General features: G+C 53.1%; 115 protein-coding genes, 3 pseudogenes and 1 other annotated feature (2 of these 119 only partly in view). Of the genes and pseudogenes, 61 read left to right on the top strand and 57 right to left on the bottom strand.

The window, feature by feature from the left end:
* From pheT to thrS, 7 genes are all read right to left on the bottom strand, one after another.
* Positions 1-140 carry the 5' end (the start) of a phenylalanine--tRNA ligase subunit beta gene (gene pheT / locus HVX64_RS10785; RefSeq protein ID WP_044254795.1) on the bottom strand. 2,248 nt of this gene lie to the left of the window's left edge, so 140 of the gene's 2,388 nt are visible here — the first part of the coding sequence; it begins with the start codon at positions 138-140; the stop codon falls past the left edge of the window.
* 15 nt (positions 141-155) lie between these two features.
* Positions 156-1,139: a phenylalanine--tRNA ligase subunit alpha gene (pheS, locus tag HVX64_RS10780; protein ID WP_181825406.1), complete on the bottom strand. Its 984-nt coding sequence runs from the start codon at positions 1,137-1,139 to the stop codon at positions 156-158.
* A gap of 62 nt (positions 1,140-1,201) precedes the next feature.
* Positions 1,202-1,325, bottom strand: a sequence feature (Phe leader region).
* Complete coding sequence (pheM, locus tag HVX64_RS10775; RefSeq protein WP_001386830.1) at positions 1,276-1,320, bottom strand: pheST operon leader peptide PheM; 45 nt, start codon at positions 1,318-1,320, stop codon at positions 1,276-1,278. (Overlaps the previous feature by 45 nt.)
* Before the next feature lie 120 nt (positions 1,326-1,445).
* Positions 1,446-1,802, bottom strand: a complete 357-nt coding sequence (rplT, locus tag HVX64_RS10770) for a 50S ribosomal protein L20 (RefSeq protein ID WP_000124850.1) — start codon at positions 1,800-1,802, stop codon at positions 1,446-1,448.
* An 88-nt stretch (positions 1,803-1,890) separates the two neighbouring features.
* Positions 1,891-2,088, bottom strand: a complete 198-nt coding sequence (gene rpmI, locus HVX64_RS10765) for a 50S ribosomal protein L35 (protein ID WP_003030583.1) — start codon at positions 2,086-2,088, stop codon at positions 1,891-1,893.
* 95 nt (positions 2,089-2,183) lie between these two features.
* Positions 2,184-2,726: a translation initiation factor IF-3 gene (gene infC / locus HVX64_RS10760; protein ID WP_043000875.1), complete on the bottom strand. Its 543-nt coding sequence runs from the start codon at positions 2,724-2,726 to the stop codon at positions 2,184-2,186.
* Positions 2,727-2,729: 3 nt separating this feature from the next.
* Positions 2,730-4,658: a threonine--tRNA ligase gene (thrS, locus tag HVX64_RS10755; protein WP_043000876.1), complete on the bottom strand. Its 1,929-nt coding sequence runs from the start codon at positions 4,656-4,658 to the stop codon at positions 2,730-2,732.
* A gap of 366 nt (positions 4,659-5,024) precedes the next feature.
* Between thrS and yniD the strand changes: the two genes are divergently transcribed.
* Positions 5,025-5,132 (top strand): small membrane protein YniD, encoded by a 108-nt coding sequence (yniD, locus tag HVX64_RS10750; RefSeq protein WP_086512613.1) that lies wholly within the window; start codon positions 5,025-5,027, stop codon positions 5,130-5,132.
* 123 nt (positions 5,133-5,255) lie between these two features.
* Here the strand turns inward: yniD and HVX64_RS10745 are convergent, their stop codons facing one another.
* Positions 5,256-6,014 (bottom strand): YdiY family protein, encoded by a 759-nt coding sequence (locus HVX64_RS10745; protein WP_043000877.1) that lies wholly within the window; start codon positions 6,012-6,014, stop codon positions 5,256-5,258.
* Positions 6,015-6,300: 286 nt separating this feature from the next.
* On the opposite strand from HVX64_RS10745, the gene pfkB reads away from it, so the two are divergent.
* The 3 genes from pfkB to HVX64_RS10730 all read left to right on the top strand — a co-directional run bounded on the left by pfkB (position 6,301) and on the right by HVX64_RS10730 (position 8,591).
* Positions 6,301-7,233: a 6-phosphofructokinase II gene (pfkB, locus tag HVX64_RS10740; protein ID WP_044254802.1), complete on the top strand. Its 933-nt coding sequence runs from the start codon at positions 6,301-6,303 to the stop codon at positions 7,231-7,233.
* 100 nt (positions 7,234-7,333) lie between these two features.
* Entirely contained in the window at positions 7,334-7,624 is a 291-nt protein-coding gene (ghoS, locus tag HVX64_RS10735; RefSeq protein ID WP_044254804.1) for a type V toxin-antitoxin system endoribonuclease antitoxin GhoS, read from the top strand.
* A 106-nt stretch (positions 7,625-7,730) separates the two neighbouring features.
* Complete coding sequence (locus HVX64_RS10730; RefSeq protein ID WP_043000880.1) at positions 7,731-8,591, top strand: fructosamine kinase family protein; 861 nt, start codon at positions 7,731-7,733, stop codon at positions 8,589-8,591.
* Between the two features lie 43 nt (positions 8,592-8,634).
* On the opposite strand, the gene HVX64_RS10725 is transcribed toward HVX64_RS10730, so the two are convergent.
* Positions 8,635-9,171, bottom strand: a complete 537-nt coding sequence (locus tag HVX64_RS10725; protein WP_181825405.1) for a YniB family protein — start codon at positions 9,169-9,171, stop codon at positions 8,635-8,637.
* A gap of 137 nt (positions 9,172-9,308) precedes the next feature.
* Between HVX64_RS10725 and hxpB the strand changes: the two genes are divergently transcribed.
* The 4 genes from hxpB (at position 9,309) to tcyP (ending at position 13,091) form a co-directional block, all read left to right on the top strand.
* Entirely contained in the window at positions 9,309-9,977 is a 669-nt protein-coding gene (gene hxpB / locus HVX64_RS10720; protein WP_043000882.1) for a hexitol phosphatase HxpB, read from the top strand.
* 142 nt (positions 9,978-10,119) lie between these two features.
* Positions 10,120-10,881 (top strand): 2-dehydro-3-deoxy-D-gluconate 5-dehydrogenase KduD, encoded by a 762-nt coding sequence (gene kduD / locus HVX64_RS10715; protein ID WP_044265461.1) that lies wholly within the window; start codon positions 10,120-10,122, stop codon positions 10,879-10,881.
* Positions 10,882-10,976: 95 nt separating this feature from the next.
* Positions 10,977-11,567: a metal-dependent hydrolase gene (locus HVX64_RS10710; RefSeq protein WP_043000884.1), complete on the top strand. Its 591-nt coding sequence runs from the start codon at positions 10,977-10,979 to the stop codon at positions 11,565-11,567.
* A gap of 132 nt (positions 11,568-11,699) precedes the next feature.
* Entirely contained in the window at positions 11,700-13,091 is a 1,392-nt protein-coding gene (gene tcyP / locus HVX64_RS10705; protein WP_044254811.1) for a cystine/sulfocysteine:cation symporter, read from the top strand.
* A gap of 51 nt (positions 13,092-13,142) precedes the next feature.
* Here tcyP and cedA read toward each other — a convergent pair whose 3' ends face one another.
* Positions 13,143-13,397, bottom strand: a complete 255-nt coding sequence (cedA, locus tag HVX64_RS10700; RefSeq protein ID WP_071888400.1) for a cell division activator CedA — start codon at positions 13,395-13,397, stop codon at positions 13,143-13,145.
* A gap of 202 nt (positions 13,398-13,599) precedes the next feature.
* Between cedA and katE the strand changes: the two genes are divergently transcribed.
* Positions 13,600-15,858, top strand: a complete 2,259-nt coding sequence (gene katE, locus HVX64_RS10695; RefSeq protein WP_044265464.1) for a catalase HPII — start codon at positions 13,600-13,602, stop codon at positions 15,856-15,858.
* Positions 15,859-15,909: 51 nt separating this feature from the next.
* Here the strand turns inward: katE and chbG are convergent, their stop codons facing one another.
* From chbG to osmE, 7 genes are all read right to left on the bottom strand, one after another.
* Entirely contained in the window at positions 15,910-16,668 is a 759-nt protein-coding gene (gene chbG / locus HVX64_RS10690) for a chitin disaccharide deacetylase (RefSeq protein ID WP_044254817.1), read from the bottom strand.
* 11 nt (positions 16,669-16,679) lie between these two features.
* Entirely contained in the window at positions 16,680-18,035 is a 1,356-nt protein-coding gene (locus HVX64_RS10685; protein ID WP_043000889.1) for a 6-phospho-beta-glucosidase, read from the bottom strand.
* Positions 18,036-18,154: 119 nt separating this feature from the next.
* Entirely contained in the window at positions 18,155-18,994 is an 840-nt protein-coding gene (gene chbR / locus HVX64_RS10680) for a transcriptional regulator ChbR (protein WP_043000890.1), read from the bottom strand.
* A gap of 13 nt (positions 18,995-19,007) precedes the next feature.
* The gene (chbA, locus tag HVX64_RS10675) at positions 19,008-19,355 is read right to left on the bottom strand and encodes a PTS N,N'-diacetylchitobiose transporter subunit IIA (RefSeq protein ID WP_043000891.1); all 348 of its coding nucleotides are present in this window, start codon (positions 19,353-19,355) and stop codon (positions 19,008-19,010) included.
* A 52-nt stretch (positions 19,356-19,407) separates the two neighbouring features.
* On the bottom strand, positions 19,408-20,766 hold the full coding sequence (gene chbC / locus HVX64_RS10670; protein ID WP_044254820.1) for a PTS N,N'-diacetylchitobiose transporter subunit IIC: 1,359 nt from the start codon (positions 20,764-20,766) through the stop codon (positions 19,408-19,410).
* Positions 20,767-20,847: 81 nt separating this feature from the next.
* The gene (chbB, locus tag HVX64_RS10665; RefSeq protein ID WP_042319411.1) at positions 20,848-21,168 is read right to left on the bottom strand and encodes a PTS N,N'-diacetylchitobiose transporter subunit IIB; all 321 of its coding nucleotides are present in this window, start codon (positions 21,166-21,168) and stop codon (positions 20,848-20,850) included.
* Positions 21,169-21,462: 294 nt separating this feature from the next.
* Complete coding sequence (gene osmE / locus HVX64_RS10660) at positions 21,463-21,807, bottom strand: osmotically-inducible lipoprotein OsmE (protein WP_181825404.1); 345 nt, start codon at positions 21,805-21,807, stop codon at positions 21,463-21,465.
* A gap of 219 nt (positions 21,808-22,026) precedes the next feature.
* On the opposite strand from osmE, the gene nadE reads away from it, so the two are divergent.
* Positions 22,027-22,854, top strand: a complete 828-nt coding sequence (nadE, locus tag HVX64_RS10655) for an ammonia-dependent NAD(+) synthetase (RefSeq protein ID WP_044254823.1) — start codon at positions 22,027-22,029, stop codon at positions 22,852-22,854.
* A 120-nt stretch (positions 22,855-22,974) separates the two neighbouring features.
* Complete coding sequence (cho, locus tag HVX64_RS10650) at positions 22,975-23,862, top strand: excinuclease Cho (RefSeq protein WP_043001944.1); 888 nt, start codon at positions 22,975-22,977, stop codon at positions 23,860-23,862.
* On the opposite strand, the gene ves is transcribed toward cho, so the two are convergent.
* From ves to HVX64_RS10615, 7 genes are all read right to left on the bottom strand, one after another.
* Positions 23,822-24,397: an environmental stress-induced protein Ves gene (gene ves / locus HVX64_RS10645; protein ID WP_043000895.1), complete on the bottom strand. Its 576-nt coding sequence runs from the start codon at positions 24,395-24,397 to the stop codon at positions 23,822-23,824. The genes cho and ves overlap by 41 nt on opposite strands.
* Positions 24,398-24,564: 167 nt before the next feature.
* Positions 24,565-25,050: an ATP-independent periplasmic protein-refolding chaperone Spy gene (gene spy, locus HVX64_RS10640; RefSeq protein ID WP_044254826.1), complete on the bottom strand. Its 486-nt coding sequence runs from the start codon at positions 25,048-25,050 to the stop codon at positions 24,565-24,567.
* Between the two features lie 344 nt (positions 25,051-25,394).
* On the bottom strand, positions 25,395-26,363 hold the full coding sequence (gene astE, locus HVX64_RS10635; protein WP_044254829.1) for a succinylglutamate desuccinylase: 969 nt from the start codon (positions 26,361-26,363) through the stop codon (positions 25,395-25,397).
* A complete protein-coding gene (gene astB / locus HVX64_RS10630) occupies positions 26,356-27,699 on the bottom strand; it encodes an N-succinylarginine dihydrolase (protein ID WP_044254832.1) in 1,344 nt (447 codons plus the stop codon). Before astB ends, astE begins: the two co-directional genes overlap by 8 nt.
* Positions 27,696-29,174: a succinylglutamate-semialdehyde dehydrogenase gene (astD, locus tag HVX64_RS10625; protein WP_043000899.1), complete on the bottom strand. Its 1,479-nt coding sequence runs from the start codon at positions 29,172-29,174 to the stop codon at positions 27,696-27,698. The genes astB and astD overlap by 4 nt, the downstream gene beginning before the upstream one ends.
* A complete protein-coding gene (astA, locus tag HVX64_RS10620; protein WP_043000900.1) occupies positions 29,171-30,205 on the bottom strand; it encodes an arginine N-succinyltransferase in 1,035 nt (344 codons plus the stop codon). Before astA ends, astD begins: the two co-directional genes overlap by 4 nt.
* Positions 30,202-31,422 (bottom strand): aspartate aminotransferase family protein, encoded by a 1,221-nt coding sequence (locus HVX64_RS10615; protein ID WP_044254835.1) that lies wholly within the window; start codon positions 31,420-31,422, stop codon positions 30,202-30,204. Before HVX64_RS10615 ends, astA begins: the two co-directional genes overlap by 4 nt.
* A gap of 445 nt (positions 31,423-31,867) precedes the next feature.
* Here HVX64_RS10615 and xthA point away from each other — a divergent pair, with 445 nt between their 5' ends.
* The 6 genes from xthA (at position 31,868) to HVX64_RS10585 (ending at position 38,059) form a co-directional block, all read left to right on the top strand.
* Positions 31,868-32,674 carry an exodeoxyribonuclease III gene (gene xthA / locus HVX64_RS10610; protein ID WP_044254946.1) on the top strand — a complete coding sequence of 269 codons (807 nt, stop codon included), beginning with the start codon at positions 31,868-31,870 and terminating at the stop codon, positions 32,672-32,674.
* A 24-nt stretch (positions 32,675-32,698) separates the two neighbouring features.
* Positions 32,699-33,358 carry a VTT domain-containing protein gene (locus HVX64_RS10605; RefSeq protein WP_224267593.1) on the top strand — a complete coding sequence of 220 codons (660 nt, stop codon included), beginning with the start codon at positions 32,699-32,701 and terminating at the stop codon, positions 33,356-33,358.
* A 2-nt stretch (positions 33,359-33,360) separates the two neighbouring features.
* Positions 33,361-34,524 (top strand): ABC transporter substrate-binding protein, encoded by a 1,164-nt coding sequence (locus HVX64_RS10600; protein WP_044254841.1) that lies wholly within the window; start codon positions 33,361-33,363, stop codon positions 34,522-34,524.
* A complete protein-coding gene (locus HVX64_RS10595) occupies positions 34,497-36,032 on the top strand; it encodes an ABC transporter permease subunit (protein WP_181825403.1) in 1,536 nt (511 codons plus the stop codon). The genes HVX64_RS10600 and HVX64_RS10595 overlap by 28 nt, the downstream gene beginning before the upstream one ends.
* Entirely contained in the window at positions 36,032-36,664 is a 633-nt protein-coding gene (locus tag HVX64_RS10590; protein WP_044254846.1) for an ATP-binding cassette domain-containing protein, read from the top strand. The genes HVX64_RS10595 and HVX64_RS10590 overlap by 1 nt, the downstream gene beginning before the upstream one ends.
* An 87-nt stretch (positions 36,665-36,751) precedes the next feature.
* On the top strand, positions 36,752-38,059 hold the full coding sequence (locus HVX64_RS10585) for a rhodanese-like domain-containing protein (RefSeq protein ID WP_044254849.1): 1,308 nt from the start codon (positions 36,752-36,754) through the stop codon (positions 38,057-38,059).
* Between the two features lie 39 nt (positions 38,060-38,098).
* Here HVX64_RS10585 and HVX64_RS10580 read toward each other — a convergent pair whose 3' ends face one another.
* Complete coding sequence (locus tag HVX64_RS10580) at positions 38,099-38,716, bottom strand: CDP-alcohol phosphatidyltransferase family protein (RefSeq protein ID WP_044254852.1); 618 nt, start codon at positions 38,714-38,716, stop codon at positions 38,099-38,101.
* Entirely contained in the window at positions 38,709-39,278 is a 570-nt protein-coding gene (locus tag HVX64_RS10575) for a carboxymuconolactone decarboxylase family protein (protein ID WP_044254855.1), read from the bottom strand. Before HVX64_RS10575 ends, HVX64_RS10580 begins: the two co-directional genes overlap by 8 nt.
* Positions 39,279-39,356: 78 nt before the next feature.
* On the opposite strand from HVX64_RS10575, the gene HVX64_RS10570 reads away from it, so the two are divergent.
* A complete protein-coding gene (locus tag HVX64_RS10570; RefSeq protein WP_044327844.1) occupies positions 39,357-39,770 on the top strand; it encodes a pyrimidine (deoxy)nucleoside triphosphate diphosphatase in 414 nt (137 codons plus the stop codon).
* On the opposite strand, the gene HVX64_RS10565 is transcribed toward HVX64_RS10570, so the two are convergent.
* Positions 39,730-39,990 (bottom strand): YnjH family protein, encoded by a 261-nt coding sequence (locus HVX64_RS10565; protein ID WP_172961335.1) that lies wholly within the window; start codon positions 39,988-39,990, stop codon positions 39,730-39,732. The two genes, HVX64_RS10570 and HVX64_RS10565, sit on opposite strands and share 41 nt — an antisense overlap.
* 252 nt (positions 39,991-40,242) lie before the next feature.
* Here HVX64_RS10565 and gdhA point away from each other — a divergent pair, with 252 nt between their 5' ends.
* Positions 40,243-41,586 (top strand): NADP-specific glutamate dehydrogenase, encoded by a 1,344-nt coding sequence (gdhA, locus tag HVX64_RS10560; RefSeq protein ID WP_181825402.1) that lies wholly within the window; start codon positions 40,243-40,245, stop codon positions 41,584-41,586.
* A gap of 16 nt (positions 41,587-41,602) precedes the next feature.
* Here the strand turns inward: gdhA and topB are convergent, their stop codons facing one another.
* The 3 genes from topB to HVX64_RS10545 all read right to left on the bottom strand — a co-directional run bounded on the left by topB (position 41,603) and on the right by HVX64_RS10545 (position 45,265).
* Positions 41,603-43,549, bottom strand: coding sequence for a DNA topoisomerase III (topB, locus tag HVX64_RS10555; RefSeq protein WP_043000912.1), 1,947 nt, complete (start codon positions 43,547-43,549; stop codon positions 41,603-41,605).
* Positions 43,550-43,553: 4 nt separating this feature from the next.
* Positions 43,554-44,597, bottom strand: a complete 1,044-nt coding sequence (gene selD, locus HVX64_RS10550) for a selenide, water dikinase SelD (protein WP_044254859.1) — start codon at positions 44,595-44,597, stop codon at positions 43,554-43,556.
* 116 nt (positions 44,598-44,713) lie between these two features.
* Positions 44,714-45,265, bottom strand: coding sequence for an NAD(P)H nitroreductase (locus tag HVX64_RS10545; RefSeq protein ID WP_043000914.1), 552 nt, complete (start codon positions 45,263-45,265; stop codon positions 44,714-44,716).
* A gap of 165 nt (positions 45,266-45,430) precedes the next feature.
* On the opposite strand from HVX64_RS10545, the gene sppA reads away from it, so the two are divergent.
* The 5 genes from sppA (at position 45,431) to yajD (ending at position 50,959) form a co-directional block, all read left to right on the top strand.
* A complete protein-coding gene (sppA, locus tag HVX64_RS10540; RefSeq protein ID WP_044254861.1) occupies positions 45,431-47,287 on the top strand; it encodes a signal peptide peptidase SppA in 1,857 nt (618 codons plus the stop codon).
* 56 nt (positions 47,288-47,343) lie between these two features.
* Positions 47,344-48,360 carry an asparaginase gene (gene ansA / locus HVX64_RS10535; RefSeq protein ID WP_043000916.1) on the top strand — a complete coding sequence of 339 codons (1,017 nt, stop codon included), beginning with the start codon at positions 47,344-47,346 and terminating at the stop codon, positions 48,358-48,360.
* Positions 48,361-48,370: 10 nt separating this feature from the next.
* Positions 48,371-49,012, top strand: coding sequence for a bifunctional nicotinamidase/pyrazinamidase (gene pncA, locus HVX64_RS10530; protein ID WP_044254864.1), 642 nt, complete (start codon positions 48,371-48,373; stop codon positions 49,010-49,012).
* Between the two features lie 183 nt (positions 49,013-49,195).
* Positions 49,196-50,449 (top strand): glycoside hydrolase family 18 protein, encoded by a 1,254-nt coding sequence (locus HVX64_RS10525; RefSeq protein WP_044254867.1) that lies wholly within the window; start codon positions 49,196-49,198, stop codon positions 50,447-50,449.
* Between the two features lie 165 nt (positions 50,450-50,614).
* Positions 50,615-50,959: an HNH nuclease YajD gene (gene yajD, locus HVX64_RS10520; RefSeq protein ID WP_042319478.1), complete on the top strand. Its 345-nt coding sequence runs from the start codon at positions 50,615-50,617 to the stop codon at positions 50,957-50,959.
* Positions 50,960-51,013: 54 nt separating this feature from the next.
* Here yajD and HVX64_RS10515 read toward each other — a convergent pair whose 3' ends face one another.
* Both HVX64_RS10515 and msrB read right to left on the bottom strand, forming a co-directional pair.
* Entirely contained in the window at positions 51,014-51,289 is a 276-nt protein-coding gene (locus HVX64_RS10515; RefSeq protein ID WP_043000919.1) for a YeaC family protein, read from the bottom strand.
* A gap of 41 nt (positions 51,290-51,330) precedes the next feature.
* Positions 51,331-51,744 carry a peptide-methionine (R)-S-oxide reductase MsrB gene (msrB, locus tag HVX64_RS10510; protein ID WP_043000920.1) on the bottom strand — a complete coding sequence of 138 codons (414 nt, stop codon included), beginning with the start codon at positions 51,742-51,744 and terminating at the stop codon, positions 51,331-51,333.
* A 343-nt stretch (positions 51,745-52,087) separates the two neighbouring features.
* Between msrB and gapA the strand changes: the two genes are divergently transcribed.
* Positions 52,088-53,083: a glyceraldehyde-3-phosphate dehydrogenase gene (gapA, locus tag HVX64_RS10505; protein ID WP_043000921.1), complete on the top strand. Its 996-nt coding sequence runs from the start codon at positions 52,088-52,090 to the stop codon at positions 53,081-53,083.
* Between the two features lie 85 nt (positions 53,084-53,168).
* Positions 53,169-54,053 (top strand): D-hexose-6-phosphate mutarotase, encoded by an 885-nt coding sequence (locus HVX64_RS10500; protein ID WP_044254870.1) that lies wholly within the window; start codon positions 53,169-53,171, stop codon positions 54,051-54,053.
* A gap of 106 nt (positions 54,054-54,159) precedes the next feature.
* Here HVX64_RS10500 and HVX64_RS10495 read toward each other — a convergent pair whose 3' ends face one another.
* Positions 54,160-55,014, bottom strand: coding sequence for an aldo/keto reductase (locus HVX64_RS10495; protein WP_044254873.1), 855 nt, complete (start codon positions 55,012-55,014; stop codon positions 54,160-54,162).
* Between the two features lie 250 nt (positions 55,015-55,264).
* On the opposite strand from HVX64_RS10495, the pseudogene HVX64_RS10490 reads away from it, so the two are divergent.
* Together HVX64_RS10490 and HVX64_RS10485 are read left to right on the top strand one after the other, a co-directional pair.
* Positions 55,265-55,618, top strand: a pseudogene (locus tag HVX64_RS10490) (hypothetical protein).
* Positions 55,618-56,121, top strand: a complete 504-nt coding sequence (locus tag HVX64_RS10485) for a YbjP/YqhG family protein (RefSeq protein ID WP_044254876.1) — start codon at positions 55,618-55,620, stop codon at positions 56,119-56,121. Before HVX64_RS10490 ends, HVX64_RS10485 begins: the two are co-directional and overlap by 1 nt.
* 60 nt (positions 56,122-56,181) lie before the next feature.
* Here the strand turns inward: HVX64_RS10485 and HVX64_RS10480 are convergent, their stop codons facing one another.
* The gene (locus HVX64_RS10480) at positions 56,182-56,928 is read right to left on the bottom strand and encodes a MipA/OmpV family protein (protein ID WP_043000925.1); all 747 of its coding nucleotides are present in this window, start codon (positions 56,926-56,928) and stop codon (positions 56,182-56,184) included.
* A gap of 444 nt (positions 56,929-57,372) precedes the next feature.
* Here HVX64_RS10480 and yeaG point away from each other — a divergent pair, with 444 nt between their 5' ends.
* The 4 genes from yeaG to HVX64_RS10460 all read left to right on the top strand — a co-directional run bounded on the left by yeaG (position 57,373) and on the right by HVX64_RS10460 (position 62,972).
* Entirely contained in the window at positions 57,373-59,307 is a 1,935-nt protein-coding gene (yeaG, locus tag HVX64_RS10475; RefSeq protein ID WP_043000926.1) for a protein kinase YeaG, read from the top strand.
* A gap of 205 nt (positions 59,308-59,512) precedes the next feature.
* A complete protein-coding gene (locus tag HVX64_RS10470) occupies positions 59,513-60,796 on the top strand; it encodes a YeaH/YhbH family protein (protein ID WP_044254879.1) in 1,284 nt (427 codons plus the stop codon).
* Positions 60,797-60,934: 138 nt separating this feature from the next.
* A complete protein-coding gene (dgcJ, locus tag HVX64_RS10465) occupies positions 60,935-62,425 on the top strand; it encodes a diguanylate cyclase DgcJ (protein WP_181825431.1) in 1,491 nt (496 codons plus the stop codon).
* A 40-nt stretch (positions 62,426-62,465) separates the two neighbouring features.
* A complete protein-coding gene (locus HVX64_RS10460) occupies positions 62,466-62,972 on the top strand; it encodes a YbaK/prolyl-tRNA synthetase associated domain-containing protein (RefSeq protein WP_044254882.1) in 507 nt (168 codons plus the stop codon).
* A gap of 4 nt (positions 62,973-62,976) precedes the next feature.
* On the opposite strand, the gene yoaI is transcribed toward HVX64_RS10460, so the two are convergent.
* Entirely contained in the window at positions 62,977-63,081 is a 105-nt protein-coding gene (gene yoaI / locus HVX64_RS10455; RefSeq protein ID WP_086512617.1) for a small membrane protein YoaI, read from the bottom strand.
* A gap of 204 nt (positions 63,082-63,285) precedes the next feature.
* Here yoaI and HVX64_RS10450 point away from each other — a divergent pair, with 204 nt between their 5' ends.
* Positions 63,286-63,732 (top strand): DUF441 domain-containing protein, encoded by a 447-nt coding sequence (locus HVX64_RS10450; RefSeq protein WP_043000929.1) that lies wholly within the window; start codon positions 63,286-63,288, stop codon positions 63,730-63,732.
* On the opposite strand, the gene HVX64_RS10445 is transcribed toward HVX64_RS10450, so the two are convergent.
* The gene (locus tag HVX64_RS10445; protein ID WP_044254885.1) at positions 63,713-64,507 is read right to left on the bottom strand and encodes a helix-turn-helix transcriptional regulator; all 795 of its coding nucleotides are present in this window, start codon (positions 64,505-64,507) and stop codon (positions 63,713-63,715) included. The two genes, HVX64_RS10450 and HVX64_RS10445, sit on opposite strands and share 20 nt — an antisense overlap.
* 99 nt (positions 64,508-64,606) lie before the next feature.
* Here HVX64_RS10445 and HVX64_RS10440 point away from each other — a divergent pair, with 99 nt between their 5' ends.
* Positions 64,607-65,788, top strand: coding sequence for a CynX/NimT family MFS transporter (locus HVX64_RS10440; protein ID WP_044254887.1), 1,182 nt, complete (start codon positions 64,607-64,609; stop codon positions 65,786-65,788).
* A 35-nt stretch (positions 65,789-65,823) separates the two neighbouring features.
* Here the strand turns inward: HVX64_RS10440 and HVX64_RS10435 are convergent, their stop codons facing one another.
* The gene (locus HVX64_RS10435) at positions 65,824-66,531 is read right to left on the bottom strand and encodes a CTP synthase (protein ID WP_044254889.1); all 708 of its coding nucleotides are present in this window, start codon (positions 66,529-66,531) and stop codon (positions 65,824-65,826) included.
* Positions 66,532-66,685: 154 nt separating this feature from the next.
* On the opposite strand from HVX64_RS10435, the gene HVX64_RS10430 reads away from it, so the two are divergent.
* Both HVX64_RS10430 and HVX64_RS10425 read left to right on the top strand, forming a co-directional pair.
* Positions 66,686-67,195, top strand: a complete 510-nt coding sequence (locus tag HVX64_RS10430; protein ID WP_044254892.1) for a DUF523 domain-containing protein — start codon at positions 66,686-66,688, stop codon at positions 67,193-67,195.
* Positions 67,179-67,526, top strand: coding sequence for a DUF488 domain-containing protein (locus tag HVX64_RS10425; protein WP_044254896.1), 348 nt, complete (start codon positions 67,179-67,181; stop codon positions 67,524-67,526). The genes HVX64_RS10430 and HVX64_RS10425 overlap by 17 nt, the downstream gene beginning before the upstream one ends.
* Here the strand turns inward: HVX64_RS10425 and HVX64_RS10420 are convergent.
* Positions 67,512-67,823, bottom strand: a complete 312-nt coding sequence (locus tag HVX64_RS10420) for a hypothetical protein (protein WP_044254899.1) — start codon at positions 67,821-67,823, stop codon at positions 67,512-67,514. The two genes, HVX64_RS10425 and HVX64_RS10420, sit on opposite strands and share 15 nt — an antisense overlap.
* Before the next feature lie 188 nt (positions 67,824-68,011).
* On the opposite strand from HVX64_RS10420, the gene HVX64_RS10415 reads away from it, so the two are divergent.
* Positions 68,012-68,110, top strand: coding sequence for a YoaK family small membrane protein (locus tag HVX64_RS10415; RefSeq protein ID WP_042287604.1), 99 nt, complete (start codon positions 68,012-68,014; stop codon positions 68,108-68,110).
* 3 nt (positions 68,111-68,113) lie between these two features.
* On the top strand, positions 68,114-68,188 hold the full coding sequence (gene yoaJ, locus HVX64_RS10410; RefSeq protein WP_086513017.1) for a protein YoaJ: 75 nt from the start codon (positions 68,114-68,116) through the stop codon (positions 68,186-68,188).
* 62 nt (positions 68,189-68,250) lie between these two features.
* On the opposite strand, the gene HVX64_RS10405 is transcribed toward yoaJ, so the two are convergent.
* Positions 68,251-68,499, bottom strand: a complete 249-nt coding sequence (locus HVX64_RS10405; protein ID WP_043000937.1) for a GlsB/YeaQ/YmgE family stress response membrane protein — start codon at positions 68,497-68,499, stop codon at positions 68,251-68,253.
* 462 nt (positions 68,500-68,961) lie between these two features.
* Between HVX64_RS10405 and fdhF the strand changes: the two genes are divergently transcribed.
* Entirely contained in the window at positions 68,962-71,109 is a 2,148-nt protein-coding gene (gene fdhF, locus HVX64_RS10400) for a formate dehydrogenase subunit alpha (RefSeq protein ID WP_044254902.1), read from the top strand.
* 113 nt (positions 71,110-71,222) lie between these two features.
* Positions 71,223-71,428 (top strand): annotated as a pseudogene (locus HVX64_RS10395) (integrase); the annotation flags it as partial.
* Between the two features lie 532 nt (positions 71,429-71,960).
* Here the strand turns inward: HVX64_RS10395 and HVX64_RS10390 are convergent.
* From HVX64_RS10390 to ycgZ, 3 genes are all read right to left on the bottom strand, one after another.
* Positions 71,961-72,227 carry a biofilm development regulator YmgB/AriR family protein gene (locus HVX64_RS10390; protein WP_043001947.1) on the bottom strand — a complete coding sequence of 89 codons (267 nt, stop codon included), beginning with the start codon at positions 72,225-72,227 and terminating at the stop codon, positions 71,961-71,963.
* A 41-nt stretch (positions 72,228-72,268) separates the two neighbouring features.
* Complete coding sequence (locus HVX64_RS10385; protein WP_181825401.1) at positions 72,269-72,574, bottom strand: hypothetical protein; 306 nt, start codon at positions 72,572-72,574, stop codon at positions 72,269-72,271.
* A gap of 70 nt (positions 72,575-72,644) precedes the next feature.
* Positions 72,645-72,884, bottom strand: coding sequence for a regulatory protein YcgZ (ycgZ, locus tag HVX64_RS10380; protein ID WP_043000940.1), 240 nt, complete (start codon positions 72,882-72,884; stop codon positions 72,645-72,647).
* Between the two features lie 324 nt (positions 72,885-73,208).
* Here ycgZ and HVX64_RS10375 point away from each other — a divergent pair, with 324 nt between their 5' ends.
* Together HVX64_RS10375 and HVX64_RS10370 are read left to right on the top strand one after the other, a co-directional pair.
* A complete protein-coding gene (locus HVX64_RS10375; RefSeq protein WP_043000941.1) occupies positions 73,209-74,429 on the top strand; it encodes a diguanylate phosphodiesterase in 1,221 nt (406 codons plus the stop codon).
* 221 nt (positions 74,430-74,650) lie between these two features.
* Positions 74,651-75,382 (top strand): MerR family transcriptional regulator, encoded by a 732-nt coding sequence (locus tag HVX64_RS10370; RefSeq protein ID WP_043000942.1) that lies wholly within the window; start codon positions 74,651-74,653, stop codon positions 75,380-75,382.
* 223 nt (positions 75,383-75,605) lie between these two features.
* Here HVX64_RS10370 and HVX64_RS24285 read toward each other — a convergent pair.
* Positions 75,606-75,907, bottom strand: a pseudogene (locus tag HVX64_RS24285) (dihydrodipicolinate synthase family protein); the annotation flags it as partial.
* A 355-nt stretch (positions 75,908-76,262) separates the two neighbouring features.
* The gene (gene icd / locus HVX64_RS10355) at positions 76,263-77,513 is read right to left on the bottom strand and encodes an NADP-dependent isocitrate dehydrogenase (RefSeq protein ID WP_043000943.1); all 1,251 of its coding nucleotides are present in this window, start codon (positions 77,511-77,513) and stop codon (positions 76,263-76,265) included.
* Positions 77,514-77,684: 171 nt separating this feature from the next.
* Between icd and rluE the strand changes: the two genes are divergently transcribed.
* The 5 genes from rluE to purB are packed head-to-tail and all read left to right on the top strand — an operon-like array spanning position 77,685 to position 82,028.
* The gene (rluE, locus tag HVX64_RS10350; RefSeq protein ID WP_072140761.1) at positions 77,685-78,350 is read left to right on the top strand and encodes a 23S rRNA pseudouridine(2457) synthase RluE; all 666 of its coding nucleotides are present in this window, start codon (positions 77,685-77,687) and stop codon (positions 78,348-78,350) included.
* A gap of 3 nt (positions 78,351-78,353) precedes the next feature.
* On the top strand, positions 78,354-78,815 hold the full coding sequence (locus HVX64_RS10345) for an NUDIX hydrolase (protein ID WP_044265517.1): 462 nt from the start codon (positions 78,354-78,356) through the stop codon (positions 78,813-78,815).
* 54 nt (positions 78,816-78,869) lie between these two features.
* On the top strand, positions 78,870-79,976 hold the full coding sequence (mnmA, locus tag HVX64_RS10340) for a tRNA 2-thiouridine(34) synthase MnmA (RefSeq protein WP_044254911.1): 1,107 nt from the start codon (positions 78,870-78,872) through the stop codon (positions 79,974-79,976).
* A 36-nt stretch (positions 79,977-80,012) separates the two neighbouring features.
* Positions 80,013-80,654 (top strand): high frequency lysogenization protein HflD, encoded by a 642-nt coding sequence (gene hflD / locus HVX64_RS10335; protein WP_042320078.1) that lies wholly within the window; start codon positions 80,013-80,015, stop codon positions 80,652-80,654.
* A gap of 3 nt (positions 80,655-80,657) precedes the next feature.
* Positions 80,658-82,028: an adenylosuccinate lyase gene (gene purB / locus HVX64_RS10330; RefSeq protein ID WP_043000947.1), complete on the top strand. Its 1,371-nt coding sequence runs from the start codon at positions 80,658-80,660 to the stop codon at positions 82,026-82,028.
* A gap of 300 nt (positions 82,029-82,328) precedes the next feature.
* Here purB and HVX64_RS10325 read toward each other — a convergent pair whose 3' ends face one another.
* Complete coding sequence (locus tag HVX64_RS10325; RefSeq protein ID WP_181825400.1) at positions 82,329-83,639, bottom strand: AppA family phytase/histidine-type acid phosphatase; 1,311 nt, start codon at positions 83,637-83,639, stop codon at positions 82,329-82,331.
* A gap of 609 nt (positions 83,640-84,248) precedes the next feature.
* Here HVX64_RS10325 and iraM point away from each other — a divergent pair.
* From iraM to roxA, 5 genes are all read left to right on the top strand, one after another.
* The gene (iraM, locus tag HVX64_RS10320; protein ID WP_072011097.1) at positions 84,249-84,578 is read left to right on the top strand and encodes an anti-adapter protein IraM; all 330 of its coding nucleotides are present in this window, start codon (positions 84,249-84,251) and stop codon (positions 84,576-84,578) included.
* A gap of 620 nt (positions 84,579-85,198) precedes the next feature.
* Positions 85,199-86,122 carry a lipid A-modifier LpxR family protein gene (locus HVX64_RS10315; protein ID WP_225738973.1) on the top strand — a complete coding sequence of 308 codons (924 nt, stop codon included), beginning with the start codon at positions 85,199-85,201 and terminating at the stop codon, positions 86,120-86,122.
* A 1,060-nt stretch (positions 86,123-87,182) separates the two neighbouring features.
* Positions 87,183-87,854, top strand: a complete 672-nt coding sequence (phoP, locus tag HVX64_RS10310) for a two-component system response regulator PhoP (RefSeq protein WP_043000951.1) — start codon at positions 87,183-87,185, stop codon at positions 87,852-87,854.
* On the top strand, positions 87,854-89,317 hold the full coding sequence (gene phoQ / locus HVX64_RS10305) for a two-component system sensor histidine kinase PhoQ (protein WP_044254917.1): 1,464 nt from the start codon (positions 87,854-87,856) through the stop codon (positions 89,315-89,317). The genes phoP and phoQ overlap by 1 nt, the downstream gene beginning before the upstream one ends.
* A gap of 96 nt (positions 89,318-89,413) precedes the next feature.
* Positions 89,414-90,535, top strand: a complete 1,122-nt coding sequence (gene roxA, locus HVX64_RS10300) for a [50S ribosomal protein L16]-arginine 3-hydroxylase (protein WP_181825399.1) — start codon at positions 89,414-89,416, stop codon at positions 90,533-90,535.
* Between the two features lie 103 nt (positions 90,536-90,638).
* Here the strand turns inward: roxA and pepT are convergent, their stop codons facing one another.
* Positions 90,639-91,865, bottom strand: a complete 1,227-nt coding sequence (gene pepT, locus HVX64_RS10295) for a peptidase T (RefSeq protein ID WP_043000954.1) — start codon at positions 91,863-91,865, stop codon at positions 90,639-90,641.
* A 372-nt stretch (positions 91,866-92,237) separates the two neighbouring features.
* On the opposite strand from pepT, the gene potA reads away from it, so the two are divergent.
* The 4 genes from potA to potD are packed head-to-tail and all read left to right on the top strand — an operon-like array spanning position 92,238 to position 96,046.
* Positions 92,238-93,374, top strand: coding sequence for a spermidine/putrescine ABC transporter ATP-binding protein PotA (gene potA, locus HVX64_RS10290; protein ID WP_043000955.1), 1,137 nt, complete (start codon positions 92,238-92,240; stop codon positions 93,372-93,374).
* A complete protein-coding gene (gene potB / locus HVX64_RS10285) occupies positions 93,358-94,215 on the top strand; it encodes a spermidine/putrescine ABC transporter permease PotB (RefSeq protein ID WP_043000956.1) in 858 nt (285 codons plus the stop codon). The genes potA and potB overlap by 17 nt, the downstream gene beginning before the upstream one ends.
* Complete coding sequence (gene potC / locus HVX64_RS10280; protein WP_043000957.1) at positions 94,212-95,003, top strand: spermidine/putrescine ABC transporter permease PotC; 792 nt, start codon at positions 94,212-94,214, stop codon at positions 95,001-95,003. Before potB ends, potC begins: the two co-directional genes overlap by 4 nt.
* The gene (gene potD / locus HVX64_RS10275; protein WP_044254924.1) at positions 95,000-96,046 is read left to right on the top strand and encodes a spermidine/putrescine ABC transporter substrate-binding protein PotD; all 1,047 of its coding nucleotides are present in this window, start codon (positions 95,000-95,002) and stop codon (positions 96,044-96,046) included. Before potC ends, potD begins: the two co-directional genes overlap by 4 nt.
* A 36-nt stretch (positions 96,047-96,082) precedes the next feature.
* Here the strand turns inward: potD and cobB are convergent, their stop codons facing one another.
* The 5 genes from cobB to lolC form a co-directional block, all read right to left on the bottom strand.
* A complete protein-coding gene (cobB, locus tag HVX64_RS10270; protein ID WP_043000959.1) occupies positions 96,083-96,904 on the bottom strand; it encodes a Sir2 family NAD+-dependent deacetylase in 822 nt (273 codons plus the stop codon).
* Between the two features lie 15 nt (positions 96,905-96,919).
* On the bottom strand, positions 96,920-97,831 hold the full coding sequence (gene nagK / locus HVX64_RS10265) for an N-acetylglucosamine kinase (protein ID WP_043000960.1): 912 nt from the start codon (positions 97,829-97,831) through the stop codon (positions 96,920-96,922).
* 89 nt (positions 97,832-97,920) lie between these two features.
* The gene (gene lolE, locus HVX64_RS10260) at positions 97,921-99,165 is read right to left on the bottom strand and encodes a lipoprotein-releasing ABC transporter permease subunit LolE (protein ID WP_043000961.1); all 1,245 of its coding nucleotides are present in this window, start codon (positions 99,163-99,165) and stop codon (positions 97,921-97,923) included.
* Entirely contained in the window at positions 99,165-99,866 is a 702-nt protein-coding gene (lolD, locus tag HVX64_RS10255; RefSeq protein WP_043000962.1) for a lipoprotein-releasing ABC transporter ATP-binding protein LolD, read from the bottom strand. The genes lolE and lolD overlap by 1 nt, the downstream gene beginning before the upstream one ends.
* On the bottom strand, positions 99,859-101,058 hold the full coding sequence (gene lolC, locus HVX64_RS10250; RefSeq protein WP_044254927.1) for a lipoprotein-releasing ABC transporter permease subunit LolC: 1,200 nt from the start codon (positions 101,056-101,058) through the stop codon (positions 99,859-99,861). The genes lolD and lolC overlap by 8 nt, the downstream gene beginning before the upstream one ends.
* A gap of 252 nt (positions 101,059-101,310) precedes the next feature.
* On the opposite strand from lolC, the gene HVX64_RS10245 reads away from it, so the two are divergent.
* From HVX64_RS10245 to HVX64_RS10235, 3 genes are all read left to right on the top strand, one after another.
* The gene (locus tag HVX64_RS10245; RefSeq protein WP_044254930.1) at positions 101,311-102,384 is read left to right on the top strand and encodes an acyltransferase family protein; all 1,074 of its coding nucleotides are present in this window, start codon (positions 101,311-101,313) and stop codon (positions 102,382-102,384) included.
* Positions 102,385-102,493: 109 nt separating this feature from the next.
* The gene (gene mfd / locus HVX64_RS10240; protein WP_044254933.1) at positions 102,494-105,940 is read left to right on the top strand and encodes a transcription-repair coupling factor; all 3,447 of its coding nucleotides are present in this window, start codon (positions 102,494-102,496) and stop codon (positions 105,938-105,940) included.
* Between the two features lie 199 nt (positions 105,941-106,139).
* A complete protein-coding gene (locus tag HVX64_RS10235; RefSeq protein WP_044254958.1) occupies positions 106,140-107,105 on the top strand; it encodes a L,D-transpeptidase family protein in 966 nt (321 codons plus the stop codon).
* A gap of 66 nt (positions 107,106-107,171) precedes the next feature.
* On the opposite strand, the gene HVX64_RS10230 is transcribed toward HVX64_RS10235, so the two are convergent.
* Both HVX64_RS10230 and bhsA read right to left on the bottom strand, forming a co-directional pair.
* Positions 107,172-108,535, bottom strand: a protein-coding gene (locus HVX64_RS10230; protein ID WP_249033498.1) for an IS3 family transposase whose coding sequence is annotated in 2 segments (ribosomal slippage) — positions 107,172-108,031 and positions 108,031-108,535 — 1,365 coding nt in all. Because the reading frame shifts where the segments join, the coding sequence is not laid out codon by codon here.
* A gap of 116 nt (positions 108,536-108,651) precedes the next feature.
* Complete coding sequence (gene bhsA / locus HVX64_RS10225) at positions 108,652-108,909, bottom strand: multiple stress resistance protein BhsA (protein ID WP_043001950.1); 258 nt, start codon at positions 108,907-108,909, stop codon at positions 108,652-108,654.
* Between the two features lie 243 nt (positions 108,910-109,152).
* Here bhsA and comR point away from each other — a divergent pair, with 243 nt between their 5' ends.
* Positions 109,153-109,788, top strand: coding sequence for a TetR family copper-responsive transcriptional repressor ComR (gene comR, locus HVX64_RS10220; protein ID WP_044257979.1), 636 nt, complete (start codon positions 109,153-109,155; stop codon positions 109,786-109,788).
* A 231-nt stretch (positions 109,789-110,019) separates the two neighbouring features.
* Positions 110,020-112,206, top strand: a complete 2,187-nt coding sequence (locus tag HVX64_RS10215; RefSeq protein WP_044257981.1) for a TonB-dependent siderophore receptor — start codon at positions 110,020-110,022, stop codon at positions 112,204-112,206.
* Positions 112,207-112,263: 57 nt separating this feature from the next.
* Here the strand turns inward: HVX64_RS10215 and HVX64_RS10210 are convergent, their stop codons facing one another.
* The 4 genes from HVX64_RS10210 to nagZ all read right to left on the bottom strand — a co-directional run.
* The gene (locus HVX64_RS10210; protein ID WP_043000968.1) at positions 112,264-112,803 is read right to left on the bottom strand and encodes a glycine zipper 2TM domain-containing protein; all 540 of its coding nucleotides are present in this window, start codon (positions 112,801-112,803) and stop codon (positions 112,264-112,266) included.
* A 185-nt stretch (positions 112,804-112,988) separates the two neighbouring features.
* Positions 112,989-114,293 carry an NADH-quinone dehydrogenase gene (gene ndh / locus HVX64_RS10205; RefSeq protein ID WP_044267520.1) on the bottom strand — a complete coding sequence of 435 codons (1,305 nt, stop codon included), beginning with the start codon at positions 114,291-114,293 and terminating at the stop codon, positions 112,989-112,991.
* Between the two features lie 245 nt (positions 114,294-114,538).
* Positions 114,539-115,081 carry an alpha/beta hydrolase YcfP gene (ycfP, locus tag HVX64_RS10200; protein ID WP_043000970.1) on the bottom strand — a complete coding sequence of 181 codons (543 nt, stop codon included), beginning with the start codon at positions 115,079-115,081 and terminating at the stop codon, positions 114,539-114,541.
* Between the two features lie 21 nt (positions 115,082-115,102).
* Positions 115,103-115,343, bottom strand: the 3' end of a protein-coding gene (nagZ, locus tag HVX64_RS10195; protein WP_043000971.1) for a beta-N-acetylhexosaminidase. 785 nt of this gene lie beyond the right edge of the window; the window shows 241 of its 1,026 coding nt (coding positions 786-1,026); its start codon lies off the right edge, out of view; the stop codon is at positions 115,103-115,105.

Raw genomic sequence — 115,343 nt, 5'->3', positions numbered from 1 at the left:
ACGACGACGCCATTAAATGCACCGGCAACCGCTTCAACACCGTCAACTTCCAGGCCTGCCATGGTGATTTGATTCGACAGCGCGTCGCTATCGATAGCCGGGTTAACCCACTCGCGTAACCACAGTTCACTGAATTTCATTGTTTTATCCTGCCTTTATTTAAACTGTTTGAGGAAACGCAGATCGTTTTCGAAGAACGCTCGCAGGTCAGTCACACCGTAACGCAACATGGTTAGACGCTCCATCCCCATCCCAAATGCGAAACCTGAGTAGATTTCCGGGTCGATACCAACGTTACGCAGAACGTTCGGATGCACCATGCCGCAGCCCAGCACTTCCAGCCATTTACCGTTTTTACCCATCACGTCCACTTCGGCAGATGGCTCAGTAAACGGGAAATAGGAAGGACGGAAACGAATCTGCAAATCTTCTTCAAAGAAGTTACGCAGGAAGTCATGCAGCGTCCCTTTCAGATTGGTAAAGCTGATGTTGGTATCCACAATCAGGCCTTCCATCTGATGGAACATCGGGGTGTGCGTCTGATCGTAGTCGTTACGATACACGCGACCCGGCGCGATAATGCGAATCGGCGGCTGCTGATCTTTCATGATACGGATCTGTACGCCGGATGTCTGGGTACGCAGCAGACGCGTTGCATCAAACCAGAAGGTGTCGTGATCGGCGCGAGCCGGGTGGTGACCAGGAATATTCAGCGCATCGAAGTTGTGGTAGTCATCTTCGATTTCCGGGCCGGTCGCCACGGTAAAGCCAAGCTCGCCAAAGAAGCTTTCAATGCGATCGATGGTACGGGTGACCGGATGCAGACCGCCATTTTCAATGCGACGCCCCGGCAAAGAAACGTCGATGGTTTCCGCTGCCAGACGCGCATTCAGCGCGGCGTTTTCCAGATCTGCCTTACGCGCGTTGAGTGCCTGCTGTACCTGCTCTTTCGCTTCGTTAATCACCGCACCGGCGGCAGGACGTTCTTCAGCTGGCAGCTCGCGCAGCGTCGTCATCTGAAGGGTCAGGTGCCCTTTTTTGCCCAAATATTCGACGCGCACATTGTCTAACGCGGCAACATCTGACGCCTGGTTAATGGCCGCCTTCGCACTGGCTACCAGTTCTGCGAGATGTGACATGGTTTTCCTCATTGTGTCGGTGAAGACACCGGTTCGTTGAACGTAATCTCTCGATTTCGGGCACAAAAAAAGCCTCCATCAGGAGGCTTTTTTGCGCTGTTTTTCGTTTCTTCTTTCACGCGCTAGCCTCCTGAAGTTAGGTGCTAAAGTAAAAAAAGAAGCGGAAAATAGCAGCATTCATGCTTGCGTTACCTTGTGTGGTAAAAACCGGAGAACCTTTATTGAAAAGGGTTACGGATCAATTGTCAACTTATTGACGGAACAACAAATAAAAGAGAGGGAGCCAGGCTCCCTCTTTTCACTGGCTTATGCCAGAGCTGCTTTCGCTTTTTCGACCAGAGCGGTGAACGCTACTTTGTCGAATACGGCGATGTCAGCCAGGATCTTACGGTCGATTTCAACAGAGGCTTTTTTCAGGCCGTTGATGAATTTGCTGTAAGAAATACCGTTCTGACGTGCTGCTGCGTTGATACGCGCAATCCACAGTTGACGGAACTGACGCTTACGTTGACGACGGTCACGGTAAGCATACTGACCTGCTTTGATGACGGCCTGGAAGGCAACGCGGTATACGCGAGAACGCGCACCGTAGTAACCTTTGGCTTGTTTCAAAATTTTCTTGTGACGTGCGCGTGCAATTACACCACGTTTTACGCGAGCCATAGTGCTCTCCTGTATCTATTCTGATTTGCCCCCCTTTCACCACAGTGAAATCGGTTGGGCATTAAAAATTTAAAAAAACGTTAACGGCTTATGCGTACGGCAGGCACGCGATAACCAGGCCCAGATCGCCTTTAGAAACAAGGCCTTTTGGACGCAGGTGACGTTTACGCTTAGTTGATTTTTTGGTCAGAATATGACGCAGGTTTGCGTGCTTACGCTTAAATCCACCACCACCGGTTTTTTTGAAGCGCTTAGCAGCACCGCGTACGGTCTTAATTTTTGGCATTTTAATAACTTCCACTTCGCATTGTTAATAAATGAAACCCAGGCGAGCAAAACCTGTGAAGCCCAAAGGCTTCACAGGAAATACTACTTGAAGGCCTACTGTTTCTTCTTGGGAGCGAGCACCATGATCATCTGGCGGCCTTCGATCTTCGTTGGGAAGGATTCGACTACTGCCAGTTCACTCAGATCGTCACGAACGCGCGTCAGCACTTCCATACCAATCTGTTGGTGGGCCATCTCACGACCGCGGAAACGCAGTGTGATCTTGGCCTTATCGCCATCTTCCAGAAAGCGAATCAGGCTGCGGAGTTTTACCTGATAATCGCCATCGTCGGTACCAGGACGGAATTTAATTTCCTTAACCTGGATAACTTTTTGCTTTTTCTTCTGTTCCTTAGAAGACTTACTCTTTTCATAAAGGAACTTGCCGTAGTCCATGATACGACAAACTGGCGGTTCGGCGTTAGGGCTGATTTCAACTAAATCTACTCCAGCCTCTTCAGCTTTTTCGATTGCTTCTCTCAGACTCACAATACCCAGCTGCTCGCCTTCCAGACCTGTTAAGCGAACTTCCTGGGCGCGAATCTCGCCATTGATACGATTCGGACGTGCCGTTTGAACTCGTTTTCCGCCTTTAATACCTTATTCCTCCAGTTGTTGAAGACTGCGGCTGCGAATCTCTTGTTGCAGCTTCTCAATCACTTCACTTACGTCAAGGCTGCCCAGGTCTTTCCCGCGGCGAGTGCGAACGGCAACTTTGCCTGCTTCCACTTCTTTATCACCACAGACCAACATATAAGGGACACGACGTAAAGTGTGCTCGCGGATTTTAAAGCCTATCTTCTCATTTCTCAAGTCTGCTTTTACACGAATGCCCGCATTTTGAAGTTTCTGCGTCAATTCGTTAACGTATTCAGACTGTGAATCAGTAATGTTCATCACCACTACCTGAACCGGCGCAAGCCAGGTCGGGAAGAAGCCTGCGAACTCTTCAGTCAGGATACCGATAAAACGTTCCATAGACCCAAGAATTGCGCGGTGAATCATTACCGGTACCTGACGCTCATTGTTTTCGCCCACATAGGAGGCGCTCAGACGAGACGGCAGGGAGAAGTCCAGCTGTACTGTACCGCACTGCCATGCGCGATCGAGGCAGTCATACAGGGTAAATTCAATTTTCGGACCGTAGAAGGCGCCTTCACCCAGTTGATATTCAAATGGGATATTGTTTTCTTCCAGCGCAACGGCCAGGTCCGCCTCAGCACGATCCCACATTTCGTCGCTACCGATACGTTTTTCGGGGCGAGTGGAGAGTTTGACAACGATTTTCTCGAAGCCAAATGTGCTGTACATATCGTAGACCATACGGATGCAGGCGTTAACTTCATCGCGGATTTGCTCTTCAGTACAGAAGATATGCGCATCATCCTGGGTGAAGCCGCGTACACGCATCAGACCATGCAACGCGCCTGACGGCTCGTTACGGTGGCAGCTACCAAACTCTGCCATACGCAGCGGCAGGTCGCGGTAGGATTTCAGGCCCTGATTAAAGATCTGTACGTGACCCGGACAGTTCATCGGCTTGATGCAGTATTCACGGTTCTCTGAAGAGGTGGTGAACATCGCATCTTTGTAGTTGTCCCAGTGCCCGGTTTTTTCCCACAGCACGCGGTCCATCATGAACGGCCCTTTCACTTCCTGATACTGATACTCTTTGAGCTTGGAACGCACAAAGACTTCCAGTTCGCGGAAAATAGTCCAGCCGTCGTTATGCCAGAACACCATACCCGGCGCTTCTTCCTGCATGTGATACAGGTCAAGCTGCTTACCAATTTTACGGTGGTCACGTTTTGCCGCTTCTTCCAGACGTTGCAGATAAGCGCTGAGGGCCTTTTTATCTGCCCAGGCCGTTCCGTAGATACGCTGCAACATCTTATTGTCGCTGTCGCCACGCCAGTACGCGCCTGCGGTTTTCATCAGTTTAAAGTGATGGCAGAAGCGCATATTCGGCACGTGCGGACCGCGGCACATGTCGACATATTCTTCATGATGATACAAACCAGGTTTGTCATCATGGGCAATGTTTTCATCAAGAATGGAGACTTTATAGATCTCGCCACGCTTCACGAAGGTTTCACGCGCTTCGTGCCAGCTGACTTTCTTCTTAATGACGTCGTAATTTTTCTCAGCGAGCTCGTGCATCCGCTTCTCGAGCGCATCGATATCTTCCTGGGTCAACGTACGGTCAAGGTCTACGTCATAGTAGAAGCCGTTGTCGACAACCGGACCGATAGCCATTTTGGTATTCGGCCAAAGTTGTTTGATCGCATGACCTAACAGGTGCGCGCAGGAGTGACGAATAATCTCCAGCCCTTCTTCATCTTTTGCGGTGATGATAGAGAGCGTCGCATCATTTTCGATCAGGTCAGAAGCATCAACCAGCTCGCCATTAACACGGCCAGCAAGGGTGGCTTTCGCCAGACCTGGACCAATGTCCAGCGCAACATCCATAGGGCTTACAGCGTGGTCGTAATGGCGTTGACTGCCATCAGGAAGAGTAATAACAGGCATGTTATGTCCTTATTTGCAGTGGTGACCCATACGCAAGATCACATACAAAGAGAAAATTTATTTGTTTACAGTTAGTTGTGCAGCCATCTAACCAACAATTGCTAAATTGGCGCACAATCTGGTACACATCCGCTTTCGCTACGCAAGCGCGGCAATGTGGTCGAACGATGGTAACACTAAAAAAAGGGAGAATGCACCCTTCTGTTTTATATTGGGCCGGATCATGACGTCAGCAAGCGTTTTTCGCCTCCTCCTCTCACCTGCCCTGAAGGATTGTCCTGGAGACAGAATGAATATCCATTCACTGACTGGCTGACAGTTTTGTTACACTAGGATTAACCGTCTGAAATCGACAGGATATAAATGATGCCATCAAATCGCTTCGCCAAAAAACACTGGAAAATGGTGGTCGTCCTGATCGTCATCTGTGGCGCAATGTTATTGCTACGCTGGGCGGCAATGATTTGGGGATAGCCGTGAAACGCTGCACCGTCGTGATTCAGGCAGCGTGCACATTCTGGACAAAAGCGCTGACGGGTAAATCGACGTCAGACACCGTAATAAAAAAGCCAGACTGGCGAACAGTCTGGCCTCAGTTTACATCCGGTAGCCCAGAGAGACGGTAGTACGTCTGTCCGTATGCTCCGGTGCCGTTTCCGGCGGTTCGGAGTTCCACGTCACGTTGTACGCCACCTTCAAACCAAAGTGCTCATTGATTGCCACATTTAGCGCCGTCTCGGAGTTCAGCGTCGTATCTTCAGCACCGAACACCGACACGCCTTGCGTAAATTTGGTGTTGTCTGATATCTGCCAGGCATACGCGCCAGAGGCATAGCCCAGCGGCTGCGTTTCCGTCGTGCCATCCGTATGTTCGTCGTACCGTACGCCCGGACCGAATTCAAAACGGAAACTGTGTACGGGACCGTTAAGGAACTGGCGACCATAACCGGCAGTGAACACGTCGCGCTCACGGTAGCCGTTATAACGGTCCGTCAGCCAACTCGCCTGGCCAAAAAGATAGTCATAATCGGTCACGTTGTAACGACTACGACCGCCAACCGCATATTTCTCTGAAGAGCGTTCATCATTGGAAGAGGTGTTGCTCGCGTTCCCCCACAGTGACCAGGCCGTTGTTTGGCCGTACCAGGTCATGGTCGTGTCCGCGGTCAAAGAAGAACTTTTCGTGTTGCCTGACTGCGCAAGATAACCGGCATTGAGATTGCCTTCGAAGGGTTTCTTCGCACTTGAGGGGTCATCCATGACAGTAAAAACGGAATCATCGGCAGTTGCATACATCGACGCAAACATGCCCCCCGCCAGCAGAACGGCAGCGGGAACTGTCTTTAAAAGCTTCATTTATAAAGAGTCCGTACAACAAAAAAAGAGACCATTACGGTCCCGGAAACTTTCAGAGGGATCAATGACAAACGCCCCAGGAAAGGTAACAAATTATAAAAAGGCTCGAATAACATAGCAATGAATTCTTATTTCATTTTTTGAATAAGAGAGCTCTCAAAACAATTAAATATTTATATATCCTTACGGTAAATTAAATAAATAAACTTTAATTAATCATATTGTTAATGACTTCACTTTAGGGCTATTCGGTGCCAGACTGAACATAGCCTAACAGGAGGTAACGATGGTACGTATCTATACGTTGACGCTTGCGCCCTCTCTCGATAGCGCAACGATCACTCCGCAAATCTATCCCGAAGGGAAACTCCGCTGTACTGCCCCGGTATTTGAGCCTGGCGGCGGTGGCATAAATGTCGCTCGCGCCATCGCCCATCTGGGCGGAACGGCAACCGCTATTTTCCCCGTCGGGGGGGCAACCGGTGAACACCTGGTGACCCTGCTCGCTGACGAAAACGTTCCGGTCGCAACCATTGATGCAAAAGACTGGACGCGTCAGAACCTGCATGTTCATGTCGAATCCAGCGGTGAACAGTATCGCTTTGTGATGCCCGGCGCGGCTCTGAATGACGATGAGTTTCGCCAGATAGAAGAGCAGGTTCTGGAGATCGAGTCCGGTGCCATTCTGGTGATCAGCGGTAGTCTGCCGCCAGGCGTTAACGTTGAAAAACTCAGCCAGTTAATTACCGCCGCGCAGAAACAGGGGATCCGTTGCATCATTGACAGCTCCGGCGAGGCGCTGACGGCCGCGTTAGCGATTGGCAATATCGAACTGGTTAAACCCAATCAGAAAGAACTCAGTGCCCTGGTTAATCGCGAACTGACGCAACCTGATGACGTGCGCAACGCGGCACAGGAAATTGTCCGCAGCGGCAAGGCACAGCGCGTCGTCGTCTCGCTCGGTCCTCAGGGCGCACTGGGCGTGGACAGTAAAACCTGTGTACAGGTTGTGCCGCCGCCGGTCAAAAGCCAGAGCACCGTGGGCGCGGGCGACAGTATGGTGGGAGCAATGACCCTCAAACTGGCTGAAGGCGCCTCGCTTGACGATATGGTGCGCTTCGGCGTGGCGGCCGGTAGCGCCGCCACCCTCAACCAGGGAACACGCCTGTGCTCCCATGACGATACACATAAAATCTACGCTTACCTTAGCCAGCCATAATAAATCCCCCTCTCTTCGAGGGGGGAATTTTGCGTAAACCTGTCGGCTTACGCGTTCACCGTCTATGCTACAAACTCATGAGATTACAAAGGGGTGTCAAATGGCCAGTGGGGAAATCACCCGATATGTTGTTACTATCACGTTCCACGAGGACTCCTTAACGGAAATAAATGAACTGAATAATCATCTTACCCGTGCCGGTTTTCTACTCACCCTTACGGATGATGACGGAAATGTGCATGAACTGGGAACCAATACCTTTGGGTTGATTAGCGCCCAGAGTCCGGACGAGGTCAAAGCTCTGGCCGCGGGACTGGCTGAAAGTGCGTTAGATAAAGTGCCGGAGGTCAGCGTGGTGACCTGGGACGAGTGGGGTCTCAGCGGACAATAAATGCCATTACCACGAAAACACGTCCACGGTGTGCGTTAGTTCGTGTTTTTTAACCGCATCTTTGCGCTAACCTTATGATCTGGCAGACAACATGGGGAGAGACATCATGTGGCAGGCTATCAGTCGTCTTTTAAGCGAGCAACTCGGTGAAGGCGAAATCGAACTGCGTAACGAACTGCCTGGCGGAGAAATTCATGCCGCGTGGCATTTACGCTATGCGGGACGCGATTTCTTCGTTAAATGTGATGAGCGAGAACTGCTTCCAGGCTTCACGGCAGAAGCCGACCAATTAGAACTGTTATCACGCAGCCATACGGTGACGGTCCCCAAAGTGTGGGCGGTGGGTGCGGATCGTGATTACAGCTTTCTGGTGATGGATTATCTCCCTCCCCGCCCCCTGGATGCGCACAGTGCATTTATTCTGGGGCAGCAGCTTGCCCACCTGCATGAATGGAGCGATCAGCCGCAGTTTGGGCTGGACTTCGATAACGCGCTCTCGACCACGCCGCAACCCAATGCCTGGCAGCGCCGCTGGTCTACTTTCTTCGCCGAACAGCGCATTGGCTGGCAACTCGAACTGGCGGCGGAAAAAGGGATTGCCTTTGGTAATATCGACGCCATCGTCGAGCACGTGCAACAGCGTCTCGCCTCCCACCAGCCGCAGCCCTCTTTATTACACGGCGATCTGTGGTCCGGGAACTGCGCGCTCGGGCCAGACGGTCCGTATCTGTTTGACCCAGCCTGTTACTGGGGAGACAGAGAGTGTGACCTGGCGATGTTGCCGCTGCATACTGAACAGCCGCCGCAAATTTATGATGGTTATCAGTCAGTGTCGCCGCTGCCGTTAGATTTTCTCGACCGGCAACCGGTATATCAACTGTATACCTTGCTCAACCGGGCAAGACTGTTTGGCGGCCAGCACCTGGTGATTGCGCAGAAGGCAATGGACAGATTGCTCGCGGCGTAATCATAGTTGACATCAATTGGCCGCCGGATGGCGGCCTTTTTGTTCAGACAAATCCCAGCAGGGAAAAAAACACATAGCCGGCAATGATGATAATCACCGGCAGGATGTAGAGCGGGAAAAACTGCAGAAAAATCGTGTGATGCGGCACCACGATCCGTGACTCGATCTGCTCGCGTGACAACCCTTTGCTGCCCTTGGCTTTCTCCAGAATCAACTGGTCTTCAACGCCTTCACGTAAAAACCGCGCCTGGCGGCTCATGCGCGCGCCGGAATCCTGCATCGCCAGACCGATAAAAATCAGCACAAAAATCAGCCAGAACAGAATGTTCAGGCTATTCTGGAAATCCGGCGTCGGCGAGTTGTACCAGAAGAGGTTCAGAAACGGGGTATTCACTCGCATCATGTCGATCATGACGTGGGCAAAATCGAGCATCACCGCGTTAATCCCTTCCTGCTTTTCGCTGTGCGCGTACATAAATTTCAGGGCTGAGATCAGCGTGGAGAGAAGCGCCGGGATAAATATCACCCATCCTAAGATCCTTTTTAACACTGCAATGCGTCCAGCTTGTTGATACGTCATGAGTTCCCCTTGATGAAGACGCGTCGTTTTGGCTTAAGTCTACCTGCTGATAACCCTTTTCGCCCGATCTTTAAAAACGTTATGATAGCGGCTAACGCTGAATACCCTACATTTAATGCTCAACAGGAGAGGTTGTAATGTCAACCCCGCGTCAAATTCTTGCGGCCATATTCGATATGGATGGATTGCTGATTGATTCCGAGCCGCTGTGGGATCGGGCTGAACTGGACGTGCTGTCCAGCATCGGCGTCGATATCACTCGTCGTCACGAACTCCCGGATACGCTGGGACTGCGCATCGATATGGTTGTCGATCTCTGGTTTGCTCAGCAGCCGTGGAACGGGCCGAGCCGCCAGGAGGTCACCGATCGCGTCATTACCCGTGCCATCACGCTGGTTGAAGAGACGCGTCCGCTATTACCGGGCGTCAAAGAAGCGGTCGCGTTGTGTAAAGCGCAAGGTTTGAAAGTCGGACTGGCGTCAGCATCCCCTCTGCATATGCTGGAAAAAGTACTGGCGATGTTCGACCTGCGGGAGAGCTTTGATGCTATCGCTTCCGCGGAGAAACTACCCTACAGCAAGCCACATCCCCAGGTTTACATCGACTGCGCGGCGAAACTGGGCGTTGACCCGTTATGTTGTGTGGCGCTGGAAGATTCCGTCAACGGTATGGTGGCATCGAAAGCCGCGCGGATGCGCTCTATCGTCGTACCGGACAAAGAGGTGCGACACGATCCGCGCTATATCCTCGCTGACGTCAGGCTCAACACACTCACGGAACTGACCATCGCCGATTTACTTGGCTAACCGGGATCGGGCAATGGCCACATTGCCCGTCTTGCCAACAGTCAAAATTAAAACGACGTTTCATTTTTATTGTATTCTTTCGGTTCCTCTCCTATCCTTCTTTCAGGCACATAACAGATAAAAACGGATAGCCGAGGTCATTATGATTCTGGATGCATTTCGTCTCACAGGTAAAGTCGCCATTGTCACCGGTTGTGATACCGGGCTCGGGCAAGGGATGACGGTTGCGCTGGCGCAAGCCGGTTGCGATATCATCGGCGTGAACCGCAAAGTCCCTCATGACACCGCCGCCAAAGTTGAAGCGCTGGGTCGCCGCTTTTTCGCCATACAGGCCGATCTAAGCCAACAGGCAGTCATCGCGGACGTTATCGCCCAGGCGGTAGAGAAATTCGGTCGCATCGACATTCTGGTGAACAACGCCGGGACCATTCGTCGCGAAGACGCACTCAGTTTTACTGAAAAGGACTGGGACGACGTGATGAACCTGAATCTCAAGTCGCTCTTCTTTCTCTCCCAGGCCGTTGCACGCCAGTTCATCGCCCAGGGCCAGGGCGGAAAAATCATCAACATCGCGTCAATGCTGTCGTTTCAGGGCGGTATTCGCGTCCCGTCCTATACGGCCTCAAAGAGCGGTGTTCTGGGCATTACCCGACTGTTAGCGAATGAGTGGGCGCAGCATCAGATTAACGTCAACGCTATCGCCCCCGGTTACATGGCAACCAACAACACCCAACAACTGCGGGAAGATGCTGAACGCAATAAAGAGATTGTCGATCGTATCCCGGCGGGCCGCTGGGGAACGCCAGACGATCTGCAGGGTCCGGTCGTTTTCCTCGCCTCGAAGGCAGCAGATTACATCAACGGTTATACGCTGGCCGTCGATGGCGGTTGGTTAGCGCGTTAAACGCGCATTATTGACAAAGAGTTACAACGTCACCACTTCCGCCCACTGTATAAAAATCCTATACTGTACGAATTCACAGTTTATCAGGTTTTATCATGACGGCGGAAGGTCACCTCCTCTTTTCCATTGCCTGCGCGGTGTTTGCTAAAAACGCGGAACTCACGCCCGTACTCGCACAGGGTGACTGGTGGCATATTGTTCCTTCCGCTATTCTGACCTGTCTGTTACCGGACATTGATCACCCAAAGTCATTTCTCGGTCAGCGACTAAAATGGATTTCGAAACCGATCGCCCGTGCGTTCGGCCATCGCGGATTCACTCACAGTCTGCTGGCCGTCTTTGCGCTGCTGGCGACCTTCTACCTGAAAGTGCCGGAGAGCTGGGTTATCCCCGCCGATGCCTTGCAGGGTATGGTGATAGGCTATCTGAGCCATATCGCCGCCGATATGCTGACGCCAGCGGGCGTCCCCCTGCTCTGGCCCTGTCGCTGGCGCTTTCGCCTGCCGATTCTGGTCCCGCAGAAAGGTAATCAACTGGAGCGATTTCTCTGCATGGCGCTGTTTGCCTGGGCGGTATGGATGCCCCAGACCTTGCCCCAGAACAGTGCAGTTCGCTGGTCATCCGATATGATTAATACACTGCAATGGCAGTTCAATCGCTTTATAAAGCATCAAATCGACCAGTAAAGCAGCGAAATTATCGTTTTTGGCATAAACAATTCCATTTGAATATAAGAGCCAGGTCACAGTTCTGCTAACCTTGCGGCAACAGGATCGCTGTGACACAGCGGGACGAATAATAAAATCAGGAGAACGGGGATGAATTTTCCATTAATCGCGAACATTGTGGTGTTCGTCATTCTGCTGTTTGTGCTGGCGCAAGCCCGTCATAAACAGTGGAGTCTGGCAAAGAAAGTGCTGGTCGGTCTGGTCATGGGTGTGGTCTTTGGCCTTGCGCTGCACACCATCTATGGCTCTGACAGCCAGGTGCTGAAAGATTCCGTCCAGTGGTTCAACATTGTTGGTAACGGCTATGTTCAACTGCTGCAAATGATCGTCATGCCGCTGGTATTTGCCTCGATTCTGAGCGCGGTCGCCCGTCTGCATAACGCCTCACAGTTGGGGAAAATTAGCTTTCTGACCATCGGGACCCTGCTGTTTACCACATTGATTGCTGCATTGGTCGGTGTGCTGGTGACCAATCTGTTTGGCCTGACCGCTGAAGGTCTGGTTCAGGGCGGTGCCGAAACGGCGCGACTGAATGCCATTGAAACCAACTATGTCGGTAAAGTGGCCGATCTCACTGTCCCGCAGTTGGTGCTCTCCTTTGTACCGAAAAACCCGTTTGCCGATCTGACTGGCGCGAACCCGACGTCCATTATTAGCGTGGTCATTTTTGCCGCCTTCCTCGGCGTCGCCGCGCTGAAACTGCTCAAAGATGACGCGCCGAAAGGTGAACGTGTGCTGACCGCAATCGACACCCTGCAAAGCTGGGTGATGAAACTGGTCCGTCTGGTCATGCAGTTAACGCCTTACGGCGTCCTGGCGCTGATGACCAAAGTGGTAGCGGGTTCTAACCTGCAGGATATCATTAAGCTGGGTAGCTTCGTCATTGCCTCGTATCTCGGTCTCGGCATTATGTTCGTTGTCCACGGCGTACTGCTGGGTGTTAACGGCGTGAGCCCGCTCAAGTACTTCCGCAAAGTGTGGCCGGTTCTGACCTTCGCGTTTACCAGCCGTTCCAGCGCCGCCTCTATCCCGCTGAACGTGGAAGCGCAAACCCGTCGTCTGGGCGTGCCGGAATCTATCGCGAGCTTCGCCGCCTCCTTTGGTGCGACGATTGGCCAGAATGGCTGTGCTGGTTTGTATCCGGCCATGCTGGCCGTTATGGTGGCGCCGACGGTCGGTATTAACCCGCTGGATCCTCTCTGGATTGCGACGCTGGTCGGCATTGTGACCGTCAGCTCTGCCGGGGTAGCCGGTGTCGGTGGCGGTGCCACGTTCGCCGCGCTGATCGTACTGCCCGCGATGGGGCTGCCTGTCACGCTGGTGGCGCTGCTCATCTCCGTTGAGCCGCTGATTGACATGGGCCGTACCGCGCTGAACGTCAGCGGGTCAATGACCGCAGGTACGCTGACCAGCCAGTGGCTGAAGCAAACCGATAAAACCATTCTGGACAGTGAAGACGACGCCGAACTGGCGCATCACTAAACGTCCCCAAAACAGAAAACCGCCCTTCGAGGCGGTTTTTTTATGCCGGAATTAATCCGCTATTTCGTTTTCCTGACGAATCTGATTTGCCCAGCGCTGGGCAGATTCCGCCTCGCTGAACGCCGGCGATCGCTGGAACGACTCCCCCATTAAGACAAACGCGACATACTTCCCGCGCAAGATCCACACGTCACGAAACGCGTCCATTTTTATTGCATGTTCGGGCGGTGCAGGTTCAACACGCGGAACATAACTAATAACCGGGCGATTTTGTTGGCGAAGAGGTTTCATCATTAATTGCTTCACTAAGACAAATTCAAAAATCAGAAAAGAACTATCTTAGCCGATTTTACCCCCGCCCGTCCTGCTCCTGGCGTGCGCTTTCCCCTGTCAACCAACGCTGTCATCCGCGTTCTGCCCGGCGGGATCACACGAGTGGACTATAGTTAGAGGGTTTTTGACAAAAAAATATCGACCCTTTCAGCAATGAAAAATGGAGACGAGTTCAATGTCGCATAATGAGAAAAATCCCCATCCACATCAATCACCGGTGCACGATCCGCGCGAAGCAAAACCGGGTCTGGACTCTCTGGCTCCTGATAATGAGTCGTATCGCCCTGTTCCTGAACCGACGCCTCCAGGCGCGCAACCTACCGCGCCCGGCAGTCTGAAAGCCCCGGATACCGGCAATAAAAAGCTGAGCGATCTGGAAACGGTACGCAAGGGCAGCGAGAATTTTGCCCTCACTACTAACCAGGGCGTACGCATTGCTGATGACCAGAATTCATTGCGTGCAGGCAGTCGTGGTCCTACGCTGCTTGAAGATTTCATCCTGCGCGAAAAAATCACCCATTTTGACCACGAGCGCATTCCCGAGAGGATCGTCCATGCACGCGGCTCGGCAGCTCACGGCTATTTCCAGCCCTACAAAAATCTGAGCGACATCACCAAAGCCGACTTTCTCTCTGACCCGGATAAAATCACCCCGGTCTTCGTACGTTTTTCCACTGTTCAGGGCGGCGCAGGCTCGGCGGATACGGTGCGTGATATCCGTGGTTTTGCCACCAAGTTTTATACCGAAGAAGGCATTTTTGATCTGGTTGGCAATAATACCCCTGTCTTTTTTATTCAGGACGCGCATAAATTTCCTGACTTTGTGCATGCGGTAAAACCGGAGCCGCACTGGGCGATACCGCAGGGACAAAGTGCGCATGACACCTTCTGGGATTACGTGTCGTTACAGCCAGAAACCCTGCATAACGTCATGTGGGCGATGTCCGATCGCGGCATTCCGCGCAGTTATCGCACCATGGAAGGGTTTGGCATCCACACCTTCCGTCTGATCAACGCCGAGGGTAAGGCCACCTTCGTTCGTTTCCACTGGAAACCTCTGGCAGGTAAAGCCTCACTGGTATGGGATGAAGCGCAGAAGCTGACCGGTCGCGACCCGGACTTCCATCGCCGGGAACTGTGGGAAGCCATTGAAGCCGGTGATTTCCCGGAATATGAACTGGGACTGCAATTGATCCCGGAAGAGGACGAGTTGAAATTCGACTTTGACTTACTGGATCCGACCAAACTGATCCCCGAAGCGCTGGTTCCGGTGCAGCGCGTCGGTAAAATGGTACTCAACCGCAACCCCGATAATTTCTTCGCCGAAAACGAACAGGTCGCCTTTCATCCCGGCCATATCGTTCCCGGCATTGATTTCACGAACGATCCGCTGTTGCAGGGGCGTTTGTTCTCCTATACCGATACGCAGATTAGTCGTCTTGGCGGACCTAACTTCCACGAAATCCCAATCAACCGCCCGACCTGCCCGTATCACAACTTCCAGCGTGACGGCATGCACCGCCAGGATATTGATACCAACCCGGCAAACTATGAACCCAATTCCATCAATGACAACTGGCCGCGTGAAACGCCGCCGGGACCGAAACGCGGCGGCTTTGAGTCATATCAGGAACGCATCGAAGGTAACAAAATCCGTGAACGTAGCCCCTCGTTTGGCGAATATTACGCCCATCCGCGTCTGTTCTGGTCAAGCCAGACGCCCGTGGAACAGTTGCATATCATCGATGCCTTCAGCTTTGAACTGAGTAAGGTTGTTCGTAGCTGGATCCGTGAACGGGTGGTCGACCAACTGGCGCATATCGACATTAACCTCGCGCAGGCGGTCGGGAAGAATCTGGGGATCGCGTTAAGCGATGAACAGACACAAATTGCACCGCCGCCAGAGGTGAACGGACTGAAGAAAGATCCTTCACTCAGTCTGTATGCCGTGCCGGACGGCGATATCAAAGGCCGCGTCGTCGGGATTTTGCTCAACGGAAAAGTGAAATCCGCCGATCTGCTTTCAATACTCCAGGCGCTTAAGGCGAAAGGCGTCCACGCGAAACTGCTCTACTCCCGCATGGGCGAGGTGGTCGCAGATGATGGTTCAACGCTGACCATCGCCGCCACTTTTGCCGGAGCACCGTCTCTCACCGTGGATGCAGTCATTGTGCCGTGCGGTGACATCGCCGATATTGAGGACAACGGCGACGCGCAGTACTACCTGCTGGAAGCCTATAAGCATCTCAAACCTATTGCACTCGCCGGTGAAGCACGACGCTTTAAAGCGCGACTTCATATCGACAGTCAGGGAGAGGAAGGCGTTGTTGAAGGCGCTGATGCGGATAGCCGTTTTATGGATGAGCTGTTTACATTGATGGCAGCTCACCGTGTCTGGTCGCGCACGGCTAAAATCCCGGCCGTACCAGCCTGAGGCAAATCGCGGGCAAAAAAAGCGGCGCACCACGCGCCGCAAACTCAGGAGTCAGACATCAAGAAAACTGCCCAGACGGTAGCCACGTTCTGCAATCGCATACTTGAGCGAGGCCGACGTCAGCACGTCCAGTTCAGTCAAGCGGGGGTAACAATAGGCGCTCTGACGGATGATATTGTCAATAAACGCCGGGTGACACATCACTTCCAGTGAGGATTCTCCACGTTTTGCTGAAGCATCGAGAGCCTGCAGAAACAACGCTTCCGAAATCGCTTCCCCGTAAAACTCACTGCTGAACCCTTGCGAGCTACGCAGCGTCGCCGGAAGATCGCCTGCCTGGAACACCGGCTGACGATCAATGCGCAGCGCAAGATTACGCTCTGCGGCAAATCGCGCGACAAGGGGGAAGATCTGCGGGAACATATGCACATGGTGATGGCTATCCAGGTGCGTCGGCTCCCGTCCGAACAGGTCGATGAAACGCTGGTACTGACTGGCAAGCTCACGGGCGATTGCATCCAACGGCAGCGTATCTTCCTCTGCCATCTGCCAGATCCATTTTCCCAGACGCCCTTCACGGGTTAATCCCGGCATCTCGGTCAGCGGTTTTCCCAGCGTCAGAACAAAGTGCATCCCTACCGCCAGCGTCGGCAGATCGCGGCTTAAGGCGACCGCATGCTCAATGGCATCACCGTTCACCAGCGCCGTGGTCGAGGTCACCACACCGTGGCGACTGGCCTCCACGATGCCGTAGTTTTGCCCTTTGCTCAGGCCAAAATCATCCGCGTTTACAATCAATAAGCGTTCCATAGCCGACCTCTTTAGTGTTGTGCGTCTTTAAGCTTCGCAATGCACCCGGCAAAGTTTGGCAGCCACTTTTCGTGCGCCAGAATCAGTTCACGCGCCAGCCCTTCTGCGTCGTGGTCTGAGTGCACCAGCGGGCTCAGGTTCAGCGCCAGCAACACATCGTTAAACTCACCACTCAGCGCCGCGTTACTGGCAGCGACTTCAAAACCTTTGATGGTATAGATCAATCCCAACACTTTCTCGTCAAAATGGGTGATACGCGGCGTCGGCGTTGCCCCATTGCGACCCAGCGTACAGGTCATCTCTACCGCCCAGTCGGCCGGAATGTTATCGACGTGGCCGTGATGCGGAATGTTGACGTAATGCTCGGTTTGCTTGTCATTAAAAATGGCATTAATGACTTCACAGGCGGCGTCAGAGTAGTACGCGCCACCGCGCTGCTCCAGCTCCTTCGGCTTGACGTTCAGCTCCGGGTTCTTATACAGATCGAACAGCTGTTTCTCGACCTTCTGTACCACCTGAGCCCGCGCGCCCCCCTTGTAGTATTCGCCTATCTCAATCGCCAGCATCTCTTTTTGCTTGAAGTAGTACAGCAAATACGAGCATGGCAGCAGATTCAGAGAGCGAATCAGCCCTTCGCTGAACGGCAGATCGAAAATGTTTTTCACCGTGGAGGCTTTAAGTTGGCCCGAGGCTACGCCATCCAGCAGTTCGGCAAAGCGTGACTGCCCGTTGACGATCACGTCTTTAATGAACACCATGTGGTTGAGACCAAACAGGTCGATCGACAGGTCATCACTCTCTTTCAGTGCCAGCACATCGTGGATGAACATCTTCATCCCGACCGGAATGTTGCACACGCCAATAAAGCGTTTGAAGTTCGTATGACGATAGACCGCTTCGGTCACCATGCCTGCCGGGTTAGTAAAGTTGATCACCCAGGCATTCGGGCACAGTTCTTCCACATCGTTAATAATGTCGAAAATCACCGGGATCGTGCGCAGCCCTTTGAACAGACCACCGGCACCGTTGGTTTCCTGGCCCAGGTAGCCGTGACTCAACGGAATACGCTCATCCAGTTCACGCGCTTTCAACTGTCCTACGCGCAACTGCGTGGTTACGAAATCGGCATCTTTCAGCGCTTCGCGGCGATCCAGAGTTTTAAACACCTTCATCGGCACGCCTGCTTTTTCGATCATACGCTGACAAAGTTGATAAATAATATCCAGTTTCTCTTCACCGCCTTCGACGTCAACCAGCCACAATTCGGAAACCGGCAGCTCGTGGTAGCGTTTAATAAATCCTTCCAGCAATTCCGGGGTATAGCTGCTGCCACCACCAATGGTGACGACTTTTAATTTCTGGCTCATCGTTTCTCCCTTCAGTGCTTAACACTGGCGTGAATGATGCTCTGCCCTTCTGTCAGATATGACGCAGACGTCCCGCGTCACTAATGGGCAAGCGTAAACCTGGTTGTTGAGTAAAATAATTACTGATTATATTGCGTGAGTTTTTTTCTGTAGCTATTAGGCGTAAATGACGTCATTTTTTTAAACGTCTTAATAAACAGACTTGGACTACTGTATCCCGCTTCATACGCAATATCTGTTACGGAGTAGTTAGTCATCTCCAGCTGTTTCTTGGCAAAGTTAATGCGAATTTCATTAATTAATTGCATCGGCGTTTTGCTGTAATAACGCTGGGTCGCTCGCGTCAGGTATTCCTGAGATTTTGCCGACAGGGAAACCATATTTTCCAGCGCGTTTTCACCAAACTGCGCTTTATCATGCATGGTTTCCACGGTGGCTTTCAGCCACTGCGGAATATCATCCAGAACCTGTTCTTCACGATAATGGCGCAGGCGGTTGATAATGTAGAAGGTGACCACTTCGACAAACTCTTCCAGCCCGGTATCACGAAAGTTGAGCGAGGCAATAACCGTTTCGACATAGGTTAAAAATGCGCTGTTGGTGCGATAGACCTGCGATGCCACGAAACAGAACGGCATGAGCGGGCTGTAGTGCTGTTCAAAAAAACGTTTACTGATGCCAACGTTGAGAATGCGCGTCGAGCCGAACTCGTAGAAGCTCTGATGGTGCGAACCGAGCGGGACAAACACAAAGTCACCCCGTTCCAGCAGCACGCGTTTACCGTTGATCTCCTGGTAATAGCGCCCCGTGAGCACCAGCGTAAACTCATAGTAATCGTGCTGATGCAGACCACAGGCGCTCTCTGTCTTGTTGTAGATAAAGACATGGAAATTTTTACCGTTAAACAACTGTTGTTCACGGGCAATGGTGATTTCCGGTGCGGTCGCCTGATGTTGCATCATCAACTCCTTACTATTTCAGCTTCTCGTGAAGCTCAATCAACTCTGCCACCAGTTCGCGTGCCAGCATTGACGTCATCAGGTGATCCTGTGCGTGAACCAGAACCAGACTGACTTTCATTTTACCTTCGCCCTGATCGCCTTCAATCAGTTTCGTCTGCACCAGATGGGCTTCGTTCAACGCCATGCGCGACTGCTCCATCATCGTTTTCGCGGCGTCGAAGTCGCCCTGCTTCGCCTGTTTTAAGGCCGCGTAGGCCAGGCTGCGCGCCTGTCCGGAGTTGATGATAAGCCCCATCACCACTTCTTCGAGCTCTTCGGCTTCGGTTTGGGTATCAGTAATATTCTCGAGATCCATCATAAATCATTCCTCTTTGACGGCCCGGCATGCGTTGCCACATGCCGGGTTAAACTTAGAATTTCAGTGCGTTAGCGATATCTTCTTCGCTCTCTTCTTTGTCGATTGCGTTTTGCGCTTTGTTCGCAACCACCACGAACGGCAGGTAAATCAGCGTCGCAATCCCTAAGTTGAACAAGGCGACCAGCAGAGCCGCAACGCTCCCGTTGGTGTTAAAGAACGCCCCCAGCCCGGTTGGCATGGTCCACGGTGCGATGTTCGTAATTGGTGGGATGATCCCCAGGTAATACGCTACCAGCGTGATCGCGGCCAGAATCGGCTGAACCAGAATGAACGGGATGAACATCACCGGATTCATGATGATCGGCAGACCAAACAGAATCGGTTCGTTAATCTGGAAGATACCTGAGGGCAGAGCCAGTTTCGCCACCTGACGGTAATCCGCGCGGCGAGAGGCGATAAAGATAGCCAGGATCAGACCCAGCGTTGCACCACTACCGCCGAGGAAGATAAAGGAGTCAAGCATCGGCTTCGCCCAGACGTGGAACGTCTTACCGGCAGCCAGCGCGGCATCCACTGAACCGTACTGCTGATAGATAGCGATGTTTTCCAGCGCCCATGGGGTCATGATACCGCTGTCGAGCGCCGTCAGCGCCAGGGAGCCGTGGATACCGAAGAACCACAGCAGCGGAACAAAGAGTACATACGCCCAGCCAACCACACTGCCCAGCGAAGCCAGCGGTGTCGAGATGGTGTCCATAATGATCTGGTGGAAGTTTGTTCCCCAGGTCGTCAGCGCCCAGGCGATGATCCCCATAATAGAGAGGATAATAAAGCCTGGAATCAATGCTGAGAATGAACGAGAAACAGATGCCGGTACGCTATCAGGTAATTTAATGACCCAGTTGCGATGGATAATAAAGGTAAACATTTCGGCGACCACCAGACCGATAATAATACCGGAAATGATATTCGCGCCGCCCAACCAGTTCGCCCCAACCGCATAGGCTTCACCCACGCTATAAGGCGTGACGGTCATAAAGGCCGCGACCGATAACAGGCCGGCCGCCAGGGCGTCGACTTTGCGCTCTTCCGCCAGCGCCATACCGATAAAGAATGGCGCCATCAGTGACATAATACCCAACGTACCGTTATAGACGTTTCCGCCGATGCCCTTCAGACTATTGAGATTTTCAATGGTTGACGCATCCAGCCGAATACCGAGGGAATAAAAAAACGACCCCTCCCCAAAGCTCAGGAAAACGTTATTGATTAATACAAACATAGCCCCCGCGAGGGTTAATGGCATTAAACGAATAAAACCGTTTTTGATTGCATTAACGTGTGGCTGCTTTCCTATTTTGACAGCAAAAGGAAGGAGTACCTTTTCAAGTGAAGCAATGACGTTACTCATAGAAAAATACCCTTAAAAACCGCAATTAATTATTGCGGTATATGTAAATGAAATAACTCTTTGACGGGAAAATTTAAAATATTAATTTGCAGCGGCTTTTTTAATTGCTGCAACTGCAGCCTTAAGCACGCCTAAACCATCGACTTTGCCATACAGCAGCGAGTCAATCACTTCTACAGGTTTGTTCGGTAACAAACGCTGAATTTCGGGCAACATATAACCAATTTGTGGACCTAATAATACAACGTCAGCATTGGGTCCTTTTTCTCCGGCAAGGGTTTCCGGGAATGCTTCAATAATAACCGGAACTTCATACTTTTCCGCCTGCGCGCGCATCTTTGACACTAACAAAGAGGTAGACATACCCGCAGAGCAAAACAGATAAATGTGTTTCTTTTCCATTCAGACCTTCCTCATGTGCGATTATCTGTCAACCAGCCACGCCGCAAGTCTCTACCTGCTTCTATGCTCTGGATAACCTGCGTAACCGAAAACTTATTTCTGTGTCTGAAATGAGTATACGGCATCGCACCTGCTGATGGTATTTCCTTGACCAACTAAATTGTCTCTCATTGACCTGGCGTTATGACCCCCTTCACACTTCGGGTAAATAATTCGCATCAATAAATAAGATCATCTTCGTTACAAAAAAACCGGCCAGGGGCCGGTTCGTTGAGTTGTACAGGCAGTAGACAGTTATTGTGACTTCGCTGCCTGCGGGTCGGTATCGTATTCAGCGCAGCTCTGGTAGCCTGAGTTGATCACATGACCGGTATCATCCAGCGCCACGAAATAGGTCTCTGCTTTACCATCACGTTGACCCAGGATGTAGGTCTGGCAGGTACCGCGAGCATGGATCATGCTCACCTCAGACGACGGTTTTCCGGCAATCTGTGCAACCTTCGCGCGGCTCATGCCTTTTTTCACATCTTTGACCACAGGCTGGACAAATTGGTCTTTGGTACGGTCGTACGCCGTACACCCTGCCAGCATCGTTAATACAGCTGCTGCACTGAAAATTCCTGCAATAGTCCTGTTCATTTTCCGTCCTCTTGTTTATCAGCGTGTTATATAAGCCTGGAATACATTTTGACATTTTTCAAGCTAACGCTTAGCACGCGAATATTTTGCCAGATTCCGTTCAGACGGCAGGATGTCGTTTTAAGCGCCACTCAGCCTGCGTTCACTTGTCGTTTTCACAGCAAAGGGTTAGCTTTAACACAGTCTGATTTTATTCTTTATACATTGGGGAGGGGGTAAATGACTCTGCAACACGAGATCATCAAAGCGCTTGGTGCAAAACCGCACATTAATCCAGAAGAGGAAATTCGCCGCAGCGTGGATTTCCTGAAGGCATATCTGCAACGTTATCCCTTCCTGAAAAGTCTGGTGCTGGGTATCAGCGGAGGACAAGACTCGACGCTGGCAGGCAAACTTTGCCAGACCGCCATTAGCGAGTTGCGTGCTGAGACCGGTAACGACGCACTGCAGTTTATCGCCGTTCGCCTGCCTTATGGCGTTCAGGCTGATGAGCAGGATTGTCAGGACGCCATCGACTTTATCCAGCCGGACCGCGTGCTGACCGTCAATATCAAAGGTGCGGTACTGGCGAGCGAACAGGCTTTGCGTGAAGCCGGTATTGAACTGAGCGATTTCGTTCGTGGCAATGAAAAAGCCCGTGAGCGCATGAAAGCACAGTACAGTATCGCGGGCATGACCAGCGGCGTGGTGGTGGGTACCGATCATGCGGCGGAAGCCATTACCGGTTTCTTCACCAAATACGGAGACGGCGGTACGGATATTAACCCGCTGTTTCGCCTCAACAAGCGCCAGGGGAAACAACTACTGGCGGCATTAGGTTGCCCGGAGCACCTTTATAAGAAAACACCCACCGCCGATCTCGAAGACGATCGCCCTTCTCTGCCGGATGAAGCCGCGCTGGGCGTGACCTATGAGAATATTGATGACTATCTGGAAGGAAAAGCGGTGGATGCCGCTATCGCGAAAATCATTGAAGGCTGGTATCTGAAGACAGAGCATAAACGCCGTCCGCCGATTACCGTGTTTGATGACTTCTGGAAACAGTAAGCATGAACCGACCGGATGGCAACGCCATCCGGCTTTCGCGCCGCAGTCGCTCACGCCCTCTCTTTTTTCATCGTAATACCACTGCTATACTGGATGCATAACCAGCATCCGGAGTTTACCGTGGCACGGCGTCAATCAGTTCCTCGTCTTGAGTTTGAAGCAGCAGCAGTTTACGAATATCCTGAACATCTGCGCCCTTTCCTGGAGTCGCTCCCGAGCGTGCCTGGTGTTTACCTGTTTCACAGCGAAAGCGACACCCTGCCACTTTACATTGGTAAAAGTGTCAATATCCGCAGTCGGGTACTGTCGCATTTACGCACGCCAGAAGAAGCCGCCATGCTGCGCCAGTCCAGGCGTATCTCCTGGATCGGTACCGCCGGTGAAATCGGCGCGCTATTACTCGAGGCACGGCTGATTAAAGAGCAACAGCCGCTATTTAATAAACGCCTGCGCCGCAACCGCCAACTCTGCGCATTAACGCTCCGGGATGGAAAAGTGGATGTCGTCTATTCGCGTGACGTTGATTTCTCCCACGCTCCGGATCTGTTCGGTCTTTTTGCCAACCGCCGCGCCGCGCTTGCCGCCTTACAGTCACTCGCTGACGAACAAAAATTGTGTTACGGGCGACTGGGTCTTGAACCCCTGAGCCGTGGCCGAGCCTGCTTTCGCGCTGCGCTAAAACGCTGCGCTGGCGTCTGCTGTAATAAAGAATCGCCACAGGAGCACGACGCCCGTTTGCAGGCATCGCTGGAAAAACTGCGCGTTATCTGCTGGCCGTGGAAAAACGCCATTGCGCTCAAAGAGAGTCGTGCGCAAATGACCCAGTATCACGTCATTAACAACTGGCTGTGGCTGGGAGCGGTCGATACGCTGGAGGATGCGGCGACGCTGGTCCAGACGCCAGCCGGTTTTGATCATGACGGTTACAAGATTCTCTGTAAGCCGCTCGTTGCCGGAACCTGTGAAATTATTGAACTGAATCCGGGGAATACCCCTGCAGCCAGGTGATCTCGCTGAATAACAGTTTCCCTTCTGCTTTCAACAGCCGTAGCGTATGTTTTCCGTCGTGCCAGCAGGCGCCCTGATCGGCAGTCAGGAGTTTATCGCCCAGTTGCCAGGCTCCGCTAATAACAAACACCACGCCGCCGCGTGAGCCAAACGTGGTAAAGGTTCGGTCGGCCACCCGCACTTTCGCCTGGCAGGAGTCACGCCGGGTCATGATATTAAAATCCATCGACATCTGCCCTTCCGTCAGTCTGGCCTTCACCACACGCTCGCCGGCAAAGGTAAACGGCTGGTGCTGCTTAAGGGTATGGCTGAAGGCGCCCTGACTTTCCAGCGTCACTTCGCTGCCTTCCAGCAGGGTAATCACCCGCTCGATACCAGGAAAGAGCGAAAACTCGCCATTACCGGCGATAGAAGCAATGCTGGCACGCCAGTGAAAATCGCGGGTCGCCGGAGGAAAACAGCAAATTTCACGCGTTTCACCAGCACCGTTGCGCCAGAGACTGACCGGCATCTTGCGGATATCAAAGTATTCCATCATCGCTCCTGATAAACATCATGCGGAATAATAAAGCACAACGTCGTTATCGGCAGCCATGATGATTTTCCATAGGGTATGAAAAAGAAAAAACCGCCGATCCTGTCCATCGCCTCAGTGGAGAGGATGGACAAGACCGGCGGTCTTCGAATAAGTCTGCTCAGCGATTACTCAGCAGGTACAGGCATTTTACCGTCACGCGCCGGACGTTCTGTCAGACGCTTCTCAAAATTGGCATTAAACTGTTTTTTCTGTTCCGGGGTCAGAATGTTGTAGATCTTATTCTGCGTTTCCATGTGTGCCAGCATGTTCGCTTTGCGCTGTTCTTCCATCTTCGTAATCTGCGCTTCTGCTTTCGCTTTATCGAAGGTATCGCTGGCAATGATGTCGTGGATTGCGCGGCGTTCTTCAACCGGCGGACGCTTCATCTGGTCACGCTTATCCTTCATGATGTCGCGAATCTGTTGTTTCTGAGCATCGGTCAGATTCAGGTCTTTAAACATCATGTCATGATGTGGGCCGAATTTACCTTTATGCTGCATCATCGGTTTGGCGTCTGCCGGTGCCGCGGTGGTGGTATCCGCTGCGTGAGCCAGGTTCGCAGCGCCCAGTGCCAGAGTTGAAGCCACAAACAGTGCAGTTAATTTACGCATAATCTTTATCCTTCCTTTCAGTTATTTTACGGCTTTCTTGTCACTTATGAAGAAGTACAGTGCCGTGTTGACGAGATTAACTTTAACGGCTTAATCGTCAATTAGTCAGAGCATCAGTAAAACAATGAAAGTGTAAAAAACATTTTTTCGCCAATTGTGGAGAAAAAAAGAAATTATTGCGAAGAGTTGAAAGAAAAAATGACAACAGCATGATTTTGCAGGGAATATGAAGAACTATACCTGAGCGCTGATGATAAATAAAGCAGCTCTCCAGGAATAGTCCGGATTAATTTCCTGGCGCACGATAAATTAACACCCACAGGCCTTCGCCTGCGGGAAACAGGTTAGCGCAATTTCTCCAGCATCAGGCCCGCACGTAATCCCGGCGCCACGCCAGGGTTGGGAAAAAGAACGTATTCCACGTCATGAGTGACGACAAAACGCTCGTCGCCCTCTTCCGCCAGCAGCGTTCCGGCGGTAAAGGGAGTGAAGTTGAGCGTCTGGCTGTCCATGTGCAGTACAAATGCGTCGCTGCGTCGGGTGATCTGCGACGCCACCCGATAGCGGACTGGCGGAGTGCCGTCTGCCTGGTCAATTTGCCCCGACAGTAAACAGGTCAGCGCGGCAGACGTCGGCGCAAACTGGCGGAGATCGTTGTGACCGAATGGCAAGGCTTTGCCAAGCTCCAGGGTACAGGCGAGCGCACCGAAGTGTTGAGCACTAAAGTGGGTAAACGTGCCTCCCGGCGTTTGATGAAACACCAGCGCTTCCAGTCCTGCGGCACCCAGCCAGCCAAGAAACGTCTCATCCCAGGGGATGGGACGCTGTGGCAACACGCCGAAGCGCAAATGGTAAGAACCACGGATGGCGGTATGTAAATCGAGATGCCAGCGCACCGACTCCGTGCCCGTCGCATAAAAATTTTCCAGACACTGTTCCAGTTGACGTGCGCGCTGCGTCTCACCGCTTTCGGCACACTGTTGCCAGCGCCCGCCAAACATCCGGTTCATATCGCTGTGGCAGTAGCGCTTCCCGGCAGCCAGCGCCTGTGGGTTGCCGAGGATCACCAACAGCCGCCAGCGTAGCGTTATCTCCCCCTTAGACAACGCCAACAGCAGCGTATTGAGCATCTCCACCGGCGCGGTTTCGTTGCCATGAATACCGGCGGAGATCACCAGCGTACGGTCGGTCACCGTGACGGGGGTGAGTTCGAGAATACCGGCGTCAACCCAATGCCAGCGAAATCCCGCGCCTTCGCCTTCCCGAACCTCCGGCATCGTTCCCGCCAGCGTGGCGGCGAGGAAATCATCCATGCCCGCCTCCCGATTGCTGGAACGGATAGACAGAACCAAGCTGCAACAGTTGAGTCAGTGAATCCAGCGCTTCGCGCCCTTCACGCAGCAGTTGCGGGTCGGCGAGATCCGCGGCGGTCAGGCGGTCGCGATAGTAGCGATCCACCCAGTCGTTGAGCGTCGTAAACAGAACGTCATTCATTATTACCGCCGGATTGACCGCCTGGTATTCTTCTGCGGTCAACACCACTCGCAGCCGCAGGCAGGCTGGCCCACCGCCGTTTGACATGCTCTCGCGCAGGTCAAACACCCGCATGTCGCGGATCGGGTTATCGGCTTCCAGCAGGTTCGTCAGATAGCGCCATACGCCCGCGTGTTCGCGGCACTCCTGTGGCAGGACCAGCATCATCGAACCGTCATCGCGGCTCAACAATTGACTGTTAAACAGATACGTCGCGACCGCATCCGGCACCGACACGTCAGCTGCTGGCACCACAACAGGGGTAAAGCCGGGCACCCGGGCGCGCAGTTGATTCATAACCTCATGTTGTCTCGCAAAGGACTGTTCATGACAGAACAGCACCTCCCGGTTCGCGACCGCAATTACATCGTTATGAAACACACCAAGGTCGATGACCTCCGGATGCTGCTGAGCAAAAATACACTGCTGTGGATTCACCTGATTCAGGCGAGCTACCGCCTCGCTGGCTTCACGGGTTTGACGCGCCGGATAGCGGGAAGGTCGCGTATTGCTGCCCTCTTCACGCCCGTAGACAAACAGCTGCGTTCCCGGCTCACCATACTCCCCGCCGAGGCGATTATGGTTAGCCGCCCCTTCATCGCCGAGCATCGCCACCTGCGGCAGCGCGGAATGCACGGCGAAATAACGTTCATCGCGGAAGATCGCCCGCAGCAACGCCTCCGTGGTGGGCGCCTCGAGTGAACGGTGGAATTTATTATTGAGGTTCGCGACCGTCAGGTGCACTTTGCCATCCAGCGTATCCGCCGACGGCGCCACCGTCGCCGCGTTGGCTACCCACATCGGCGATGCGGAGCTGACGCTGGAGAGCCAGTGCGGCGCCTGACGCACCACTTTCTCAATCACCTGCTCATCGCTACCGCTAAATCCCAACTGGCGTAATGCAGGAATAAACGGCCGTTCGTGCGGCGGGATCACCGCCTGCGGATATCCCGCATCCGCCAGCGCCTTCATTTTAAGCAGTCCCTGTTTCGCCGCCAGACGGGGATTTGAAACCTGATGACGATGCCGGGTGGACGCCTCGTTGCCGAACGACAGCCCGGCATAATGATGCGTCAGCCCTACCAGCCCATCGAAATTGACCTCACGTGCTTTCATACGGACTCCTCACGCGAAAAATCGAGGCCGGGGCTCAGCGTGGCTGGCAACGTCAGCGCCGGGGATTCCAGACTGGCCATCGGCCAGGCGCAATAATCGGCGGCATACCACGCGCTGGCGCGATGGTTTCCGGAAGCGCCTACGCCACCAAACGGCGCGGTGCTGGCAGCGCCGGTGAGCGGCTTGTTCCAGTTGACGATCCCCGCGCGTGCTTCCAACAGTAACTGGTCGAACTGCGCACGATCGGGCGAAACCAGTCCACATGACAAACCAAAGCGGGTGTTATTGGCCATCGCGATCGCCTCGTCGAAACGCTCATAGCGCCAGACGCCAAGCAGCGGACCGAAGACCTCTTCATCGGGCAGATTTGCCACGCCCGTCAGCTCAATAATGCCAGGTGACAGCAGTGAGGTACCGGCCTGTAACAAACGCGGCGCCAGCAGCGTCTGTCCGCCGAGAGATTCAAGCTGTTGCCAGGCATCAAACACATGACGCGCCGCCTGTTCGGTGATCAGACCGCCGATAAACGGCTGTGGCTCATCGTCCCAGCGACCTGGCTGGATACGCTGGCTGACGGCCACCAGCCGGGCGAGAAATGCGTCACCCTGCGCGCCTTTTTTTACCAGCAGGCGACGTGCGCAGGTACAGCGCTGTCCCGCCGTCACAAACGCGGACTGAATAGTCAGGTGCACCGCCGCATCGATATCCTCTGGATCCTCAATAATCAGCGGGTTGTTGCCGCCCATTTCGAGAGCAAGGATTTTTTCCGGTTGTCCGGCAAGCTGGCGATGCAGTTGATAGCCCGTATTCGCACTGCCGGTAAACAGCAGTCCGTCGAGAGCATCCAGCGCGCTCAGCGCCTGTCCTGTTTCCCGACCGCCCTGCAACAGATTCAGCACGCCATTCGGTAGACCGGCCTGTTCCCAGAGCCGCATCACCGCTTCTCCGGTCCACGGCGTCAGTTCGCTGGGCTTAAAGAGGATGGTGTTACCCGCCAGCAGTGCCGGCACAATGTGTCCGTTCGGCAGATGTCCCGGAAAGTTATAAGGGCCAAATACAGCCAGCACGCCATGCGGGCGGTGACGAAGCGTCGCCGCGCCGTCGGGCAACTCACTCTGATGCTCGCCGGTGCGGGCGTGATAGGCCTTGATGGAAATCGCGATTTTGTTGATCATCGCCGTCACTTCCGTCGCCGCTTCCCAGCGTGGCTTGCCGGTTTCACGGGCGATAATGGCGGTCAGATCCGCTTTATTGCTCTCCAGCAACCCGGCGAATTTTTCCGCAATCGCCTGCCGCTCGCTGAAGGGGCGTCTGGCCCAGGCCGGAAACGCGGTGCGGGCAGCACGAGCCGCCTGCATCACCTGCGCGGCATCGGCATCGTGACCTTCCCAGAGCACGTTGCCCTGTACAGGATCCTTCTTCACCCGACGTTCACCCTGACCGGTCACCCAGTCACCGTTAATCCATAAAGTCATACCGTTTTCTCCTCTGCGCAGAGACGGACAAAACGAACCCGATCGCCTGCGTGACATTTCAGGGCATCCAGCTGCGCGGCGGTCAGCACCAGCCTCTCTGTATGAGGATCGGCGCGCACCAACATGACGCGGAAGTGATGGTAGTTTTCATTCGCCACCAGGCAGGCCGGGAAATCACCGGTTGCGGGCTGCCCTTCGACGACCTCTATCAGCCGACTTTTGCGGATCGCCCGCACCCGGTCGATATCACACTCCAGCGTCGGGCCGCCGTCGAAAATGTCGATGTAGTTACGATAGCGAAACCCTTCTTTCTCCAGCACCGCGCGCGCCGGAGCGGTTTGCGGGTGCACTTCGCCAATGACTGCCTGCGCCTCGTCAGAGAGGAAGTGGGTATAAATCGGATGCTTGGGCATCAGTTCGGCGATAAACGCTTTCTGCCCGGTACCGCAGAGAAAATCAGCTCGCGTAAACTCCATCGAGAAAAAGCGTTTCCCCAGGCTTTGCCAGAACGGGGAATAGCCGTGCTCGTCGATCACGCCGCGCATTTCCGCGACCACTTTTTCATTAAAACGGTCGCGAAACGCGGCCATAAACATGAAGCGCGATTTCGACAGCAAATAGCCGTTGCCCTCTTTGCGCCAGTCGGGATCGAGGAACAGCGTGCACAGCTCACTGCTGCCGGTGTGATCGTTACTGAGAAACAGCGTCGGCAGCGCGTTATAAACGTTCAGCTCTTTTGAAGCATGCACCAGCGTCCCTACACGATAGTTATACCAGGGGTCGTTAAGCCCCACGGCGACTTCAATCGCGCAAATCCCCGCCACAGTGCCGGTTTCCAGATCCTCCAGCACAAAGACATAGCCTTGTTCACTTTTCGGCAATTCGCCCCGCCAGGTTTTCAGGGAACGATCAATACGCGCCGCCAACGTGGCTTCATTCGCGGGTAATGAGGTCAGCCCACCGCCGGTTTTACTGGCCAGTTGCATCAGCGCGCTAATATCAGCATGTTCAATGGGACGGATCACCATCATGATGAACCTCCGGCTTTAATCTGTTCGCAGGCCAGCGCAAAACGGTCGAGCCCGCTGGCGACCTCTTCCTGCGTGACGTTCAACGCCGGTGCAAAACGCACCACGTTGCCCCCGGCAATCAGCACCATTACGCCCGCGTTCGCCGCTTCCTGGGAAATCTGTTTGGCTTTTCCGGCGAACGTATCCTTCAGCACGCAGCCAATCAGCAGTCCCAAACCGCGGATTTCACTGAACAGTCCGGTGTGCAGGTTAATGGCGTTCAGACGCTCCACAAACCAGTCATGGCGCTGTTTCACCCCGTTCAGCATCGCAGGCGTATTGATGATATCGAGTAATTTCCCGGCAACGGCAGTCGCCAGCGGATTACCGCCATAGGTTGTGCCGTGTGTCCCGACGGTCATCACGCTGGCACATTTTTCACTGGCCAACAGCGCGCCAATCGGGAACCCGCCGCCCAGCGCTTTGGCGGTAGTCAACAGATCCGGCGTCACGCCATAGTGCATGTAAGCGTACAGTTCGCCGGTGCGCCCCACGCCAGTCTGTACTTCATCAAAAATCAGCAACGCATTATGTCGATCGCACAGCTCGCGAAGCCCTTGCAGGAAGGCCTGGGTTGCAGGTACAACGCCCCCTTCCCCCTGCACCGGTTCGACGATGACCGCACAGGTGGTATCGTCAATCAGCGTGCTGGCAGAGTTAATGTCGTTGTAGACGGCGTGGCGGATATCCGGCGGCAGCGGCGCGAAATCCTGCGAATAGGCCGGTTGTCCTCCGGCGCTGACCGTGAACAGCGTACGACCGTGAAAGGCGTTCTTGAACGCGACAATGCCGCTCTTATTGCTGCCGTAGTGGTCGTGCGCATATTTGCGCGCCAGTTTCAGCGCCGCCTCGTTGGCCTCAGCCCCGGAGTTGCAAAAGAAGATGCGATCGGCAAAGGTGGCGTCGATGAGCTTTTTCGCCAGTCGTAACGCTGGCTCGTTGGTGTAGCCGTTGCCGGTGTGCCAGAATTTGCTCGCCTGCACATTCAGCGCTTCACGCAGTTCCGGATGCGCGTGTCCCAGGGCATTGACCGCAATGCCTCCCGCGAAGTCGATATACTCTTTACCCTGCTGATCCCACAAGCGTGAACCTTCGCCACGGACCGGAATAAAAGGCGCCGGTGCATAAACGGGCATCATCCATTCATCAAAATTTTCACGCGTAATTGACTGAGACATAGCGACCTCATCGGTAAATAAATAGTTATTTATATGTTAATAAAAAGTAGTGTTTGCGCTGTAAATGTAGATTGCAGTCTTCGTGCCAGCCAGTGGAAAAAATGCATAAACGGTTGTGTGGAACGGAAAATCAACGAGTTATAGCCCAGCGATATTCACTATATGTGCATAGAAAGTGAATATGTTTGCGTGAAAGAAGAATAAATAGAGGAAAAACCGCAATATTATGCACAGTCCAGATATAATTCTGGAAATGTGATCATCTACGAAATTTACAGGAAATTACTGCGCCATTTTGACGCAATCCGCCCTAAAACAGGGCAAGCATTGCCCCATTGTTAACACCATTCACACCCATTGCCGGAATCTCACCATTATGGGCAGTCAGTTTGCGGAAATTCTGCTACCATCCATGCACTATTCATCCTGTAAAATGGCAGCGACTATGAAATTTGTCTCTTTTAATATCAACGGCCTGCGCGCCAGACCACATCAACTGACAGCCATTGTCGAAAAACACCAACCCGATGTCATTGGCCTGCAGGAGACAAAAGTTCACGACGACATGTTCCCGCTCGAAGATGTCGCAAAACTCGGCTACAACGTTTTCTACCACGGGCAAAAAGGTCACTATGGCGTGGCGCTGCTGACCAAAGAGCCCCCCATCGCCGTGCGCCGGGGTTTTCCCGATGATGGCGAAGAGGCGCAGCGCCGCATCATCATGGCGGAAATCCCCTCTCCGCTGGGCAACCTGACGGTAATCAACGGCTACTTCCCGCAGGGTGAAAGCCGCGACCATCCGATTAAATTCCCGGCCAAAGCGCAGTTTTATCAGAACTTACAAAACTATCTCGACAACCAACTGAAGCGCGACAATCCGGTGCTGATCATGGGGGATATGAATATCAGTCCGTCCGATCGGGATATCGGCATTGGCGAAGAGAACCGCAAGCGCTGGCTGCGCACTGGCAAATGTTCGTTCCTGCCGGAAGAGCGTGAATGGATGGACCGCCTGCTGAACTGGGGCCTGGTTGACACCTTCCGCCACGCACACCCGGAAACCACCGACAAATTCTCGTGGTTTGATTACCGTTCGAAAGGGTTTGATGATAACCGCGGTCTGCGTATCGATTTGCTGCTGGCAAGCCAGCCGCTGGCGGACCGTTGTCTGGAAACCGGTATCGACTATGAAATTCGCAGCATGGAAAAACCGTCTGATCATGCGCCGGTATGGGCGAAATTTAAGGTCTGATGCTCAACCGTGAACGCCAGAAAAATAGGGCTTGCGGGCGCACTGATCCTCTGTCTTGCCGGGGTGCTCTGGGTGTTGCCCCCCGGCCTGCTCACGCTGGAGACGCTTAAGCGCGAACATTCACTGTTGGCGGACTGGCAACGCCTGTCCCCTTTTCTCAGTGCAAGCCTCTATTTTCTGCTCTATACCGTCGTCGCGGCGCTGTCGATTCCTGGCGCGGCGCTGCTGACGCTGCTTGGCGGCGCGCTGTTTGGCCTCTGGCAAGGCACGCTGCTGGTCTCTTTTGCCTCAACGCTGGGCGCCACGCTCGCCATGCTCACCAGTCGTTACCTGCTGCGTGACTGGGTAGCGCGGCGGTTTTCCCGGCATATGGCCACGGTCAATCATGGGATGGCGCGGGACGGCGTCTTTTATCTTTTTGCGCTACGCCTGATACCCTTGTTTCCATTTGTTGTCGTCAACCTGCTTGCAGGTCTCACCACCGTTGGCGTGCGCCGCTACTGGTGGGTCAGCCAGTTGGGGATGCTGCCTGCCACCGTGGTTTATCTGAATGCCGGACGCCAGTTAAGCCAGTTAACATCAATACGTGACATTATTTCTCCCGCTATGCTGACCGCTTTTGCTCTGTTAGGGCTATTACCACTGGCCTCCCGTTGGCTGGTCACACATTTTTTTCAGGAGTAATTATGCGCTGGGGATTACTACTCGCGAGTCTGTTGCTGGCCGCTCCGGGACACGCCGAACAACGCTGGCAGCAGATCCAGAATGAGGCCAGAGGCCAGACCGTCTGGTTCAACGCCTGGGGCGGTGACAGCGCCGTAAACCAGTATCTTGACTGGGTCAGTGGCGAGATGAAAACCCACTATGCGGTCAATCTTAAAATCGTGCGTCTCGCCGATGCCGCTGATGCCGTGAAGCGCATCCAGACGGAAGCCGCCGCCGGGCGAAAGACCGGTGGTTCTGTCGATCTGTTGTGGGTTAACGGCGAAAATTTTCGCACGTTGAAAGAGGCTGGATTGCTGCAAACCCAGTGGGCGGAAACGCTGCCCAACTGGCGCTATGTTGATACGCAAAAACCGGTACGTGAAGATTTTTCAATTCCCACTGACGGGGCTGAGTCTCCGTGGGGAGGCGCGCAGTTGACGTTTATTGCAGATCGCGACGTGACGCCGCAGCCGCCTCAAAGTCCGCAGGCGCTGTTGGCATTTGCCCGGGCACATCCAGGCACCGTCAGTTACCCGCGACCGCCGGACTTTACCGGCACGGCGTTTCTGGAACAGTTATTAATCTCGCTGACTGACAATCCGCACGCGCTCACCGTCGCGCCGGACGCCGCCACCTTTGCCGATGTAACCGCGCCGCTGTGGCGCTATCTCGACGCGCTGCATCCGAGTCTGTGGCGAGAAGGGAAAGATTTCCCGCCATCTCCGGCGCGGATGGACGCGCTACTTAAGAGCGGGACATTGCGCCTGTCGTTGACCTTTAACCCGGCGCACGCTCAGCAAAAGATCACCCGCGGTGAATTGCCAAAACACAGCTACAGCTTTGGTTTTACCGCGGGGATGATTGGCAACGTGCATTTTGTCGCCATTCCGGTTAACGCCCGCGCCAGCGCCGGAGCGAAACTGGTCGCCAACTTCCTGCTCTCTCCTGACGCACAGCTGCGTAAGGCCGATCCAACAGTCTGGGGCGATCCGTCGGTGCTGGATGCGAAAAAACTGCCCGCCGCACAGCAGGCCGCGCTGGAAGCACGCATTCCGGACGGGCTACCCGCCGTGCTGCCTGAACCTCATGCGGCCTGGGTTAACGCACTGGAGCAAGAATGGCTGCGCCGCTACGGATCGCGCTAATGTTTCTCGCCTGGCTGGGCATGGCGGCGATTTATGCGCCAATACTGCCTGCCGGTATGTTGCTGATCGCGCCCGCGCTGTCACTGGCAAACTGGCAGGCTCTTTTTACCGATCCGCAGTTACCGCAGGCGTTGCTGGCGACCGTGGTGTCGGTATTCATCGCCGCCGCTGGCGCGCTGTTTATTGCGTTAACAATCGTGGTGGCGCTCTGGCCCGGCATCCGCTGGCGATGGTTGAGTACCCGCCTGCCGTGGTTGCTGGCGATTCCCCATGTCGCGTTTGCCAGCGCCGCGCTACTGCTTTTCGCTGAAGGCGGACTGCTCTGGCGCGCCCTGCCGTTTCTCTCGCCTGCGATTGATCGCTACGGCATCGGGCTGGGCGTGACGCTGGCCGTGAAAGAGAGCGCTTTCGTGCTGTGGATTTTATCCATTTTACTGAGTGAGAAACGCCTCGCTCAGCAGGTCATCGTCCTGGATTCGCTGGGCTACAACCGCCGGCAGACGCTCTGCTGGTTGATCTTACCCACTATCGCCCCCGCACTGGGAGCCGTAATGCTGGCCGTGGTGGCGTGGACGATTTCGGCGGTGGATGTTGCCATCATCCTCGGCCCCGGCAATCCGCCGACGCTGGCGGTCCTCTCCTGGCAATGGCTTAGTCAGGGAGACAGCGAACAGCAGATCAAAGGCGCGCTGGCTAGCCTGCTCTTGCTGGCGCTGCTCGCCCTCTTTGCACTCGCGGGTTATCAGCTCTGGCGTAGCTGGCGACGCACGCTTCCTGACGTCAGTGGCGTACGTCAACACCGCGTTTCGCCCCTAACGGGGAAAACGCTGTCATTGTCGCTGCCCGCGACGGGAGTGCTCTGCACGGTATTACTGGCCTTTCTGGCGCAGCAATCTACGCTCAATCTCGACGCGTTAACCCACAGCGTAACAATCGGAGTGGCCGCCAGCGTGCTGGGACTGGTCATTTTGCTGCTATGGCTGGAATGGGGACCGCAGCGCGGACATCGTTGGGTCTGGCTGCCAATCCTTCTTCCGGCGCTGCCGCTGGTGATGGGCCAATACGCGCTGGCGTTGCATCTTGAACTGGACGGTCAGTTTGCCTCGCTCATCTGGGGACATCTGCTGTGGGTGGTGCCGTGGATGTTGTTTGTCCTGAAACCTGCCTGGCAACGCATCGACCCTCGTCTGCTGCTGATTGCCCGGACGCTGGGCTGGTCACCGATGAAAATCTTTTGCTGCGTAAAATGTCCGCAGATTTTGCGTCCTGTACTCGTGACGCTGGCCGTCGGTTTCTCCGTCAGCATCGCGCAGTATATGCCGACCCTGTGGCTGGGCGCAGGCCGTTTCCCGACGCTGACGACGGAAGCGGTGGCCCTCAGCAGCGGCGGCAGTACCGGTATTCTGGCCGCGCAGGCGCTCTGGCAATTGCTGTTACCGCTGGTCGTGTTTACGCTAATGGCCGGACTCTCGTTATGGGTCGGCCACCGCCGACAAGGATTGCGCTAATGCTCACCGTTCGCCATCTTTCCCTGTTTCTCCACCAGACCCCGCTGTTTGGCCCGTTAACCTTCGAAGTGGCAAAAGGTGACATTGTCACATTAATGGGTCCCTCCGGCTGCGGCAAGTCTTCGCTGCTGGCCTGGATGGTGGGTGCGCTGACGCCACCGCTGCATGTCCGCGGTGAACTGTGGCTGGGTGAGCAGCGTCTGGATGCGCTCCCCACCGCCCGTCGGCAGATCGGTATTTTATTTCAGGATGCTTTGCTGTTTGATCACTTTACGGTGGGACAAAACCTGCTATTAGCGCTTCCTGCCATTCTGAAAGGCACAGCGCGGCAGGATGCGGTTCAGCACGCGCTTGACCGTGCGGGCATGGCGGGATTGTCTTCTCGCGATCCCGCCACGCTATCCGGTGGTCAGCGCGCACGGGTTGCGCTGCTTCGCGCCCTGCTGGCGCAGCCTAAAGCGTTGCTGCTGGATGAGCCGTTCAGCCGTCTTGATGCTGATCGTCGGGCAGACTTTCGTCAGTGGGTCTTTGATGAAGTGCGTCGGCTGGACATTCCCGTTGTTCAGGTCACCCATGACGCGCAGGATATTCCGCCGGGCGGTCACGTTTTGCCGTTATCTTCCGCCTTGTGAAACTGCTTACATACTGCGTTAACGCAAAGTTTTTCCGCTACCGCGAGCACAGAATGGCGCCTCCTTATCTCAACGTCGGGCAATTCGATGAAACGTGTTTCTCAAATGACCGCGCTGGCTCTGGCTTTAGGGCTCGCTTGCGCTTCCACCTGGGCTGCTGATATGGCGCAGGTACTTAACTTCCAACAACTGGCGCAAAAACAGGGTACGGCTATCGATACCCGTCCCTCCGCGTTTTATAATGGCTGGCCACAGTCACTAAACGGTCCGTCCGGACACGAACCTTCCGCCCTCAACCTCTCTGCCCGCTGGCTTGATACCATGAGCGACGAACAGCTCGCGACCTGGATCCAACAGCATCAACTGAAGGCCGACGCCCCTGTCGCGCTGTACGGCAACGACAGCGACGTGCAGGCGGTGAAAAACCGGCTGAAAAAGGCTGGACTGCAACAGGTTGCCACGCTGAGCGACGCGTTGCAGGATCCGGCGCGTCTGCAACGACTGCCGCATTTCGAGCAACTGGTTTATCCGCAGTGGCTGCATGACCTGCAACAGGGTAAAGCGGTCACCGCGAAACCGGCCGGCGACTGGAAAGTGATAGAAGCCGCCTGGGGTGCGCCGAAGTTTTATCTGCTCAGCCATATTCCAGGCGCGGATTACATCGACACCAACGAGGTGGAAAGTGAACCGCTGTGGAACAAAGTGCCTGATGACAGTCTGAAAGCGATGCTGGCGAAACACGGTATCCGTCATGACACGACGGTGATCCTGTACGGACGCGATGTTTACGCGGCCGCGCGGGTGGCGCAGATCATGCTGTATGCCGGAGTGAAAGACGTGCGTCTGCTCGATGGCGGCTGGCAGACCTGGTCCGACGCCGGGCTGCCGGTCGAGCGCGGCACGCCTGCGAAAGTTAAACCGGAGCCCGATTTTGGCGTGACCATTCCAGCGCAACCCCAGCTGATGCTTAATATGGAACAGGCGCGCGGACTGTTGCACCGTCAGGATGCGTCGCTGGTCAGTATTCGCTCCTGGCCAGAATTTATCGGCACCACCAGCGGCTACAGCTATATCAAGCCAAAAGGTGAAATTGCCGGGGCGCGCTGGGGACATGCCGGCAGCGACTCGACGCATATGGAAGATTTCCATAACCCGGACGGCACCATGCGCAGCGCAGATGACATCGCCAGCATGTGGAAGCAGTGGCACATTCTGCCGGATCAGCAGGTCGCCTTTTACTGTGGCACCGGCTGGCGCGCGTCAGAGACGTTTATGTACGCCCGGGCGATGGGCTGGAAAAACGTCTCGGTTTATGACGGCGGGTGGTACGAATGGAGCAAAGACCCGAAAAACCCGGTCTCCGCAGGTGAGCGCGGCCCGGACAGCAGTCTGTAATGGATTGCCGGATGGCAGCGCTTGTGCGTCATCCGGCGTTCACTGTTGTAACCCCTTCAGCGTCAGATAACCACTCCAGACGCGGGTCAACGTCGTCATCCAGCACAGTGTGCCGAAGATCCACGCCAGCACGGCAAACTTCTCCGGGAAAAGACACGCCAGTACAAACACCAGGATCGTTTCCGTTCCCTCGGTCAATCCCCCCAGATAATAAAACGATTTATGCGCATAGCCGGGGTTGTCGATATTGTGCTTCGCGGCCAGCGCGGCAAAGGCGAGAAAACTGCTGCCGGTGCCGATAAACGCAAACAACAGCCAGCCCCCCGCCAGCGCATTCTGCTGTGGGTCGGCCAGAATGAAGCCGAACGGCACCAGCGCGTAAAACAGAAAATCGAGAGAGATATCAAGAAAACCGCCCGCATCGGTAAGCCCTCGGCGTCGCGCCAGCGCGCCGTCAAGCCCGTCCAGCAGACGATTCAGGACAATCGCCACCAGCGCCGCCAGATACCAGCCCAGCGCCAGAAACGGCAACGCCAGTACGCCGAGGCCAAACCCAACCAGCGTCAGACCGTCCGGGGAAACCCCCGGCCTGTCGAGCACGCCTGCGCAACGGTGAAGCAGCGGTTTAAGCCGTGGATGCAGATGCCGGTCAAGCACGCGGCGCTCCTTTGAGACTGTCGCACAGTCCCTGCGAAGGAATATCCAGCGCGGCATTAAAACGCGCCGAGAGGTTCTGAAAAGCCAACAACGCGGTCATCTCGCTAATAACGTCATCGCTGAAATGCTGCTTCATTTGCGCTTTCAGGGCATCATCTACCCGCGGTGGCGTGGCGGTCACCGCGTCAGCATATGCCAGCGCAACGCGCTCTTCTGGTGTAAAAAGCGACGATGCCTGCCAGTCCGCCACGGCCAGCACTTTGTCCATCGCGCCGCTACGCTCTGCCAGTCGCAGGCTGTTGGCATCCACGCAGAATGCGCAGTGGCAGACCTGCGACACGCGCGTCATCAATAATGCCCGCATCACCGGCGTCAGACGCGCACGTTTACGCTCAAGAAACCCGACAAACAGCGCCACCAGCCAGAACAAAAACGGCATCCGCCCCCACCAGCGCGTCGGATGTAATACCTCTCCGTAGTGTTTTCTTTGCGTCATCACGAGAGGGTTGAGACTGGCGGGGAGACGGGTCAACGGCGTTACCCACGGTTGCGGATCGTTCAAGGCAGACTCCTGGGACTTCAGGTCAATCAAAGATGACGATAGTATGTCACTTTCTGCTGTTGAACATTGACGAATATGATGAAAACCCTCGACGTTGTTGCCGCGATTATTGAACGTGATGGCAAAATTTTGCTCGCCCAGCGCCCGCCGCAGGCGGATCAGGCAGGTTTATGGGAATTTGCCGGTGGCAAAGTGGAAGCGGGCGAAACGCAGCCGCAGGCGCTGGTCCGCGAACTGCGCGAAGAGTTAGGCATTGAGGCCACGGTGGGGCGCTATATTGCCAGCCACCAGCGTGAAGTCTCCGGGCGGTTGATTCATCTGCATGCCTGGCATGTCCCGGCGTTCAGCGGAGAAATGATGGCGCATGAGCACCAGCAACTGGTGTGGTGCGAGCCGCACGTCGCGCTCGACTATTCGCTCGCCCCCGCTGATATTCCGCTACTTAACGCCTTTATGGTTTTACGCGACGCCAGACCAGCGGATTCGTACTGAGCGTTTTCTCGTCGCGCTGGCACTGCAACAGCACGCCATCGGCTTTAATTACCGCCCCTTCTGAATAATTCTGATCCTGATAAATGCAGCACTGATTACAGGGCTGCGCGCGCTGTCCACCGGAACTGAAGACCTCCGGCGGCACGTTCACCTGCACATCCGGGCGAAGGTTTTGGTTCGCCAGGCTGGATAAAGAGAGTGTCATCAACGCTGCCGCCATCGCGATAAAACGCATAGGGTTTCCTTACTATTTCGGGTCTGTTCTTAGTATAACGGTAACCCGCGCGGGAAACTTTACTCTCTTCTGTCATCGTTTTTCGTTATGACAGCCGTCTGGTTATTAATTTGTCTGGCACCGGCATTTTTTTCTTGCTATCCGTCACATTCCTGATGGTATAGTCAAAAACTGCAAACACATATCCACAAAAAACACAATTACAACCACATTTAAATATAAGAGGTTTTTATATCTATGGATCAGACATGCTCTCTGGAATCATTCCTCAACCATGTACAAAAGCGCGACCCGAATCAAACCGAGTTCGCGCAAGCCGTCCGTGAAGTTATGACCACCCTGTGGCCATTCATTGAGCAAAACCCGCGCTATCGTGAAATGTCGTTGCTGGAACGGTTGGTTGAGCCAGAGCGTGTGATTCAGTTCCGTGTCGTGTGGCTGGACGATCGTAATCAGGTCCAGGTTAACCGCGCCTGGCGCGTGCAGTTCAACTCGGCGATTGGCCCGTACAAAGGCGGGATGCGCTTCCACCCTTCCGTTAACCTGTCGATCCTGAAGTTTCTCGGCTTTGAGCAAACCTTTAAAAACGCACTGACCACCCTGCCGATGGGCGGTGGTAAAGGCGGTAGCGATTTTGATCCGAAAGGCAAAAGTGAAGGCGAAGTGATGCGTTTCTGTCAGGCGCTGATGACGGAACTGTACCGTCATTTGGGTCCGGATACTGACGTTCCTGCCGGTGATATCGGCGTGGGTGGCCGTGAAGTGGGCTTTATGGCCGGGATGATGCGTAAGCTATCCAACAACAGCGCCTGCGTGTTTACCGGCAAAGGGCTCTCCTTCGGCGGCAGTCTGATCCGTACGGAAGCAACCGGTTACGGTCTGGTCTACTTCACCGAAGCGATGCTCAAGCGTCATGGTCTGGGCTTTGAAGGGATGCGCGTAGCGGTTTCCGGTTCCGGTAACGTGGCGCAGTTCGCCATTGAAAAAGCGATGGAATTTGGCGCTCGCGTGGTGACGGCCTCCGACTCCAGCGGCACCGTCGTGGATGAAAGCGGCTTTACGAAAGAGAAACTGGCGCGTCTGTGCGAAATTAAAGCCAGCCGTGACGGCCGCGTGGCGGACTACGCCCGTGAGTTTGGCCTGACCTATATGGAAGGCAAACAGCCGTGGTCAGTGCCGGTCGATATCGCACTGCCGTGTGCCACACAGAACGAGCTCGACGTCGAAGCGGCTCGCGTGCTGATTGCTAACGGCGTGAAAGCGGTGGCGGAAGGGGCAAACATGCCAACCACCATCGAAGCGACCGATCTGTTCCTCGAAGCCGGCGTGCTGTTTGCACCGGGCAAAGCGGCGAACGCCGGTGGCGTTGCCACCTCCGGCCTGGAAATGGCACAGAACGCGGCGCGTCTGAGCTGGAAGGCGGAGAAAGTGGATGCCCGTCTGCACCACATCATGCTGGATATTCACCATGCCTGCGTCGAGTACGGCGGTGAAAGCAAACAGACCAACTATGTCCGTGGGGCGAACATCTCTGCCTTCGTGAAGATTGCCGACGCCATGTTTGGTCAGGGTGTGATTTAAGTCCCCCCAAACCGAATTACAGGCCCGCCTCTGCTGATGGCGGGCTTTTTTTCGCCGCACGTTTACGAGGCGCGCTCTTCTTCTTCTCTCCACCATCACCACCAGGCGCGACAATGCCACGGAAGCGACGCACCGGCGTACTGCGCGCCTGATCGATCAATTGATACAGCGTGCCCACCAGCGGCTGCATGAAATCCTGATAGCGGCACTGCTTTTCGCTGATTTGCGTCAGAATTGACTCCCAGTGAGCGGTCATGTCCGGACGGGTCGCCATCTCCGGCAGCGAGTGGAACAGCGCTTTCCCGGCATCGGTTGAGTGGATATAGCGCCCTTTTTTGACCAGAAAACCGCGCTTAAACAGCAGTTCGATGATCCCGGCGCGGGTGGCCTCGGTGCCCAGCCCGTCCGTTGCACGGAGGATCTTTTTCAGATCTTTATCCTGCACGAAGCGCGCAATCCCGGTCATCGCCGACAGCAGCGTGGCATCGGTAAAATGGCGTGGCGGCTGGGTCTGACGTTCAACCACTTCGCCCTTTTCACACAGCAGTTCATCGTCTTTCGCCACCACCGGCAGCGGCGTGCCGTCGTTCTCTTCATCCCGCTCTTTACTGCCCAGCAGCGTTCGCCAGCCCGCTTCGGCAAGGAATCGGGCCTTAGCGACGAATTTACCCTTCGCGATATCCAGTTCAATCACGCATTTACGGAATACCGCATCCGGGCAAAATTGCATCAGGTATTGACGGGCTACCAGGTTATACACCTTCGCTTCATTGTCCGTCAGAGTGATACTGTTGCTGCGCGCAGTAGGAATAATGGCGTGGTGAGCATCAACCTTTTTATCATCCCAGCAGCGATTACGGGTATCGGGATTTACCGCCGGTTGCGGCAGCAGATCCGGCGCATGCACGCCGATGGCGTTCATTACCGCATGCCGTCCAGCGAAGTGCTCTTCCGGCAGATAGCGACAGTCAGAACGCGGATAGGTAATCAGCTTGTGGGTTTCATACAGCTTCTGGCAGATGTCGAGCACGTTCTGCGCGCTCAGGCCAAAGCGTTTCGCCGCTTCAATCTGTAAAGCTGACAGCGAGAACGGCAACGGCGCAGATTCTGATTCCCGTTTATCGTTATAGCTGGTGACTATCGCCGGTTGGCCGTTGATGCGGTTGACCACATGCTCCGCCAGCGGACGGTGTAACAATCGTCCCTCTTCGTCCTGATACGGTTCGCACGCTTCGCTCGGCTGCCAGATCGCGGTGAAGCGTTCCTCCGCAGGGGTCACGATATGTGCTTTCACTTCAAAAAAATCTTTGGCAACGAAGTTTTCGATCTCTTCATCGCGTCGGACAACCAGCCCGAGTACCGGCGTTTGTACGCGCCCGACGGAGAGCACCCCCTGATAACCGGCGTTACGCCCGAGAATGGTATACGCACGGGTCATGTTGATGCCGTACAGCCAGTCCGCGCGGGCACGGGCCAGCGCCGACACGCATAACGGCACAAATTCGCTGTTTGAGCGCAGACGTTCAATCGCACGTTCAACGGCCTGTGGGTTGAGATCGTTAATCAGACAGCGCTGCACCTGCTGACGCTTTTCCGGCGCCAGTTGCAGGTAATCCAGCACCTCGTCCACCAGCAGTTGCCCCTCGCGATCCGGGTCTCCCGCATGGATAACCTCACTGGCCTCATGCAGAAAACGCTTAATCACGTTGAGCTGTTTGGTCACGGAAGGACGCGGCTGCAATTGCCACTTTTCCGGCACGATCGGCAGATCGGCCAGGTTCCAGCGCGCATAACGACTGTCATAGACATCAGGCTGCGCCTGTTCCAGCAGGTGACCAATACACCAGGTCACCACCTGGCCGTTACCGCATTCAATAAAGCCATCGCCCTTACGGTGCGGTTTAGGCAACACATCAGCAATGGCGCGCGCCAGACTCGGCTTTTCGGCAATAAACAACCGCATTGGGTTAACGGATCTCAACCATGGCGCGACCGCCACGGGCTTCAACCAGTTCACCGATCGCCGTCAGGTCAATGCCAAACTCTGCGGCGGTGGCTTTCACTTCTTCTTCGGCCTCTGGCGTTACCGCCAGCAGCAGACCGCCGGACGTTTGCGGATCGCACAGCAGGGAGCGCACCGCCTGCGGCATTTCCCCCATCAGGTGGCCGTAGCTGGCAAAGTTACGCTCGGTGCCACCCGGCACAGCCCCCAGGCGGATGTACTCTTCGACGCCCGGCAGTTTAGGGATGTCCTGATAGCGGATCTGCGCCTGGACGCCTGCCCCCTGGCACATCTCGCTGAGGTGGCCCAGCAGACCAAAGCCGGTGACATCGGTCATCGCTTTCACGCCGTCAATGTTGGCAAATGACGCTCCGGCAATGTTCATGCGACACATGACTTCCGTCGCCAGCCCCTGATGTTCAGGTTTTAGCAGCGACTTTTTCTCTGCGGTAGTCAACACGCCAATGCCTAGCGGTTTGGTCAGGAACAGTTTGCAACCGGCCTCGGCGGTGCTGTTTTTCTTCACCCGCTCAGTGGGAACAATGCCGGTGACGGCCAGACCGAAGATCGGCTCCGGCGCGTCAATCGAGTGGCCGCCCGCCAGCGCAATGCCCGCCTGACGACAGGCAAAGCGTCCGCCTTCAGTCACCTCGCGGGCGATTTCCGGCGACAGCTTGCTGATAGGCCAGCCCAGGATCGCGATCGCCATAATCGGCTTGCCGCCCATCGCGAAAATATCGCTGATGGCGTTGGTCGCCGCAATGCGGCCAAAATCAAACGGATTATCGACAATCGGCATAAAGAAGTCGGTGGTACTGATGACGCTGGTACCATTGCCCAGATCGTACACCGCCGCGTCGTCACGGGTTTCATTTCCCACAAGCAGGTTCGGGTCGACAAACTTCGCCTGCTCGCTGTGCAGGATGGTTTCCAGCACTTTCGGGGAAATTTTACAACCGCAACCGGCTCCGTGGCTGTACTGCGTTAAACGAATAGAATGCTCGCTCATGGACATCTCCTGTCATTGCAATCGGGCTATGGTAGCGCTCATTCCATGACGTGATAAGAGAGAGTGTCCGAATTCCGGCGTCTTTGCTCAGAATCCAGACAGTTTTGCCTGATTAACTAAAATTTCGTCACGAAAGGTGCGGTATCCGGCACGCTAATGGTGGTGGAGGCTTTCAGTTGCGGTGTGCCGAGATAAAGAAATCCGACAATTTTATCCTGTGGGCGACAGTCAAACGCGTCGCGCACCACCGGACTGTCGGTTAAGGCCCCGCTACGCCAGATCCCGCCGAAGCCCTGTGCGATAGCCGCCATTTGCATCGCCATCACCGCGCAGCCTGCGGACATCTCCTGCTCCCAGACAGGGACCTTATGATTTTCATCACATTTTGCGACCACGGTGATGATAAGAGGGGCGCGAAACGGTGCGCTACGCGCTTTTTCGATCCCTTTTTCATCACTTCCGGCGGCAATCGCCCCCTTTTCCAGCACCGCGCTGAAGCGTTCGCGCCCCTCGCCTTCGATAACGAAGAAGTGCCACGGTTGCAGGGTCTTATGATCCGGCGCGCGCATGCCCGCACGGAGAATATTTTGCAGTTGCTCACCGGCAGGTGCAGGCTCGGCCAGGCGAGAAGCGCTACGGCGGTTAACAAGTAATTCAAGTGCATCCATTTGGTTAACTCCTGTCAGGGTGAATATTCACAAAATTAACACGAGAGCAGATTTTGTTACAGCGCCGACAGTGATTCCTGCTGACAAGAGACGGCAGGGTCATTAGGATAGCCACATCTCATACACCTGACTCAGGTGTAGTATTGGTAACGGTAGGGAGAATACATGCGAACCCTGTGGCGATTCATTGCCGGTTTTTTTAAATGGACGTGGCGACTGCTTAATTTTGTCCGCGAAATGGTGCTTAACCTGTTCTTTATCTTCCTTGTCCTGGTGGGTGTCGGGATCTGGATGCAGGTCAGCAGCAATAACACCAGCGATAAAGTCGGTCGCGGTGCCCTGATGTTAGATATTTCCGGGGTGATCGTCGATAAGCCGTCCAGTACCAGTCGTCTTGGCGCTCTTAGCCGTCAACTGCTCGGTGCCAGTTCCGACCGCTTACAGGAAAACTCCCTGTTCGATATCGTCAATACCATTCGTCAGGCCAAAGACGATCGCAATATCACCGGTATTGTGATGGACCTGAAGAACTTCGCCGGTGCCGATCAGCCGTCAATGCAGTATATCGGTAAAGCGCTGCGTGAATTCCGCGACAGCGGTAAGCCAGTCTATGCCGTTGGCGATAATTTTAGTCAGGGTCAGTATTACCTTGCCAGCTTCGCCAATAAAATCTGGCTTTCGCCGCAGGGTTCCGTTGATATCCACGGTTTTGCCACTAACGGACTGTATTACAAATCCCTGCTGGATAAGCTGAAAGTGTCGACGCATGTGTTCCGCGTGGGCACTTATAAATCTGCCGTCGAGCCGTTTATTCGTGACGACATGTCGCCTGCGGCGCGGGAAGCAGACAGCCGCTGGATTGGCGAGCTGTGGCAGAACTACCTGAATACCATTGCCGCCAACCGTCAAATCCCGGCAGAGCAGGTCTTCCCTGGCGCTCAGGGCGTGCTTGATGCGCTGACGAAAGCCGATGGCGATACGGCGAAGTATGCGCTCGACAGCAAACTGGTCGACGCCCTGCTTTCCAGTGCCGAAGTGGAAAAAGCGCTGACGAAACAGTTTGGCTGGAGTAAGGCAGAGAATAACTATCGCGCGATCAGCTACTACGATTACACGCTTAATCCGCCTGCGGATACGGGCAGCTCCATCGGCGTGGTCTTTGCCAACGGTGCCATCATGGATGGTGAAGAAACACCGGGGAACGTCGGCGGAGATACCACCGCTGCACAAATTCGTGATGCGCGCCTGGATCCGAAAGTGAAAGCCATCGTTCTGCGCGTCAACAGCCCTGGCGGTAGCGTGACGGCGTCGGAAGTGATTCGTTCGGAACTGGCCGCTGCACGTGCTGCCGGTAAACCGGTGGTCGTATCGATGGGCGGAATGGCCGCCTCTGGCGGCTACTGGATCTCTACGCCTGCCAGTTACATTGTGGCCAACCCGAGCACGCTGACCGGTTCGATTGGTATCTTCGGCGTGATTAATACCGTTGAGAACAGCCTTGACTCAATCGGCGTACACACCGACGGCGTTGCCACGTCACCGCTGGCCGATATTTCGCTGACTAAAGCCCTGCCGCCTGAAGCGCAGCAGATGATGCAGTTGAGCATTGAGAATGGTTATAAGCGCTTTATCACTCTGGTCGCGCAGGCGCGTAAATCCACGCCGGAACAGATTGATAAAATTGCCCAGGGCCACGTCTGGACCGGTCAGGATGCCAAAGCCAACGGTCTTGTCGACAGCCTGGGTGACTTCGACGACGCGGTCGCTAAAGCCGCTGAGCTGGCGAAACTCAAAGAGTGGCATATCGACTATTATCAGGATGAGCCAACCTTCTTTGATATGATCATGGACGGTATGTCAGGTTCTGTCCGCGCCATGCTGCCGCAGGCGATTCAGGCGATGCTCCCTGCGCCGCTGGCCTCAGCGGCCAGTACGGTCAAAGCGGAAGGCGATAAGCTCGCCGCGTTCAACGATCCGCAAAACCGTTATGCGTTCTGTCTGACCTGCGCGAACGTGCGTTAATCCTCACGCCCTCTTCCTGCGAAGAGGGCTTTTCTCTGAGCGACAAGATACTAGCCATGCAGAAGAAATCGATTTACGTTGCCTATACCGGCGGGACCATTGGTATGCAGCGCTCCGAACAGGGTTACATTCCGGTCTCCGGACACCTTCAGCGCCAGCTGGCGCTGATGCCTGAATTCCATCGTCCTGAAATGCCCGACTTCACCATTCATGAATATGCCCCGCTGATGGATTCGTCAGATATGACGCCGGAAGACTGGCAGCATATCGCCGATGACATCAAAACCCATTACGATGAGTACGATGGTTTTGTGATCCTACATGGTACCGACACCATGGCGTTTACCGCCTCTGCGCTCTCGTTCATGCTGGAGAATTTGGGTAAACCGGTGATTGTGACAGGGTCACAAATCCCGCTGGCGGAGCTGCGTTCTGACGGACAAATCAATCTTCTCAACGCACTTTACGTCGCGGCAAATTATCCGATCAACGAAGTCACGCTGTTTTTTAACAACCGTCTGTTTCGCGGCAACCGCACGACAAAAGCGCATGCCGACGGTTTTGACGCTTTCGCCTCCCCTAACCTCCAGCCGCTGCTGGAAGCGGGTATCCACATCCGCCGTCTGGGGACGCCGCTGGCTCCCCGTAGTGAAGGCGAGCTGATTGTTCACCCGATCACGCCACAACCCATTGGGGTCGTCACCATTTATCCGGGTATCTCCGCCGATGTGGTGCGCAACTTCCTGCGCCAGCCGGTAAAAGCGCTGATTCTGCGTTCCTACGGCGTCGGCAATGCGCCGCAGAATAAAGAGTTTCTGAAAGAACTTAGCGAAGCCAGCGAACGCGGCATCGTGGTTGTGAACCTCACGCAGTGCATGTCGGGGAAAGTGAACATGGGCGGTTATGCCACTGGCAATGCTCTGGCGCATGCTGGCGTCGTTGGCGGTGCTGATATGACCGTAGAAGCAACCCTGACCAAACTGCATTATCTGCTCAGCAAAGGGCTGGATACGGATGCGATTCGCGAGGCGATGACGCAAAACCTGCGTGGCGAACTCACGCCGGACGACTAAGGAGGATCGAATGACACACCGTGCGCTGTTACTGGTCGATTTACAAAACGATTTCTGCGCCGGCGGCGCGCTGGCGGTCCCGGAGGGCGACAGCACCGTTGATATCGCAAACCAGCTGATTGCAGGGTGCCAGACCCGCGGTGATGCGGTCATCGCAAGCCAGGACTGGCACCCTGCGAACCACGGGAGCTTCGCCAGTCAGCATCAGGCAGAACCTTACAGCCAGGGTCAACTCGACGGCTTGCCGCAAACCTTCTGGCCCGATCACTGCGTGCAGAATACGGACGGCGCGGCGTTTCATCCGTTGCTGAACCGCAAGGCAATAGAGGCCGTTTTTCATAAGGGCGAGAATCCGCTGGTCGACAGCTACAGCGCTTTTTTTGATAACGGACGTCGGCAGACAACCGGACTCGACGCGTGGCTTCGCCAGCATGACGTGCATGAACTGATCGTCATGGGGCTGGCCACCGACTATTGTGTCAGGTTTACGGTGCTGGATGCGCTGCAACTGGGCTATACGGTGAATGTCATTACCGATGGCTGTCGCGGCGTGAACATTCAGCCACAGGACAGTGCCCATGCCTTTATGGAGATGGCAGCAGCAGGCGCTACGTTGTATACCCTCGCTGACTGGGAAGAAACTCAGCGCTAAACCTCTCGCCGGATGACGACCTGCCTTGTCATCCGGCGAAAAATCTTTTCCCTTCCGTCACATAAAATAAACCGAAACCAGCAGTGACGCTGCGCAGGTGCTACGCTTTGATGGCTGTTTTTTCGCCACGCCATTTCCGTGGCGTGTTTGCTTTTCATTTTTTAATGTCAAAGAGGATTAGCCATGAAACGTTTGCCTTTGTTGGCAGCATTACCCTTGCTTTGCGCATCTGTCGCGTCTGCCAGTTCTATGATGTCCGTCGGCTACTTCAATGGCGGCGGAGATGTCACCGCCGGACCCGGTGGCGATATCAACACCCTGGATGTCCGCCAGATTACCCACCTGAACTACTCATTCGGCCTGATTTACAACGCTGAGAAAGACGAAACCAACGCCGCGCTGAAAGATACGACGAAATTGCATCAGATCTGGCTATCGCCAAAAGTGGAGTCTGACCTTGCCCTGATCCCGATACTGCGTAAACAGAACCCACAGTTGAAAGTCCTGCTTTCTGTTGGCGGCTGGGGCGCACGCGGATTCTCAGGCGCTGCCGCAACACCGGAAACGCGTGCGGTGTTTATTCAGTCTGCGCTGGAGATCATGCAGAAATACGGCCTCGACGGTATCGATCTGGACTGGGAATATCCGGTTAACGGCGCCTGGGGACTGGTCGCCAGTCAGCCAGCCGACCGCGAGAACTTCACGCTGCTGCTGAAAGAACTGCGTCAGGCAGTCGGCAATCAGAAACTGGTGACCATTGCCATCGGGGCGAATGCGGAAAGCCCAAAAAGCTGGGTGGACGTAAAAGCGATTGCACCGCTGCTCGACTACATCAATCTGATGACCTATGACATGGCTTACGGAACGCAGTATTTCAACGCCAACCTGTATGATTCTAAAGACTGGCCAACCGTCGCGGCGGCCGATAAATACAGCGTCGACTTTGTGGTCAACAACTACCTCGCCGCCGGACTGAAGCCCCGGCAGATGAATCTGGGGATCGGTTTTTATGGCCGTGTTCCCAAACGTTCTGTCGAGCCTGGAATTGACTGGACAAAACCGGATGCGCAAAAAAATCCCGTCACGCAACCCTACTTTGGCGAGCAGGAAATCGCGCTGTTTAAATCACTGGGTGTCGATTTGACCAAGGACACCTACGTGAAATACCACGACATCGTCAAAACGTTTCTTAACGATCCGCAGAAACGGTTTACCGAGCACTGGGACGATCAGGCAAAAGTGCCATGGCTGTCCGTTCAGTCTGCTGACGGTAAGCGGCTGTTTGCCCTCTCGTATGAGAATCCCCGCTCGGTGGCAATCAAAGCAGATTACATCAAGAAGCGCGGACTGGCGGGCGCGATGTTCTGGGAATACGGCGCGGACGACCATAACCAGCTTGCAAAACAACTGGCGGAATCCTTAAGCATTGCGCACTAAGCCCCGTTCATGATTAAAAATGCCCTGCATGTCCGCATGGGGCATTTTTTTCGTAAGCGGTGGGATGAGGTGTGTCACACGAAACGGGATCGGTTATGATGGCCCCAACCCGTTGCGTCAGCGTTTGACGCATCGTTTCATTTTCAACTGGAGGCATGGGATTGTATGGCTTTTATCCCTAAAAATTACGCCCGTCTGGAAGTAGGTTACCGGGAAAAGGCGCTGAAACTTTTCCCGTGGGTCTGCGGCCGCTGCTCCCGCGAGTTTGTTTACTCAAACCTTCGCGAACTGACGGTGCACCATATCGATCATGATCATTCCAATAACCCGGAAGATGGCAGCAACTGGGAAATGTTGTGCCTGTACTGCCACGATCATGAGCATTCCAAATATACGGAAGCCGACCAGTATGGTTCCACGGTTGTAGCGGGCGAGGATGCGCAAAAGAGCGTCGGCGAAGCCACGTACAACCCTTTCGCCGACCTGAAAGCCATGCTGAATAAAAAATAATCCGCCGCGTTAGCCCAGCAGAGCGACAGAATGCCGGGCTTCCACGGTGCGCTATCAGGATTTGAACGTCGCAATTGGTTCTGGCGTGATGCCGAAATCCACTTTCAGCTGCTGTTTGCTCTTCATCACCATCTGCCCATTGGTGTCGATCGTCATATGTTGCGCATCCGTATTGTGGCGCGCCTGCCAGAGCATCACCAGTTGCAGACTATTATCTTTTTGCTCCGGGGTCAGCGCGACGCCGTCCGGCCATTTTCCCAGTTCAACGGCGGTGGATAAACGCTGATACACTTCCGGCGTCATGCTGTTAATTATCTCATCAAGATTCATGATAAGTCCGCTCCTATGGAATAATTTGCTGAATCGTTTTTTCAACCTTTCGTCTGGGCGCCGTTTTCGTCGTCGATGAAGCTCAGAGAAGCTGAATTGACACAGTAACGTTCGCCGGTGGGTTGCGGACCATCGGGGAAGACATGCCCCAGGTGCGCATCGCAGTTTCCACAGCGAATTTCAATGCGTTGCATACCGTGTGAAAAGTCCTTGATGTAACGAATCGACTCTTCACTTACCGGCTCGTAGAAGCTCGGCCAGCCACAGCCGGAATCGTATTTGGACTGGGAGGTAAATAGCGGCGCATCGCAGATCAAACAATGATAGACGCCGTCACGTTTGTTATGCAGTAACTGCCCGGTAAACGGCGGTTCTGTACCGTGATTCTGCGTCACGTAGAACTGCATTTCAGACAGGTTTTTTTTCAGATCTTCTGCAGAAGGTTTGTTCGCCATTTTGCTCACATCTCACTTTTCATGACGCTGACATTGCGCGACAGATTCTAACAAAACATTAACACCTGAGTGCAGACTTTTGTTCTAAACTTGATCCTTGCGAAATGGCAGCTTGTGAATCGTGATGCGAATCACATTTTTATCTCGATTGCCCTTTAAAATTCGGGGCACCGCCCCCATGTGGTTTCAAGCCCAATGGAAGAGTGAGGCGAGTCAGCCGTGCAAAGCTTGTACAGAGGATTGATTTGTCGCAATGATTGACACGATTCCGCTTGACGCTGCGTAAGGTTTTTGTAATTTTACAGGCAACCTTTTATTCACTAACAAATAGCTGGTGGAATATATGACTATCAAAGTAGGTATCAACGGTTTTGGCCGTATCGGTCGCATTGTTTTCCGTGCTGCTCAGAAACGTTCTGACATCGAGATCGTTGCAATCAACGACCTGTTAGACGCTGATTACATGGCTTACATGCTGAAATATGACTCCACTCACGGCCGTTTCGACGGTACCGTTGAAGTGAAAGACGGTCATCTGATCGTTAACGGTAAAAAAATCCGTGTTACCGCTGAACGCGATCCGGCTAACCTGAAATGGGACGAAGTTGGTGTTGACGTAGTAGCTGAAGCGACCGGTATCTTCCTGACCGACGAGACTGCTCGTAAGCACATCACTGCTGGCGCGAAAAAAGTCGTACTGACTGGTCCGTCCAAAGATAACACTCCGATGTTTGTTAAAGGCGCTAACTTTGACAAATATGCTGGCCAGGACATCGTTTCCAACGCATCCTGCACCACCAACTGCCTGGCTCCGCTGGCTAAAGTCATCAACGACAACTTCGGCATCATCGAAGGTCTGATGACCACTGTTCACGCAACCACCGCTACTCAGAAAACCGTTGATGGCCCGTCTCACAAAGACTGGCGTGGCGGCCGTGGCGCGGCTCAGAACATCATCCCGTCCTCTACCGGTGCAGCTAAAGCTGTAGGTAAAGTACTGCCAGAACTGAATGGCAAACTGACTGGTATGGCGTTCCGTGTTCCGACTCCGAACGTATCCGTTGTTGACCTGACCGTTCGTCTGGAAAAAGCGGCTTCTTACGAAGACATTAAGAAAGCCATCAAAGCAGCTTCCGAAGGCCCGATGAAAGGCGTTCTGGGTTACACCGAAGACGACGTTGTATCTACCGATTTCAACGGCGAAGTTTGCACTTCCGTGTTCGATGCTAAAGCGGGTATCGCTCTGAACGACAACTTCGTGAAACTGGTTTCCTGGTACGACAACGAAACTGGTTACTCAAACAAAGTTCTGGACCTGATCGCTCACATCTCCAAATAAGTTGAGATGAGAATCTGATCTAAAAAGGCGACTTCGGTCGCCTTTTTTTATGGCTTTTCGCTACGGTTGAATCAAGGATTGCATCATGATTAACAAAATTTTCGCTCTCCCTGTCGTTGAACAACTCACCCCTGTCCTCTCCCGTCGTCAGCTTGACGATCTGGAACTGATTGTCGTCGATCACCCACAGGCGAAAGCCTCTTTCGCTTTACAGGGGGCGCACCTGCTCTCCTGGAAACCAGCTGGCGAGGAAGAAGTTCTGTGGCTCAGCAACAATACCCCGTTTAAAACCGGTGTCGCACTGCGTGGCGGCGTGCCTGTCTGCTGGCCATGGTTTGGCCCGGCAGCACAGCAAGGACTGCCTTCTCACGGCTTTGCCCGTAACCTGCCGTGGACGCTGAAAGCACATAATGAAGACGACAACGGCGCAGTGCTGACGTTTGAACTGCAAAGCACTGAAGAGACACTGAAACTGTGGCCACATGATTTCACCCTGCTGGCACGCTTTAAAGTAGGCAAAACCTGCGAGATTGAGCTTGAAGCGCACGGTGAATTTGAAACGACCTCTGCGCTGCATACCTATTTCAACGTTGGCGATATCGCGACGGTGAAAGTCAGCGGCCTGGGCGATCGTTTCATCGATAAAGTGAATGATGCGAAAGAAGACGTCCTGACTGATGGCGTACAGGCGTTTCCGGATCGTACTGACCGTGTCTATCTGAACCCGGAAGCCTGCAGCGTGATTCACGATGCCGCACTGAACCGTAACATCGACGTTGTACATCATCACCACCTCAACGTGGTCGGCTGGAACCCTGGCCCGGCGCTGTCTGTGAGCATGGGCGATATGCCGGATGATGGCTATAAAACCTTTGTGTGCGTAGAAACGGCGTATGCCACCGCCTCACAGAAGGCCACCGAAGAAAAACCTTCTCGCCTGGCGCAAACCATTCGCGTTGCGAAGCGCTAAGCATGATTGTGGTTGAGATGTCACAGGCCTGACAGGTCGTCATCTGGCATTGTTTGCCGGATGGCGATGCCAGCGCATCTTATCCGGCCAACGAGTCAAAACCTCATCAGACCATATCCAGCGCCATTTTGCCTCTCGGCGCGGGATACGCCTTATCCAGTGCGGCGAGTTCCTGAGCGGAAAGCGTGATGCTCAGCGCCGCCGCATTTTGCTGTACATGCTCCACACTTGCCGCTTTTGGAATCGCCATCACTCCGTGATGACTGATGACCCACGCCAGCAGGATCTGCGCAACTGATGCATTGTGCGCATGCGCAATCTCATTGACCACCGGATGATTCAATAAACCGCTGCGTAAACGTCCGGCCTGCGCCAACGGGCTGTAAGCCATTACGGGAAGCTGATGTTGCTGACACCACGGTAATAAATCGTATTCAATGCCGCGTGAAGCCAGATGATACAGCACCTGATTGGTCGCACACTGCCTGCCGCCCGGAATCTGCCACAGCGCCTGCATATCGTCGACGTCAAGATTGGACACTCCCCAGCGACGAATTTTACCCTGAGCCATCAGGGTTTCCATCGACTTGACCGTCTCGGCGAAGGAGAAGTTGCCTGACCAGTGCAATAAATAGAGATCCAGATAGTCGGTTTTCAGACGACGCAGACTGGCCTCACAGGCGGCAATCGCTTTTTGCCCACCCGCGTTCCATGGGTAAACCTTCGACACCAGGAACACGTGTTCACGCAGTCCGTTGAGCGCCTCACCGACCACCTCTTCCGCTCCGCCATCGGCATACATTTCAGCGGTATCGATGAGCGTTAGCCCCAGATCCACGCCCGCGCGAAGTGCAGACACTTCCGCCCGGCGGTGACCGGCATTTTCACCCATGTACCATGTCCCCTGCCCGATCGCAGGTAGAACAACTCCACCAGCGAAGACAACCTGTTTATCTGTCATCACGTTCTCCTTAGTTGTGCACCACCGTAATGCAAAACAGGGCGCAAGTGCCCTGTTTTGATGCACAGATTGCACTCTCAGGGCTCAGTTAAAACTTAGGCATATTCACACTTCCAGGGAAGCGCAATTTATGTTGGACAATATTTTTCAGGAGCATCCCCATAATACCACCCGGCACAAAATGACTAACCCTGCTAATTAATAAAGGTGTCTATTGTTTATTCCACATGTTTACTATGGATAATACTTTATGGGATGGAATACCAGGAATGCTGGAAACTGGGCAAAAAACCACGCCGAACCGGGTCCAACCAATAACTGCGCAACATACGTGCGTAGAGCAATTCAGGCGGGCGGAGTTATTGTGACCAATACACATAATGCTAAAGATTACGGCTCGATGCTGGAGGCGGCTGGCTTTAGAAAAATTGCACCGACACACGACGTTGGCGTTATCCAGCCATAAAAAGGCGGACATGCCGCTGGCCACATGGCGATATTCGATGGTCAGGACTGGTACTCTGACTTCAAACAAAGGGACTGCTGGGGAGGACCTGGCTATCGCTCATCGAAACCGCCTTATCAAAGGTACAGGAAAAAGTAATGCGCCTCTTTTTTGTCGTATCCATGGTGTATTTACTCGCGTCCTGCGTTTCAGGAGGCGATGATGCCGAAAAACGCGTAGCTGATTTTTATCGCTACTATTTACCTGTTTTTGCCAATAGCCCCGGCAAAATAAAGCCAGATCCTGAGAAAATGCATGATTACGTCTCCCGCGAAACGTTAATTCAACTTGATGTTATTTCACATATTTATGAACAAGAAATCATCGACACTGACTATTATACGTACGCGCAGGACTATTCGGTCGACTGGATCCCTTTATTGAAGGTGGGCAAAGCACAAGACGTTGACGGTAGTAAATACGTTACGGTTTGGCTTGGATGCGAAAACGACAGAACCTATCAGATAGGCGTCTATCTGAAGAAAGAAGACAGGAGATGGAAAATCTACAGAGTCAAAAACATCACCGATGGCTATGAGCACTTTATATTTGACAGGCAGTCTATTGAAAAAGCAAAGCAACATGCCAAAGAGGTCGAATGACTCTGTGACAAAAAAGCCCGCGCTGCGGGCTTTTATCGATTGCACTGTGATAACGCACAATCAGAACTTATAGGTGATTCCGGTAGAAATCAGACCAGTCCAGGATTTATCCACCATCGGGCTGTCGGTAATTTCATCAGACAGACGGGTGTAGCGTGCGGTACCGTAAACGCTCCAGTCACCGAGGAAGTTGTAGTTCGCGCTCAGTTCCAGGTACGGATTCCAGCTATCGTCCGGGTTGTAACCCCGCATACCACTGCGTGAGGATTCTTTACGTGACACGCCGTAGTAGTAGTCGTTCTGATTTTCACTGTTCCACTCCACACCGATACCCGGCGTCAGGGTCAGGCCGCCGTTGGTATAGCGGTACAGCCAGGCCAGATCCCAGACGATGCCGTTACTGTTGTCCAGCGTATCCCCGGCGAGCGTGGTACGCAGGAAACCATATTCGGTATGGTGAGAGTATGATAAGCCCGCCATCATGGTGCTCTTACGCTTATCAAGACGACGCATCTGACGATCGTCGCTGTCACCCGGTTTGAAATACATCGGGGACCAGTAGGCGGTGATCGACAACTTATCTGCGGCGTCGTTCCACAGGTAGTACCCACCACCCAGACCACGGAACCAGAAGTTATCGCCTTCGTAATTAATCACCGGAACCGGATAAACATCCGCGTCGTAATCTTTATATGGGTGTTCAACCACACCAACGCCAGCGCCAAGCGTCAGGTTGCTTTCAGCATGCACCACGGTAGCAGACGATGCGATTAACACGCCAAGTGCCAGAAGTTTGAGTTTGGTCACAATCCATCTTTCCTTTTTCAAATGTTCAGCGGCAAAAGTGTAACCGCCAATACGTTACAACCCAACCATTTTACAAATTAATGAAAGAATGTAACCGTCTAATTTTGCAGGCTGAGATGACACTTGGCTTACAGTGCGGTGAAAACGGTGTGATCTTCCACTGCATTATTTACATTTGCTATGCACTTTTTGCGGATGAGTTATTGATATGCCATTGAAAATCATTTGCGGGTGCATGCAAGTTTTGCAAATGCCATCTACGCTTTAGTTTAGAAGTTGTATCGCCGGGCACGTTGGTCTCACGCGGTGAAAGCTGGCATGAGAGTTGCTGTTTTTTTGATACGAGACAGTAAATGACGTCGTTCAGTCTACCTCTTCCGGGAGCCTCTACTATTCATATGAACGGCTCTTAACCTGTGCTAAAAAACGAAAGGACGGCATATCATGAATATATTCGATCACTATCGCCAGCGTTATGAAGCTGCCAAGGACGAAGAGTTCACACTGCAGGAGTTTCTTACCACTTGTCGGCAAGATCGCAGTGCTTATGCCAACGCGGCAGAACGGCTATTGATGGCTATTGGTGAACCCGTCATGGTCGACACTGCCCAGGAACCCCGACTTTCTCGCCTCTTCTCGAACCGGGTCATTGCACGTTACCCGGCATTTGAAGAGTTTTACGGCATGGAAGACGCGATCGAACAGATTGTCTCTTATCTGAAACACGCGGCTCAGGGGCTGGAAGAGAAGAAACAGATCCTGTATCTGTTGGGGCCTGTAGGGGGCGGGAAGTCATCGCTTGCCGAACGACTGAAATCGTTGATGCAGCGTGTCCCGATTTATGTGCTGAGCGCCAACGGTGAACGCAGCCCGGTGAACGATCATCCGTTGTGCCTGTTTAATCCGCAGGAAGATACCCAGATTCTGGAAAAAGAGTACGGTATTCCGCGCCGTTATCTCGGCACCATTATGTCACCGTGGGCGGCCAAACGCCTGCATGAGTTTGGTGGGGATATCACCAAATTCCGCGTGGTGAAAGTGTGGCCGTCGATTCTTGCGCAAATCGCGATTGCCAAAACGGAACCGGGCGATGAGAACAACCAGGACATTTCCGCGCTGGTCGGGAAAGTGGATATTCGTAAACTCGAACATCACGCTCAGAACGATCCGGACGCGTATGGCTATTCCGGCGCATTGTGCCGGGCCAACCAGGGGATCATGGAATTCGTCGAGATGTTCAAAGCACCGATTAAAGTGCTGCATCCGCTGCTGACCGCCACTCAGGAAGGTAACTACAACGGCACTGAGGGGATCTCCGCCCTGCCGTTTAACGGCATCATTCTCGCCCACTCGAACGAATCGGAATGGGTGACGTTCCGTAACAACAAAAACAACGAAGCCTTCCTCGACCGTGTTTACATCGTGAAGGTACCGTACTGCTTACGCATTTCCGAAGAGATCAAAATCTACGAGAAATTGCTAAACCACAGCGAATTGACGCATGCGCCGTGCGCGCCGGGAACGCTGGAAACGCTGGCACGTTTCTCGATTCTCTCCCGCCTGAAAGATCCGGAAAACTCGAGTATCTATTCGAAAATGCGCGTCTATGATGGTGAGAGTCTGAAAGATACCGATCCGAAAGCGAAGTCGTATCAGGAATACCGCGACTACTCCGGCGTCGATGAAGGGATGAACGGTCTGTCGACCCGTTTCGCGTTTAAAATTCTCTCGCGCGTCTTTAACTTTGACCATGTCGAAGTCGCTGCGAACCCGGTTCATCTGTTCTATGTACTGGAACAGCAGATCGAGCGCGAACAGTTCCCGCAGGAGCAAGCTGAGCGTTATCTCGAGTTCCTGAAAGGCTATCTGATCCCGAAATACGCCGAGTTTATTGGTAAAGAGATCCAGACTGCCTATCTCGAATCCTACTCGGAATACGGACAGAATATTTTCGACCGTTATGTCACGTATGCCGACTTCTGGATTCAGGATCAGGAATACCGCGATCCGGATACCGGTCAGCTGTTTGACCGTGAATCGCTGAACGCGGAGCTGGAGAAAATTGAGAAACCGGCGGGGATCAGCAACCCGAAAGATTTCCGTAATGAAATCGTCAACTTTGTGCTGCGTGCGAGAGCGAACAACAGCGGACGAAATCCGAACTGGACCAGCTATGAAAAACTGCGCACGGTCATTGAGAAAAAAATGTTCTCCAATACCGAAGAGCTGCTGCCGGTCATTTCGTTCAATGCCAAAACCTCGACCGATGAGCAGAAGAAACACGACGACTTTGTCGACCGGATGATGGAGAAAGGCTACACCCGTAAACAGGTGCGTTTACTGTGCGAATGGTATCTGCGCGTACGTAAATCGTCTTAACAGCATAAATGACCCGGAAGATTTTCTCCGTTTACCGGGCAAATAGTTCGTTTGTACGCGAAATCATTCAAGGTGTATCAAGGCGGCAAATGAGTGAATCCCCAGGAGCGTACATAAGTACGTGACTGGGGTGAGCGAATGCAGCCAACGCCGGGATAACGTGAAGGATGAAGCGTAAAGTTGGCAAATGCAGTACGGGGGGCATATGACCTGGTTCATTGACCGACGACTTAACGGCAAAAATAAGAGCACGGTTAACCGCCAGCGCTTTTTACGCCGTTATAAAGCACAAATTAAACAGTCGATCTCCGAGGCCATTAACAAGCGTTCGGTGACCGATGTAGACAGCGGTGAATCTGTCTCCATTCCGACGGAAGATATCAGCGAACCGATGTTTCATCAGGGGCGCGGCGGCCTGCGCCATCGTGTTCACCCAGGTAACGACCATTTCGTACAAAATGACCGTATCGAGCGTCCGCAGGGCGGAGGTGGCAGTTCAGGTAGCGGACAGGGCCAGGCCAGTCAGGACGGTGAAGGCCAGGATGAATTCGTCTTTCAGATCTCTAAAGACGAATACCTGGATCTGCTTTTCGAAGATTTAGCGCTGCCTAACCTGAAACAAAACCAGCAGCGCCAGCTTACGGAGTATAAAACGCACCGGGCGGGTTATACCGCCAACGGCGTTCCGGCCAATATCAGCGTCGTGCGTTCGCTGCAAAATTCTCTCGCCCGGCGCACGGCCATGACGGCCGGCAAACGACGCGAGTTACACGCGCTGGAACAGGATCTCGACACCATCAGCAAAAGCGAACCGGCGCAACTGCTGGAGGAGGAACGATTACGCAAAGAGATTGCTGAGCTGCGGGCCAAGATAGAACGCGTGCCATTTATCGACACCTTCGACTTGCGCTACAAAAATTACGAGAAGCGGCCCGATCCGTCCAGCCAGGCGGTGATGTTCTGCCTGATGGACGTCTCCGGCTCCATGGATCAGTCGACGAAAGACATGGCCAAACGCTTTTATATTCTGCTCTACCTGTTTTTGAGCCGAACCTATAAGAATGTGGAAGTGGTCTATATTCGTCACCACACCCAGGCAAAAGAGGTCGATGAGCATGAGTTCTTCTACTCTCAGGAAACCGGGGGAACCATTGTTTCCAGCGCCCTGAAGTTGATGGATGACGTTGTGAAAGAACGTTACGATCCTGCGCAGTGGAACATCTACGCCGCACAAGCATCGGATGGGGATAACTGGGCAGATGACTCTCCGCTGTGCCATGAGATTCTGGCGAAGAAACTGCTACCGGTGGTTCGTTACTACAGTTATATCGAAATTACCCGCCGCGCACATCAAACCCTGTGGCGCGAATATGAACATCTGCAAGCCACGTTTGATAATTTTGCGATGCAACATATTCGCGATCAGGATGATATTTATCCGGTGTTCCGCGAACTTTTTCATAAACAAGGTGCCACCAGCACCAATTAAACGACAGCCAGCCAGGAAATAATCTCCTGGCTGGTTCATTTCATGCCTTTTTTGCACTCCATATCCCTGCTGGCCGGTAGGTTGCACCTGTGACGTGTGATAAAATAGATTATCTGACCTGGAGAGTTGTTGTTTATCATGAAATTGCCCCATAAAGCGCTCAGGCTCTTTATTTCCGCAAGCGTTGTCGTTTTGACATCTTCCTTTTTGATCTATGAACTTATTGCCAGCTATAAGTCAATGAATGGCTATATGCGCTATATCATCGAAAAAGCAGACTCCTCATTTCTGTATGATAAATACCAGAATCAGAGCATTGCCGCCCATCTGATGCGCACACTGGCAACACCCGAGAAAACGCTCCCGGCGGATACCCGCCATACCCTTTGCCAGTCGTTTGAAAGTGTTAACTCGGTGTATGGTTTGAATCTGACGCAGCATAATTATCCCGCGCTCCATGGTACGTTACAAACCTCCATTGATGACTGTGCGCGTATCGCGGACGATGTGCTGTTGCTTCCTGCTTTTGATCAGGCCGTGAAGGTTAACCGGGAACAGATTGATTATGGAAAAGGTCTCGCCACGTCAGAAGAGAAATTTCATTATTATCTGGATTTACAAAATCAATATATTTATTTCTATGATCCGATCAATACGCGGCAGTTTGCCATGCATCACTGGGCTTTTTTACAGAAAGGCTCATTAGGTATTCATCAGGCCGATATTGATGAATTGTTTTCTGGACGTACTGTGCTGTCGAGTATCTATCAGGATGATCGTACCGAACTTAACGTGATGAGTTTTTTAACACCGGTCTATCTGCACGGTAAGTTAAAAGGCATCGTGATGGTGGATATTAATAAGCACAACTTGCAAAATATTGTTTTTACCCACGACCGCCCACTGGTATGGCGTTATCTCAATGCCAGCGTCACCGATACCGACTCGGATAAGACGATTATTATTCATCAAAGCGAGAATAATCTTTTCCCGTACGTCAATTACATTAGCGATCTTCCTGGTGGTCTGCACGTCGAACTGTCACTCGATATCTTGTATTTCATTGTCTCGTCCTGGAAGCTGTTTCTGTTTTACCTTCTGGCAACTGCCCTGCTCCTCAATATGGTCCGGCTGCATTTTCGCCTTTACCATAATGTTACCCGTGAAAATATCAGCGATGCGATGACAGGCCTGTATAACCGTAAAATTTTAACCCCGACGCTTGAGCAGCGATTACAGCGTTTTGTCAGCACCGGAACGCCAGTGACCTTTATCGCTATCGATCTCGATAAGCTGAAGATGATTAACGATACGCAGGGACACCACGAGGGGGATCGGGCGATCACCTTACTGGCAAATGCGATTGAGGCGTCGGTGCGCAAAAGTGATTACGCCATCCGTCTGGGCGGCGATGAATTTTGCATCATTCTGGTGGACGCAGAGCCAGATATGGCGGCTCGTCTGCCGGAACGGATAGCCAACCACCAGCGGACCGTGGCACCTGAGAAGGATATTCGTTTTTCATCAGGCAGCTACAGCATGCAGCCGAACGATTCGCTGCATGATGCCTACACCGCTTCTGACGAGCAACTCTACCTCAACAAGCACCAAAATCGTCAGCGTTCATGATAATCTTTACCGTGTTTTTTCGCGCAAACAGGAGTAAAAAATGAGCGAAATAATGGAGAAAGGCAGCGAAACCCATCAGCGTTTACTCGATTTATTGTCTCTGGAGGGCGCCCGTTATCGCGTCGTCAGCCATGAGGCCGTCGGGAAATGCGAGGCCGTATCAGAAATTCGGGGGACAGCACTGGGTCAGGGAGCAAAGGCGCTTGTCTGTAAAGTGAAAGGGAATGGGGTAAATCAGCATGTACTGGCTATTTTACCTGCCGACCAACAGGCCGATCTTGGTCAACTGGCGACGTATCTTGGCGGTCTGCGTGCGTCCCTTGCCAGCCCGGCAGAAGTGGACGAACTCACCGGTTGCGTATTTGGCGCGATCCCGCCTTTCAGTTTTCATCCACAGTTAATGCTGGTCGCCGATCCGCTGCTGTTCGAACGTTATCGTGAAATCGCCTTTAACGCCGGCGTGCTCACGAAATCGATTATTCTCAATACTGACGATTATCTGCGTATTGCCCGGCCAGAGTTGGTGGCTTTTCACCGCATATCGTAAGCGTTCAGCTACCACGTTCGAGAATTAAAACAGAAATCACGATAACGGCGGCGATGGCGAAAAAGGATGAACTAATAATGAGCGTTTCAATAAACATCTGATCGTTCATGGCTACACCTCAAAATGAGCGAGACCGGTTCATCTGCTATTGATAGTCCGCAATAATGGCAATTTGATGACAAAATAAAAAATTGCCTGTTTTTCGCCGTCAGGCATTTGCCCGAAATAGCCAGCAGATTCTAAAAAAGTCTGTTCTGCGTGGCGTTTGGGCGTAAAGTAAACAGGCTTAACTTTTTTTGGCAAGGAAACCACGATGTTTGATGTCACTCTGCTGATCCTGCTCGGACTGGCAGCTCTGGGCTTTGTCAGCCATAACACCACTGTCGCCGTTTCAATTCTGGTGCTGATTATTGTCCGCGTTACCCCGCTCAATACCTTTTTCCCGTGGATTGAAAAACAGGGGCTGACCATCGGGATTATTATCCTGACCATCGGCGTCATGGCGCCTATCGCCAGCGGGACACTGCCACCTTCCACCTTGATCCACTCTTTCCTTAACTGGAAATCGCTGGTGGCGATTGTGGTTGGCGTGGTGGTCTCCTGGCTCGGCGGCCGCGGCGTGACGCTGATGGGCAGCCAGCCACAGCTGGTCGCCGGTTTGCTGGTCGGCACCGTGCTTGGCGTGGCCCTGTTTCGCGGTGTACCTGTTGGTCCGCTTATCGCGGCCGGTCTGGTCTCGCTTATTGTGGGAAGGCAGTAGTCAATCCCGCCAGATAACGGCCTGGCGTCTGTCCCAGGCCTTTTTTGAACATGGTGATAAACGCCGTGGTCGAATCATACCCCAACAGTTGCGCCACCTGCTGCACGTTCTGCCCGCCGACCAGGGCCTGTAGGGCCAGAATGAGCTGTAGCTGATGTCGCCAGCAACGAAAGCTGAGCCCTGTCTCTTTCACCACCAGTCGGGCAAGGTTACGCTCGCTCATCGCAAATACGCTGGCCCACTGCCCCAGCGTTTGCCATTGCGCCGGTTCGCGCGCCATGGTGTCAACCATCCGGCGGATCTTCGGGTGCGCAGAAACCGGCAGCTGCATCTGCTCCTGCGGTTGTTGCGGAAGTTCATCAAATAAGACCTGCGTCAGGCGCTGCGTTTGCGGCTCTGCCCGCTGAGCGTCACTACGCCTCGCCAGCGAGAGGATCAGCTCCCGACAAAGCGGAGAAATTTTTAACGTACAGCAACGTCCCGGTAGTGTGACGGCCTCCGGTTCGATAAAGAGAAAGCAGAGCTCCGCGCCTGCCGTTACGTGATTACTGTGGGGAACGCCGCCGGGGATCCAGACCGCGTACTGCGGCGGCACCATCCACATAGCGCACTCAACATCACAGGTGATAGCCCCATGCAGTGCCATAATCAGTTGCCCTTTACGATGCTGGTGCTGCGCGCTAAACAGCTCATCAGGGCGAGCGCGGATACGAAACGCCACGGCGGCATCGTGGTGCAGATCGGGGTCATATCCGTCGAGTCGCAGGCTGTACATCATTTTGTCCGAATTTAGCGATAAACTGTCATTTTAGCTTGATTCACAACACAGATAAACGCGGTAAGGTACGGCCTCACCTGTTGATATGAGAGAACAATGACTTCTTCACCACCACGCGGCAACCACGGTGCCCTGCTGATTGCCGGTATCCTGATGATTGCCACCACGCTGCGCGTGACGTTTACCGGCGCCGCCCCTTTGCTGGAAGCGATTCGCACGGACTATGGTCTTACGACTGCCCAGACGGGATTATTAACCACCCTGCCGCTGTTGGCGTTTGCGCTGGTTTCTCCGCTTGCCGCTGGCATTGCCCGCCGTATTGGCATGGAACGCAGTCTCTTCGCGGCAATGCTGCTGATTTGCGCCGGGGTTGCCGTGCGCTCACTGCCGGACGCCTCTTTACTGTTTCTTGGCACTGCCATCATCGGCTGCGGTATCGCCCTCGGCAACGTGCTGCTGCCAGGGCTTATCAAACGCGATTTCTCGCAGCACGTCGCCAGACTGACCGGTGCTTATTCCCTGACGATGGGGGCTGCCGCCGCGTTGGGCTCCGCGCTGGTGGTTCCGCTGGCGCTGAGCGGGTTTGGCTGGCGCGGAGCGTTGCTGCTGTTGATGGTGTTTCCGCTACTGGCGTTGCTGATCTGGCTGCCGCAGTGGCGTCATGCCGCCCACGCGAATGTAACCACCTCGCGCACCCTGCACGCACGCGGCATCTGGCGTTCACCGCTGGCCTGGCAGGTGACGTTATTTCTTGGAATTAACTCGCTTATCTATTACGTGATTATCGGCTGGCTGCCAGCAATCTTAATTAGCCACGGCTACAGCGAGGCGCAGGCCGGTTCGCTGCATGGTTTGCTCCAGTTAGCAACCGCCTCTCCCGGTTTACTCATTCCGCTGGTGCTGCACCGTTTTCACGATCAGCGCTGCATCGCCGCACTGGTGTCGTTGATGTGCGCTGTGGGTGCCGCTGGCTTCTGGTTTATGCCGGATCAGGCGGTGCTATGGACGCTGCTGTTTGGATTCGGCTCCGGTGCAACGATGATTCTGGGGCTGACCTTTATCGGCCTGCGCGCCAGTTCTGCGCATCAGGCAGCAGCGCTTTCCGGCATGGCGCAATCCGTCGGTTATCTGTTAGCCGCTTGCGGGCCGCCGCTGATGGGCAGGATCCATGACGCCCAGGGAGACTGGCAGATCCCGCTGCTGACCGTTGCGGCGCTGGCGATAGGGATGGCGATATTCGGTTTCTATGCGGGACGAAATAAAGAGATTACCGCCTGATAAGCTCAGGGCAGACGTGATGTCTGCCCTACTGATTAGCCTCGCGCAGCGCGCAGCATCGCTTGCGCCAGGGGAACCGGTTTCCCCGCAAGAGCGCCACGTTCAGGCTGGAAAAGCGTGGCGACAAAGAACGGATGCGTCACCAATTCCACCGCCCGAATATCCCCGTTATCATCCCAGCCGGTCACCCGCAGATCACCGCTATCCAGTTCAGCCGCAAACGCCTCAGCAATGCCGTAGTTACACTGATAGCCCTCCGAAATCACCGGCTGACCATAGGCTTTAGCAATCAGCGTATTGGGCCGCAGTTCAACATCGTCGGTTTTTTCCACCAGCGAACAGGCAAGTGGCGCAATAACCATCCGGCCCGTTGTGTCAGTTTCCGCATGGGCAGCATCTGACCAGCCCAGCACATTACGCGCATATTCAAGGATGGCGTGTTGAAAACCGCCACAGGTTCCCAGGAAAGGAATGCTGTTTTCGCGGGCATAACGGATGGCCGTCAACGCGCCTTCGGTATTTTTATAGGGGCTGCCAGGCACCACCCAGATGGCGTCATAGCCCACCAGATCTTCTGCACTGGTGATTTCAGTGCTGGACAGCCAGTCGTAATCCGCTAGCAGTTCCAGAACCGCAGCAGCGTCGTCGATGGCCAGAGGAATCGCCTGATGCGCCGTGATGCCAGCGTTGTAATCACCCACCAGCGCAATACGCAGCGTATCTTTTACAGGGGATATTTCCATGGAGAATTCCTTACGTCAGAACAATTGGGGACAACATAAGGAACCTCAGCCTACCGATCTTTTACTGCCATCACAATCCCTTAATTTAGGGATGAACGCGTGCGAAGTGATATAGTGATCGAGAGCAGTTTTTCTGCCGGACGAGGCAAATGCGATGAAAAGTAAGGTTTTAGTGAGCGCTTGCCTGATGGGGCTGAAGGTGCGTTATAACGGCAGCGAGAAAGCGCATCCCGCTGCGATACTGGCGCGTTTGCAGGCAGAACAGCGTCTGGTCATCCATTGCCCTGAACTGGCCGCAGGCTTGCCGACACCACGCCCACCGGCGGAAATTGTTCGGGCCGATGGCAACGATGTGATGCACGAGCGCGCATCCATTGTGGAAAAGAACGGTCAAGATGTCACCGGGCACTATCAGCTTGCCGCCTGGCTGGCGCTGCGCACGGCACAGGAGACCGGCTGTGACGTTGCGCTACTCACCGACGGCAGCCCAACATGCGGCAGTCAGTTTATCTACGACGGCAGCTTCAGCGGACAACGTCATCCCGGTATGGGAGTGGCCACCGCGCTGCTACGCCAGCACGGAATCACGGTTTTTTCCGACCAACAGCTCGATGAGTTTTGCGCCTGGATTGAGGAGAATGACAAACATGAATATTCAGTGTAAACGCGTCTACGACCCGGCAGAAGACAGCGACGGCTACCGGGTGCTGGTTGACCGACTGTGGCCACGCGGGATCAAAAAAGCGGATCTCGTGCTCAATGAGTGGGTCAAAGCGCTCACTCCCTCGACAGAGCTGCGCAAAGCTTTTCACGCAGAAACGATCGATTTTCAGCATTTTACTGAGCAGTACCGCGCTGAACTTGTCACGCAGAAGAAGGAAGGCGAGCGGCTGGCGCAGATTGCCCGCCAGCAGACACTGACGCTGCTGTACGCCGCCAAAAACAGCGAACAAAATCACGCCCTTGTGCTGGCAGACTGGCTACGCGAGTTGTGATTCGCGGGTAACCGTCGATTCAGGCTGAATATCCGGCAACAGAGGCATCAAGTGTTCCGCTCTGACCCAGGCAAAACCCTGCTGCCCGTTTGCCGACACCACCTCCCCCGTCACCAGCCAGAGCGCACGTGGCGTCTCTTTCGGCAGCATGGTGGTAAATCCATTTATGGGATTAATAAATACCTCACCCGGCTGGCAGAGATGGAACAATTCCACCGTCTTGCCGATATTGCCGCGTCCGGCCGATGTTTTCGCACCAATAATCAGCGCCAGGGTGCCCGGCTTTAGCTGGAACATACTTCTCTCGTTGCGCGCTTGCGACTGTGTTTAAGATAATTCTGAGAAATAATAGCCTGCCGAAAGCGTACTTGTCACGTCCTGGCGACTCGCAGAATAAGCGAAAAGCGTGAGGACAAAACCCCTTTTGTCACCCATTAACCCCTGTTATCCTTGCAGCTCTTTGCATAATTCAGACAGGTGATCGCATGAGACTGGGCATACTGTTTCCCGTCGTCATTTTTATTACGGCCGTGGTTTTTTTGGCCTGGTTTTTTATCGGTGGCTATGCCGCACCGGGGGCGTAAATCATGAAAAAAACGACGCTGATTATGATTGTCGTCGCGATAGTCGTGGTGCTGGGTACCGAACTGGGTTGGTGGTAACGCCAGGCCTGAAATGACAAAGGCCACCCTCAGGTCGCCTTTTGTCAGTCAATTATTGCGCCTTAGCTTTTGATTTTTCTGTAAATAAGCAGGACGACGATGGCACCAATAACCGCCACCACAAAGCTGCCGAAATTAAAACCATCGACTTTCCCAAAACCAAGCAGCGTACTGATCCAGCCGCCCACTACGGCACCGACGATCCCCAGAATGATCGTCATAAAGAATCCACCACCATCTTTACCAGGCATAATCCACTTCGCCAGAATACCTGCAATCAAACCAAAAATAATCCATGAAATAATGCCCATTTTTTCCTCACTTATCGATTTTACGTTAGCGGTTTATTCGCCGTTAAAAAGGATAGCACAATGTCAGGAAATTGAAGTTTGTGATGAACATCACTTAATTTAGCTTTCTGATTTCTCCCACAAAAGTTGGGGTTGCAAGTTTAGATGATAAAGATTATCTTTCTCATCACTGAATAGTTGAGTAAATAACTCGGGTATTCAGTACGACATTGCTCACATTGCTTCCAGTATGTCTTGCCCGCCTCTGTGCGGGCTTTTTTTTGACGTCCGTTCGTCATTTATGTCGAATCCGCTGTCATTTTTCCTGCAGCTTGTGCCTCGTTCCGCGTCAGCCCAGGCTTTGCCACTCTGGCACGTATTGTGCTTATCCCCTGCGTCATGACGACAACCCGAAGCTTCAGCGGCTCCGCTCAGGCTTCGTCACAATTCGCGCTATTTCAGCTTTTAACAGGTCTGTTATTGATGAAAAAAATCACCAGTGTCTGTCCCTACTGTGGGGCCGGGTGCAAGCTCAAGCTTGTTGTTGAAAATAACAAAATCATCCGTGCTGAAGCGGCTGAGGGGGTGACTAACCAGAACCAACTTTGTCTGAAAGGGTACTATGGTTGGGATTTCCTTAACGATACCCGCCTTTTGACTCCCCGCCTCACCCGCCCATTGATCCGCTACCAGAAAGGCGACAAATTTACCCCGGTCACCTGGGATGAAGCCATCCGCTATACCGCCCGACGTTTACTGGAAATCCGCGACAACGCGGGCCCTCGCGCCATTATGACAACCGGTTCTTCTCGCGGTACCGGCAATGAAACCAACTATGTGATGCAGAAATTCGCCCGCGCGGTTCTCAACACCAACAACGTGGACTGCTGCGCCCGCGTGTGTCACGGGCCTTCGGTCGCTGGCCTCCAGGAAACGCTGGGCAATGGTGCAATGAGTAATTCCATCAGCGACATCGAAAACTCAAAATGTCTGCTGATCTTCGGTTATAACTGCGCAGACTCTCACCCAATTGTGGCGCGCCGGGTGATCAAAGCGCGGCAGAATGGCGCGAAGATCATCGTCTGCGATCCCCGCCGTATTGAAACCGCACGCATTGCTGACCAGCATCTGCAACTGAATAACGGTTGCAACATGGCGCTGGTGAATGCGTTTGGTTACGTCCTCATTGACGAACTGCTTTACGACAAGGAGTACGTGAATAAGCACACGCAGGGGCTGGATGCTTACTGGCAAACGGTTAAAGACTATGCGCCGGAAGCGGTCGAGCATTTAACCGGCGTTCCGGCGTCGCAGGTTCGTCAGGCGATGCGGACCTTTGCCGCCGCCCCTTCCGCGACAGTGATGTGGGGAATGGGCGTGACGCAGTTCGGTCAGGCCGTGGACGTGGTGCGTGGATTATCGAGCCTTGCCCTGCTGACCGGTAACCTGGGTCGTCCACACGTCGGCGTCGGCCCGGTTCGCGGGCAGAACAACGTCCAGGGTGCCTGCGACATGGGCGTATTACCGAATCTTTTTCCGGGATATCAGGATGTCACCGATGCGGCCGTCAGAGAGAAGTTCGCCAGAGCCTGGGGCATTGACGCCAGCCGGATGGATGACAAGGTCGGCACACGCATTACCGAAGTCCCGCATCTGGCGCTGGAAGGGAAAATTAAAGCCTACTACATCATGGGGGAAGATCCGCTGCAAACGGAAGCCGATCTGGGGCTGGTGCGTGACGGTTTCGCGGCGCTGGATTTTGTCGTGGTGCAGGATATCTTTATGACCAAAACCGCCGAGATGGCGGACGTCATTTTACCCGCCACCTCCTGGGGCGAGCACGGCGGCGTATTCACCTGCGCCGATCGCGGCTTCCAGCGTTTCGAAAAGGCCGTTGACCCCACTGGCGACGTGAAGCGAGACTGGGAAATTATCAGCCTGCTCGCCAGTGAAATGGGCTATCCCATGCACTATGAAAACAATCAACAGATCTGGGATGAGATGCGTGAACTGTGTCCGCTGTTCTACGGCGTCACCTGGGAAAAGATGGGCGACCTGGGGCATATCCAGTGGCCCTGCCCCGACCTCGACCATCCCGGCACGCCCTATCTGTATGAAAACAGCCGCTTCGACACGCCAGACGGTAAAGGCAAGCTGTTTGCTGCACCGTGGCGCGCACCCGCGGAAGTGCCTGACGAGGCCTATCCGCTGGTTCTGTGTACGGTGCGCGAAGTCGGTCACTACTCCTGTCGTTCCATGACCGGCAACTGTGCCGCCCTGCAGGCGCTTGCCGATGAGCCTGGCTATGTGCAGATCAGCACGCAGGATGCGCAAAAGGCAGGAATTCGCCATCGCGACCTGGTGTGGGTCAGCTCACGTCGGGGAAAAGTGATCAGTCGGGCGGATGTCTCCGGGCGCATCAATCAGGGAGCGGTGTACATGACCTATCAATGGTGGATTGGCGCGTGTAATGAACTCACGCAGGATAATCTCGACCCTATCTCAAAGACGCCGGAAACTAAGTATTGTGCGGTTAATATCGAGAAGATCGACGATCAGACGTGGGCTGAACGCTATGCCGCACAGGCCTATAGTGATATGAAGACGCGCCTTTGCGAGGCGATAGGATAGCGGAACGGACGTAATAACGGGAGCCTGATGGCTCCCGTTCACATACAACCCAGAATCTGGAGTACATGCTTTTGATGATCGCGTCTGCGGCTTCGAACTACGGCATGCGACGCATCAATTTTAGCAAAGCAGGAGACCTTGCTGGCATTGAATGGGGAGAAGGAACGCCGGCAATTTTCCATGAACAGAGGTTATTATCTGAGCGTCTGTACAAAGTACAGGGTTAGATATACAAAAACTACCTGGCCATAAAACGCATCAACAAACCGATCGTTATAACGATGACTGCGGCAAAGGATGGAGCAAAGTAACGTTGTGAAAATTTAAGCATCCCAACGCCACCTTGATTAAGGATAGCGTTGCATCGACCCATTGAACTCACAGCGAAAAACAGACATAGACTTATCCAGACTCCAAAGGGATTCAAATGTAGCCGATGTAGCTTTCTGGGATAATTACACATTAGCGACTGAATCGCCTCGAGTTTTAATCTTCGCACCACCTGAACATTCTGCACGTTTGTTCCAAACGTCACTTCCGTCATGAGAATAATTTTGCTGCCACCTCGATCGCAGTTATATTTCAGGACGTCAATGTATTGGTTCTCGGTTAAAACACGTATCGTATTGCAGTATTCGCAAAGGAGATGTGTTCTAAAATGCTTTCCATTCCCCACCTGAGATAATTATCTGACAACCAGAGGTCGGCATGCGCTGACTGCACCTAGTTTTCGCTACGCATGATTTATTTTCCAGTTCAGGAAAACCAGGAACATAAGGTCGGCAATAATCGACTGACCCAACGCTGAGCATTTAAATAGAGCAGAAAATTGACTTCCCCCGTTAAATACATCAAATATCGTCTATAGTATGTCCGACAACAATTTCCAGGGTTTTTCTTATCACATCTGCATGTACGATGTCATCCGTGACTTCCAGCGTTTGTATCAGAGATAAAATGATATTTTTGTTATTAATATGCTCACCCTTTATAAGAATATGGCGTATAGCTGCGCCCAAAACCATTGCTTCTTCAGCAAGGGCGTCGCCGGCATGACGAAAATAATCTGAAAGGACGTGATCAGGCAAAGCACTATAAATATCAGGTTGTTGTGTGATTGCTGTGTTCATCATTTTCACCATCATTAAAAGTTAAGCGTTTAGTGAATTTTTCCTTTTCCTGGCTTCAGGGTTGTCCCTGAAAGTGAGCGGACGGTGTCCATTTGACCGCTATGTCTGGATGTCGGTGTTGACGTTGCTTTATCAGCTATCACCGCTTCAATGTAAGAAATAATTAGCGGAAATACCTCTCGACGACGGGCGTCCATTTCAGTTTCCTGCATAACGCGGAGTTGAGTGACCAGGGCCATTGAATTCAACGCCGCTTTACGTTTCAGCAGCGTCAACACTGCCTGGCCGATAAGTTCGTCTGTGAGTTGTTCAATGTCACTTCTGTTCATCATCATTCTCTCTTCTGCCGTGTCGCCAAGGACAGGAACACAGCATCATGTTGATTCACGATTTTAATACGAGGGCTCAGCGCTCAAAAAGCAAACCAATCAGCGCGTTATAATGACCCTCCTCTTCTACACAGGTCGCTTTTTCCAGACGACCAAGTAATTTTGTACACAGTGTCTTGCGATTCAGATTGCGCCCGTCCATTAGAATTTCCACCACAATCTGCCCCAATGTTTCCTGCTGAGTCGGCAAATTGGCCTTACTGAAATACTGTGCAATGGCGTTAGCTGTATCTGAAATGTAACCATTTTGCTGCATGAGTCTCTCCTGTGCGAATCAGTAAAAGGTTAATGCTGCGTTATTCAAAGTTAGAAAAATTGTACATAAAACCTGTACAAATGCATGATTTCATTTTTAACAAAAAGTGCTAATGATTTATTTTCAATAAGTTATAACTTATACATAGGTATTGTTCTGATAGTTATCTGTACACTACTTTGAGGCTCATTTTTTGGTGATGCCATCGCTATCCTCCACTTCCAACCACACCTGCCACTTTTAAGTAAAACTTTCGTTAATTTAATGTGTTATATCTCCTCCGTTCTGTTAGGGTTAAACATCATTCCTCAATGCCGGAAAATCATGCTCACTACCATTATCTACCGCAGTCATCTCTGTGATGACGTCCCGGTGAAGGCACTCGAAAGTATGGTCGCCGCCGCTAACCTTACAAATGGGCGTGCTGACGTGACAGGCATTTTGCTGTTTAACGGCACACATTTTTTTCAGCTGCTTGAAGGCCCTGATGAAAACGTAAGGGCTATTTATCAGGCGATTTGTGAAGACAAGCGCCACTATAATGTTGTCGAACTGCTGTGCGATCACGGTCCCTCCCGCCGCTTTGGGAAAGTGGGAATGGAGCTATTTGATTTACGGGAACATGATCGGGAGGAGGTATTACAGACCATTCTCGATAAGGGCACATCCCGATACCAACTTACCTACAACGACCGTGCGCTGCAGTTCTTCCGCACCTTCGTGGAAGCCACTGAAAAAGAGAACTATTTTGAGATCCCTCCCTCTGACACGTGGGATTTTATTGCGACCGAATCCGCTCGCACGATTCCCCTGACGTCAGTCAGTGAGGAGGCCAATTGCAGCTTTGCTTTTCAGCCCATCATCGATCCTTTTGCTCAGGAAATTGTCTCTCTGGAAGCGCTGCTGCGTACCCGTTCGGGTGATTCGCCACAGCGCTATTTTGACAATATTAAGGGCGACGATATTTATCTGGCCGACCTGGAAAGTAAGAAAGTCGCTTTTACACTGGCGACCTCACTGGGTCTGCGCGATCAGGTTTTGTCCGTGAATCTGTTGCCCATGACGTTGGTGAAGGTGCCGGATGCAGCCAGCTATTTGCTCAATGCCATTGCTGACAGTGGTCTTGTTCCGGAACAGATCATCGTTGAGTTCACTGAACGCGAGGTTATCTCCGAGTTTGAAGCCTTTACGGAGACGGTGAGAACCCTGAAATCATCTGGGATCAGTATCGCCCTCGATCACTTTGGTGCCGGTTTTGGCGGTCTGCGGCTGCTGGCGCAGTTCCAACCCGATCGCATCAAAATTAATCGCGACCTCATTTGCGATGTTCATAAAAGCGGCCCACGACAGGCCATCATCCAGGCCATGATTAAGTGCTGTGCGTCTCTGGAAATTGCGATATCAGCCGTCGGGGTTGAAAAGCCCGAAGAATGGATGTGGCTGGAATCGGCGGGTATTTCTCAGTTCCAGGGGCATCTTTTTGCCGCGCCTTGCTTCTGTGGAATTCCACCGGTTGCATGGCCTGAGAAAAAAACACCGCTGTAATCCTCTTATTTCACCTGCTGTATTCATGGCGGCAGGTGAACCTCGCTACACCATCAGGGGATGCTGTACACGTTTCCTGTCTCATCAGTCTTGTTTACCTGACGTTCATTATTTTTAGCTAGGCTTACTACGAGGCTGTTGTACAATAAACAATAAATTGTACAAACACGGCTGATTCGTTAGTTTGTAAGGAACGATTCGGTCCACGTATGAGGGACACTATGGGATTTTACAGCATAGGCGATGTCGCTGAACGATGCGGTATCAACCCCGTTACCCTGCGCGCCTGGCAACGGCGCTATGGATTGTTAAAGCCCCGGCGCAGCGAAGGCGGCCATCGTCAGTTTGATGAAGACGATATCCAGCGCATTGAAGAGATCAAGCGATGGATTAAAAGCGGTGTGCCGGTAAGCAAGGTCAAAGTGTTGCTGGAACAAAGCACTGTGGCAACCCATAATGACTGGACCACTTTGCAGGAAGAAATGATGGGCGTGCTGCGTTTTGCTCATCCGGACAGGTTACGGGCCAAAATCGGTGCTCTTGCCCGTGAGCATACTTCAGACGATCTTATCGATCACATTTTCGTTCCCGTACGCCAACGCCTTAGCCTCGACCATAATACAGCCCGCATCATGTGCAGCTTGCTTGATGGCGTGCTGATTGAATTTGTGACCGCCTGTATGTCCGAAGCCCGCAAAAAAGCAGGCAAAGATGCGTTGTTGATTGGCTGGGATACCGAAGACCGCGCACGTCTGTGGCTGGAAGCCTGGCGTTTGTCTCAGCAAGGCTGGCACATCGCCGTACTGGCTGAACCGCTGGATTCTCCACGTCCGGAACTCTTTCCTGGACAACAGTTGTTTGTCTGGACCGGCATCGAACCGACCCGCCGCCAGCAGGAATTGCTTCAGCATTGGCACGAGCAGGGTTATTCGCTGGTCTTTCACCATCCCTGATGCCATCACCGTTCGTCCATGATCTCACCCTGAGTGACGCTGTTCATACTCCAATCTCCTTAATGTGGGAGAGATGAGCAGGATTGTTCCTTATGAGCGAAAAACGGCCTAAAGTTGTTGTTTCAAACATGCGAAGATGACCGATCTCCTGCCTGGTTTCAAAAGGACGACAGACTGCCAGTCCTGCGGGGAAATGACTTCAGCTCAAGCGCCCTTGTACATGGGCAATAACGCGTTGATGAGCGTTTGCCGCCGTAGCTTCAGTGATTTGTTTCGCCATTTCAGGAACAGCCCCACCACATACGGAGTACCAGACCTCACAACCGGCATTTAATCCCAGCCCCGCATACGTATCGCCACTGATAGCGATGGTTACGCCAGCGCGCAGATGTTGACGTAACGCATTCACCCGCTCAGTCGCTGCAGCAGGGCTAACCGGGACGCCAGGGATCTTGACCGCGCGAACACCTCAAATGATGAGATACGACCATGTAGTTCGCCCGAAAAGGTAAAATGCGTAATCCCATCTCTTTTTACCGTAAGGTTGGGTTTACCGAAGTGGGTGAACATATCTTCCAGGTTGGGCTGATCCGCAAAGAGATATCATTATGAAACGCTCAACTTGTGTTAGCTGAACAAACATTAAGACGCCCGCACCTGTCACAGAACGGACCTAACTATTAACGAGCATCCACCACCAAAACTGAGAAATGCCTAATGGGAACCGGGCAGTGGAGCTGTCATCTGATCGACCAGCCTCCCCCAGACTACCAGGGGGTTTTGATAACTAGTTTTGATAAAATTTTGATAACCGTTAGCAGACTAACAAAAAACAACGGGAGCGTTACGCTCCCGTTAATAGATTTAACAATTATCGCTATTACATATTCGCGATGATCGCGTCACCAAACTCTGAACATTTCAGCAGCTTAGCGCCTTCCATCAGACGTTCGAAGTCATAGGTCACGGTCTTCGCGGCAATCGCGCCTTCCATCCCTTTAACAATCAGGTCTGCGGCTTCGAACCACTGCATGTGGCGTAACATCATCTCAGCGGACAGGATGATAGAGCCCGGGTTCACTTTGTCCTGGCCGGCGTATTTCGGCGCCGTACCGTGCGTTGCTTCAAACAGCGCACACTCGTCACCGATGTTAGCGCCTGGGGCGATACCAATACCACCTACCTGTGCTGCCAGGGCGTCAGAAATGTAGTCACCGTTCAGGTTCATACAGGCAATCACATCGTATTCCGCCGGGCGCAGCAGGATCTGTTGCAGGAACGCATCAGCGATCACATCTTTGACCACGATCTCTTTGCCGGTATTTGGATTCTTGATTTTCATCCACGGGCCGCCATCGATCAGTTCAGCGCCGAATTCGTCACGCGCTAACTGGTAACCCCAGTCTTTGAACGCGCCTTCGGTGAACTTCATGATGTTGCCTTTATGCACCAGGGTCAGAGAGTCACGGTCGTTAGTGATTGCATATTCGATCGCCGCGCGAACCAGACGCTTGGTCCCTTCTTCGGAGCATGGTTTGATACCGATACCGCAGTGTTCAGGGAAGCGAATTTTCTTCACGCCCATCTCTTCACGCAGGAATTTGATCACTTTTTCCGCATCTGCAGAATCCGCTTTCCACTCAATACCGGCGTAAATGTCTTCTGAGTTTTCACGGAAGATAACCATGTCGGTCAGTTCCGGATGTTTAACCGGGCTTGGAGTGCCCTGATAGTAACGAACAGGACGCAGGCAGACGTACAGGTCAAGTTCCTGACGCAGCGCAACGTTCAGAGAGCGAATACCGCCACCGACTGGGGTAGTCAGCGGGCCTTTAATCGCCACGCGGTAGTCACGAATCAGATCCAGGGTTTCAGCTGGCAGCCAGACGTCCTGGCCGTATACCTGGGTAGATTTCTCACCGGTGTAAATTTCCATCCAGGAGATTTTACGCTCGCCTTTATAGGCTTTCTCGACAGCGGCATCGACCACTTTCAGCATGGCAGGGGTTACGTCAACACCGATACCGTCGCCTTCGATAAACGGGATAATCGGATTCTCAGGAACGTTGAGTTTGCCGTTTTGCAGGGTGATCTTCTTACCTTCCGCCGGAACAACTACTTTGCTTTCCATTCACCTCTCCTTCGAGCGCTTCTGGTTTGCTCGTCTGTCATCGCGCTGCATGTGCCTTTGCGTCCTGCTGCACGACTGCGTTAGAGCAATTTTTTGTTAATGTTTTGTAATGAGCATGTCAATACTACCCTAATGTTCGCTGCCATGAAAGACACTCGTTATTAGGCTATAATGCGGCAATTGATAAGATCTGAAAATACCATGCAAAAAACTTCTTTTAGAAATCACCGGGTTGAGCGATTCAGCCAACGACAAGTCACTAAGCCCCGGAAAGAAAACCAGCCAAAACGCGTGGTTTTGTTCAATAAACCTTACGATGTTTTGCCACAATTTACCGACGAGGCCGGACGCCGCACGTTAAAAGATTTTATTCCTGTGCAGGGCGTATATGCCGCAGGTCGTCTCGACAGAGACAGCGAAGGGTTGCTGGTGCTCACCAATGACGGCGCATTGCAGGCGCGTCTGACACAACCCGGCAAGCGCACCGGGAAAATTTACTATGTACAGGTGGAAGGCGAACCGACAGCGGAAGCGCTGGAAGCGTTGCGCAATGGCGTGACGCTGAACGATGGTCCTACCCTGCCCGCAGGAGTTGAGATCGTCGAGGAACCTGAGTGGCTGTGGCCGCGCAATCCGCCGATTCGCGAACGTAAAAGCATCCCCACCGCCTGGCTGAAAGTGACCTTATATGAAGGACGTAACCGCCAGGTGCGGAGAATGACCGCGCATGTTGGCTTCCCCACGCTGCGCCTGATCCGCTATGCGATGGGTGATTACACCCTGGGAAACCTGAGCAACGGTGAATGGCGGGATGTCACTGATCAAAAGAAAGGATAAATCATGTTCAAACCGCACGTCACGGTCGCCTGCATCGTCCATGCAGAGGATAAGTTTTTAATCGTTGAAGAGACCATCAACGGTAAAGCGCTGTGGAACCAGCCCGCCGGACATCTGGAAGCCGACGAAACGTTAGTCCAGGCCGCCACGCGTGAACTGTGGGAAGAGACCGGCATCCAGGCGCAGCCTCAGCACTTCATTCGCATGCATCAGTGGATTGCGCCGGACAATACGCCGTTTTTGCGTTTCCTGTTTTCGATTGAACTTGCCAATATGTGCGACACCGAACCCCATGACAGCGATATCGACTGCTGCCGGTGGGTGAGCGCCGACACCATCCTTACCGCCCCAAACCTGCGTTCTCCGCTGGTTGCCGAAAGTGTTCGTTGCTATCAAAACGGCGTGCGTTACCCACTGGAGACGATCGGCGCATTTAACTGGCCGTTTACAGAGGGTGTCAACTAAAAGGGGTGCGTGATAGAATACGCCGCCTTGAAGTTCAATGTCGTGAGTATTCCAATGTCAGAAAGCCCAAAAAAAGTGATCGTCGGCATGTCCGGCGGTGTCGATTCCTCCGTTTCCGCCTGGCTGTTGCAACAACAGGGTTATCAGGTAGAAGGCCTGTTCATGAAGAACTGGGAAGAGGACGACGGTGAGGAATATTGCACAGCGGCCGCCGATCTGGCTGACGCTCAGGCCGTTTGCGACAAGCTCGGCATTGAACTGCATACCGTAAACTTTGCCGCAGAATACTGGGATAACGTCTTTGAGCTCTTTCTTGAAGAGTACAAAGCTGGCCGTACGCCGAATCCGGATATTCTGTGCAATAAAGAGATCAAATTTAAAGCCTTCCTGGAGTTCGCTGCAGAAGATCTGGGCGCTGATTATATCGCTACCGGGCATTATGTCCGCCGGGCAGATGTCGACGGCAAAAGTCGCCTGCTTCGCGGCTTAGATAGCAATAAAGATCAGAGCTACTTCCTCTACACGCTGGGCCATGAGCAGATCGCACAAAGTCTGTTCCCGGTCGGCGAACTGGAAAAACCGCAGGTGCGCAAAATTGCCGAAGACCTGGGACTGGTTACCGCGAAGAAAAAAGATTCTACCGGCATTTGCTTTATCGGCGAACGTAAGTTCCGCGAATTTCTGGGCCGTTATCTGCCAGCGCAGCCGGGTAAAATCATTACCGTGGACGGCGAAGAGATTGGTCAGCATCAGGGGCTGATGTACCACACGCTAGGTCAGCGTAAAGGTCTTGGCATCGGTGGCACCAAAGAAGGCACGGAAGATCCGTGGTATGTGGTGGATAAAGACGTTGAGAACAACATTCTGGTGGTCGCTCAGGGTCATGAGCATCCGCGTCTGATGTCCGTCGGCCTGATTGCGCAGCAACTACACTGGGTTGATCGCCTGCCGTTCACCGGCACAATGCGTTGCACAGTGAAAACCCGCTACCGCCAGACTGATATTCCGTGCACCGTCAAAGCGCTGGACGCCGAACGCGTAGAAGTGATGTTTGACGAGCCGGTTGCCGCCGTCACGCCGGGCCAGTCAGCGGTCTTCTATAACGGCGAAGTGTGCCTCGGCGGCGGTATTATCGAGCAGCGACTGCCCCTGCCGGTATAATTATTCTTAACAGACTGATACAAGGAAGCAGTGACCGTGGCAAAGAATTATTATGACATCACCCTCGCACTGGCTGGGATCTGCCAGTCTGCACGCCTGGTGCAACAACTGGCGCACCAGGGACATTGTGATGCCGATGCGCTCCACGTCTCACTGAACAGCGTTATCGATATGAACCCCAGCTCAACGCTGGGCGTGTTCGGCGGCAGCGAGGCGAATCTGCGTCTCGGCCTGGAAACCCTGCTCGGCGTACTGAATGCCAGCAGCCGTCAGGGGCTGAACGCGGAATTGACCCGCTACACGCTAAGTCTGATGGTACTCGAGCGTAAACTCACCGCCGCCAAAGGTGCTCTGGATACACTGGGCGAGCGGATCAACGGCCTGCAACGCCAGCTCGATCACTTTGATCTGCAATCCGAAACGCTGATGAGCGCGATGGCCGGAATTTATGTCGATGTCATCAGCCCGCTCGGTCCGCGCATTCAGGTGACCGGTTCCCCTGCTGTATTGCAGAGCCCGCAGGTACAGGCCAAGGTTCGCGCCTCGCTTCTGGCCGGCATTCGCGCTGCCGTGCTCTGGCACCAGGTTGGCGGTGGACGTCTGCAGCTCATGTTTTCTCGTAATCGCCTGACCACTCAGGCAAAACAAATTCTTGCTCATTTAACCCCGGAGTTGTGACCTATGGAATTATCCTCACTGACCGCCGTTTCCCCTGTCGATGGACGCTACGGCGATAAAGTCAGCGCGCTGCGCGGGATTTTCAGCGAATACGGTTTGCTGAAATACCGCGTACAGGTAGAAGTACGCTGGCTGCAAAAACTGGCCGCGCACGCAGCGATCAAGGAAGTTCCTGCTTTTGCTGCCGACGCAATCGGTTTCCTCGACGCTATCGTCGCGAACTTCAATGAAGAAGATGCCGCGCGTATTAAAACTATCGAGCGCACCACCAACCACGACGTCAAGGCGGTTGAGTATTTTCTGAAAGAAAAAGTGGCGAATGTGCCGGAACTGCATGCAGTATCCGAATTCATTCACTTTGCATGCACCTCGGAAGACATCAATAACCTGTCTCACGCGCTGATGCTGAAAACCGCCCGCGATGAAGTGGTGCTGCCTTACTGGCGTCAACTGATCGACGCGGTCAAAGATCTGTCCGTACAGTATCGCGACATTCCCCTGCTCTCCCGTACCCACGGCCAACCGGCTACGCCGTCAACGCTGGGTAAAGAGATGGCCAACGTCGCTTATCGTATGGAGCGTCAGTTCCGCCAGCTTAATCAGGTGGAAATTCTCGGTAAAATCAACGGTGCCGTCGGCAACTATAACGCCCACATCGCCGCTTACCCGGAAGTAGACTGGCATCAGTTCAGCGAAGAGTTCGTCACCTCGCTGGGTATCCAGTGGAACCCGTACACCACACAGATCGAGCCGCACGACTACATTGCCGAACTGTTTGACTGCATCGCCCGCTTTAACACCATTTTGATCGATTTCGATCGTGACGTCTGGGGCTACATCGCGCTGAACCACTTCAAACAGAAAACCATTGCCGGTGAGATTGGTTCTTCCACCATGCCGCACAAAGTGAACCCAATCGACTTCGAAAACTCCGAGGGCAACCTGGGTCTGTCTAATGCGGTATTGCAACATCTGGCGAGCAAACTGCCGGTTTCCCGCTGGCAGCGCGATCTGACGGACTCCACCGTTCTGCGTAACCTGGGTGTGGGTATCGGCTATGCGCTGATCGCCTACCAGTCCACGTTGAAAGGGGTGAGCAAGCTGGAAGTGAACCGCGACCATCTGCTGGACGAACTGGATCATAACTGGGAAGTACTGGCAGAACCGATCCAGACCGTGATGCGTCGTTACGGTATTGAAAAGCCGTACGAAAAGCTGAAAGAGTTAACCCGTGGAAAACGTGTCGACGCGGAAGGCATGAAGCAATTCATCGACAGCCTGCCGCTGCCGGATGACGAGAAAACCCGCCTGAAAGCCATGACTCCGGCCAATTATATTGGTCGAGCCATCACCATGGTGGATGAGCTGAAATAATCACTTGCCCGGTGACACGACGTCACCGGGCCAACTTTCGCGCATGGCTCGCGCCGCCCCCGGCACGTCCCTTCCCCGGTTTACGAAATATTGATCCCCACAACACCATCATCAGCACAAACTACGCAGACAAAAAACAGTATCAAAACAAAACATTATATTAATACCGAGACATTAGAGAAGGATTTGCTCCCAAATCCTGCCCCAAAATGCGCACCTGAAATTCCCAAAACTTCGCTTTTAAACGTTCACCTGTTTGCCACTACCGTTCTTAATCTCCCTATTCTCTACGAATTATATTTAACGGGTTACATCAGCCATCACTGCACATTGTGGAATACGTGCTGTCTGCACAATGTCAATAAAATGCTTTAATGGACACATACCCTCAGGATTTTTATCCTGACAAGAGGGCAACGTAAGCACAATCTTGTTTGGGAGAGACGAAGATGAAAAAGGTATAAACTCACGCATTTGTTGAAGAGTCTGATAAACAAACGAAATTTGAATCCAGTCAGTGTTATCACTCACTCGCGTCCATCTTTCGAAAACCAGCTCCCCGCCAGGAGGTGTATTATCTGGCTGCCCAGGTAGAGACCAGTTAAGATCAAATACCCCACTGAGATTTGCAAGATTGGTATCATGACCAGCAATAAACAATAATGAGACGGGTAATTTAATTCCGTAATGATTTTCTGTTGACCCATCACTCACTAATGCTTCGCTGATCAAATCGAGTAATGGTGTTGCTCTGCTGCGGGCAACTTCGGGAGTTCTTTGCAAAAGGTCAAACTGAGCATTATGCAGACTTAATAATGCTGTCCATTCTTTCTCCCCGTGAATTCGTCCCCACGCAACCTCTGGCATTCCCTGCGCCTCTTGCAATAGAAATATTTCCGTCAGCATGGAAGAAAGACTCCACGCGCCAGATAATGCAACGTTATCCGCAGAAACCCTGAGTTCTGAAGGTAAGGTTCCTGGTAGCGTACAACCAGACTGGCTGGTTGATCGGCATGCTGCTGACCGAGAGAAATTGAGAACCTGTTCCAGAGTACGGAATGCAGAGTCATAACGCTGAGTGTACCGTTCAATGTTTCCTTCGGCACGTGTCAGAATCGCTTCCTGAGTTTTTTGTACATTAAAAGCGCACACCCCCATTTTTACTGGATTAAAAAGAGGATCTTTTTTATCGTGATCTTTTTGATAATGAACCTTATTTATACATCCCGGCGCAAATCCAGCCAGAAATGCCTCACCGGTTTTACGAGTGCGCTGATCGGTATCGGCAATAACTGCCACCTGTTCTGGTGACGGACATACGTTACTTTCCAGAACGCCGTTATCGATTAATACTTTTTGTTGATATCGTCCCATTTCGGTGACGAGCTCACCACCCCGAGCCGTCAACCAGCCCAGGGGAACATCCCATTGCGGCCAATGGTAAGGTGTGATTTCCTGCATCAATGGGGTGAACTTTGTTGGTGCTCTTACACCGTGGCGACTTACTATCACAACTCGTTCAAGCTTCATGTCATCTGGCACTTCCGCCTGTAATGGGAAAGAACCAAACATGAATATAAACATTATTAATCGAAAAAGTAGCGTATTCATTGCCAGCCAACCTTATAGTTAATGAACCATAAATAGTTAACATAGGGATTACTGTATAATCATCTTATCACATAAACATTCATCCCACGCCACTATTCCAATGAACCTCATCGCATAAGAAAGAGAGACCACTACCAGGCCGACGCCGTTATTTTTCACTACGCGAAAGCCTTCTTCCATTAGCGCCCACGAGAGACATAACCACGACTTAACGTGATAACTGGCCTTCCAGGTGCAACATAATTTGTACTAGTCATAAGAATCGACCTTCAACATACAGGCTGTATCACCATCTCTAAAGAAAAGGATAAGGCATGTCACTATGCACAATGACAAATAGGGGTATCACAGATTAAATAATTCCCTCTCACCCTGAAAAAATCTATGTTTATAATTTGACCACTAATTTTATAAAGACTTATAAAAAAGAAAAACAAATATTAAAAAAGTGAAACAAAAAGATACAATGAAAGATCGTTATAATAATAAAATCAATAACTCACGAACAAAAACACAATCAAAAAAATGATCTTTTTCAATGAGTTATCAAAAAGCAACTACACTTTTCATTTATGAAAAATTGTCATTATTAATGTTAAGGTCTCTAATATGGAATGGTTAGTTGTTGACACTATTGTCTGTTCTTCGAGTGGAATTTCATTTTCAATCCTCTGGTGTAAAATAAAACTTATTATTTGGTATGAATCTGATGTTTTCCTTCCTCCAGGTTCCAGTGTCTCGCAAACTGACTCAGGGATTTACATTGACGGGAAATTTTTTCCATTGACAATTTATAACGTCACTCCCTTTAACAAGACCTTCTGGAAAATAATCGAGTGCAGCAATGAATGTCCTGGAAGGAAAAGCATTAAAGGAGCCCAATGTACAAGTGCTCTACACTGCAGAATAGCCATTTGTCCGTACGGATTGATAAAATAGTGTGTTCTCATATCCATGTTACACTCTATCATCACGCAAAAAAGAAACAAAATGATAATAATATGAAAAGATCAGCATAATTAGCCTATGACACATTGAATAAACCTTCGTTATTTATTACAGTGTTCTTGCGAAATTCAGATGTGTTTAATATTCTTCCCAATGGTTTACCGCATAGCAATATGCGGTTTTTTTTGCATAAAAAAGCATAACCAAAATGAACATATTCATTGCAGTAGAGTCGATGACATGCATCATATCCCGCGCTTCAGGACAGGAATAACACTCATTTATCTTTCTGCTTTACAGAAAAAAGAAAGAAATACACTACCCGTAAAAACGCACAACTCCATCAAGAACATCCCATATATGCAATAAATACGGAAGAGTTTTTCAAAAGTGCATGACTGTTCATATCCATCCCTCCTGAAAAAACTTTTACCACACATAAGCCATATAAAGCGATAAAAAAATAACACATTAACCACATTTTATTGCAGAAAGGAAGGTGTTTATTTTATGTTAATTTATGAAAGAAGTAATACCTGGCCGATTAAAAAAGGGAAATTCTCAGGAGGCTGCTTATGAATAAGTCATTAACCCGCATTGCGTTATTCACAATGTTTTTCATGACACCTGTTGTTCAGGCTGATAGCATCGCATTATCATTGTCAAATGATGACGCAGGTATCTTTCAGCCTGCGCTTAACAAAATTTATAGTCATAAAGATGAAGCTCGCGATGATTATACACAAGGTCTCTTCCTGGGTTATAGCCATGATGTTACAGACTCAAGCCAGTTATCGTTTCATATCGCACAAGATATTTACTCACCATCAGGAGACAACAAGCGGTTACCGACAGCAATAACCGGAGACAGAGCTTTTAGTGCCTTTCTGTACACGGGTGTTGAATGGAATTCTGTAGCAAATAGCTGGTTTCGCTATCGCCTGGGGACAGACGTCGGCGTGATTGGACCAGATGCTGGCGGTCAACAAGTCCAGAATAAAGCTCATCAAATGATTAATGCTGAAAAATATCAAGCATGGGATGATCAAATCGAAAATCGCTATGGGTATACGGTTAAAGGAATGCTATCGCTGACTCCTGATGTGGATATCCTGGGAACGAATGTTGGTATTTATCCAGAAATATCCGCGGTAAGCGGAAATCTTTTTGAATATGTAGGATACGGTGCAACGCTTGCCATAGGCAATGACAAAATCCTGAACTCAGATAACGGGTATGGTCTGCTTGCGACTCGTGGGTTAATGCATACATCAAAAAATGATGGTTTAATATACAAGATATTTGCCGGGATGGAACGTCGGGAAGTTGACCGTAACTATACATTACAAGGAAAAACGCTTCAGACCCGAAATGAAACCGTCTCCCTTAATCATACCGTTGATGAATATCGCATCGGAGCCACTTTAGGTTATTCTCCGGTCGCTTTCACCTTATCTTTTAATCGTGTATCACCGGAGTTTAAAACTGGAAAAGATTATTCATTTGTCAATGGTTCTGTGACCTTCCTCTTTTAATCATCCGCCAAAACATAACGATAAGTATCTGCGGGGCTGTCGCTGATAAGTGGCAGTCCGCACACTTTTATATGCTTTCCGCCCTCACCGCGACCTATAATCCATGGAGATACAGGTGAGGTTTCCCGATAAGTTTCACTCCCTCAGTTATCTGTGAGAAAGATTAAGTGACCGCGAATACTATAACCTGACCGTACATTTCCCCGGACAGTCCTGTCCATCATGCCTGTCCGTCTGCATGGCAATATAGGGTAACCCTGCAATGCCAGAATTCATCAAAAAAGGTCGCTCCCCTTCAACAGTAAATAAACAAATGGCAGTTTTATCGTAAATGCTGAAGCTTGCGAACAGAAGTCAGTTTATATTACATGCACCTTATGAGGGGGTATCGAGGCTCCAGCTCGTTAAAGCAGATCCCGATCCACTTTTACTTCATGAGTATCAGGCGCTGATCTTGGCACTTCCCCACAAACTTGCCTTCATCATTATAGTGGCAACACACACGGGGATAAGACCAGGGGAAATATGTGCGCTGGCCTGGGAGGATGTAGACCTGAAAAAGGTGAGATCCATGTATCCAGAGACCAGACGAATAAACATTTGTGTGTTCCGCCCATAACGGTTGCTGGCATAAGAACGTCGCGTTGTCTTTATCCCCGGATCGGGTTCATATACTAAAGAAGGTTTCTTTCCCAAATACTCGATTTCCTGTGGCGGGAAACGTGGTACTAAACTTTCAGGTATCAGGCAGAGAAATGCCTGTCAGTCACGGCTTACTTATGCTGGCTGGATGCAGATAGCCGTAGCGAATCCTTCATTCATTGCCCGCTCGATGGGGCATGAAGATGCACGCATGGTCTACGAGGTTTATTCTACGTGGATTGGTGACATGACCCAGGACCAGGTCAGCCTGCGGAATAATCAAATGCCAACAGCATTGCTCCAGGGATTATCCCAAGGGCGGGGCCTGATAAAAAAGTCATTTAATTTCATTGTGCTGGTTTCAACTTACATAATCAGCGTTAAACTATTCATACCGTAAATAGAGTGAGAAAAGATGATGCGTGTACTGGTTGTTGAGGATAATGCGTTATTACGTCATCACCTGAAAGTTCAGCTTCAGGATGCCGGACATCAGGTTGACGACGCCGAAGATGCCAAAGAGGCCGATTATTACCTTAACGAACACTTGCCTGACATCGCTATCGTCGATTTGGGTCTTCCGGATGAAGATGGACTTTCACTGATCCGCCGCTGGCGGAGCAATGACGTTTCTCTCCCGGTTCTCGTCCTGACCGCCCGTGAAAGCTGGCAGGACAAAGTGGAAGTGCTGAGCGCAGGTGCAGATGACTACGTCACCAAGCCGTTTCATATTGAGGAAGTCGCCGCGCGGATGCAGGCGCTGATGCGCCGTAACAGCGGCCACGCTTCGCAGATTATCTCTATTCCGCCTTTTCAGGTTGATCTCTCGCGCCGCGAACTCTCGGTCAATGATGAAGTGATCAAACTGACCGCGTTTGAGTACACCATCATGGAAACGCTGATCCGCAATAATGGCAAAGTGGTCAGCAAAGACTCGCTGATGTTGCAGCTGTATCCGGACGCCGAACTACGTGAAAGCCACACTATCGACGTGCTGATGGGCCGTCTGCGTAAAAAAATACAGGCGCAGTATCCGGATGAAGTCATTACCACTGTGCGGGGTCAGGGATATCTTTTTGAATTGCGCTGATGAATAAACTGTTGCGTCATCTTTTTCCGTTGTCACTGCGCCTGCGTTTTCTGCTGGCCACCGCAGGCGTAGTGCTGGTGCTTTCTCTGGCCTATGGCATGGTTGCGCTGGTCGGCTACAGCGTGAGTTTCGATAAGACCACGTTTCGTCTGCTGCGCGGCGAAAGTAATCTCTTTTATACGCTTGCAAAATGGGAAGGTAATAAGATCCACGTCGAACTTCCCGAGCACCTCGACATGCAGAGTCCCACGATGTCGTTGATCTATGATGAGAACGGCAAACTGCTGTGGGCCCAGCGTAACGTCCCCTGGCTGGTCAGACTGATTCAGCCCGACTGGCTGAAAAGCAATGGTTTTCATGAAATAGAAGCCGACATCGGCGCCAGCAGCTCGCTGCTCAATGACGATCACTCCGTTCAGGAACGATTGAAAGAGGTTCGGGAAGATGACGACGACGCCGAAATGACCCACTCGGTGGCGGTTAACGTCTACCCGGCTACCGCGCGCATGCCGCAACTGACGATTGTGGTAGTAGACACCATTCCGATTGAGCTTAAACGCTCGTATATGGTCTGGAGCTGGTTTATTTATGTGCTGGCTGCCAACCTGTTGCTGGTCATTCCCCTGCTCTGGGTGGCGGCCTGGTGGAGTTTGCGCCCCATTGAGGCACTGGCTCGTGAGGTGCGCGAACTGGAAGAACACCACCGCGAACAGCTTAACCCTGCAACGACGCGGGAATTGACCAGCCTGGTGCGTAACCTGAACCGCCTGTTGAAAAGCGAGCGCGAACGTTATGACAAATACCGCACCACGCTGACCGATCTCACCCACAGCCTGAAGACGCCGCTCGCCGTGCTGCAAAGTACGTTGCGTTCGATGCGTAGCGATAAGATGAGCGTCAGCGAGGCAGAACCGGTAATGCTCGAACAGATCAGCCGGATTTCACAGCAAATCGGCTACTATCTGCATCGCGCCAGTATGCGCGGCGGGGGTGTCCTGCTGAGCCGCGAGCTGCATCCGGTCGCACCGCTACTGGATAATCTCACCTCGGCGCTGAACAAAGTGTATCAGCGTAAAGGCGTGAACATTAGCCTCGATATCTCACCGGAAATCAGCTTTGTCGGCGAGCAGAACGATTTTGTCGAGGTGATGGGCAACGTGCTGGATAACGCCTGCAAGTACTGTCTCGAGTTTGTTGAGATTTCTGCCCGCCAGACCGACGATCATCTGTACATCGTGGTGGAAGATGACGGTCCAGGGATCCCACTCAGCAAGCGCGATCTGGTCTTTGACCGCGGTCAACGCGTGGATACGATGCGTCCGGGGCAAGGGGTCGGGTTGGCCGTGGCGCGAGAAATTACCGAGCAATACGATGGCAAAATCGTTGCCAGCGACAGCCTGCTCGGCGGTGCACGTATGGAAGTCATTTTTGGACATCAACAGCCGGGGCCGAAAGACGACTAAACCAAAATGTAATAAATATGAGCCAACTGCACGCATCTGGTTAAGCATCCGTTATAATCGGTGACAGATACCCGCCCCAGCCTGTGGAAGCTCAATATGGAATACCAATTAACACTCAACTGGCCCGAATTTCTTGAACGTCACTGGCAAAAGCGCCCAGTGGTGTTAAAACGCGGCTTTAATAACTTCATCGATCCCCTCTCCCCTGACGAACTGGCAGGGCTGGCGATGGAAAGTGAAGTCGATAGCCGCCTGGTAAGCCATCAGGATGGCAAATGGCAGGTAAGCCATGGTCCGTTCGAAAGCTATGACCATCTCGGCGAGAATAACTGGTCGTTACTGGTGCAGGCGGTGAACCACTGGCATGAGCCAACCGCCGCGCTGATGCGCCCCTTCCGCGCCCTGCCTGACTGGCGTATCGACGATCTGATGATCTCATTCTCGGTCCCTGGCGGCGGCGTAGGTCCCCATCTCGATCAGTATGATGTGTTTATCATTCAGGGAACCGGTCGTCGTCGCTGGCGCGTGGGTGAGAAGTTGCAGATGAAGCAGCACTGCCCGCATCCGGACCTGCTGCAGGTCGATCCTTTTGAAGCCATCATCGATGAAGAACTGGAGCCGGGCGATATTCTCTACATTCCGCCAGGATTCCCGCATGAAGGCTATGCGCTGGAAAACGCGATGAACTATTCCGTCGGTTTCCGCGCGCCAAACACCCGTGAACTGATCAGCGGGTTTGCCGACTACGTCCTGCAACGTGAGCTGGGCAGTACTTATTACAGCGACCCGGAGATGCCGTCACGTGAGCATCCTGCTGACGTCCTGCCGCAAGAGATGGACAAACTGCGCACTATGATGCTGGATCTGATTAATCAGCCGGAGCATTTCAAACAGTGGTTTGGCGAGTTTATCTCCCAGTCGCGTCATGAACTGGATATTGCGCCGCCGGAGCCGCCGTATCAACCTGATGAAATCTACGATGCCCTGAAACAAGGCGATGTGCTGGTGCGTCTGGGGGGGTTACGGGTACTGCGTGTGGGTGATGACGTTTATGCCAACGGCGAGAGAATTGATTCTCCGCACCGTCCGGCGCTGGAAGCCCTTGCCAGCCATATCGTGCTGACTGCAGAGAACTTTGGTGACGCACTGGAAGATCCATCGTTCCTCGCGATGCTGGCAGCCCTGGTCAACAGCGGGTACTGGTTCTTCGAAGGATAACATTGAAACGATGCCGGATGGCGGCGCTAACGCGTCTTATCCGGCCTACGGTTCAGATGTCCTGTAGGCCAGATAAGCGTCGCGTCAACTGGCATCAACCACGCTACGACCGCTTCGCCGTTAATTCGGCAATCCGCACAATCACCTGCACCGCTTTTTCCATCCCTTCCAGCGTCACAAACTCATGCTTGCCATGATAGTTGTAGCCGCCGGTGAACAGATTCGGGCACGGTAATCCCATGAAAGAGAGCTGTGCGCCGTCGGTACCGCCGCGAATCGGCTTCATATCTGGTTGAATATCGCAGTCACGCATCGCCTGCTGTGCGATATCCAGAACATGCGGATGCTCAACCACTTTTTCGCGCATATTGTAATAACTGTCTTCAATCACCAGTTCAATATAGCAGTCCGGATGCAGCCCCTTTCCGACCTTCCTGGCAATCTCCATCATCTTACGCTTGCGCGCTTCAAACTGTTTGCGGTCGAAGTCGCGAATGATGTAGTGCATATCGGCGCGATCCACGGTGCCTTTCATGCTCGCCAGATGGTAGAAGCCCTCATATCCTTCGGTCATTTCCGGGCTTTCATCCGCAGGAACCTCGGCGTGAATACGCGCCGCCAGCGATAATGCGTTGACCATCACGCCTTTTGCCGTCCCCGGATGCACGTTATTGCCGACGATTTTGATATTCACCGAAGCGGCATTGAAGTTCTCAAACTCAAGTTCACCCACGCCGCCGCCGTCGACGGTATAGGCCCATTTGGCGTCAAAGGCTGCTACATCAAAGTGTTTCGCCCCTTTGCCCACCTCTTCGTCCGGTGTAAAAGCGACGCGAATATCGCCATGCGGAATATTTTTATGCTTCAGTACCGCCAGCGCGGTCATGATTTCCGCCACACCCGCTTTGTCGTCCGCCCCCAGCAGCGTTTTGCCGTCGGTGGTGATCAGCGTTTGACCAAGCAACTGATGCAGCACCGGGAACATCACCGGCGACAACACTTCATCACCAATGCCCAGCGCGATATCACCGCCGCGATAGTTCTCCACGATCTGCGGATTTACGTGCTTACCGCTGAAATCCGGTGAGGTATCCACATGGGAAATGAAGCCAATAGCAGGGATATCGCCAGGGACATTCGCCGGCAACGTTGCCATCAGCGTCCCTTTGTCACTTAACGTCACATTGACCAGCTCCATCTCTTCGAGCTGCTGTTTGAGCAAATTTAATAACTTCCACTGTCCCTCGGTACTGGGAACCTGTCTCACACCCGCTTTCGATTGGGTATCCAATGAAACGTAGTGTAAAAAACGCTCAAGTAGTTTATCCATGCAGTCACCCTCACTATTTGTGACAACATTATCAGTAAGCCACAAAAGACAAATATTGCGTCAGGTCACTTTTATCCCCGCAAACGAGAATATTTCGCTTCCGGACCCCTTTATTCAGGAAATATATACACAAAAGCGTACAGGATGCATCGCGGCGGCAAGCGATTGAATCCCCCAGGCGCGAACAAACCGTACGTGACTGGGGTATGTGAGTGCAGCCTACAAACAGGCAGTCTGAAGGATGAAGTGTAGAGTAATTAGCAACAAACATTGGCGATGACAACGGTTTGCCGTAGAATTACGGCCCTCATTAAGAGTCACCAAGGTGGTCAACCACAAACCCCGCTTCGGTCAGCCATCCGTTGCGTCTACATGGGACAGAGTAAAAAATTGAATAAACAACCGCGTTCGCTTTCACCGCTGGTTCTTTTGTCAGGTATCAGCAAAAGCTTCGATGGAAAAGAGGTCATTTCTGAACTGGATTTGACAATCAATAATGGCGAGTTCCTCACGCTGCTTGGCCCTTCTGGCTGCGGTAAAACAACCGTTTTGCGCCTGATTGCCGGTCTGGAAACCGTAGATTCCGGGCACATCATGCTCGATAACGAGGATATCACTCACGTACCGGCAGAAAACCGTTATGTGAATACCGTCTTTCAAAGCTATGCGCTATTCCCCCACATGACTGTTTTTGAAAATGTGGCCTTCGGTTTGCGTATGCAGAAAACCCCTGCGGCCGACATCACGCCACGCGTACTGGAAGCCCTGCGGATGGTGCAACTGGAAGAGTTTGCGCAGCGTAAACCACATCAACTTTCCGGCGGCCAACAGCAGCGCGTAGCGATTGCCCGTGCTGTGGTCAATAAACCCCGCCTGTTGCTGCTGGATGAATCCCTCTCCGCGCTGGACTATAAGCTGCGAAAGCAGATGCAGAACGAACTGAAAGCCTTGCAGCGTAAGCTCGGCATCACGTTCGTGTTCGTGACGCACGATCAGGAAGAAGCCCTGACCATGTCCGATCGCATCGTCGTGATGCGCGATGGGCGCATCGAACAGGACGGCACGCCGCGTGAAATTTACGAAGAGCCGAAAAACCTGTTCGTCGCCGGATTCATTGGCGAAATCAATATGTTTAACGCCACGGTGATCGAGCGTCTGGACGAACAGCGCGTTCGTGCTAACGTCGAAGGCCGTGAATGCAATATCTACGTCAACTTCGCCGTTGAGCCAGGACAGAAACTGCACGTTCTGTTACGCCCGGAAGATTTGCGCGTGGATGAAATCAACGATGACAACCACATTGACGGCCTGATCGGCTATGTCCGTGAACGTAACTATAAAGGTATGACGCTGGAGTCGGTGGTTGAACTGGAAAATGGCAAGATGGTGATGGTCAGCGAATTCTTCAACGAAGATGACCCGGACTTTGACCACTCTCTCGACCAGAAAATGGCCATTAACTGGGTAGAAAGCTGGGAGGTCGTACTGGCTGATGAAGAACACAAGTAAATTCCAGAATGTGGTGATTGTCACTATCGTCGGTTGGCTTGTGTTGTTTGTCTTTCTGCCCAACCTGATGATCATTGGCACCAGCTTTTTGACCCGCGACGATGCCAGCTTCGTCAAAATGGTCTTTACGCTGGACAACTACGCGCGCCTGCTCGATCCGCTCTATTTTGAAGTGCTGTTGCACTCGTTGAATATGGCGCTGATCGCCACCCTCGCCTGCCTCGTGCTCGGCTATCCATTTGCCTGGTTTCTGGCGCGACTGCCAGAGAAAGTCCGCCCACTGCTGCTGTTTCTGCTGATTGTTCCCTTCTGGACCAACTCGCTGATCCGCATCTACGGGCTGAAAATTTTCCTTAGCACCAAGGGCTATCTGAACGAGTTTCTGCTTTGGCTCGGGGTGATCGATACGCCGATGCGCATTATGTTTACCCCGAGCGCAGTCATTATTGGTCTTGTGTATATCCTGCTGCCGTTTATGGTGATGCCACTGTATTCCAGCATTGAGAAACTCGACAGACCGTTGCTGGAAGCGGCAAAAGATCTGGGTGCCAGTAAATTGCAGACCTTTATTCGGATCATCATTCCGCTGACCATGCCAGGGATTATTGCGGGCTGCCTGCTGGTAATGCTGCCCGCGATGGGACTGTTCTACGTCTCCGATCTGATGGGCGGCGCGAAAAACCTGCTGATCGGTAACGTGATTAAAGTTCAGTTCCTCAATATCCGCGACTGGCCGTTTGGTGCCGCAACCAGCATTACCCTGACGATTGTGATGGGCCTGATGCTGCTGGTTTACTGGCGCGCCTCCCGATTGCTGAACAAAAAGGGAGAACTCGAATGATCGGTCGTCTGCTTCGCGGCGGTTTTATGACCGCTATCTACGCGTACCTGTATATTCCGATCATTATTTTGATTGTGAACTCCTTTAACAGCTCGCGCTTTGGCATTAACTGGCAGGGCTTTACCACCAAATGGTATAGCCTGCTGATGAACAACGATAGCCTGCTGCAGGCGGCGCAACATTCGCTGACGATGGCGATTTTTTCCGCAACGTTCGCCACCGCTATCGGGTCGTTAACGGCCGTGGCGCTGTATCGATACCGTTTTCGCGGCAAGCCGTTCGTCAGCGGGATGCTGTTTGTGGTCATGATGTCGCCGGATATCGTGATGGCGATTTCACTGCTGGTGCTGTTTATGCTGCTGGGCATTCAGTTGGGCTTCTGGTCACTACTGTTCTCACATATCACCTTTTGCCTGCCTTTCGTGGTTGTGACGGTCTATTCGCGGCTGAAGGGGTTTGACGTGCGGATGCTGGAAGCAGCAAAAGATCTGGGTGCCAGCGAAATGACTATCCTGCGTAAAATCATTCTGCCATTAGCGATGCCAGCAGTCGCCGCTGGCTGGTTGTTGAGCTTTACCCTGTCGATGGACGATGTGGTGGTTTCGTCGTTCGTCACCGGGCCGGGTTATGAAATTCTACCGTTGAAGATCTACTCAATGGTGAAAGTCGGCGTTTCACCGGAGGTGAATGCGCTGGCGACCATTCTGTTGGTGTTATCGCTGGTTCTGGTGATCGCCAGCCAACTTATTGCTCGTGATAAAACTAAAGTTCAGGGGACGTTAAAATGAAAAAATGGTCACGCCACCTGCTCGCGGCAGGCGCTCTCGTCATGGGAATCAGCGCTGCGCACGCGGACGACAGTAAAACACTCTATTTCTACAACTGGACCGAGTATGTTCCGCCAGGACTGCTGGAACAGTTCACTAAAGAGACCGGCATCAAGGTTATTTACTCGACCTACGAGTCGAATGAAACCATGTACGCCAAGCTCAAAACGTACAAAGACGGCGCATATGACCTGGTCGTGCCATCGACTTACTATGTCGATAAAATGCGTAAAGAAGGCATGATTCAGAAGATTGATAAGTCGAAGCTATCCAACTTTAACAATCTCGATCCCGAGATGCTGAACAAGCCGTTCGATCCCAACAACGACTACTCCATTCCGTACATCTGGGGCGCGACGGCCATTGGCGTGAACAGCGACAGCATCGACCCGAAAACCGTCACCCGTTGGGCTGACCTGTGGAAACCGGAATACAAAGGCAGTCTGCTGCTGACCGACGATGCGCGCGAAGTGTTCCAGATGGCGCTGCGTAAACTGGGCTATTCCGGCAACACTACCGATCCTAAAGAGATTGAAGCAGCCTATAACGAGCTGAAAAAGCTGATGCCTAACGTTGCCGCGTTTAACTCTGACAACCCGGCGAATCCATATATGGAAGGCGAAGTGAATCTGGGGATGGTGTGGAACGGCTCTGCCTTCGTCGCCCGTCAGGCCGGTACGCCGCTGGAAGTAGTCTGGCCGAAAGAAGGCGGGATCTTCTGGATGGACAGCCTTTCAATCCCGGCAAACGCCAAAAACAAAGAAGGCGCGCTGAAGTTGATCAACTTCCTGCTGCGCCCGGACGTGGCGAAGGAAGTGGCGGAAACCATCGGCTATCCGACGCCAAACCTGGCGGCACGTAAGCTGTTAAGCCCGGAAATCGCCAACGATAAATCACTCTATCCGGATGCAGAAACCATCAGCAAAGGCGAATGGCAGAACGATGTAGGCTCCGCCAGCACGATCTACGAAGAGTATTATCAGAAGCTAAAAGCAGGACGCTAATCCAGCAAAAAGGCCCGGAAAATCCGGGCCTTTTTATTACAAACCTTTCAATAACTTCTCTACAAACTCAGGTACAACCTGGCTTGCCGGACCGTAATATTTCTCTTCAAACTCACTGCCGACCTGGCTTGGTTCCAGATTCAGCTCAACCGTATGCGCGCCATGCAGCTTCGCTTCGTGGACAAAACCAGCCGCCGGATAAACGTGTCCGGAGGTGCCGATGGCGATAAAAACATCCGCCATGGCCAGCGCCATATAGATTTCATCCATCCCGAGCGGCATCTCACCAAACCACACCACGTGCGGACGCAGCGGCGCAGGAAACTGGCAGCAGTGACATTTATCTTCCGGCGTCACATCGCCCGTCCACTCCAGAATTTGTCCGCTCTGCGAGCAGTGCACTTTCAACAGCTCGCCATGCATATGGATGATGTTCTGGTTACCCGCCCGCTCATGCAAGTTATCGATATTCTGTGTCACCAGCAAAAAGCGGTCGCCCAATGCCTCTTCCAGCTTTGCCAGCGCGATGTGCGCCGGATTAGGCTGGATTTCAGGCTGCTGCAATTGCCGACGGCGGGCATTATAGAATGACTGCACCAGCGCGGGATTACGGGCAAAGCCTTCCGGCGTCGCCACATCTTCAACCCGGTGTTCTTCCCACAGTCCATCAGCGGCGCGGAAGGTACGAATACCAGACTCCGCGGAGATCCCTGCCCCTGTAAGCACCAAAACTCTTGGTTTTTCCATCACTTCCGGTACCACTCTGTCTCTGAAAAAGATCCGTTGACGAAGGCGTTCGCGCAGATGGCGTTTGTTTTTCCGAAATCGACTTAACCGATGACCCCGACGCGACAGCATAGCAACCTCTTTTGATTAATCGGTAAGATGTAAGAAGGCAGCACCACGCATCCCACCGGCATCACCATGTCGTGCTCGCTCAATGCGGGGCACTCGTGCCACGGGAAGCAGATGACGCGGTAGTCTGTCCGCCAGATCGGTGGTAATGGCGGTAAAATTCGACAATCCGCCGCCGATGACGACCAAATCCGGATCGACAATAGTCAGGATATTTCCCAGACACACCGCCAGCAAATCCAGATAACGCTCAACATGCGCCCGCGCCTGTTCATCGCCTTGCTCCCACAGTGAAATGATTTCAGGCGCCTGTAACGGTTGATGATAATAATGCTGATACAACCAGGCAAATCCTCGCCCGGACAGATAATTTTCAATACAGCCGAGTTGACCGCAGCCACAGCGGCGCAACGGGAAATCGAGACCCATCAGGGTGAGCGCATCGACCGGCAGACGCATATGACCAAACTCGCCGGTAATGTAACTGCGCCCCGTAATCGGTTTTCCGTTGAGGATTAAACCGCCGCCCACCCCGGTGCCCAGAATCAAGCCCATCACCAGCGGATAGCGGGTGAATTCATCATCCCAGGCTTCAGACAGGGCAAAACAGTTTGCATCGTTGTCGAGACGAACGTCGCGATCAAGGCGCGCGCTAAGATCGGCGCGCAGGGGTTTGCCACTGGCAGCAGGGACATTCGCGGCGTACAGCGTGCCATCTTCGGTTTCCGGCATTCCGGGGATGCCAATGCCCACCGAACCTTTCACGCCAAAACGCTGATCGGCTTCCGCCACCAGCCCGCAAACAGCCTCTAAAAAAGCGTCATAGCTGTCGCGCGGCGTGGGAACACGCTTTTCCCACCGTAATTTCCGCTCGTTGTCAAAGACGCCTAGCGCAATTTTTGTCCCACCAATATCAAACCCGTAATACATTGCCGCTCCTTGTTTTATACACTTCATCCTTCAGGCGGCCGCTGTTCTGGTCACAGGGAGGTTGTTGTGTATCTCTCACGCAATTATGGTTACTGGCCGCTAAGTACTCTTGCAGGATCGATGTTACTGGCGCGCCGCGCCGGATACCAACTCGCCAACAAACTCAGCAACAGTGCGGTGACCAGCACATAAATCACATCCAGCCAGTGCAATTCGGATGGCAGGAAGTCGATAAAATAGATATCCCCGGAAAGGAACTGATGGCCGATCAGCGTTTCAATGCCGTTAATGATTGGCGTCAGCTGTAGCGAAACCACCACACCAATGACCACGCCGATCAGGCTGCCGAACAGTCCTGCCAGCAAACCGTACCAGACAAAAATGGCGCGGATCAGGCCATCTTTCGCCCCCAGCGTTCTTAATACCGCAATATCGCCACTCTTGTCTTTTACCGCCATCACTAATGTTGAGACAATGTTAAAACAGGCGACACCGATCACCAGCACCATCGCCAGATACATAATGGCGCGAATCATCTGGATATCGCGGTACATATAGCCATAGGTGCCAATCCAGCTCTTGATGTAAACATAGCTGTTGGTCACTTCACCAGCATCACGCACCAGTTTGTTGGCGTTGAAAACGTCGTTGACCTTCAGCGCAATGCCGGAAACCGTGTTGTTCATCTCCAGATACTGCTGGGCATCGGCCATCGGGATCATCGCGAAGCTGTGATCCAGTTGACCGCTTAACTGCAAAATGCCAGCAACGTGTAGCCGCACGCGTTTCGGCTGCATCAGCTTATGATCGGCATTTGAATTGGGGATCATGATGGAGACCCAGTCCCCCTGCTTCACCTTCAGCGCGTCTGCGACGCCCTTACCGATAATGATTTGTTGTTCACCAGCTTTAAAATCAGCCCAGGCGTTATTCTGCACAAACGAGGGCAACGCGCTCAAACGCTGTTCCTGCTGCGGATCCACGCCTTTTACCTGAATAGCGCGCAAATTCGCCCCGCTCTCCACCAGTCCGGTAAAGTTGATGTACGGCGCTGCGGCGGTAATACCCGGCACCTTCTGTACCTTCTCCAGCGCGTCGCGCCAGTTGGTCCACGGTTGATTAACCGCTTCAATCTCGCCGTGCGGCACCACGGCCAGAATGCGGTTGTTCAGCTCACGCTCAAAGCCGTTCATCGCGCTCAGGCCGACGATCAGAACCGCCACCCCCAGCGCGATACCGATAGTCGAGATCACCGAAATCAGCGATACCATACCGCTGCGCCGCCGTCCCCGGCTAAAGCGCAGACCGATTAATAACGATAAAGGCGAGGCCATTACTCCGCCCCCATCAGGCTCAGTTCTGCCGTCAGGCGTCCGTCACGCATTTCCAGTTGGCGACTCATGCGCTTCGCCAGCTGCAGATCGTGAGTGACGACCAGAAACGCGGTGCCCTGCGAGCGGTTCAATTCGCCCAGAAGCTGGAAGATGCTGTCGGCGTTGCGCGCATCCAGATTACCGGTTGGTTCATCCGCCAGCACCAGTCGCGGGTTGTTGACCAGCGCGCGGGCAATCGCCACACGCTGACGCTCACCGCCAGACAGTTCAGACGGACGATGGCTGGCACGATGATCCAGCCCTACCGCTTTCAGCATTTCACGCGCCCGTGCGTTAATTTCAGCCGGTTTGTGTTTGCCAATCAGCAGCGGCATCGCCACGTTTTCCAGCGCGGTGAAATCCGGCAGCAGGTGGTGGAACTGATAAATAAAGCCGAGCTTCTGATTACGCAGCTCCGCTTTCGCCGCCGACGACAGTTTACTCATCGGCTGACCGCTAAAAATGACATCGCCGGAGGTCGGGGTATCCAGCCCGCCCAGCAGGTGCAACAACGTACTTTTGCCGGAGCCGGAGCTGCCGACAATCGCCATCATTTCGCCTTCGCCCACGCTGAAGCTGACATCGTGCAACACGTCGGTTTGCACGGAACCTTCCTGATAGCGTTTGCACAATTTGTCGCATTGCAACAGGATCTTATTCATAACGTAAAGCCTCAGCGGGTTGAGTAGCGGCAGCGCGCCAGGAAGGATAAAGCGTGGAAAGCAACGCGATGGCCATTGCCACCAGCGCAATGATGATGACCTGCAGCGGCTCGATCGCCACCGGCAGCGCCGCACCATCCAGCAGGATACCGATCACCGGCATCAGGGTATTGAGCTGACTGGCCAACAGCGCACCCAGCGCGGCACCCAGCAGCGCGCCAATAATCCCGGCGCTGGCCCCCTGTACCATAAAGACCATCATGATCTGTCGCGGCGTCAGCCCCTGCGTTTGCAAAATAGCTACTTCTCCCTGCTTCTCCATCACCATCAGACCCAACGAGGTAATAATATTGAACGCGGCAACCGCTACGATCAGGCTCAACAGCAGCCCCATCATGTTCTTTTCCATCCGCACGGCCTGGAACAGCTCGCCTTTACGCTCGCGCCAGTCCTGCCATTTCGTCCCTTCCGGCAACGTCTGCTGACTGAGCGAGTCCACCTTCAGCGGCTCATTCAGCCATAAACGCCAACCGGTGATATTCCCGGCCGGGTAGCGCATGATGCGCGAGGCGTCCTGAATATTGGTCAACATCTGGTAACCATCGACTTCACTGTTCGCTGCAAAGGTGCCGATCACGGTAAACAGACGCTGGCTTGGCAGACGGCCCATCGGCGTGAACTGACTGGCAGACGGCACCATCACGCGGATCTGATCGCCACGATTAACCCCCAACTGGCCTGCGAGTTGCTCACCGAGGATGACATTATACTTACCTGGCTGCAGATCGGTTTGCTTCACATTGACCAGATACGGCGTAAGCGGATCTTTTTGTGCCGGGTCGATACCCAACATCACCCCGACCGCCACGCTGCGCGCGCTTTGCAGCACGACATCGCCGGTTGTCAGCGGCGCAATACGATTGACACCGTTCAGTTTTACAGCGCTTTCCGGCAGTTGCTGTGGATTCAGAGAGCCTTGTTCCGCAGAAAGGATGGCCTGGGGCATCAACCCCAGGATGTTATTTTGCAGTTCACGTTCAAAACCGTTCATCACTGACAAAACCGTGACCAGCGCCATCACCCCAAGGGTAATGCCGATGGTGGAAAGCCAGGAGACAAAGCGACCGAAGCGATCTGCTGCACGCCCGCGCATGTAACGCAGGCCGATGAATAGAGCGACAGGTTGGTACATGAAATCCGTCTGGTTGCTGTTAGCAAAGTCACGAGTATATAAGCGAAAGCCGCATGGGTAAACGCCTGAACCGTAAGTGTTCGTCAGTACACAGTTGAAAGGGATCCACCGCGCGACAGGCGCAGGATACCGTCCTCACTGACCCTGATCCTTTTCTTAAAAAAATCAAAAAACAGAATGTTACGCATTACAGCACCAGAGTCACCCCGCAGGATCACAGGCTATGTTGAATAACGCGAGCGTGCTGTCCTGATGAAAAAGAAAGAACTATGGATTAATCAAATCAAAGGGTTATGTATCTGTCTGGTCGTCATCTATCACTCAGTCATCACCTTTTACCCGCATCTGACCCACTTCCAGTTGCCCCTTTCACAGCTGCTGTCGAAATGCTGGGTTTACTTTAATCTCTATCTCGCCCCGTTTCGCATGCCGGTATTTTTCTTTATCTCGGGCTTTTTGATTCGCCGCTACATCGACAGCGTGAGCTGGAAAGAAAGCGTTAATAAGCGAATCTGGAGTATTTTCTGGGTGCTGGCGCTGTGGGGTGTGGTCCAGTGGCTGGCGCTCAACGCCCTGAACAACTGGCTGGCGCCGTCACGCGATCTGCTTCATGCGTCCAACGCCGCTTACGCCAGTTCCGTTAGCCAGTTCCTTCACGGCATGCTGACTGCCAGCACCAGCCTGTGGTATCTGTATGCGCTCATTGTCTATTTCATAGTCTGTAAAGTGTTCAGCCGCTGGGCCGTGCCGCTGTTCGCCCTGTTTGTTGTACTGAGCGTGACGGTCAACTTTGCTGCCACCCCGTGGTGGGGAATGAACAGTGTGATCCGCAACCTGCCGTATTACAGCCTCGGCGCCTGGTTTGGCGTCCCGCTGATGGCGGGGATTAAAGAGGTGCCGTTGCGCCGATATGCGCTGCCCAGCGCGGCTGCCTTCGTGCTGGCTATCGCCGCATGGCTGTTTAACGTCTCATTGCTGCTGTCGTTGGTCTCTATTGTGCTGATCATGAAGCTGTTTTATCAGTATGAGCAGCGCTTCGGTATGCGTGAATCCAGTCTGCTTAACGTGATCGGTTCGAATACTATCGCGATTTATACTACGCATCGCATTCTGGTCGAGGCGTTCAGCCTGCTGCTGATCCCGCAAATCAATGCCGCCGTCTGGTCCTCCGAACTGGAACTGGCCCTGTTGTTGGTCTATCCGTTTGCCAGTCTGTTGGTGTGCACGCTGTTGGGTCTTGCCATGCGTAAAGTGTCGCAGGACCTGTTCGGCGATATCCTCTTCTCTCCCCCTTCTCGCCCGCAAACCGTTAGCTATTCCCGCTAAACTTTTCGCCCTCCGGTGAGGGCGATTCAATTTGCTAATGAGGAGCGATCACGGATAATAAAGGGCATTGCTTATCAGACGACTACCTAAAAGAGATTCTGACAACCGAATGCCTGAACAACAACGTTACACGCTGCCCGTGAAAGCGGGCGATCAGCGCCTGTTAGGTGAACTGACCGGGGCTGCCTGCGCCACACTGGTGGCGGAAATTGCCGAACGTCATGATGGTCCCGTCGTGCTCGTGGCGCCCGATATGCAAAACGCGCTGCGCCTGCATGATGAAATCCGTCAGTTTACCGATCAGATGGTCATGAGCCTCGCGGACTGGGAAACCCTGCCCTACGACAGTTTCTCCCCGCATCAGGAAATTATCTCCTCACGTCTCTCCACGCTGTATCAGTTGCCGTCGATGCAGCGCGGCGTGCTGATCGTCCCGGTCAATACCCTGATGCAGCGCGTCTGCCCGCACAGCTATCTGCACGGTCATGCGCTGGTGATGAAAAAAGGCCAGCGTTTATCGCGCGATGCCCTGCGTTTACAGCTCGACAGCGCTGGTTACCGGCACGTTGATCAGGTCATGGAACATGGCGAATACGCTACCCGCGGCGCGCTGCTGGATTTGTACCCTATGGGCAGCGAACAGCCCTATCGTCTGGATTTCTTCGACGATGAAATTGACAGTCTGCGCCTGTTTGACGCGGACTCCCAGCGCACGCTGGAAGAAGTCGACGCCATCAATCTGCTGCCCGCCCACGAGTTCCCAACCGACAAAACGGCGATCGAACTGTTTCGCAGCCAGTGGCGCGATACCTTCGAGGTGAAGCGCGACGCAGAGCATATTTATCAACAGGTCAGCAAAGGCACTTTGCCGGCGGGGATCGAATACTGGCAGCCGCTGTTTTTCAGCGAGCCGCTGCCGCCGCTGTTTAGCTATTTCCCGGCCAATACGCTGGTGGTCAATACTGGCGATTTAGAAAACAGCGCCGAGCGTTTCCAGGCCGATACGCTGGCGCGTTTCGAAAACCGTGGCGTGGATCCGATGCGTCCGCTGCTGCCACCGGAGTCCCTCTGGTTGCGTGTCGATGAGCTCTTTTCTGAACTCAAACGCTGGCCGCGCGTGCAGCTCAAAACCGACCACCTTCCCGCCAAGGCGGCTAATACCAACTTAGGCTTCCAGTCGCTGCCGGATCTCGCGGTTCAGGCGCAGCAAAAATCACCACTGGATGCGCTGCGCAAATTCCTCGAGACCTTCAACGGGCCGGTGATTTTCTCGGTTGAGAGTGAAGGCCGCCGTGAATCTCTGGGTGAACTGCTCGCCAGAATCAAAGTCGCGCCGAAGCGCATTATACGTCTGGATGAAGCGACGGAGGCTGGACGCTACCTGATGATTGGCGCTGCCGAGCACGGGTTTATCGATACGACGCGCCATCTGGCACTCATTTGTGAAAGCGACCTGCTGGGCGAGCGCGTGGCGCGCCGTCGTCAGGATTCGCGCCGCACGATTAACCCGGATACGCTGATCCGCAACCTGGCAGAGTTGCATCCGGGTCAGCCCGTGGTGCATCTGGAGCACGGCGTTGGACGCTATGCCGGGATGACCACGCTGGAAGCGGGCGGGATCAAAGGTGAATATCTGATGCTCACCTACGCTAATGACGCCAAACTGTACGTCCCGGTCTCCTCTTTGCATCTGATCAGCCGTTACGCCGGAGGCGCAGAAGAGAACGCACCGCTGCATAAACTCGGCGGCGACGCCTGGTCACGCGCGCGACAAAAAGCGGCAGAGAAAGTGCGCGACGTGGCAGCCGAGTTGCTGGACATCTACGCCCAACGCGCGGCAAAAGAGGGCTTCGCCTTCAAACACGATCGCGAGCAGTATCAACTGTTCTGCGACGGTTTCCCCTTTGAAACCACCCCCGACCAGGCACAGGCGATTAACGCTGTACTTAGCGACATGTGTCAGCCGCTGGCGATGGACCGCCTGGTGTGTGGTGACGTTGGATTTGGTAAAACCGAAGTGGCGATGCGCGCCGCGTTTCTCGCGGTCGAAAACCACAAGCAGGTGGCGGTGCTGGTGCCAACCACTCTGCTCGCCCAGCAACACTTTGATAATTTCCGCGACCGTTTTGCCAACTGGCCGGTGCGCATCGAAATGCTTTCCCGCTTCCGTAGCGCCAAAGAACAGGCGCAGATCCTGGAACAGGTTGCCGAAGGGAAAATTGATATTCTGATCGGTACGCATAAACTGCTGCAAAGCGATGTGAAACTGAAAGATCTGGGGCTACTGATCGTCGATGAAGAGCACCGCTTCGGCGTGCGGCATAAAGAGCGGATCAAAGCGATGCGCGCCGATGTGGACATTCTGACGCTGACCGCCACGCCAATCCCGCGTACGCTGAACATGGCCATGAGCGGCATGCGCGATCTGTCGATTATCGCCACGCCGCCAGCGCGGCGTCTGGCGGTGAAAACGTTTGTTCGCGAGTACGATGCACTGGTGGTCCGTGAGGCAATTCTGCGCGAAGTGCTGCGCGGCGGGCAGGTCTACTATCTTTATAATGATGTCGAGAACATCCAGAAAGCCGCCGACAGGCTGGCGGAGCTGGTGCCGGAGGCGCGAATTGCCATTGGTCATGGGCAGATGCGCGAACGCGAACTGGAACGCGTGATGAACGACTTCCACCATCAGCGTTTTAACGTGTTGGTCTGTACCACCATTATCGAAACCGGGATTGATATCCCGACCGCCAACACGATTATTATCGAGCGTGCGGATCATTTCGGTCTGGCACAGTTACACCAGTTGCGCGGCCGCGTAGGACGTTCACACCATCAGGCGTATGCCTGGCTGCTGACGCCGCATCCCAAAGCGATGACCACCGACGCGCAAAAACGCCTGGAAGCGATTGCCTCGCTGGAAGACCTGGGGGCGGGCTTTGCGCTGGCGACTCACGATCTGGAGATCCGCGGCGCAGGTGAACTGCTCGGGGAAGAACAGAGCGGTTCGATGGAAACCATCGGCTTTTCGCTGTATATGGAGCTGCTGGAAAACGCCGTCGATGCCCTGAAGGCCGGACGCGAGCCATCGCTGGAAGATCTCACCAGCCAGCAAACTGAGGTCGAACTGCGTATGCCGTCGCTGCTGCCGGACGATTACATCCCGGACGTGAATACCCGCCTGTCGTTCTACAAGCGTATCGCCAGCGCGAAGAGCGAGAATGAACTGGAAGAGATCAAAGTGGAGCTGATCGACCGCTTCGGTCTGCTGCCCGATCCGGCGCGTACCCTGCTGGATATCGCCCGCTTGCGTCAACAGGCGCAGAAGCTGGGTATCCGCAAACTGGAAGGCAATGAGAAAGGCGGCACTATCGAATTCGCCGAGAAGAACCATGTTAACCCAGGCTGGCTGATTGGACTGCTGCAAAAACAGCCGCAGCACTTCCGTCTTGACGGGCCGACCCGACTGAAGTTCATCCAGGATCTGACCGAGCGGAAAACGCGGATGGACTGGGTGCGTCAGTTTATGCAGCAACTGGAAGAAAACGCCGTAGCGTGATTGAGTGGTGCCGGATAGCGGTTGCGCCTTATCCGGCCTACACATCGATTCCTGGCCGTAGGCCTGATAAGCGCCGCGCTATCAGGCAAGGTTCCGCGATCTTTACAACTCTTTGCACTTCCCTTGCATTTAAAGACACGCCGCCCCGCCATAATTATTATTGGATTCTTCTGGCATAATAACCCTTTGATTTGTGATGATAATGAACAAGATGCGACTTTCCCGCTGGCTGGCCTTTTTTGCGCTCGCCGCCAGCATTACGCTTGCGCTTCCCGCACAGGCGAATACCTGGCCTCTTCCTCCGCCTGGCAGCAAACTGGTCGGGGAAAATAAGTACCACGTTGTTGAAAATAACGGAGGTTCGCTGGAAGCCATCGCGAAAAAATATAACGTCGGTTTTCTCGCGCTGTTGCAGGCGAATCCCGGCGTGGATCCCTACGTTCCCCGCGCGGGCAGCGTGCTGACCATCCCCTTGCAGACGCTGCTACCGGATGCTCCGCGTGAAGGCATTGTTATCAACCTGGCTGAACTGCGTCTCTACTACTACCATCCGGGGAAAAATTCGGTCACCGTCTACCCTATCGGCATTGGCCAGTTGGGCGGTGATACCCTGACCCCAACGATGGTCACGACCGTCTCCGACAAGCGCGCCAACCCAACCTGGACGCCGACGGCGAATATCCGTGCCCGCTATAAAGCGCAAGGGATTATCCTTCCGGCGGTGGTGCCTGCCGGACCGGATAACCCGATGGGACACCATGCCATTCGCTTAGCGGCGTATGGTGGCGTCTATCTGCTGCATGGCACCAACGCTGATTTCGGTATCGGCATGCGCGTCAGTTCTGGCTGTATCCGCCTGCGTGATGGCGATATTGAGACCCTGTTCAGACAGGTTACACCGGGCACCAAAGTGAATATCATCAATACCCCGATCAAAGCCTCGGTTGAGCCGGACGGGACGCGGCTGGTCGAAGTCCACCAGCCGCTGTCGAAAAATATTGATGATGACCCGCAGGTTCTGCCTATCGTATTGAACAGCACTCTGCAATCGTTTAAAGATTCCGCACAGACGGATGCGGCGGTGATGCAGCATGTGATGGACGTTCGTTCCGGGATGCCGGTCGATGTCCGACGCCATCGCGAGGTGGATCAGCAGTCGATGTAACGATTCCGGACATGAAAAAGCCCCGCTGAAATACTGGACTGACCCCATAAATCTGGACAGTTTATATTAAGCGGCCTTCAGAGCCTGGGCCCGGTACTCTACCGGACTCAGGCCTTTTAGTTTCAGGCTTATCCGCTCGTTGTTGTAGTAACGGATATAATCCTCTATCGCCTTCCTCAGTTCGCTGATATTGCTGAACTGACTCAGGTAAAAACACTCCGATTTCAGCGTCCCGAAGAAGTTTTCCATCACGGCATTATCCAGACAGTTTCCTTTTCGGGACATACTTTGCGTCATGCCCTGCGCCTTTAACTTTGCCTGATAGCCTGCCATCCGATATTGCCAGCCCTGATCTGTGTGCAGCAAGGGGGCGTCGTCTGGTCCGAGCTTTAAGAACGCATCCCGCAGCATGGTATTAACCATCTCCATCACCGGCCTTTCCGACAGGCTGTAGGAGATTATTTCCCGGTTAAAAAGATCGAGTACCGGCGACAGGTACAGCTTTTTACCCTGCAGCGAGAACTCTGTAACATCCGTAACCCATTTTTCATTGGCTTTTGATGCACTGAAGTTCCTGCTCAGGATATTGGGGGCTGCCTTGCCTGTTTCCCCCTTCCATGAGCGGTATTTCTTCGCCCTTATCAGAGACCGGAGCGACAGCTCTGTCATCAGCCGCTGCACGGTTTTATGGTTCACCAGCAGACCCTGCTTTCTCAGCGAAAGCGTGATCCTGCGGTAGCCATAACGGCCTTTGTGCCAGGCGTATATCTCACGGATTTTATCTTTCAGCCCGGCATGCCTGTCCACCTGCTTCAGGGCATTCATATTGTAATACCATGTACTGCGGGACATGCCTGCCGCGCGCAGGAGGTCTCGCAGAGCGTGCTTATGCCTCAGTTCACTGATTATCAGGGCTTGCTGCCGTTTTTTTCGCTCTGAACCAAGGCCTTCAACTTTTTTAGATAGGCATTCTCTGCCCGCAGGTAACGGAGTTCAGCCCGGAGTTCTTCGGGGGAGAGTTTTTCCAGTTCTTTATCTGTAGGGGATGGGGGGATTTTTTGTTTTGTCATTTTTCCAGGCCGCCCGCGTTGAATGTTTAGCAGTCCTTCCGCTCCGGCATCGTTGTACACGCAGACCCAGTGTCGGACAAGCGTTTCTGCAGAGAGATTAAACCGGGCAGCTGCTTCACGCATCGTCAGGTGGTCACGGATAACCGCCCGGACGACGACGAGTTTAAATTCAGCTGAATGATGTTTATTTTTCCCTGACAGCCCTTCCATACCGTGGAGTTGCCACGCCCTGACCCAGCGACGGACGGAAGTTCTTTCAACACCAAAACGGTCGGCTGTACGCTCTTCTCCGTCTTTTCCGGACAAATAATGATTAACCACAGCCAGTTTTGTTTCAGGGGAATATTTTGGCTTTGCCATAAAAAACTGCACCTTACTCAGTTGAGTGTCCAACTTTTGGGGTGCAGTCCATACATTCAGCGGGGCTTTTTTTATCACGTTATTTTGCAGCAGCAGGCATCAATGAGGGTTAATGCTTATTTATAAATTACCGCGGTACCGTGCAGGTTGTTTGGACCCGTTACAGAAGTAATGCGGAATGATTTCGCCCCCATGGCATCCGCTTTCTGCGCCAGTTCGTCCTGCAATGAACTCAGGTTAGTCCCTGCATTTGCAGAGATGGTGCCGACTTTTTGCTGACCGGCAGGCGTGGACTGAACTTCTACAGCCGCGAAGCTTGCGAATGACAGTGAACTCAGAACAGCAGCAGCGATGAGGGTTTTTACGTTTTTCATAATAGTGACCTTTTGCAGATGATTGGGCGTCGTAAGCATTTACTTAACGATCGATAGATAAATGATAGATGTGATCCAGGTCACACGTCAACCCATTTTTTATAACGATCGTTATATAAAAACAAAAGCACTTATCTTTCATACAACTAAGCTGAAAAACTTTTTCTCACGAATGCGCTGGAGCCTGTGCGGGTTTATTTTTATAATGGTTGCTCACTAAGCCCATTAAGGTACAACGGCATCATGACAACTGAATCGACAGGTTGTGTTAAAAAAAGCCGTGGCCGACCAAAAGTGTTCGACAGGGAAGCCGCGCTTGATAAGGCCATGACACTCTTCTGGCAGCACGGTTATGAAGCAACATCGCTTTCTGACCTTGTTGAAGCGACGGGTGCGAAAGCGCCAACGCTGTATGCGGAATTCACCAATAAAGAGGGTCTGTTCCGCGCGGTGCTGGACAGATACATCGCCCGCTTCGCGGCAAAACATGAAGCGCAGTTATTCTGCGAAGAGAAAAGCGTTGAAGCGGCACTGGAGGATTACTTCACCGCAGTGGCAACCTGTTTTACCAGCAAAGACACCCCCGCTGGCTGCTTTATGATTAATACCTCCGCGACGCTTGCCGCCGCGTCACGCGATATTGCGCATACGGTGAAATCACGTCACGCCATGCAGGAACAAACCCTGACGCAATTTCTTCGTCAACGGCAGGAACGCGGCGAGATCCCGGCGCACTGCGATGTGCAACATCTTGCCGAGTATCTGAGCTGCATTTTGCAGGGGATGTCCATCAGCGCCCGGGAAGGCGCAAGTTTCGACAAGCTGCAACAAATCACCCACACTACCCTACGCCTGTGGCCTGAACTGCTGAAGACCTGATCGCTTTGTTGACCGGGAAACGTCATTTCCCGGTCCTTCTACACCATGATTCCCGCATAATAACTAATGTTATCACTTAGTTAGGTTCACTTTTTTGTAAAAAAAACATTGATAATAACAATTATTATCAGCAATATTCGCATTTGATTTTGTATCTGTTTCACAATGTAACAGCCGGCTACAACCGGTGAAAACCTTCACCTGCACAGATATTTTCAGAAAGGAATGCGAATGAATAAGCGTCTTTGGGTTCTCAACCCTGTCCTGTTAGCCCTGACTCTGCCCGCTGCGGCGGCGCAAACAGAAGAAGAAAACCTCATCGTCAGCGCTAACCGTAGCCAGAAAACCGTCGCCGAGATGGCACAGACCACCTGGGTCATTGAAGGCCAGGAGATTGAGCAACAGGTTCAGGGCGGCAAAGAGTTCAAAGACGTGCTGGCGCAACTGATTCCGGGCATCGATGTCAGCAGCCAGGGACGTACCAACTACGGAATGAACATGCGTGGTCGTGCGATCGTCGTGCTGATCGACGGCGTACGCCTGAATTCTTCACGTACCGACAGTCGTCAGCTGGATTCTATCGATCCCTTTAACATCGCCCACATTGAGGTCATTTCAGGCGCAACCTCGCTATATGGCGGCGGCAGTACCGGCGGCTTAATCAACGTTGTGACCAAAAAAGGCCAGCCGGACCGCCAGGTTGACCTTGAACTGGGCAGCAAATCGGGTTTTAACAACAGCAACGATCACGACGAGCGCGTTGCCGCCGCGGTCAGCGGTGGAACGGATCGCGCGTCTGGTCGACTGTCCGTAGCCTATCAGCGCTTTGGCGGCTGGTACGACGGTAACGGTGATGCCCTGATGCTTGACAACACGCAAACCGGCCTGCAGCACTCCGATCGTCTGGACGTAATGGGGACCGGCACCCTCGATATCGATGACAACCGCCAGATACAGTTGGTCACCCAGTACTATAAGAGTCAGGGCGATGAAGATTACGGGTTATACCTGGGCGAAAACATGTCCGCCGTTACCGGTAGCGGCACCGCCAGCACACGCAGCGGACTGAGTTCAGACCGTATTCCGGGGACGGAGCGCCATCTGATCAGCCTGCAATACTCTGACGCGGACTTCTTCGGCCAGAATCTGGTCAGCCAAATCTATTACCGCGACGAGTCACTAAAGTTCTACCCCTTCCCGACGCTCAGCAAAGGTCAGGTGACCAGCTTCTCGGCGTCGCAGCAGGATACCGACCAGTTCGGTGCCAAAATCACTCTCAACAGTCAGTTGATGGACAACTGGGAGCTGACGTGGGGCGTCGATGCGGATCATGAAACCTTCGACTCCAACCAGAAGTTCTTCGATCTGGCCTGGTCTGTGCCGTCAGGCGGGATGGACAATCGCACGGCCTACACGACCGGACGTTATCCCGGATACAGCATCACCAACTTCGCTCCGTTCCTGCAAAGCAGTTACGACATTAACGACATCTTCACTCTGAGCGGTGGTGTGCGCTATCAATGGACAGAAAACCGCGTTGATGATTTCGTGGGTTACGCGCAGCAACAGGGGATTGCCAACGGTTTAGCAAGTTCTGCCGATGTCATCCCTGGCGGCAAAACCGATTACGACAACTTCTTGTTCAATGCCGGGCTGTTGGCGCATCTCACCGAACGCCAGCAGACTTGGTTTAACTTCTCCCAGGGCGTTGAGCTACCGGATCCCGGGAAATACTACGGCAACGGCACTTACCAGTTGGTGGGCGATCATTACCAGCTCCAGCGCAGCGTGAACGTGGCGGATTCGCGTCTCGAAGGGATCAAGGTCAATTCGTATGAGCTGGGCTGGCGTTATACCGGCGATAATCTGCGTACCCAGCTGGCGGCGTACTATTCGACGTCCGATAAGTCGATTGTGATTAACCGTAGCGATATGACGATCCGCGTGGAACCTGACGATCGCCGGATTTACGGCGTGGAAGGCGCGGCGGATTACTTCATCCCTGACACTGACTGGAGTCTCGGTGCGAACTTTAACGTCCTGAAATCTGAAGTGAAAAAGAACGGGAAATGGGAAAAATGGGACGTAACGCTCGCGTCGCCGTCCAAAGCCACCGCCTGGGTCGGCTGGGCGCCCGAGCCGTGGTCGCTGCGGGTTCAGACCCAACAGTCGTTTGATCTCACCGATGCCAGCGGCAACAAGCTGGATGGCTATAACACCGTGGACTTTATTGGCAGCTATCAACTCCCGCTGGGCAAACTGACCTTCAGCATTGAAAACCTGCTGGATGAAGATTACACCACCCTGTGGGGACAGCGCGCGCCATTGCTGTACAGCCCAACCTATGGCAGTCCATCGCTGTACGAATATAAGGGCCGGGGTCGCACCTTTGGTCTGAACTACGCCTTAACTTTCTGATAAAAAAAGCCCCTCAGCCTGAGCGAATGAGGGGCTAACTTACAGAGTACCGCTTTTTTACGCGTTGTTATTCAGAATCAGCTGGCCGTTATTATCCAGCGGGATCTGTGTGCCGGGATCTTTATCCATGCGAATCTTGCCCTGCTGGTCGCCAATCTTATAGGTGACATCGTAACCGAGCATTTTTTCCGACTTGTCATAGACGGTTTTGCAGCGCTGCTGCGTGGACGTATAGGTGTCGTTTTCCTGCATCGAGCCCTGGATCTGGTTACCGGCGTAACCGCCCCCCAACGCCCCGACCACCGTTGCCACATCCTTACCTCGTCCGCCGCCGAACTGATGACCAATCACGCCACCGGCAACCGCGCCCAGCACTGAACCGGTAATGCGGTTCTCATCCTGGACAGGCTTGCGATGCGTCACCGTCACGTTGCGACACTCCTGCCGCGGCGTCTTAATCGTCTCTTTGATAGGTGTTGCAGAAACCACCTGAGCATACTGTGGGCCACGATCAAACACGTTAAGACTGGCAACCGCCGCCACACCCAGCGCAGCAGCTACGCCAATCCCTATACCCGCCAACATCGATTTATTCACGGGAGATCCTCCTTCTTTGCTATTGGTTACAATTTTGCAACCAATGCAATAAGAAGCCCATCAGACTGCGGATGAAAATATCGTTGGTCGTCGTTAAAACAGGATGATTCAGAGAACTCTGAAGGAAGAGGCAGAACGGAGAAGGCACTCAGCACCGCCAACGGGCGATGCTGAGTCAGGCGGGATTAATGCAGTTTCAGACGCGGGCGGATCACACGGTTAATGCTGCCCACCAGCATCATCAGACCGGTTTTAAAATAGCCGTGCAGTGCGATCTGGTGCATACGGTACAGTGAGATGTAGACGAAACGAGCAATACGCCCTTCCACCATCATCGACCCTTTGGTCAGATTGCCCATCAGACTGCCGACGGTCGAGAAGTTGGAGAGCGACACCAGCGAGCCGTGGTCTTTGTACTGATACGCTTTCAGCGGCTTACCGTTCATCTGCGCCAGAATATTGTTCATCGCACAGGTCGCCATCTGATGCGCAGCCTGAGCACGTGGCGGCACAAAGCCCCCTTCCGGACGCGCACAGGAAGCACAGTCGCCAATCGCGTAAACATCAGGATCGCGGGTGGTTTGCAGCGTCGGTTCGACCACCAGTTGGTTAATCCGGTTGGTCTCCAGACCGCCAATCTCTTTCATAAAGTCCGGCGCTTTGATGCCCGCCGCCCAGACCATCAGATCGGCTTCAATATATTCACCGTCTTTAGTGTGCAGGCCGCCCGCATCCGCGCTGGTCACCATCGTCTGGGTCAGTACGCGAACGCCGAGTTTCGTTAATTCGTTATGCGCCGCCGAAGAAATACGCGGTGGCAGTGCAGGCAGAATACGTTCACCGGCTTCCACCAGCGTCACGTTCAGCGCATCGTTGGTCAGTCCTTTGTAGCCGTAGCTGTGCAGCTGTTTCACTGCGTTATGCAGTTCCGCCGACAGTTCTACGCCCGTCGCGCCGCCACCGACAATCGCAATATTCACCTTACCGTTCGCGCCCAGATTGGCGGAATACTTCAGGAACAGGTTCAGCATTTCCTGGTGGAAACGACGCGCCTGATGCGGGTTATCAAGGAAGATACAGTGTTCTTTCACGCCCGGCGTGTTGAAGTCGTTGGAGGTGCTACCCAGCGCCATCACCAGCGTGTCATAGGCAATTTTGCGTTCAGGCACCAGCAGCTCACCTTTCTCATCGCGCAGTTCTGCGATAGTGATGGTTTTCGCTTCGCGATCGATGTTCATCACCGAGCCCAACTGGAACTGGAAGCCATGGTTACGGGCATGCGCCAGATAGCTCAGCGCGTCCACGCCTTCATCCAGCGAACCGGTCGCCACTTCGTGCAGCAAGGGTTTCCACAGGTGGCTGTGGTTTCTGTCAACCAGCGTAATTTTCGCTTTTTTCTTGCGACCCAGCTTGTGTCCCAACTGCGTCGCCATTTCCAGCCCGCCAGCTCCCCCGCCGACAATCACGATCTTTTTCAATGGTGTAGTCAACGTGACCCCCTTAAAATGATTAACCAATTGTTAATTAAACGTTATAAACATAGCCTTTAATTAACAACAAGTTACGACAATGAAAATGTCCTTCGAGAGTGAGAATAACACATGCGGTGCATTGGTCATACCAAAATTGATGTGTATCAAGTTTTGCTGCTGAAAAGATAGACAACGCCAGAAAAACAGGCAAAAAAAACCAGCCCGAAGGCTGGCTTGATTCGACAATTCTGACAGACAAGGGGTCAACCCAGGGTCTTAAACGCTTTGATGCGCTGCAAGTGCGGCGAAATATTCTTAAACTTATGTGTCTGCTCTTCGTCCCACACGATCTCATAGAAATGGTGGAGCTCTTCTGAAGACCGTTGGCTGTTCAGGGCTTCGTCATGACGCGAGAGAATAACCAGGCAACGATCGCGATTCTTCTCGCGGAAGTTGGTCACGCACTTAGTGGCGATATCGGCATACTCTTCCGGACGATCGATCTTGCCTTCCATGTTCTCATACGGGAACAGGTTCGGATTAAACACAACTTGGCGAACATCGCAGAGAAAACCAATGCGTTCTGCCCAGTAGCCGCCGAGGCCAACGCCGCAAATCAACGGTCGCTCATCAACATTAAGCTGCAACATTTTGTCCACTTCTTTCAGCAGATGCTGCATGTCATGTTTCGGATGACGCGTGCTGTAGCTTATCAGTCTGACGTCCGGGTCGATAAACTGCAGCTGCAAGACTTTTTCGTGGTTTCCCGGACTGTTAGAGTCGAAACCGTGTAAATAGATAATCATCGCATCCTCACCAAACGTGCGTTAATGACCTGCTTTCTCTTCCTGCCAGCGTTCATGTAACTGGTTGAGCTGCGCGCTGACGGTTTTCCAGCGCGCCGAGTCCATCAGTTCCTGACGCGAAAATGAACCTTTATGATACAAACGTGTAACACGCTCTGCATTGATCGGCGACAGATTATCTAACACACTGACCGCCCCTTTACGATTATTGCAGACCAGAATCATATCACAACCCGCATCCAGCGATGCCTGCCCACGCTCA

The organism is Citrobacter sp. RHB20-C16 (assembly GCF_013890155.1).
GTDB classification, from domain to species: domain Bacteria; phylum Pseudomonadota; class Gammaproteobacteria; order Enterobacterales; family Enterobacteriaceae; genus Citrobacter_A; species Citrobacter_A amalonaticus.
The sequence above is the reverse complement of the archived record's forward strand: the minus strand, read 5'-3'. Positions and strand labels throughout refer to the sequence as shown.

Coding starts and splice junctions, on each gene's coding strand:
- astE (WP_044254829.1), bottom strand. CDS start 26,363: ATGGATGATTTCCTCGCCGCCACGCTGGCGGGAACGATGCCGGAGGTT.
- chbB (WP_042319411.1), bottom strand. CDS start 21,168: ATGGAAAAGAAACACATTTATCTGTTTTGCTCTGCGGGTATGTCTACC.
- yajD (WP_042319478.1), top strand. CDS start 50,615: ATGGCTTTTATCCCTAAAAATTACGCCCGTCTGGAAGTAGGTTACCGG.
- pfkB (WP_044254802.1), top strand. CDS start 6,301: ATGGTACGTATCTATACGTTGACGCTTGCGCCCTCTCTCGATAGCGCA.
- HVX64_RS10425 (WP_044254896.1), top strand. CDS start 67,179: ATGAATATTCAGTGTAAACGCGTCTACGACCCGGCAGAAGACAGCGAC.
- HVX64_RS10435 (WP_044254889.1), bottom strand. CDS start 66,531: ATGGAAATATCCCCTGTAAAAGATACGCTGCGTATTGCGCTGGTGGGT.
- HVX64_RS10565 (WP_172961335.1), bottom strand. CDS start 39,990: ATGGCGGCAGCGTTGATGACACTCTCTTTATCCAGCCTGGCGAACCAA.
- hxpB (WP_043000882.1), top strand. CDS start 9,309: ATGTCAACCCCGCGTCAAATTCTTGCGGCCATATTCGATATGGATGGA.
- yniD (WP_086512613.1), top strand. CDS start 5,025: ATGCCATCAAATCGCTTCGCCAAAAAACACTGGAAAATGGTGGTCGTC.
- HVX64_RS10385 (WP_181825401.1), bottom strand. CDS start 72,574: ATGATGATGAACAGAAGTGACATTGAACAACTCACAGACGAACTTATC.
- icd (WP_043000943.1), bottom strand. CDS start 77,513: ATGGAAAGCAAAGTAGTTGTTCCGGCGGAAGGTAAGAAGATCACCCTG.
- HVX64_RS10745 (WP_043000877.1), bottom strand. CDS start 6,014: ATGAAGCTTTTAAAGACAGTTCCCGCTGCCGTTCTGCTGGCGGGGGGC.
- cobB (WP_043000959.1), bottom strand. CDS start 96,904: ATGCTGTCGCGTCGGGGTCATCGGTTAAGTCGATTTCGGAAAAACAAA.
- osmE (WP_181825404.1), bottom strand. CDS start 21,807: ATGAACAGGACTATTGCAGGAATTTTCAGTGCAGCAGCTGTATTAACG.
- HVX64_RS10585 (WP_044254849.1), top strand. CDS start 36,752: ATGAAACGTGTTTCTCAAATGACCGCGCTGGCTCTGGCTTTAGGGCTC.
- ghoS (WP_044254804.1), top strand. CDS start 7,334: ATGGCCAGTGGGGAAATCACCCGATATGTTGTTACTATCACGTTCCAC.
- HVX64_RS10470 (WP_044254879.1), top strand. CDS start 59,513: ATGACCTGGTTCATTGACCGACGACTTAACGGCAAAAATAAGAGCACG.
- potB (WP_043000956.1), top strand. CDS start 93,358: ATGAAGAACACAAGTAAATTCCAGAATGTGGTGATTGTCACTATCGTC.
- kduD (WP_044265461.1), top strand. CDS start 10,120: ATGATTCTGGATGCATTTCGTCTCACAGGTAAAGTCGCCATTGTCACC.
- selD (WP_044254859.1), bottom strand. CDS start 44,597: ATGAGCGAGCATTCTATTCGTTTAACGCAGTACAGCCACGGAGCCGGT.
- purB (WP_043000947.1), top strand. CDS start 80,658: ATGGAATTATCCTCACTGACCGCCGTTTCCCCTGTCGATGGACGCTAC.
- gdhA (WP_181825402.1), top strand. CDS start 40,243: ATGGATCAGACATGCTCTCTGGAATCATTCCTCAACCATGTACAAAAG.
- HVX64_RS10445 (WP_044254885.1), bottom strand. CDS start 64,507: ATGTACAGCCTGCGACTCGACGGATATGACCCCGATCTGCACCACGAT.
- HVX64_RS10430 (WP_044254892.1), top strand. CDS start 66,686: ATGAAAAGTAAGGTTTTAGTGAGCGCTTGCCTGATGGGGCTGAAGGTG.
- HVX64_RS10570 (WP_044327844.1), top strand. CDS start 39,357: ATGAAAACCCTCGACGTTGTTGCCGCGATTATTGAACGTGATGGCAAA.
- HVX64_RS10725 (WP_181825405.1), bottom strand. CDS start 9,171: ATGACGTATCAACAAGCTGGACGCATTGCAGTGTTAAAAAGGATCTTA.
- HVX64_RS10325 (WP_181825400.1), bottom strand. CDS start 83,639: ATGAATACGCTACTTTTTCGATTAATAATGTTTATATTCATGTTTGGT.
- ycgZ (WP_043000940.1), bottom strand. CDS start 72,884: ATGCAGCAAAATGGTTACATTTCAGATACAGCTAACGCCATTGCACAG.
- HVX64_RS10405 (WP_043000937.1), bottom strand. CDS start 68,499: ATGGGCATTATTTCATGGATTATTTTTGGTTTGATTGCAGGTATTCTG.
- nagK (WP_043000960.1), bottom strand. CDS start 97,831: ATGTATTACGGGTTTGATATTGGTGGGACAAAAATTGCGCTAGGCGTC.
- yoaI (WP_086512617.1), bottom strand. CDS start 63,081: ATGAACGATCAGATGTTTATTGAAACGCTCATTATTAGTTCATCCTTT.
- HVX64_RS10415 (WP_042287604.1), top strand. CDS start 68,012: ATGAGACTGGGCATACTGTTTCCCGTCGTCATTTTTATTACGGCCGTG.
- mnmA (WP_044254911.1), top strand. CDS start 78,870: ATGTCAGAAAGCCCAAAAAAAGTGATCGTCGGCATGTCCGGCGGTGTC.
- HVX64_RS10545 (WP_043000914.1), bottom strand. CDS start 45,265: ATGGATGCACTTGAATTACTTGTTAACCGCCGTAGCGCTTCTCGCCTG.
- HVX64_RS10440 (WP_044254887.1), top strand. CDS start 64,607: ATGACTTCTTCACCACCACGCGGCAACCACGGTGCCCTGCTGATTGCC.
- msrB (WP_043000920.1), bottom strand. CDS start 51,744: ATGGCGAACAAACCTTCTGCAGAAGATCTGAAAAAAAACCTGTCTGAA.
- spy (WP_044254826.1), bottom strand. CDS start 25,050: ATGCGTAAATTAACTGCACTGTTTGTGGCTTCAACTCTGGCACTGGGC.
- katE (WP_044265464.1), top strand. CDS start 13,600: ATGTCGCATAATGAGAAAAATCCCCATCCACATCAATCACCGGTGCAC.
- topB (WP_043000912.1), bottom strand. CDS start 43,549: ATGCGGTTGTTTATTGCCGAAAAGCCGAGTCTGGCGCGCGCCATTGCT.
- astD (WP_043000899.1), bottom strand. CDS start 29,174: ATGACTTTATGGATTAACGGTGACTGGGTGACCGGTCAGGGTGAACGT.
- comR (WP_044257979.1), top strand. CDS start 109,153: ATGACAACTGAATCGACAGGTTGTGTTAAAAAAAGCCGTGGCCGACCA.
- HVX64_RS10315 (WP_225738973.1), top strand. CDS start 85,199: ATGTTTTTCATGACACCTGTTGTTCAGGCTGATAGCATCGCATTATCA.
- phoQ (WP_044254917.1), top strand. CDS start 87,854: ATGAATAAACTGTTGCGTCATCTTTTTCCGTTGTCACTGCGCCTGCGT.
- HVX64_RS10600 (WP_044254841.1), top strand. CDS start 33,361: ATGCGCTGGGGATTACTACTCGCGAGTCTGTTGCTGGCCGCTCCGGGA.
- chbR (WP_043000890.1), bottom strand. CDS start 18,994: ATGCAACATCAGGCGACCGCACCGGAAATCACCATTGCCCGTGAACAA.
- potD (WP_044254924.1), top strand. CDS start 95,000: ATGAAAAAATGGTCACGCCACCTGCTCGCGGCAGGCGCTCTCGTCATG.
- chbA (WP_043000891.1), bottom strand. CDS start 19,355: ATGATGGATCTCGAGAATATTACTGATACCCAAACCGAAGCCGAAGAG.
- nadE (WP_044254823.1), top strand. CDS start 22,027: ATGACTCTGCAACACGAGATCATCAAAGCGCTTGGTGCAAAACCGCAC.
- gapA (WP_043000921.1), top strand. CDS start 52,088: ATGACTATCAAAGTAGGTATCAACGGTTTTGGCCGTATCGGTCGCATT.
- astA (WP_043000900.1), bottom strand. CDS start 30,205: ATGATGGTGATCCGTCCCATTGAACATGCTGATATTAGCGCGCTGATG.
- HVX64_RS10420 (WP_044254899.1), bottom strand. CDS start 67,823: ATGTTCCAGCTAAAGCCGGGCACCCTGGCGCTGATTATTGGTGCGAAA.
- HVX64_RS10345 (WP_044265517.1), top strand. CDS start 78,354: ATGTTCAAACCGCACGTCACGGTCGCCTGCATCGTCCATGCAGAGGAT.
- roxA (WP_181825399.1), top strand. CDS start 89,414: ATGGAATACCAATTAACACTCAACTGGCCCGAATTTCTTGAACGTCAC.
- HVX64_RS10450 (WP_043000929.1), top strand. CDS start 63,286: ATGTTTGATGTCACTCTGCTGATCCTGCTCGGACTGGCAGCTCTGGGC.
- lolD (WP_043000962.1), bottom strand. CDS start 99,866: ATGAATAAGATCCTGTTGCAATGCGACAAATTGTGCAAACGCTATCAG.
- pheS (WP_181825406.1), bottom strand. CDS start 1,139: ATGTCACATCTCGCAGAACTGGTAGCCAGTGCGAAGGCGGCCATTAAC.
- tcyP (WP_044254811.1), top strand. CDS start 11,700: ATGAATTTTCCATTAATCGCGAACATTGTGGTGTTCGTCATTCTGCTG.
- fdhF (WP_044254902.1), top strand. CDS start 68,962: ATGAAAAAAATCACCAGTGTCTGTCCCTACTGTGGGGCCGGGTGCAAG.
- pncA (WP_044254864.1), top strand. CDS start 48,371: ATGACACACCGTGCGCTGTTACTGGTCGATTTACAAAACGATTTCTGC.
- chbC (WP_044254820.1), bottom strand. CDS start 20,766: ATGAGTAACGTCATTGCTTCACTTGAAAAGGTACTCCTTCCTTTTGCT.
- dgcJ (WP_181825431.1), top strand. CDS start 60,935: ATGAAATTGCCCCATAAAGCGCTCAGGCTCTTTATTTCCGCAAGCGTT.
- phoP (WP_043000951.1), top strand. CDS start 87,183: ATGCGTGTACTGGTTGTTGAGGATAATGCGTTATTACGTCATCACCTG.
- ves (WP_043000895.1), bottom strand. CDS start 24,397: ATGGAATACTTTGATATCCGCAAGATGCCGGTCAGTCTCTGGCGCAAC.
- mfd (WP_044254933.1), top strand. CDS start 102,494: ATGCCTGAACAACAACGTTACACGCTGCCCGTGAAAGCGGGCGATCAG.
- sppA (WP_044254861.1), top strand. CDS start 45,431: ATGCGAACCCTGTGGCGATTCATTGCCGGTTTTTTTAAATGGACGTGG.
- HVX64_RS10215 (WP_044257981.1), top strand. CDS start 110,020: ATGAATAAGCGTCTTTGGGTTCTCAACCCTGTCCTGTTAGCCCTGACT.
- lolC (WP_044254927.1), bottom strand. CDS start 101,058: ATGTACCAACCTGTCGCTCTATTCATCGGCCTGCGTTACATGCGCGGG.
- rpmI (WP_003030583.1), bottom strand. CDS start 2,088: ATGCCAAAAATTAAGACCGTACGCGGTGCTGCTAAGCGCTTCAAAAAA.
- HVX64_RS10485 (WP_044254876.1), top strand. CDS start 55,618: ATGCGCCTCTTTTTTGTCGTATCCATGGTGTATTTACTCGCGTCCTGC.
- HVX64_RS10375 (WP_043000941.1), top strand. CDS start 73,209: ATGCTCACTACCATTATCTACCGCAGTCATCTCTGTGATGACGTCCCG.
- lolE (WP_043000961.1), bottom strand. CDS start 99,165: ATGGCCTCGCCTTTATCGTTATTAATCGGTCTGCGCTTTAGCCGGGGA.
- ycfP (WP_043000970.1), bottom strand. CDS start 115,081: ATGATTATCTATTTACACGGTTTCGACTCTAACAGTCCGGGAAACCAC.
- potC (WP_043000957.1), top strand. CDS start 94,212: ATGATCGGTCGTCTGCTTCGCGGCGGTTTTATGACCGCTATCTACGCG.
- astB (WP_044254832.1), bottom strand. CDS start 27,699: ATGAAAGCACGTGAGGTCAATTTCGATGGGCTGGTAGGGCTGACGCAT.
- bhsA (WP_043001950.1), bottom strand. CDS start 108,909: ATGAAAAACGTAAAAACCCTCATCGCTGCTGCTGTTCTGAGTTCACTG.
- HVX64_RS10685 (WP_043000889.1), bottom strand. CDS start 18,035: ATGAGCCAGAAATTAAAAGTCGTCACCATTGGTGGTGGCAGCAGCTAT.
- HVX64_RS10460 (WP_044254882.1), top strand. CDS start 62,466: ATGAGCGAAATAATGGAGAAAGGCAGCGAAACCCATCAGCGTTTACTC.
- HVX64_RS10710 (WP_043000884.1), top strand. CDS start 10,977: ATGACGGCGGAAGGTCACCTCCTCTTTTCCATTGCCTGCGCGGTGTTT.
- xthA (WP_044254946.1), top strand. CDS start 31,868: ATGAAATTTGTCTCTTTTAATATCAACGGCCTGCGCGCCAGACCACAT.
- rluE (WP_072140761.1), top strand. CDS start 77,685: ATGCGGCAATTGATAAGATCTGAAAATACCATGCAAAAAACTTCTTTT.
- HVX64_RS10500 (WP_044254870.1), top strand. CDS start 53,169: ATGATTAACAAAATTTTCGCTCTCCCTGTCGTTGAACAACTCACCCCT.
- HVX64_RS10590 (WP_044254846.1), top strand. CDS start 36,032: ATGCTCACCGTTCGCCATCTTTCCCTGTTTCTCCACCAGACCCCGCTG.
- HVX64_RS10595 (WP_181825403.1), top strand. CDS start 34,497: ATGGCTGCGCCGCTACGGATCGCGCTAATGTTTCTCGCCTGGCTGGGC.
- iraM (WP_072011097.1), top strand. CDS start 84,249: ATGGAATGGTTAGTTGTTGACACTATTGTCTGTTCTTCGAGTGGAATT.
- chbG (WP_044254817.1), bottom strand. CDS start 16,668: ATGGAACGCTTATTGATTGTAAACGCGGATGATTTTGGCCTGAGCAAA.
- HVX64_RS10370 (WP_043000942.1), top strand. CDS start 74,651: ATGGGATTTTACAGCATAGGCGATGTCGCTGAACGATGCGGTATCAAC.
- HVX64_RS10730 (WP_043000880.1), top strand. CDS start 7,731: ATGTGGCAGGCTATCAGTCGTCTTTTAAGCGAGCAACTCGGTGAAGGC.
- potA (WP_043000955.1), top strand. CDS start 92,238: ATGGGACAGAGTAAAAAATTGAATAAACAACCGCGTTCGCTTTCACCG.
- HVX64_RS10525 (WP_044254867.1), top strand. CDS start 49,196: ATGAAACGTTTGCCTTTGTTGGCAGCATTACCCTTGCTTTGCGCATCT.
- HVX64_RS10245 (WP_044254930.1), top strand. CDS start 101,311: ATGAAAAAGAAAGAACTATGGATTAATCAAATCAAAGGGTTATGTATC.
- thrS (WP_043000876.1), bottom strand. CDS start 4,658: ATGCCTGTTATTACTCTTCCTGATGGCAGTCAACGCCATTACGACCAC.
- yeaG (WP_043000926.1), top strand. CDS start 57,373: ATGAATATATTCGATCACTATCGCCAGCGTTATGAAGCTGCCAAGGAC.
- rplT (WP_000124850.1), bottom strand. CDS start 1,802: ATGGCTCGCGTAAAACGTGGTGTAATTGCACGCGCACGTCACAAGAAA.
- HVX64_RS10495 (WP_044254873.1), bottom strand. CDS start 55,014: ATGACAGATAAACAGGTTGTCTTCGCTGGTGGAGTTGTTCTACCTGCG.
- ansA (WP_043000916.1), top strand. CDS start 47,344: ATGCAGAAGAAATCGATTTACGTTGCCTATACCGGCGGGACCATTGGT.
- HVX64_RS10515 (WP_043000919.1), bottom strand. CDS start 51,289: ATGAATCTTGATGAGATAATTAACAGCATGACGCCGGAAGTGTATCAG.
- HVX64_RS10615 (WP_044254835.1), bottom strand. CDS start 31,422: ATGTCTCAGTCAATTACGCGTGAAAATTTTGATGAATGGATGATGCCC.
- pepT (WP_043000954.1), bottom strand. CDS start 91,865: ATGGATAAACTACTTGAGCGTTTTTTACACTACGTTTCATTGGATACC.